At 66.9% G+C, this 111,551-nt stretch carries 101 protein-coding genes, 1 tRNA gene and 1 riboswitch (1 of these 103 running past the window's edge); of the genes, 61 read left to right on the top strand and 41 right to left on the bottom strand.

The features are described 5' to 3' along the window. The 4 genes from AC07Z7_RS02630 to flhC all read left to right on the top strand — a co-directional run. Nucleotides 1–95: the final stretch of a DMT family transporter gene (locus tag AC07Z7_RS02630; protein ID WP_094288429.1), read on the top strand. The gene continues 817 nt to the left of window position 1, outside the view; only the last 95 of its 912 coding nucleotides appear in the window; its start codon lies beyond the left edge, outside the window; the stop codon is at nt 93–95. Between the two features lie 74 nt (nt 96–169). Further along, complete coding sequence (locus AC07Z7_RS02625) at nt 170–1,069, top strand: sulfurtransferase (protein WP_494765226.1); 900 nt, start codon at nt 170–172, stop codon at nt 1,067–1,069. A gap of 306 nt (nt 1,070–1,375) precedes the next feature. Further along, nucleotides 1,376–1,702, top strand: coding sequence for a flagellar transcriptional regulator FlhD (gene flhD, locus AC07Z7_RS02620; protein ID WP_008902803.1), 327 nt, complete (start codon nt 1,376–1,378; stop codon nt 1,700–1,702). A gap of 35 nt (nt 1,703–1,737) precedes the next feature. Further along, nucleotides 1,738–2,289 (top strand): flagellar transcriptional regulator FlhC, encoded by a 552-nt coding sequence (flhC, locus tag AC07Z7_RS02615; RefSeq protein WP_094288425.1) that lies wholly within the window; start codon nt 1,738–1,740, stop codon nt 2,287–2,289. Between the two features lie 134 nt (nt 2,290–2,423). Here flhC and AC07Z7_RS02610 read toward each other — a convergent pair whose 3' ends face one another. Further along, the gene (locus tag AC07Z7_RS02610) at nt 2,424–2,990 is read right to left on the bottom strand and encodes a FlgO family outer membrane protein (protein WP_494765225.1); all 567 of its coding nucleotides are present in this window, start codon (nt 2,988–2,990) and stop codon (nt 2,424–2,426) included. After that, the gene (locus AC07Z7_RS02605; RefSeq protein ID WP_494765224.1) at nt 2,987–3,724 is read right to left on the bottom strand and encodes a hypothetical protein; all 738 of its coding nucleotides are present in this window, start codon (nt 3,722–3,724) and stop codon (nt 2,987–2,989) included. The genes AC07Z7_RS02610 and AC07Z7_RS02605 overlap by 4 nt, the downstream gene beginning before the upstream one ends. A gap of 209 nt (nt 3,725–3,933) precedes the next feature. Here AC07Z7_RS02605 and AC07Z7_RS02600 point away from each other — a divergent pair, with 209 nt between their 5' ends. Beyond that, entirely contained in the window at nt 3,934–5,217 is a 1,284-nt protein-coding gene (locus AC07Z7_RS02600; protein ID WP_494765223.1) for an AI-2E family transporter, read from the top strand. Here AC07Z7_RS02600 and AC07Z7_RS02595 read toward each other — a convergent pair. Further along, nucleotides 5,186–6,964, bottom strand: a complete 1,779-nt coding sequence (locus tag AC07Z7_RS02595) for an EAL domain-containing protein (RefSeq protein WP_494765222.1) — start codon at nt 6,962–6,964, stop codon at nt 5,186–5,188. The genes AC07Z7_RS02600 and AC07Z7_RS02595 overlap by 32 nt on opposite strands. Nucleotides 6,965–7,153: 189 nt before the next feature. Beyond that, nucleotides 7,154–9,943: a phosphoenolpyruvate carboxylase gene (ppc, locus tag AC07Z7_RS02590; RefSeq protein ID WP_494765221.1), complete on the bottom strand. Its 2,790-nt coding sequence runs from the start codon at nt 9,941–9,943 to the stop codon at nt 7,154–7,156. A 131-nt stretch (nt 9,944–10,074) separates the two neighbouring features. Between ppc and hemC the strand changes: the two genes are divergently transcribed. From hemC to AC07Z7_RS02555, 7 genes are all read left to right on the top strand, one after another. Then, nucleotides 10,075–11,013 (top strand): hydroxymethylbilane synthase, encoded by a 939-nt coding sequence (hemC, locus tag AC07Z7_RS02585; protein WP_494765220.1) that lies wholly within the window; start codon nt 10,075–10,077, stop codon nt 11,011–11,013. An 11-nt stretch (nt 11,014–11,024) separates the two neighbouring features. After that, nucleotides 11,025–11,831, top strand: coding sequence for a uroporphyrinogen-III synthase (locus tag AC07Z7_RS02580; protein ID WP_494765219.1), 807 nt, complete (start codon nt 11,025–11,027; stop codon nt 11,829–11,831). Next, a complete protein-coding gene (locus AC07Z7_RS02575; protein ID WP_494765218.1) occupies nt 11,828–12,964 on the top strand; it encodes a uroporphyrinogen-III C-methyltransferase in 1,137 nt (378 codons plus the stop codon). The genes AC07Z7_RS02580 and AC07Z7_RS02575 overlap by 4 nt, the downstream gene beginning before the upstream one ends. A gap of 12 nt (nt 12,965–12,976) precedes the next feature. Beyond that, nucleotides 12,977–14,254: a heme biosynthesis protein HemY gene (locus tag AC07Z7_RS02570; RefSeq protein WP_252660792.1), complete on the top strand. Its 1,278-nt coding sequence runs from the start codon at nt 12,977–12,979 to the stop codon at nt 14,252–14,254. A gap of 367 nt (nt 14,255–14,621) precedes the next feature. After that, complete coding sequence (locus AC07Z7_RS02565; protein WP_494765217.1) at nt 14,622–15,191, top strand: cytochrome b; 570 nt, start codon at nt 14,622–14,624, stop codon at nt 15,189–15,191. A gap of 59 nt (nt 15,192–15,250) precedes the next feature. Further along, entirely contained in the window at nt 15,251–15,826 is a 576-nt protein-coding gene (locus AC07Z7_RS02560) for a YceI family protein (protein WP_494765216.1), read from the top strand. Between the two features lie 86 nt (nt 15,827–15,912). Next, on the top strand, nt 15,913–16,491 hold the full coding sequence (locus AC07Z7_RS02555) for a YceI family protein (protein ID WP_094288404.1): 579 nt from the start codon (nt 15,913–15,915) through the stop codon (nt 16,489–16,491). Between the two features lie 23 nt (nt 16,492–16,514). On the opposite strand, the gene AC07Z7_RS02550 is transcribed toward AC07Z7_RS02555, so the two are convergent. Beyond that, nucleotides 16,515–16,640: a hypothetical protein gene (locus tag AC07Z7_RS02550; protein WP_494765215.1), complete on the bottom strand. Its 126-nt coding sequence runs from the start codon at nt 16,638–16,640 to the stop codon at nt 16,515–16,517. Further along, on the bottom strand, nt 16,618–18,219 hold the full coding sequence (locus AC07Z7_RS02545; RefSeq protein ID WP_494765214.1) for an ABC-F family ATP-binding cassette domain-containing protein: 1,602 nt from the start codon (nt 18,217–18,219) through the stop codon (nt 16,618–16,620). The genes AC07Z7_RS02550 and AC07Z7_RS02545 overlap by 23 nt, the downstream gene beginning before the upstream one ends. A gap of 375 nt (nt 18,220–18,594) precedes the next feature. On the opposite strand from AC07Z7_RS02545, the gene AC07Z7_RS02540 reads away from it, so the two are divergent. Next, nucleotides 18,595–19,218 (top strand): VOC family protein, encoded by a 624-nt coding sequence (locus AC07Z7_RS02540; protein ID WP_094288400.1) that lies wholly within the window; start codon nt 18,595–18,597, stop codon nt 19,216–19,218. A 175-nt stretch (nt 19,219–19,393) separates the two neighbouring features. Here the strand turns inward: AC07Z7_RS02540 and AC07Z7_RS02535 are convergent, their stop codons facing one another. Further along, nucleotides 19,394–21,256 carry a M48 family metallopeptidase gene (locus AC07Z7_RS02535; protein ID WP_494765213.1) on the bottom strand — a complete coding sequence of 621 codons (1,863 nt, stop codon included), beginning with the start codon at nt 21,254–21,256 and terminating at the stop codon, nt 19,394–19,396. A gap of 290 nt (nt 21,257–21,546) precedes the next feature. On the opposite strand from AC07Z7_RS02535, the gene AC07Z7_RS02530 reads away from it, so the two are divergent. Together AC07Z7_RS02530 and galU are read left to right on the top strand one after the other, a co-directional pair. Further along, on the top strand, nt 21,547–24,444 hold the full coding sequence (locus AC07Z7_RS02530) for a valine--tRNA ligase (RefSeq protein WP_494765212.1): 2,898 nt from the start codon (nt 21,547–21,549) through the stop codon (nt 24,442–24,444). 88 nt (nt 24,445–24,532) lie between these two features. Further along, nucleotides 24,533–25,420, top strand: a complete 888-nt coding sequence (gene galU, locus AC07Z7_RS02525) for a UTP--glucose-1-phosphate uridylyltransferase GalU (RefSeq protein ID WP_108616641.1) — start codon at nt 24,533–24,535, stop codon at nt 25,418–25,420. A gap of 119 nt (nt 25,421–25,539) precedes the next feature. On the opposite strand, the gene AC07Z7_RS02520 is transcribed toward galU, so the two are convergent. The 3 genes from AC07Z7_RS02520 to cysM all read right to left on the bottom strand — a co-directional run bounded on the left by AC07Z7_RS02520 (nt 25,540) and on the right by cysM (nt 27,355). Continuing rightward, the gene (locus AC07Z7_RS02520; RefSeq protein WP_226444765.1) at nt 25,540–25,767 is read right to left on the bottom strand and encodes a sulfurtransferase TusA family protein; all 228 of its coding nucleotides are present in this window, start codon (nt 25,765–25,767) and stop codon (nt 25,540–25,542) included. 14 nt (nt 25,768–25,781) lie between these two features. Continuing rightward, the gene (locus AC07Z7_RS02515; RefSeq protein ID WP_094288390.1) at nt 25,782–26,348 is read right to left on the bottom strand and encodes an NUDIX domain-containing protein; all 567 of its coding nucleotides are present in this window, start codon (nt 26,346–26,348) and stop codon (nt 25,782–25,784) included. Between the two features lie 104 nt (nt 26,349–26,452). Then, on the bottom strand, nt 26,453–27,355 hold the full coding sequence (cysM, locus tag AC07Z7_RS02510; protein ID WP_494765211.1) for a cysteine synthase CysM: 903 nt from the start codon (nt 27,353–27,355) through the stop codon (nt 26,453–26,455). A 40-nt stretch (nt 27,356–27,395) separates the two neighbouring features. On the opposite strand from cysM, the gene AC07Z7_RS02505 reads away from it, so the two are divergent. After that, a tRNA-Leu gene (locus tag AC07Z7_RS02505) sits at nt 27,396–27,480 on the top strand. Between the two features lie 55 nt (nt 27,481–27,535). On the opposite strand, the gene AC07Z7_RS02500 is transcribed toward AC07Z7_RS02505, so the two are convergent. Beyond that, entirely contained in the window at nt 27,536–27,715 is a 180-nt protein-coding gene (locus AC07Z7_RS02500) for a hypothetical protein (protein WP_094288260.1), read from the bottom strand. A gap of 97 nt (nt 27,716–27,812) precedes the next feature. Further along, entirely contained in the window at nt 27,813–28,694 is an 882-nt protein-coding gene (locus AC07Z7_RS02495) for a DUF6279 family lipoprotein (RefSeq protein WP_494765210.1), read from the bottom strand. Nucleotides 28,695–29,062: 368 nt separating this feature from the next. On the opposite strand from AC07Z7_RS02495, the gene AC07Z7_RS02490 reads away from it, so the two are divergent. Then, on the top strand, nt 29,063–30,631 hold the full coding sequence (locus AC07Z7_RS02490) for a tetratricopeptide repeat protein (protein WP_494765209.1): 1,569 nt from the start codon (nt 29,063–29,065) through the stop codon (nt 30,629–30,631). Nucleotides 30,632–30,698: 67 nt separating this feature from the next. On the opposite strand, the gene AC07Z7_RS02485 is transcribed toward AC07Z7_RS02490, so the two are convergent. Both AC07Z7_RS02485 and AC07Z7_RS02480 read right to left on the bottom strand, forming a co-directional pair. Continuing rightward, nucleotides 30,699–30,914, bottom strand: coding sequence for a hypothetical protein (locus AC07Z7_RS02485; protein WP_094288254.1), 216 nt, complete (start codon nt 30,912–30,914; stop codon nt 30,699–30,701). A gap of 87 nt (nt 30,915–31,001) precedes the next feature. Then, complete coding sequence (locus AC07Z7_RS02480) at nt 31,002–31,946, bottom strand: LysR family transcriptional regulator (protein ID WP_094288591.1); 945 nt, start codon at nt 31,944–31,946, stop codon at nt 31,002–31,004. Nucleotides 31,947–32,125: 179 nt separating this feature from the next. Between AC07Z7_RS02480 and AC07Z7_RS02475 the strand changes: the two genes are divergently transcribed. Both AC07Z7_RS02475 and AC07Z7_RS02470 read left to right on the top strand, forming a co-directional pair. Continuing rightward, on the top strand, nt 32,126–33,322 hold the full coding sequence (locus tag AC07Z7_RS02475) for an acyl-CoA dehydrogenase (RefSeq protein ID WP_015015345.1): 1,197 nt from the start codon (nt 32,126–32,128) through the stop codon (nt 33,320–33,322). Nucleotides 33,323–33,535: 213 nt separating this feature from the next. Then, on the top strand, nt 33,536–34,810 hold the full coding sequence (locus AC07Z7_RS02470; protein WP_494765208.1) for a CaiB/BaiF CoA transferase family protein: 1,275 nt from the start codon (nt 33,536–33,538) through the stop codon (nt 34,808–34,810). Nucleotides 34,811–34,879: 69 nt separating this feature from the next. On the opposite strand, the gene AC07Z7_RS02465 is transcribed toward AC07Z7_RS02470, so the two are convergent. Beyond that, on the bottom strand, nt 34,880–36,526 hold the full coding sequence (locus AC07Z7_RS02465) for an ankyrin repeat domain-containing protein (protein ID WP_494765207.1): 1,647 nt from the start codon (nt 36,524–36,526) through the stop codon (nt 34,880–34,882). A 302-nt stretch (nt 36,527–36,828) separates the two neighbouring features. On the opposite strand from AC07Z7_RS02465, the gene AC07Z7_RS02460 reads away from it, so the two are divergent. Continuing rightward, nucleotides 36,829–38,424: a methyl-accepting chemotaxis protein gene (locus AC07Z7_RS02460; protein ID WP_494765206.1), complete on the top strand. Its 1,596-nt coding sequence runs from the start codon at nt 36,829–36,831 to the stop codon at nt 38,422–38,424. A gap of 115 nt (nt 38,425–38,539) precedes the next feature. Here AC07Z7_RS02460 and AC07Z7_RS02455 read toward each other — a convergent pair whose 3' ends face one another. The 3 genes from AC07Z7_RS02455 to AC07Z7_RS02445 all read right to left on the bottom strand — a co-directional run bounded on the left by AC07Z7_RS02455 (nt 38,540) and on the right by AC07Z7_RS02445 (nt 41,219). Continuing rightward, on the bottom strand, nt 38,540–39,100 hold the full coding sequence (locus AC07Z7_RS02455) for a 6,7-dimethyl-8-ribityllumazine synthase (protein ID WP_494765205.1): 561 nt from the start codon (nt 39,098–39,100) through the stop codon (nt 38,540–38,542). A 149-nt stretch (nt 39,101–39,249) separates the two neighbouring features. Then, nucleotides 39,250–39,420: riboswitch (FMN riboswitch) on the bottom strand. Between the two features lie 223 nt (nt 39,421–39,643). After that, the gene (locus AC07Z7_RS02450; protein WP_494765204.1) at nt 39,644–40,129 is read right to left on the bottom strand and encodes a hypothetical protein; all 486 of its coding nucleotides are present in this window, start codon (nt 40,127–40,129) and stop codon (nt 39,644–39,646) included. A 115-nt stretch (nt 40,130–40,244) separates the two neighbouring features. After that, nucleotides 40,245–41,219: a LysR family transcriptional regulator gene (locus AC07Z7_RS02445; protein ID WP_252660821.1), complete on the bottom strand. Its 975-nt coding sequence runs from the start codon at nt 41,217–41,219 to the stop codon at nt 40,245–40,247. Nucleotides 41,220–41,375: 156 nt separating this feature from the next. Between AC07Z7_RS02445 and AC07Z7_RS02440 the strand changes: the two genes are divergently transcribed. The 6 genes from AC07Z7_RS02440 to AC07Z7_RS02415 all read left to right on the top strand — a co-directional run bounded on the left by AC07Z7_RS02440 (nt 41,376) and on the right by AC07Z7_RS02415 (nt 48,317). Beyond that, on the top strand, nt 41,376–42,395 hold the full coding sequence (locus tag AC07Z7_RS02440; RefSeq protein WP_494765203.1) for a TRAP transporter substrate-binding protein: 1,020 nt from the start codon (nt 41,376–41,378) through the stop codon (nt 42,393–42,395). A gap of 70 nt (nt 42,396–42,465) precedes the next feature. Continuing rightward, on the top strand, nt 42,466–44,247 hold the full coding sequence (locus tag AC07Z7_RS02435; protein ID WP_494765202.1) for an IlvD/Edd family dehydratase: 1,782 nt from the start codon (nt 42,466–42,468) through the stop codon (nt 44,245–44,247). 51 nt (nt 44,248–44,298) lie between these two features. Continuing rightward, nucleotides 44,299–45,528, top strand: coding sequence for a fumarylacetoacetate hydrolase family protein (locus AC07Z7_RS02430; RefSeq protein WP_494765201.1), 1,230 nt, complete (start codon nt 44,299–44,301; stop codon nt 45,526–45,528). 27 nt (nt 45,529–45,555) lie between these two features. Continuing rightward, complete coding sequence (locus AC07Z7_RS02425) at nt 45,556–46,128, top strand: TRAP transporter small permease (RefSeq protein ID WP_494765200.1); 573 nt, start codon at nt 45,556–45,558, stop codon at nt 46,126–46,128. 33 nt (nt 46,129–46,161) lie between these two features. Continuing rightward, nucleotides 46,162–47,442 (top strand): TRAP transporter large permease subunit, encoded by a 1,281-nt coding sequence (locus AC07Z7_RS02420; protein ID WP_494765199.1) that lies wholly within the window; start codon nt 46,162–46,164, stop codon nt 47,440–47,442. A 182-nt stretch (nt 47,443–47,624) separates the two neighbouring features. Next, nucleotides 47,625–48,317 carry a CPBP family intramembrane glutamic endopeptidase gene (locus tag AC07Z7_RS02415; protein ID WP_494765198.1) on the top strand — a complete coding sequence of 231 codons (693 nt, stop codon included), beginning with the start codon at nt 47,625–47,627 and terminating at the stop codon, nt 48,315–48,317. A gap of 55 nt (nt 48,318–48,372) precedes the next feature. Here the strand turns inward: AC07Z7_RS02415 and AC07Z7_RS02410 are convergent, their stop codons facing one another. Beyond that, nucleotides 48,373–49,014 carry an NAD(P)-dependent oxidoreductase gene (locus tag AC07Z7_RS02410; RefSeq protein WP_494765197.1) on the bottom strand — a complete coding sequence of 214 codons (642 nt, stop codon included), beginning with the start codon at nt 49,012–49,014 and terminating at the stop codon, nt 48,373–48,375. 110 nt (nt 49,015–49,124) lie between these two features. On the opposite strand from AC07Z7_RS02410, the gene AC07Z7_RS02405 reads away from it, so the two are divergent. From AC07Z7_RS02405 to AC07Z7_RS02375, 7 genes are all read left to right on the top strand, one after another. Beyond that, entirely contained in the window at nt 49,125–50,027 is a 903-nt protein-coding gene (locus AC07Z7_RS02405) for a LysR family transcriptional regulator (protein WP_252660829.1), read from the top strand. Nucleotides 50,028–50,177: 150 nt separating this feature from the next. Next, nucleotides 50,178–50,582, top strand: a complete 405-nt coding sequence (locus AC07Z7_RS02400) for a nuclear transport factor 2-like protein (protein WP_094288224.1) — start codon at nt 50,178–50,180, stop codon at nt 50,580–50,582. 28 nt (nt 50,583–50,610) lie between these two features. Continuing rightward, nucleotides 50,611–51,489, top strand: a complete 879-nt coding sequence (locus AC07Z7_RS02395) for a LysR family transcriptional regulator (RefSeq protein WP_494765196.1) — start codon at nt 50,611–50,613, stop codon at nt 51,487–51,489. Nucleotides 51,490–51,533: 44 nt separating this feature from the next. Beyond that, nucleotides 51,534–51,836, top strand: coding sequence for an antibiotic biosynthesis monooxygenase family protein (locus AC07Z7_RS02390; RefSeq protein ID WP_494765195.1), 303 nt, complete (start codon nt 51,534–51,536; stop codon nt 51,834–51,836). 131 nt (nt 51,837–51,967) lie between these two features. Next, the gene (locus AC07Z7_RS02385) at nt 51,968–52,927 is read left to right on the top strand and encodes a chemotaxis protein (RefSeq protein ID WP_063462613.1); all 960 of its coding nucleotides are present in this window, start codon (nt 51,968–51,970) and stop codon (nt 52,925–52,927) included. Between the two features lie 345 nt (nt 52,928–53,272). After that, complete coding sequence (locus tag AC07Z7_RS02380) at nt 53,273–53,815, top strand: hypothetical protein (RefSeq protein ID WP_494765194.1); 543 nt, start codon at nt 53,273–53,275, stop codon at nt 53,813–53,815. A gap of 56 nt (nt 53,816–53,871) precedes the next feature. Next, complete coding sequence (locus tag AC07Z7_RS02375) at nt 53,872–54,522, top strand: DUF4124 domain-containing protein (protein WP_494765193.1); 651 nt, start codon at nt 53,872–53,874, stop codon at nt 54,520–54,522. On the opposite strand, the gene AC07Z7_RS02370 is transcribed toward AC07Z7_RS02375, so the two are convergent. Then, nucleotides 54,510–55,493 carry an NAD-dependent epimerase/dehydratase family protein gene (locus tag AC07Z7_RS02370; protein WP_494765192.1) on the bottom strand — a complete coding sequence of 328 codons (984 nt, stop codon included), beginning with the start codon at nt 55,491–55,493 and terminating at the stop codon, nt 54,510–54,512. The genes AC07Z7_RS02375 and AC07Z7_RS02370 overlap by 13 nt on opposite strands. Before the next feature lie 49 nt (nt 55,494–55,542). On the opposite strand from AC07Z7_RS02370, the gene AC07Z7_RS02365 reads away from it, so the two are divergent. From AC07Z7_RS02365 to AC07Z7_RS02350, 4 genes are read left to right on the top strand one after another with little or no spacing between them, the layout of a single operon-like run. Continuing rightward, nucleotides 55,543–56,607, top strand: coding sequence for a CDP-6-deoxy-delta-3,4-glucoseen reductase (locus tag AC07Z7_RS02365; RefSeq protein ID WP_494765191.1), 1,065 nt, complete (start codon nt 55,543–55,545; stop codon nt 56,605–56,607). Between the two features lie 2 nt (nt 56,608–56,609). Then, nucleotides 56,610–58,829: an ATP-binding protein gene (locus tag AC07Z7_RS02360; protein ID WP_494765190.1), complete on the top strand. Its 2,220-nt coding sequence runs from the start codon at nt 56,610–56,612 to the stop codon at nt 58,827–58,829. Further along, a complete protein-coding gene (locus AC07Z7_RS02355; protein ID WP_494765189.1) occupies nt 58,826–59,512 on the top strand; it encodes a response regulator transcription factor in 687 nt (228 codons plus the stop codon). Before AC07Z7_RS02360 ends, AC07Z7_RS02355 begins: the two co-directional genes overlap by 4 nt. 32 nt (nt 59,513–59,544) lie before the next feature. Next, nucleotides 59,545–60,525, top strand: a complete 981-nt coding sequence (locus AC07Z7_RS02350; RefSeq protein WP_494765188.1) for a Bug family tripartite tricarboxylate transporter substrate binding protein — start codon at nt 59,545–59,547, stop codon at nt 60,523–60,525. 260 nt (nt 60,526–60,785) lie between these two features. Here AC07Z7_RS02350 and folK read toward each other — a convergent pair whose 3' ends face one another. The 4 genes from folK to hda are packed head-to-tail and all read right to left on the bottom strand — an operon-like array spanning nt 60,786 to nt 64,392. Then, nucleotides 60,786–61,298 (bottom strand): 2-amino-4-hydroxy-6-hydroxymethyldihydropteridine diphosphokinase, encoded by a 513-nt coding sequence (gene folK / locus AC07Z7_RS02345; protein ID WP_494765271.1) that lies wholly within the window; start codon nt 61,296–61,298, stop codon nt 60,786–60,788. A gap of 11 nt (nt 61,299–61,309) precedes the next feature. Further along, nucleotides 61,310–62,911 (bottom strand): polynucleotide adenylyltransferase PcnB, encoded by a 1,602-nt coding sequence (gene pcnB, locus AC07Z7_RS02340; protein ID WP_094288204.1) that lies wholly within the window; start codon nt 62,909–62,911, stop codon nt 61,310–61,312. Between the two features lie 36 nt (nt 62,912–62,947). Next, the gene (locus tag AC07Z7_RS02335; protein ID WP_494765187.1) at nt 62,948–63,658 is read right to left on the bottom strand and encodes a histidinol-phosphatase; all 711 of its coding nucleotides are present in this window, start codon (nt 63,656–63,658) and stop codon (nt 62,948–62,950) included. 35 nt (nt 63,659–63,693) lie between these two features. After that, nucleotides 63,694–64,392: a DnaA regulatory inactivator Hda gene (hda, locus tag AC07Z7_RS02330; RefSeq protein ID WP_063461677.1), complete on the bottom strand. Its 699-nt coding sequence runs from the start codon at nt 64,390–64,392 to the stop codon at nt 63,694–63,696. Nucleotides 64,393–64,663: 271 nt separating this feature from the next. Between hda and AC07Z7_RS02325 the strand changes: the two genes are divergently transcribed. From AC07Z7_RS02325 to AC07Z7_RS02295, 7 genes are all read left to right on the top strand, one after another. Beyond that, nucleotides 64,664–65,881, top strand: coding sequence for an MFS transporter (locus tag AC07Z7_RS02325; RefSeq protein WP_494765186.1), 1,218 nt, complete (start codon nt 64,664–64,666; stop codon nt 65,879–65,881). Nucleotides 65,882–65,961: 80 nt separating this feature from the next. Next, entirely contained in the window at nt 65,962–67,005 is a 1,044-nt protein-coding gene (gene purM, locus AC07Z7_RS02320; RefSeq protein WP_494765185.1) for a phosphoribosylformylglycinamidine cyclo-ligase, read from the top strand. 209 nt (nt 67,006–67,214) lie between these two features. Next, on the top strand, nt 67,215–68,258 hold the full coding sequence (locus tag AC07Z7_RS02315; RefSeq protein WP_252660873.1) for an AI-2E family transporter: 1,044 nt from the start codon (nt 67,215–67,217) through the stop codon (nt 68,256–68,258). A 189-nt stretch (nt 68,259–68,447) separates the two neighbouring features. After that, nucleotides 68,448–70,073 (top strand): methyl-accepting chemotaxis protein, encoded by a 1,626-nt coding sequence (locus AC07Z7_RS02310; RefSeq protein ID WP_494765184.1) that lies wholly within the window; start codon nt 68,448–68,450, stop codon nt 70,071–70,073. A 178-nt stretch (nt 70,074–70,251) separates the two neighbouring features. Further along, the gene (locus tag AC07Z7_RS02305; protein WP_494765183.1) at nt 70,252–70,812 is read left to right on the top strand and encodes an isochorismatase family protein; all 561 of its coding nucleotides are present in this window, start codon (nt 70,252–70,254) and stop codon (nt 70,810–70,812) included. A gap of 59 nt (nt 70,813–70,871) precedes the next feature. Next, nucleotides 70,872–71,486, top strand: a complete 615-nt coding sequence (locus AC07Z7_RS02300; protein WP_494765270.1) for a DJ-1/PfpI family protein — start codon at nt 70,872–70,874, stop codon at nt 71,484–71,486. A 48-nt stretch (nt 71,487–71,534) separates the two neighbouring features. Further along, a complete protein-coding gene (locus AC07Z7_RS02295) occupies nt 71,535–72,536 on the top strand; it encodes a GlxA family transcriptional regulator (protein ID WP_494765182.1) in 1,002 nt (333 codons plus the stop codon). Nucleotides 72,537–72,672: 136 nt separating this feature from the next. Here AC07Z7_RS02295 and ppk2 read toward each other — a convergent pair whose 3' ends face one another. Beyond that, nucleotides 72,673–73,587, bottom strand: coding sequence for a polyphosphate kinase 2 (gene ppk2 / locus AC07Z7_RS02290; RefSeq protein WP_094288191.1), 915 nt, complete (start codon nt 73,585–73,587; stop codon nt 72,673–72,675). Between the two features lie 129 nt (nt 73,588–73,716). Here ppk2 and AC07Z7_RS02285 point away from each other — a divergent pair, with 129 nt between their 5' ends. Both AC07Z7_RS02285 and AC07Z7_RS02280 read left to right on the top strand, forming a co-directional pair. Beyond that, entirely contained in the window at nt 73,717–74,799 is a 1,083-nt protein-coding gene (locus AC07Z7_RS02285) for a transporter (RefSeq protein WP_494765181.1), read from the top strand. A 63-nt stretch (nt 74,800–74,862) separates the two neighbouring features. Continuing rightward, nucleotides 74,863–75,738 (top strand): ParB N-terminal domain-containing protein, encoded by an 876-nt coding sequence (locus AC07Z7_RS02280; protein WP_494765180.1) that lies wholly within the window; start codon nt 74,863–74,865, stop codon nt 75,736–75,738. A gap of 12 nt (nt 75,739–75,750) precedes the next feature. Here AC07Z7_RS02280 and AC07Z7_RS02275 read toward each other — a convergent pair whose 3' ends face one another. Both AC07Z7_RS02275 and murJ read right to left on the bottom strand, forming a co-directional pair. Further along, nucleotides 75,751–76,602, bottom strand: a complete 852-nt coding sequence (locus AC07Z7_RS02275; protein ID WP_094288185.1) for a SirB1 family protein — start codon at nt 76,600–76,602, stop codon at nt 75,751–75,753. 96 nt (nt 76,603–76,698) lie between these two features. After that, on the bottom strand, nt 76,699–78,258 hold the full coding sequence (gene murJ / locus AC07Z7_RS02270) for a murein biosynthesis integral membrane protein MurJ (protein WP_094288183.1): 1,560 nt from the start codon (nt 78,256–78,258) through the stop codon (nt 76,699–76,701). Nucleotides 78,259–78,443: 185 nt separating this feature from the next. Between murJ and rpsT the strand changes: the two genes are divergently transcribed. Further along, nucleotides 78,444–78,746 carry a 30S ribosomal protein S20 gene (gene rpsT, locus AC07Z7_RS02265; protein WP_015015385.1) on the top strand — a complete coding sequence of 101 codons (303 nt, stop codon included), beginning with the start codon at nt 78,444–78,446 and terminating at the stop codon, nt 78,744–78,746. 197 nt (nt 78,747–78,943) lie between these two features. Further along, nucleotides 78,944–80,149 carry an AAA family ATPase gene (locus tag AC07Z7_RS02260; RefSeq protein ID WP_494765179.1) on the top strand — a complete coding sequence of 402 codons (1,206 nt, stop codon included), beginning with the start codon at nt 78,944–78,946 and terminating at the stop codon, nt 80,147–80,149. Between the two features lie 19 nt (nt 80,150–80,168). Here the strand turns inward: AC07Z7_RS02260 and AC07Z7_RS02255 are convergent, their stop codons facing one another. Next, nucleotides 80,169–80,492: a DUF3579 domain-containing protein gene (locus tag AC07Z7_RS02255; protein ID WP_094288179.1), complete on the bottom strand. Its 324-nt coding sequence runs from the start codon at nt 80,490–80,492 to the stop codon at nt 80,169–80,171. A 240-nt stretch (nt 80,493–80,732) separates the two neighbouring features. On the opposite strand from AC07Z7_RS02255, the gene AC07Z7_RS02250 reads away from it, so the two are divergent. From AC07Z7_RS02250 to AC07Z7_RS02240, 3 genes are read left to right on the top strand one after another with little or no spacing between them, the layout of a single operon-like run. Next, complete coding sequence (locus tag AC07Z7_RS02250; protein ID WP_494765178.1) at nt 80,733–81,929, top strand: aspartate aminotransferase family protein; 1,197 nt, start codon at nt 80,733–80,735, stop codon at nt 81,927–81,929. Between the two features lie 17 nt (nt 81,930–81,946). Further along, nucleotides 81,947–82,876: an ornithine carbamoyltransferase gene (gene argF / locus AC07Z7_RS02245; protein WP_252660861.1), complete on the top strand. Its 930-nt coding sequence runs from the start codon at nt 81,947–81,949 to the stop codon at nt 82,874–82,876. A gap of 7 nt (nt 82,877–82,883) precedes the next feature. Further along, nucleotides 82,884–83,564 (top strand): HD domain-containing protein, encoded by a 681-nt coding sequence (locus tag AC07Z7_RS02240; RefSeq protein ID WP_494765177.1) that lies wholly within the window; start codon nt 82,884–82,886, stop codon nt 83,562–83,564. Nucleotides 83,565–83,652: 88 nt separating this feature from the next. Here AC07Z7_RS02240 and AC07Z7_RS02235 read toward each other — a convergent pair whose 3' ends face one another. The 5 genes from AC07Z7_RS02235 to AC07Z7_RS02215 form a co-directional block, all read right to left on the bottom strand. Beyond that, nucleotides 83,653–83,895 carry a hypothetical protein gene (locus AC07Z7_RS02235; protein ID WP_494765176.1) on the bottom strand — a complete coding sequence of 81 codons (243 nt, stop codon included), beginning with the start codon at nt 83,893–83,895 and terminating at the stop codon, nt 83,653–83,655. 14 nt (nt 83,896–83,909) lie between these two features. Beyond that, nucleotides 83,910–85,835, bottom strand: coding sequence for a ferrous iron transporter B (gene feoB / locus AC07Z7_RS02230; RefSeq protein WP_494765175.1), 1,926 nt, complete (start codon nt 85,833–85,835; stop codon nt 83,910–83,912). After that, a complete protein-coding gene (locus AC07Z7_RS02225; protein WP_494765269.1) occupies nt 85,832–86,161 on the bottom strand; it encodes a FeoA family protein in 330 nt (109 codons plus the stop codon). Before AC07Z7_RS02225 ends, feoB begins: the two co-directional genes overlap by 4 nt. Before the next feature lie 310 nt (nt 86,162–86,471). Next, nucleotides 86,472–87,371: a hypothetical protein gene (locus AC07Z7_RS02220; protein WP_494765174.1), complete on the bottom strand. Its 900-nt coding sequence runs from the start codon at nt 87,369–87,371 to the stop codon at nt 86,472–86,474. 231 nt (nt 87,372–87,602) lie between these two features. Continuing rightward, nucleotides 87,603–89,552, bottom strand: a complete 1,950-nt coding sequence (locus tag AC07Z7_RS02215; RefSeq protein ID WP_494765173.1) for a S9 family peptidase — start codon at nt 89,550–89,552, stop codon at nt 87,603–87,605. A gap of 164 nt (nt 89,553–89,716) precedes the next feature. On the opposite strand from AC07Z7_RS02215, the gene AC07Z7_RS02210 reads away from it, so the two are divergent. The 6 genes from AC07Z7_RS02210 to kynA all read left to right on the top strand — a co-directional run bounded on the left by AC07Z7_RS02210 (nt 89,717) and on the right by kynA (nt 95,273). Further along, on the top strand, nt 89,717–90,382 hold the full coding sequence (locus tag AC07Z7_RS02210) for a response regulator transcription factor (protein ID WP_252661101.1): 666 nt from the start codon (nt 89,717–89,719) through the stop codon (nt 90,380–90,382). After that, the gene (locus AC07Z7_RS02205) at nt 90,379–91,803 is read left to right on the top strand and encodes a sensor histidine kinase (protein WP_252661099.1); all 1,425 of its coding nucleotides are present in this window, start codon (nt 90,379–90,381) and stop codon (nt 91,801–91,803) included. Before AC07Z7_RS02210 ends, AC07Z7_RS02205 begins: the two co-directional genes overlap by 4 nt. A 41-nt stretch (nt 91,804–91,844) precedes the next feature. Further along, the gene (locus AC07Z7_RS02200; protein WP_252661098.1) at nt 91,845–92,195 is read left to right on the top strand and encodes a YkgJ family cysteine cluster protein; all 351 of its coding nucleotides are present in this window, start codon (nt 91,845–91,847) and stop codon (nt 92,193–92,195) included. Nucleotides 92,196–92,318: 123 nt separating this feature from the next. Next, nucleotides 92,319–92,972: an arylformamidase gene (kynB, locus tag AC07Z7_RS02195; protein WP_252661096.1), complete on the top strand. Its 654-nt coding sequence runs from the start codon at nt 92,319–92,321 to the stop codon at nt 92,970–92,972. 88 nt (nt 92,973–93,060) lie between these two features. Then, nucleotides 93,061–94,371 carry a kynureninase gene (gene kynU / locus AC07Z7_RS02190; protein WP_252661094.1) on the top strand — a complete coding sequence of 437 codons (1,311 nt, stop codon included), beginning with the start codon at nt 93,061–93,063 and terminating at the stop codon, nt 94,369–94,371. Nucleotides 94,372–94,373: 2 nt separating this feature from the next. Then, on the top strand, nt 94,374–95,273 hold the full coding sequence (gene kynA, locus AC07Z7_RS02185) for a tryptophan 2,3-dioxygenase (protein ID WP_494765172.1): 900 nt from the start codon (nt 94,374–94,376) through the stop codon (nt 95,271–95,273). Nucleotides 95,274–95,413: 140 nt separating this feature from the next. Here kynA and AC07Z7_RS02180 read toward each other — a convergent pair whose 3' ends face one another. After that, on the bottom strand, nt 95,414–97,447 hold the full coding sequence (locus AC07Z7_RS02180) for a beta-propeller domain-containing protein (RefSeq protein WP_252661090.1): 2,034 nt from the start codon (nt 97,445–97,447) through the stop codon (nt 95,414–95,416). A 164-nt stretch (nt 97,448–97,611) separates the two neighbouring features. On the opposite strand from AC07Z7_RS02180, the gene AC07Z7_RS02175 reads away from it, so the two are divergent. Beyond that, nucleotides 97,612–98,439, top strand: a complete 828-nt coding sequence (locus AC07Z7_RS02175; protein ID WP_494765171.1) for a DUF6502 family protein — start codon at nt 97,612–97,614, stop codon at nt 98,437–98,439. Beyond that, nucleotides 98,423–98,959 (top strand): hypothetical protein, encoded by a 537-nt coding sequence (locus AC07Z7_RS02170; RefSeq protein WP_133066250.1) that lies wholly within the window; start codon nt 98,423–98,425, stop codon nt 98,957–98,959. Before AC07Z7_RS02175 ends, AC07Z7_RS02170 begins: the two co-directional genes overlap by 17 nt. Nucleotides 98,960–99,059: 100 nt before the next feature. Here AC07Z7_RS02170 and AC07Z7_RS02165 read toward each other — a convergent pair whose 3' ends face one another. After that, a complete protein-coding gene (locus AC07Z7_RS02165; protein ID WP_063462535.1) occupies nt 99,060–99,422 on the bottom strand; it encodes an MliC family protein in 363 nt (120 codons plus the stop codon). Nucleotides 99,423–100,126: 704 nt separating this feature from the next. Here AC07Z7_RS02165 and AC07Z7_RS02160 point away from each other — a divergent pair. Next, nucleotides 100,127–101,311 (top strand): MFS transporter, encoded by a 1,185-nt coding sequence (locus AC07Z7_RS02160; RefSeq protein ID WP_494765268.1) that lies wholly within the window; start codon nt 100,127–100,129, stop codon nt 101,309–101,311. Here AC07Z7_RS02160 and AC07Z7_RS02155 read toward each other — a convergent pair. After that, complete coding sequence (locus AC07Z7_RS02155) at nt 101,277–101,765, bottom strand: hypothetical protein (RefSeq protein WP_494765170.1); 489 nt, start codon at nt 101,763–101,765, stop codon at nt 101,277–101,279. The two genes, AC07Z7_RS02160 and AC07Z7_RS02155, sit on opposite strands and share 35 nt — an antisense overlap. 98 nt (nt 101,766–101,863) lie before the next feature. Here AC07Z7_RS02155 and AC07Z7_RS02150 point away from each other — a divergent pair, with 98 nt between their 5' ends. Beyond that, nucleotides 101,864–102,232, top strand: coding sequence for a MerR family transcriptional regulator (locus AC07Z7_RS02150; protein WP_094288143.1), 369 nt, complete (start codon nt 101,864–101,866; stop codon nt 102,230–102,232). A 93-nt stretch (nt 102,233–102,325) separates the two neighbouring features. Here the strand turns inward: AC07Z7_RS02150 and AC07Z7_RS02145 are convergent, their stop codons facing one another. From AC07Z7_RS02145 to AC07Z7_RS02125, 5 genes are all read right to left on the bottom strand, one after another. Continuing rightward, a complete protein-coding gene (locus AC07Z7_RS02145) occupies nt 102,326–103,957 on the bottom strand; it encodes a SpoVR family protein (RefSeq protein WP_494765169.1) in 1,632 nt (543 codons plus the stop codon). Continuing rightward, nucleotides 103,954–105,219, bottom strand: coding sequence for a YeaH/YhbH family protein (locus AC07Z7_RS02140; RefSeq protein ID WP_094288139.1), 1,266 nt, complete (start codon nt 105,217–105,219; stop codon nt 103,954–103,956). The genes AC07Z7_RS02145 and AC07Z7_RS02140 overlap by 4 nt, the downstream gene beginning before the upstream one ends. 61 nt (nt 105,220–105,280) lie before the next feature. Next, entirely contained in the window at nt 105,281–107,203 is a 1,923-nt protein-coding gene (locus AC07Z7_RS02135; protein WP_094288137.1) for a PrkA family serine protein kinase, read from the bottom strand. A 327-nt stretch (nt 107,204–107,530) separates the two neighbouring features. Further along, nucleotides 107,531–108,742, bottom strand: a complete 1,212-nt coding sequence (locus AC07Z7_RS02130) for an FAD-dependent monooxygenase (RefSeq protein WP_494765168.1) — start codon at nt 108,740–108,742, stop codon at nt 107,531–107,533. Between the two features lie 120 nt (nt 108,743–108,862). Then, complete coding sequence (locus tag AC07Z7_RS02125) at nt 108,863–111,376, bottom strand: EAL domain-containing protein (protein WP_440113433.1); 2,514 nt, start codon at nt 111,374–111,376, stop codon at nt 108,863–108,865. Between the last annotated feature and the right edge of the window lie 175 nt (nt 111,377–111,551).

The following is a 111,551-nucleotide window of genomic DNA, read 5'->3' as shown; positions in this document are numbered from 1 at the left end:
GCTGGATCGGCATGGCCCTCATCGTGGGCAGCGGCATTGTGGCCACCATCCTGCGGGCCCGCGCGGCACCCGGAGCCCCTGCCGAAGAACATTGATACAACGTGGCTGCACGAGGCTGCAAGCAGTTGGACACAATGGAGCCCGTTTTTCCTTCGCACTGGCACACACCATGACCTACACGACCCTCATCTCTGCCACCGAACTGCAGGCCCAGATCGACAGCGGCGCACCGCTGATGGTGTTTGACTGCAGCTTTGACCTGATGCAGGCCTCGGCTGGCGCCCAGCAGTACGGCGAGGCCCACATCCCGGGCGCGGTGTACGCCGATCTCAACAATCATCTGAGCGCCAAACATGGCCTGCCGGGTGCGGGCGGCACCGTCACCGCGCAGGAGGCCGACAAACCCGCATCCGGCGGTCGCCACCCGCTGCCCAGCCGCGAGCGCTTTGCGATGTGGCTGTCCAGCGTGGGCTTTGCCAACAACATGCAGGCCGTGGTGTACGACCGCCAGGGTGCCAACTACTGCGGGCGCCTGTGGTGGATGCTCAAGTGGGCGGGCCACGATGCCGTGGCCGTGCTTGATGGCGGACTGCAGGCCTGGCAAGCCGCTGGCGGCGCAGTCCACAGCGGCGAGGAGCCCTCGCACTTCCAGTCCCACTTCCAACTGGCTGAACCCCTGCGCCGACTAGCCACGGCCAGCGACGTGCTTGCACACCTGCAACAGCCCGGCCAGACCGTGATCGATGCCCGCGCTGGCGCCCGCTACCGGGGCGAAGTCGAGCCGCTGGACCCGGTGGCAGGCCATATTCCGGGCGCACTCAACCGCCCCTTTGCCGAGAACATCGGTGCCGATGGCCGGTTCAAGCCTGCTGCCGTGCTGCGCGCAGAGTTCGATGCCTTGCTGGCAGGCCGCAACCCCGCCACCGTGGTGCACCAGTGCGGCAGCGGCGTGAGCGCTGTGCCCAATCTGCTGGCGATGGAAGTGGCCGGCCTGGGCCCCACGGCACTGTTTGCCGGCAGCTGGAGCGAATGGTGCTCCGACCCCACACGCCCTGTCGAAAAGGGCTAAAGCGACCGCTCGGGTTGCAAAAGCGCAAAAAAGAGGGGTTTGCGGGTGCTATCAAAACCATGAGCAGAATCTGCCGGCCTGCGCCAACCTGTGCAGCAGGTGCGGCCCCATGAAAAGACAGTCGGCACCCGATCGGCATGTAAGGCAAATTCCTACAGGCGCCACTGCAAAACCAGACACGCAGCACAGCCAAACCCCGACTTAATTTCTGATTGGGGCGGTTTCACAATCCATTTCAACGGATCACGCAAAACCTGCAACCAGCAGGCAACGCAGGGTCCGGGAACTGGAACAAAGGAAGCCGCCATGACCAACGAACAACTCCTCGCCGAAATCCGCGAAGCCAACCTCACCTACCTGATGCTGGCCCAGACCCTGATTCGCCAGGACAAGGCAGAAGCCGTGTTCCGCTTGGGCATGAATGAAGAGTCTGCCGATATTCTCGCGTCGCTGTCTGCAGCGCAAGTGATGAAGCTGGCCTCCCGCAACACGCTGCTGTGCAGCTTCCGCGTGGACGACAACCTGGTGTGGAGCTTGCTGACCAACCACTCGGCCAAGAAGGTAGGCAACGAAGCCACCAACACGCTGCACGCCAACATTTTGATGGCCAGCCGTGTGTCGGAAGTGCTCTGAGCCCGAACCTTCTTCATCCAGCCTGAAAGCCCGCCATGTCCACCTCCGCCAAAGCCCCAGTCAAGAGCGTCTTGAACGAATCCAAGCAGATCGAACGCGCCGCCATGCTGATCCAGATGGGCGCCCGCATGCAGGTGCTCGAATCGGAGACCACGCTGTCTTATGAACGCCTGATCCGTCTCTACAAGGAGATCGCGGGCAAGTCGCCATCGAAGGGGCAGCTCCCGTTCTCGACCGACTGGTTCCTGACCTGGCAGGAAAATATCCACAGCTCGCTGTTCCTGAACATCTACGAATACCTGTCCAAGGGCGTGGACCTGGATTCGGTGGAGTTGCTGACCAAGGCCTACCGTCTCTACAACGAACAGGTCACCACCGCCGAGATCGAGCCTCTGCTGTCCTTCACCCGCGCCTGGCGCCTGGTCAAGTTTGTGGATGCGGGCATGCTGACCCGCACCAAGTGCGCACAATGCAGCGGCCAGTTTGTGACCGAGCTGTACGAGAACCGCCACTTCACCTGCGGCCTGTGCAACCCGCCAGCGCGCGCGGGCAAGAGCAAGACGGCGGGTGCGTTGATGTTGCATTGAATGGCAAGCACCTTTGGCTGACTAACGGCAAATAGGCGGATTGCGCGATGCGCAAGCAAAAGGCCCTCAAGCGGCCTTTTTGCTTGAAATCTACTTCCAGCCTTCACAGCACACCATGGTGTGCTGCGATGAGCCTACCGCCCAAACAGGAGTGCGCGCACGTTTTCGTCAATCGGCACGGCATAGTTGTGCGCCGCCACAACCAGGTTCCCGTCCGGCTTGACCAGCTTGATGCTGACGTACAGGACTGTGGCCGACACAGCATAGGTCCCCACCACCACCGCTTGCGCATCGTGCGCCCTGCTCACCTCGCGTAGTTCCCGCGACAGCAGCAACTCGCCTTGCTCGCGCTGCATCACAAGGTTTTCGCGCATCTTGAGTTCGGTGACAGGCAAACCTCTTTGCACAAGACGTCCGGCGATCTGCTCCGAAAAAATCCGGCCCATGCGAGAAGACTCCCCCAGCCGATCCACATTCACCAGCGTCGCGACCAGCACCGGGTGACGGGGGTCCAGCGACGCGTTCTGGAGCAGCATGTCTGCCGCGTGGTGATTCGCCGCGATGATGGACGTTCGGGGCATACCAGCCCCCCCCCCTCCCGAGCCGTTGTCACCGTAGTAGTAGCTGGCGCAACCCGACAGCGCAATTGCCGTCGCAGCTGCGGCAAACCCCAAGCCGCTTCGTGCCAAACGCCACATCATGGGCTCACCACCCGCCAGGTTTTGATCGAGGTAGGCACGGCTCCCTGCATGCGAGGTTCGGCAGGCAAAAACAGCAAAGCATCGTCATGCACCAGGGAGTACACATTCGATGTACCCCCCAAAAAACGCCCGCCGCTCTCCAGTGATGCAGTCACCAGCAGCTCGGACCGCGCCGGAACCCCCAAACGGGGATACACCACGGGTGTTTCGGGCTCTGCTGGGGCTTTGCGAATCTGCATTGCCGCCACGGCGGCCCCAAACGCGCTGCCAGAAGCCACCACCACATCGCCTTCTGCGCCAACTTTGCCGACCATTTTTTTGTCGCCTACGTCTTTCTCGTTGCCAGGTGGGTAGAAAGAGTTTGCACCATGGAAATGAACGCCATCGCGCGCCACACTCACCCCTGAGGCCAACGGTATCCAGTCCAACACACTCGATCCGGGTTGCATGTGTTGCACCACCTGCGTATCAACGACCAATTGCACCGCACCCGGCTCTGTGGTCACAGCAACTCCGCGATCTGCCAGCTTGTTCATCAACAGCCTGCGAAATGCCTGATTGAAGCGGGTGTCTGCTTTTGCCGAGACATAAATCGGATGCTCCCCCACAGGCCAATCGCGGACTTTTTCGGCAACGCGCACAGCAACATCGTCAGCAAGCACGTCCCAGTGGTGAACCGCCTGCAGTGTCTTCTGCCCCGATACCGCATGCCGCTCCGGCTGCGGCACATCCAACCCCGCACAGCCCGTGACTAGCAAAGCCAGCCCCCAAAGAGGCCACCAGGGCCTACGCCCCCAACGCGAAGGCATTGAGCGAAGATGATGAGATTGCATAGTCGCGATGCTATGCCCGTACGCTAGGCCCTATTGGTCAAAAAAAGCTGGATTTGCGCGACACTTCGCCGACCACACCCCACCCATTTCCGCCGCATCAGAACCTGCCCATGACAGCATCTCCCACCGAACCGCCTCATGCGCCCGCAGCGCCAACATCGCACAACCCTGACGCTCCCGGCTGTACACCGACGACTCCCGCCGCGGATCTGCCAGGCAACGATCCTCCTCTACCCGCCACATCGGGCACCCCGCTGCAGCACACGGCAGACACCCACACCCACCCACCTCCTCCCCTGACCCTCCACATGCCCGTGGACGTGCGCAATCTGTCGCTCGCCCTGCTGGCGCTGTTTGCGACGGTGGCGCTGCTGCACTGGGCCAGCGCGGTGTTCATTCCGATCATGCTCAGCCTGCTGCTGACCACCGCGCTGCGGCCGGCAGTGGACATCTTGTACCGCTGGCACATCCCGCGCTGGCTGGGGGCGGGCGCGCTGCTGATCGCCATGGTCTCGGGGCTGGCCAGCGCCGCCTGGTCGCTCAGCGACGGTGCCGCGCAGCTGGTGGACTCGTTGCCCGTGGCCGCGAAGAAGGTACGCGACAACCTCAAGGCCCGTGCCGGGGGCAGCAGCCCGCTGGACACCATGCAGAAGGCGGCCACGCAGCTTGAACAGGCGGCCAACGAGAGCAGCGCCACGGCCGCGCCACGCCGGGGGGTGCAACGGGTCATTGTCGAGCGGCCGCCCTTCAACATCCGCGACTACCTCTGGAGTGGCACCGTAGGGCTGATGTCGGCCCTGGGGCAGCTCATGGTGGTCGTCTTCCTGACCTTCTTCGCCCTGGCTTCGGGCAACCTGCTGCGCGACAAGCTGCTGCGCATCGCGGGCACCAGCCTGGAGAGGCGCAAGATCACCACCCATGTCCTCGATGACATCACCCGCCAGATCCAGCACTATCTGCTGCTGCAGGTGTTCACCAGCGTGCTGGTGGGCGTGGCTACCGGCCTGGCGTACTGGGCATTGGGCCTGCAAAACGCGGCGGTATGGGGCGTGGCAGCCGGGGTGCTCAACCTCGCGCCCTACATCGGCTCGGCCCTGGTCACAGGGGCATCGGCGCTGGTGGCTTTCCTGCAGTTCGGCACGCTCGACATGGCCCTGGCCGTTGGTGGTGCATCGCTGGTGATCCACACCATCGTCGGCAATCTGCTCACACCTTGGCTCACCAGCCGAGCCAGCAGCATGAGCCCCGTGGCCGTTTTCGTGAGCGTGCTGGCCTGGGGCTGGCTCTGGGGCCTGTGGGGGCTGCTATTGGGCATCCCGGTGATGATGGCCGTGAAAGCGGTGTGCGACCGCGTGGAAGACCTCAAGCCGGTGGGCGAACTGCTGGGGCAGTAGGCACGACGGGTGCCACCTTGCCTGCAACCCCCTGCGCGCACTGCTGCACAAACGCGGGCAGGTCGTCTGCCGCCAGGGCGCGGCTGTAATACCAGCCCTGCACGCGCAGGTCGATGGAGGCGGGCAGCACCTGCAGCTGTTCATCGGTCTCCACGCCCTCCACCACCATGCCCAGCCCCAGGCTCTGGCAAAAATGCAGCAGGCCCTCCAGCACGCGCGCGCCCTGCGGGGCCGTGCTGGTCACCACAAAACTGCGGTCGATCTTGATGGTGTCCACAGCAAAGGCGTGCAGATAACTCAGTGACGAGTACCCGGTGCCAAAGTCGTCGATGGACACCTTGGCGCCCACGGCATGCACCCGGGCAATGGCGTCGCGCATCTGCGCCACATCGGCCGCCAGGGCGTCTTCCGTGATCTCGATGCTGATGCACCCCGCCGCAGGCGCGATCAAGGCCACCAGGCGCTGGCAATGGGCGGGCGACATGAGGGTGGGCCCCGTGACGTTGATGGAAATCGGCAGCTCAAAGCCCGCATTGCGCCAGCGCCGGTACTGCCGCAGCGCCGCAGCCGCCACCCACAGGTCCACTTCCTTCATCAGTCCCGCCTCGGACAACCAGGCAAGAAACGCCCCTGGCGACTGGATCCGCCCCTGCGAATCGCGGGCGCGCAGCAACGCCTCGCACCCCACACACAGGCCCGTGCGCGGCGACACCTGCGGCTGGTACTCCAGGAAGAACTCATAGTCCCCCATGCGGCGCACCCGGGCCACCAGGTCCTCCCTGCGGGCCTGGCCCTGCTGTGCCACCACGATGGGGTCGTGGGCGTAGAGGCTCCCCTCCTCCTGCAGCCGCGTGAACGTGGTGTCCAGCCCGGGCAGGTGCACGGTGGTGGCATGGTGGCGCTCGAGCGCACGCACAGCCGGTGCATAGATACAGGCCCCGAGCAGCACCAGGGCCAGTTGCAAGGCCACAGCGGACCAGGCCCCCTGGGTGCTGACATAGGCATTGAACACCACCGGGGCGTTCAGGGGCATGGGCACGGTGGCCATGGGCACCCAGCCCGCTTGTACGGCCGCCAGCGCCAGGCAGGCGTTGACCGCAGGTACCAGGATGAAAGGAACAAGCAGGCGCGGGTTCAGGATCAACGGGATGCCGAACAGCAGCAGCTCGTTCACATTCAGCAAGGCCATGGGCAGGCTGGCCACCGCCAACAGGCGCAGCCCCGGGCTGCGCACCCGCCACAGCACGGCCACCACGAGCGACAAGGTGCCACCCGCGCCCCCGATAAAGGCAAACGCCCCCAGCAACCCTGCGTTCAGCGGGTACTGGGGCACCTGGTCGGTCAGCAGCTCGATGGCGTTCCAGCCCACCGCCTGCTCCAGCACCTGGAACAACGGCTGCAGCGCGTGGTATCCATGGATGCCAAAGAACCACAGCAGCGAGTTCATGCCGGTGAGCACGACGGCGTTGAAGTAGGGCCGGTCGGGATCGACCATGTCCATGGGCAGGCTCCACTGCGCCAGGCCCGACCACTGCTGCAACAGCGCCAGCATGTCGCCCACCGCAGGCGGCAGCCCCAGCACACCGGCCACCACCGACAGCACGAGGAACACGGCAGACACCATGAGGCAGGGCAACACCCACAGCAGCCCCTCGCGGATGGCCCGCATCGAATCGGCGCGCGCCACGGCTTCCAGCCGGTGCGACAGCAACACCCTCCAGGCCGCCAGATCCCTGCCCAAAGCCATGCCTCCCGGCCCGTTAGCGACGAGCCACCACCATGACAACGCACCGCAGGGCCGCGCCACCACAGTGGATACCCCGCGCCGGTAGCCGGGGCCTGCTGCCAAGCCCCGGCCAAGGGCACTACAGCGCCCCGGTGGCCATGCTAGCGCGCGCTGGCGCTGGTGGCAAAACGGATGAAAAAGCGCGGGCGATCAACCCGTATTGCGCAGCCCGGCCGCAATCCCGTTGATGGAGATGTGGATACCCGTCTGCACCCGCTCGTCGCCCTGCCCGGCGCGCCAGCGGCGCACCAGCTCCACCTGCAAGTGGTGCAGCGGGTCGATGTACGGGAAACGGTGCTTGATGGAGCGCGCCAGCGCCGTGTTGTGTGTCAGGCGCTGCTTGTCGCCGGTGATGCGGGTCAGCGCCTCGGCCGTGCGTTGCCACTCGGCCTCGATGGCGGTGAACACCTTCTTGCGCAGGCGCGCGTCCGTCACGAGTTCGCTGTAACGCGAGGCCAGGGCCAGGTCGCTCTTGGCCAGCACCATGTCCATGTTGGACAGCAGGGTGCGGAAGAAGGGCCACTGGCGGTACATCTTCTGCAGCAGGGCCAGCTGGGCCTTGGGGTCCTTGCCTTCGGTGTTGATGAAGGCCTCCACCGCCGAGCCAAAGCCGAACCAGCCCGGCAGTGTGAGGCGGCACTGGCCCCAGCTGAAGCCCCAGGGGATGGCGCGCAGGTCTTCGATCTTCTGGCTGGCCTTGCGGCTGGCGGGACGCGAGCCGATGTTGAGCTCGGCAATCTCGCGGATGGGCGTGGAGTTGAAGAAGTAGTCGGTAAAGCCCGGGGTCTCGTACACCAGCGCACGGTAGCTGCCCATGCTGGCCAGCGAGAGCTGCGCAGCAGCATCCAGAAACGCCTTGGTCGCAGGCTTGGTGGGCTGCAGCAGCGTGGCTTCGAGCGTGGCAGCCACCAGGGTTTCGAGGTTGCGGCGGCCGATTTCGGGGTTGGCGTATTTCGATGCAATCACCTCGCCCTGCTCCGTCAAGCGGATCTGCCCGCGCACGGTGCCGGGGGGCTGCGCCAGGATGGCCTGGTAGCTGGGGCCGCCGCCCCGGCCCACGGTGCCGCCGCGGCCGTGGAACATGCGCAGCTGAATGCCGTGGCTGGTGGCGAGTTCGTCGAAGAGTTCGACGAGGGCGATCTCGGCGCGGTACAGCTCCCAGTTGCTGGTAAAGATGCCGCCATCCTTGTTGCTGTCGCTGTAGCCGAGCATGATGTCCTGCTCGCCACCGCTGCGCTGCACCAGGGCCGCCACGCCGGGCAGGCTGTAGAACTCGCGCATGATGGGCGCGGCGTTGCGAAGGTCTTCGATGGTTTCGAACAGCGGCACCACGATGAGGTGGTTCTTGGATTCGGCATCGAGCGTGCCGCTCATCAGGCCCACTTCCTTTTGAAGCAGCAGCACTTCCAGCAAATCGCTCACCGTTTCGGTGTGGCTGATGATGTAGTGGCGGATGGCCTCATGGCCGAAGCGCTCGCGCATCACGCGGGCAGTTTCGAAAATGGCAAGCTCACCCTGCGTGTGGGCCGAGTACTCGGCGCCCACCACGCGCAACGGGCGCGCGTCGTTGAGCAACTTGATCAGCAGCGCACGCTTGGCGGCTTCCTGCAGGCCCGCATAGTTTGGCTCGATGCGCGCCTTGGCCAGCAGCTCGGCCACCACCTCCTCGTGTTTGTCGGAGCTTTGGCGCAGGTCCACCGTCGCCAGGTGGAAGCCAAACACCTGCACGGCGCGGATCAGCGGGTGCAGGCGCTCTGCGGCCAGGGCCTGGCCATGGTGCGACTGCAGCGATGCTTCGATCACCCGCAGGTCGGCCAGGAACTCTTCGGCGCTGGCGTAGGCGTTTTGTGGCGCCACGGCATGGCGCGCGGCCTCGCCACCGGTCAGATCCTTGAGGGACGCAGCCAGGCGCGCATAGATGCCCGTGAGTGCGCGGCGGTACGGCTCGTCCACGCGGTGTTCGTTGGTGTCGGGCGAGCGCTGGGCCAGGGCCTCCATCTCGGCCGACACCTGCACCAGGCGGGCGGACAGTGACAGCTCGCCGCCCAGGTAGTGCACCTCGGTCAGGTAGTGGCGCAGGGCCACCTCGGCCTGTCGGCTCAGCGCGTATTGCAGGGTCTGCGCGGTGACGTTGGGGTTGCCGTCACGGTCGCCGCCAATCCACTGGCCCATGCGCAAGAAGCTGTGCACGGGGTACTGGCCGAGTTCGCTTTCGAGGTCGGCGTAGATCTTGGGGATCTCGCGCAGGAAGGTCGCTTCGTAATACGACAGCGCGTTCTCGATCTCGTCGGCCACGGTGAGCTTGCTGTAACGCAGCAAGCGCGTTTGCCACAGCTGGGCCACGCGGGCGCGCAGCAGGGCTTCGTTGGCAGCCAGTTCGCGCGGGGTGAGCGCGTCCTTGGCACTGTTGTAGAGCTGCGCGCGCACCTGGATGTCATCGCGCGTGGCCAGCAACTGAGCGATGTCGCGCTCGGCGTCCAGAATGCTCTTGCGCTGCACTTCGGTGGGGTGGGCGGTGAGCACCGGCGCCACGTAACTGCCCGCCAGGGTTTGCGAAATCGTCTTCGGTGCGATGCCCGCCCAGCGCAGGCGCGAGAGGGCGACCTCGATGCTGCCCTCCTGCGTGTCGCCCGCGCGCTCGTGCACTGCGCGGCGGCGGATGTGGTGGCGGTCTTCAGCCAGGTTGGCCAGATGGCTGAAGTAGGTGAAGGCGCGGATCACGCTCACCGTCTGGTCGCCCGACAGGGACTTGAGCAGCTTCTTGAGCGCGCGGTCGGCCTCCTGATCGGCGTCGCGGCGAAAAGCGACGGAGAGCTTGCGCACCTGCTCCACCAGCTCATACGCGGCCACGCCCTCCTGTTCTCGGATCACGTCGCCCAGAATGCGCCCGAGCAGGCGGATGTCGTCGATCAGGGGCTGGTCCTTGTCGGATCGTTTCATGGTGCGTGAGTCTCCGGAGGTGGGTGGTGGCCGGGAGCCGCCTGCCCCCGTGTCCCCCGGGGTGCACCAGCCCCAGTGCGGGCGCATGCTAGCATCGCCCGCCCCTGAAAGATTACAAACAGGTTACGAACTTGAGCCTCCAGAACGCCCCTCTTTCCATCGTGATCGCCACGCGCGAGAGCCGCCTGGCGCTGTGGCAGGCCGAGCTTGTGCAGGCCCTGTTGCGCGCGCGCGGCCACCAGGTGGAGCTGCTCGGCATGACCACCAAGGGCGACCAGATCCTGGACCGCTCGCTGTCCAAGGTGGGCGGCAAAGGCCTGTTTGTGAAAGAGCTGGAGGTGGCGCTGGAAGAAGGGCGCGCGCACATTGCCGTGCATTCGCTCAAGGACGTGCCCATGGAACTGCCCGAGGGGTTTGCCCTGGCCTGCGTGATGGAGCGCGAAGACCCGCGCGATGCGTTTGTCTCCCCCCACTACCCCAACATCGATGCCCTGCCCCAGGGTGCAGTGGTCGGCACATCGAGCCTGCGCCGCCAGGTGCTGCTGCAGGCCCTGCGGCCCGACCTGAAGATTGAGCCGCTGCGCGGCAACCTCGACACCCGCCTGCGCAAGCTGGACGAAGGCCAGTACGACGCCATCGTGCTGGCAGCTGCGGGCCTGAAGCGCCTGGGCCTGGAATCGCGCATCCGCGCCACCTTCGCGCCCGCCGCCATGTTGCCCGCCGCAGGCCAGGGTGCCCTGGGCATTGAAGTGCGGAGCGACCGGCAAGACCTCATCGACGCACTGGCGCCGCTGGCCCACCAGCCCACCTGGCTCACCGTGGCCGCCGAACGCGCCGTGAGCCGCGCCATGGGCGGCAGCTGCTCGATGCCGCTGGCCGCGCACGGCACCTTCACGGGTGGCGTGCTGCAGCTCGACGCCGCCTGGGGCGACGTGGATGCGCAGGCCCCCCTGGTGCGCGCAGCGGCCAGCGCCCCCGTCACCACGCTGGCGCAGGCCGAAGCGCTGGGCGACGCTATTGCACAGCGCCTGCGTGCCGGTGGCGCGCGGGGCGCCGAACCCCTGAATTGATCGGCCCAGCCATGCCCCGGGTGATCGTCACGCGGCCCGCCCGCGAGGCTGCGCACTGGGTCGGGCTGCTGGCGGCACGCGGCATCCCGGCCGTGGCCCTGCCGCTGATTGACATCGGGCCATGCACCGACACGGCAGCGCAGCAGGCGCTGGCCCAGGCCCACGCCCGGCTGGCGCAGTACCGGGCGCTGATGTTTGTCAGTGGCAATGCGGTGGTTCATTTTTTTGAGCAAGAACCGGCCTCTGCGCGCGACCCTCTTGCCCCAAAAGCTATAAAAATGAGAGCATGGGCACCCGGCCCCGGCACGGCGCGTGCGCTGGAGCAGGCCGGGGTGCCACCGGGCCACATCGACGGCCCGGCGCCCGACGCCCCGCAGTTCGACTCGGAGGCGCTGTGGCAGCAGGTGGCCGCGCAAATCCGGCCTGGCGACCGGGTGCTCATCGTGCGTGGGCGCTCGGGGGGCGTGAACGACACCGCCCAGGGCAGCGGCCGCGACTGGCTGGCACGGCAGATCGAGGCCGCAGGCGGCCTGGTGGATTTTGTGGTGGCATACCAACGCGGCGCGCCCCGGCTGGCCCCCGCCGAGGTGGCGCTGGCGCAACAGGCGGCGCAGGACGGATCGGTCTGGCTGCTGAGCAGCTCCGAAGCCGTGGCCCACCTGTCAGAGGCGCTGCCCGGTCAGCACTGGGGCGCAGCGCGTGCGCTGGCCACCCACCCGCGCATTGCAGAAGCGGCGCGTGCAGCGGGCTTTGGCACCGTGGGGGAATGCCGTCCGGCGCTGGAAGACGTGGTGGCCTCGATAGAATCGGCCGCATGAGTTCCGCGCCGCCCAACGACCTGCCTCCAGCCCCCACCGCCGCCCCTGTGGCCGCACCCGTGGGCGCGCCTGCAGCAGGCCCTGCACCTGTGGCTCCGGCCGCCGTGGCGCCCACACCGGGCCGGGGTGGTGCCGTTACCCTGCTGCTGGGCGCCGTGGCCGCTGCCGCGCTGGTCAGCAGCGGCATGCTGTGGCAAAAGCTCAGCGCCATCCAGGAACAGCTCGCCCGGCAGACTGCCGACTCGGGCGCGCAGGCCATCGAGGCCCGCACCATGGCCCGCCAGGCCGAAGAACTGGTGCGCGAGACCGCCGCCCGCCTGTCGGTGGCCGAAGCCCGGGTGAGCGAAGTGGCGCTGCAGCGCAGCCAGCTCGAAGAATTGATGCAAAGCCTGTCGCGCTCGCGCGACGAAAACCTGGTGGTGGACATCGAATCCGCCATCCGCCTGGCCCAGCAACAGGCCCAGCTCACCGGCAGCCTGGAGCCGCTGGTGGCGGCCCTCAAAAGCGCCAACCAGCGCATTGAACGCGCCGCCCAGCCCCGCCTGGCGCCCGTGCAGCGCGCCATCGGCCGCGACCTGGACCGCCTGACCCGCGCCACCGTGACCGACACCGCTGGCCTGCTGGGCCGGCTGGACGATCTGGTGCGCCAGGTGGACGAGCTGCCCGTGCTCAACGCCGTGGCCCAGGCGGCATCCACCAAACGCCTGTCCACCGGCCCCAGCGCCCCTGGCAGCGCCCCCGCACCCACCGAAGGCCTGGCCTGGTGGCAGGCGGCCCTGCAACGCAGCTGGGAAGTGGTGCGCGACGAGGCCCGGGGCCTGGTGCGCGTGAGCCGCATCGACCAGCCCGAGGCCATCCTGCTGGCGCCCGAGCAGACCTTTTTTCTGCGTGAGAACCTCAAGCTCAAGCTGCTCAACGCGCGCCTGGCCGTGCTGGCACGCCAGTTCGACTCGGCCCGCGCCGACCTGGGCGCCGCCACGGTCGCGCTCAACAAATACTTTGACCCGGCCGTACGGCGCACCCAGATCGCGGCCAGCACGCTGCAGACGGCCCAGGCCAGCCTGAAGGCGGCCGAGCAGCCCCGCCTGGACGAAACCCTGTCTGCGCTGGCCACGGCCGCTGCAGGCCGGTAAAGGGCTGTACGCATGCGCGCTGCACTCTGGCTCCTGGCGTTGTTTGGCGTGGCCGTGGCCACGGCTTTGTTTGCGGGCAACAACCAGGGCACCATCACCCTGTACTGGCCACCGTACCGCATCGACCTGTCGCTCAACATGGTGTTGCTGCTGCTGGTGGGCGGGTTTGTCACCCTGTATGCGGCCCTGCGCGCACTGGCTGCGCTGCTCGAACTGCCCCACCAGGCCCGCCGCTGGCGCGTGCAGCAGAAGGAGCGTGCCATGCACGCGGCCTTGCTCGACGCGCTCACCCACATGCTGGGGGGCCGCTTCATCCGCTCGCGCAAGGCGGCCGTGGCAGCGCTGTCGCAGGAACACGCCCTGGAGGCCAGCGGCGAGGCCGTACCCCATGGCAAACAGCTGCGCGCCCTGGCCCACATGATTGCGGCCGAGGCATCGCATGCGCTGCAAGACCGCGCTACCCGCGAAAGCCACCTGCAGGATGCCCTGCAGGAGGCCCCGATGCGCGGCACGGTGAACGAACAGGAAATGCACGAAGGCGCCCAGATGCGCGCCGCCCGCTGGTCGCTGGACGACCGCGATGCCAGCGCCGCCCTGGAACGCCTGGCCGCCCTGCCCCAGGGCGCAGCCCGCCGCACGCTGGCCCTGCGCATCAGGCTGAAGGCCACGCGCCTGGACCGCCAGACCCAGGAGGCGCTGGACACCGCCCGCCTGCTGGGCAAACACCGCGCCTTCTCGCCCGCCGCAGCGCAGAGCATCGTGCGGGGCCTGGCCACCGAACTCATCAACAGCGCCCACGACACGGCCCAGCTGCAGCAGATCTGGCAGTCGCTGGAAACGGCCGAGCGCAACATGCCTGAGCTGGCCATCCATGCCGCGCAGCGCCTGGCCGCCCTGGGCGGCGAGGCCACCCAGGTGCGTGCCTGGCTGCTGCCGGTGTGGGAGCGCATGGTGGACCTGCCCGATGCCCTGGCCGACCACCACGCGCTGAAGCTGGTGCGTGCACTCGAAGCCGGGCTGGACGAACTCGACGGCCCCTGGCTGGCCCGCATCGAATCGGCCCACCAGGCCAACCCGCGCGACGCGCGCCTGCAGTACCTGGCGGGCATGGCCTGCCTCAAGCGCCAGCTGTGGGGCAAGGCACAGCAGCTGCTGACCCAGGCAGCGCAGCAACTGGCCGACCCCCACCTGCGCACCAGCGCCTGGCGCCGCCTGGCCGAACTGGCCGAGCAGCGCGGCGACGACAGCGCTGCTGCCAGCGCCTGGAAACAGGCCGCGCTGAACCGCTGAACCGCTGAACCGCTGGGCCAGAGCGGCTTGGCGATAGCTGCCCAGCCGATACATCGCCTGCCGCCCCCCACCACCCCCTGGTGGGCCCGGTGTACGCCACCGGCACCACTCCCCCGCCGCAGCCCCCCCGCCATACAGGGCTGGCTCCGGCACGCCTGACATCGCCCCACCGGCCGATGCACAGGCAAAAAAAGCGCAAAGCATTGGGGAACTTTGATTGCTAAGCCCCCCCCAATTCATTTTTTTTGAAATGAAGCGTCAATCTGCCTGAAGCCGAACCCGGCAGGCGCTTCCTACACTGCCTCCACGCCTGCATGCCCCAGGGCTGCCAGCGACCAGGCCCCGCCCTTCACTGCCCACGCTTTTGATGACCACTTCTGCCACCCCCACGGCCACCGCCCCGCGCCGCTACACACGCACCGCCATGCTGCTGCACTGGGTGCTGGGATTTGCACTGATCGGCCTGTTTGGCGTGGGCATCTACATGACGGGCCTGCCCTTCTCGCCGCAGCGGCTCAAGCTCTACAACTGGCACAAGTGGGCGGGGGTCACCATCCTCGTGCTGTCGGCGCTGCGCCTGCTGTGGCGCGCCACCCACCGCCCACCCGCGTTGCCCCCGGCCATGGCAGACGCCATGCCCGGCTGGCAAAAGCTGGCCCACCACGGCACCCATGGGCTGCTCTACACCCTGTTTTTCGCCGTGCCCCTGATCGGCTGGGCCTACAGCTCGGCAGCCGGGTTCCCCATCGTGTTCCTGGGCCTGTGGCAACTGCCCGACTTTGTGCCCGTGAGCAAGGAACTGGCCGAGGCCATCAAGCCCTGGCACCAGATCACCGCGTTTGCGATGGCGGGCCTGGTGGTGCTGCATGTGGCGGCAGCGCTCAAGCACCACTTCATCGATCGTGACGGCCTGCTTGCGCGCATGCGGCCCTGGTAGACGCCCCACCTCGGCCGGGCCACGCCTTCTCTTTGCTGTGTTTTGAACGGAGTTTCTGCATGAATCTGTCCTCTCCCCTGTCCCGCATCGTGCTCGGCGCCGCCCTGGTGGTGAGCACCCAGGCCGCCCTGGCCCAGCAGCAACTGGTGCCCGCCCAGAGCGAGGTGCAGTTCACCGCGCGCCAGATGGGCGTGCCCCTGGATGGCCACTTCAAGAAGTTCAGCGCCCAGGTGGCGTTTGACCCGGCCAAGCTGGCCACGAGCAAGATCGCCTTCACCGTAGACACCGGCAGCGCCACACTGGGCTCGCGCGAGACCGATGCCGAGCTGCCCAAGCCCACCTGGTTCAACGTGGCCAAGTTCCCGCAGGCGCAATTCGAATCCACGGCCATCAAGGCGCTGGGGGGTGGCAAGTTTGAAGTGGCAGGCAAGCTCACCATCAAGGGCAACGCGCAGAACGTGGTGGTGCCCGTGGCACTCACGCAAAGCGGCCCCACCACCACAGCCACAGGCACGCTGCCCATCAAGCGCCTGGCTTTCAAGATTGGCGAGAACGAGTGGGCCGACACATCGATGGTGGCCGACGACGTGACTGTGAAATTCAAGCTCGCGCTGACCGGCGTCGGCAAGCTTTGACCGGTTGCCGACGTTAGCCCCACCTCTTTCGCCCCCACTTTCCCCTGGTTCGTTTCGTAGTTCCTCTTTTTCTAGGAGTCTTTTCCATGCGCAAGTCCCTGTTCTCTTTGCTCGCCGTGGCCGCTGCCACTGCCATGACCGCTGGCACCGCCCAGGCCGCCAACTACGGCATCGACCCCACGCACACCTTTGTGACGTTCGAGATCAGCCACTTTGGCGCCACCACCAACCGCGCCCGCTTCGACAAGAAGCAAGGCACGGTGGAGTTCGACCGCGCCGCCAAGACCGGCAAGGTGGACATCTCCATCGACACGACCTCGGTGAACTCGGGCACGCCTGCGTTCGACAAGCACCTGCAAAGCGCCGACCTGTTCGACGCCGCCAAGCACCCCAGCATCAAGTTCGTGTCCGACAAGTTCAGCTTCAACGGCGACAAGGTCAGCGAAGTGAGCGGCCAGCTCACGCTGCTGGGCAAGACCGCGCCCGTCACCCTCAAGGCCACGCAGTTCAACTGCTACGACAGCCCCATGCTCAAGCGCGAAGTGTGCGGCGGCGACTTCGAGACCACCATCGACCGCACCCAGTGGGGCATGAACTACGGCGTGGAATGGGGCTTCCCCAAGAACGTGCGCCTGGTGGTGCAGATTGAAGCCGTGAAGCAGTAAGCCACCGTCGGCAGGCACGCGGGCTACTCGCCCCGGAAGGGCGGCTGCTGCGCGCCAAACCCACAGGCCACCCCTGCGTTCACGCAGCGGGTGGCTTTTTCATGCACGCGCACTTCGCCGGGAGCGTCAGGCAGCGTCCAGCGTGGCATCCAGGTTCCAGCCTTGCGGCTGCCAGGCCCACACCACATGAGGCCCAAGCGCACGCAGGAAGGTGACGTCGTGCGACACCACGACCAGCGCGCCCGTGAAGGCTTGCAAGGCGGACTGCAGCGCTTCGATGGTTTCCACATCCAGGTGGTTGGTGGGCTCGTCGAGCAGCAGCATTTGCGCGGGCTCGCCCGACCACAGGGCGCAGGCCAGGGCGGCCTTGATGCGCTCTCCGCCGCTGAGTACGCCCGCAGGCCGCTGCACTTTGTCCGCACCCAGGCCAAGCTGCGCCAGATGCGTGCGCAGCGCCGCTTCGGGCAGGGGCGTGCCGAGCGCCTGCAGGCGCGCCAGCACACCGTGCTGGGGTGGAAGCAGGTCGGCGTTGTGCTGGTCCAGCCAGGCGGCCCGCACACCCCGCAACACCCGCCCCGCAGTGGCCAACGCAGAGTTGGCAATGGTGCGCAGCAGGCTGCTTTTGCCGCAGCCGTTGGGCCCGGTGATGGCGATGCGGATGGGCCCATTCCAGACTCCATGGAGCGGAGGAAAGCCGGGCGGCGCATGCGGCACATGCACTTGCTCGAACGCCAGCACCTGCTTGCCCGCAGGTACGGCGCTTTGGGGCAGCACCAGCGCCGTATCGCCCCCCGCAGGAACACGCTGAGCGGCCTCACGCACCGCACCGTTCAGCCGCAGGCGCTCCCGCCGCTGGCGCTCATGCTCCCGGCCCGCATGGACCTGGGCATTGTTCTTCTTGCGGTCCAGCAGGACGGACGCCTGGTTGGCCGTGCGGCCGGCCTCGCGCCCCCGCGCGGCGCGGCTCTGCTGGGCATCGTGCTCGCGCTGCAGCGCCCGCAGGCCCCGCTCGCGCTCAGTGCGTGCGTGGTCCAGCGCGGCCTGGGCGGCAGCGGCCTCGGCCTGGCGCTGTGCCTGGTACAAGGTCCAGTCCCCGCCGTAACGCTGCAGCCCCGCTGCCGACAACGCAGCGATGTGGTGCGCCATGCCCAACAATTCACGGTCGTGGCTGGCCACCAGCACGGCGCCGGGCCACTGCGCCAGCGCTTCCATCAACCAGCGCCTGCCAGGGCGGTCCAGGTGGTTGGTCGGCTCATCCAGCACCAGCAGATCGGCGCCCGACAGAAATGCCCCTGCCAGCGCCACGCGCATGCGCTCGCCGCCGCTGAGCCGTTGCGCTGCATGACCCTGGGGCAGGTGGCCCAACCCCAGCGCAACCAGCGCCTGCTGCCAACGCAACGGCACATCCCACCGTCCGTCGGCAAGCACCAGGTCATCGGGCGTGCCCAATCCCGCCTCCAGCCGCACCAAGGCCTCCAGCACCGGCCCCAGGCCCGCGACGTCGGCCACCGTGGCCGAGGGCGCTGCATTCACTTCCTGCGCCACCGCGTGCAGGGCCGGGTGGCCCCGCACCGCCCCGCTTGCGGGGATCAGCGTGCGCTGCGCAAGTTGCAAGAAAACACTTTTGCCGCTGCCATTGGCGCCCACCAGACCGGTCATCCCCGGCCCCACAGCCATGTTCAGCGGCTGCGCCCACAGCGCGTCACCGCTGGGCAGGTTCCAGGTCACATCGTGGAACTGGAGAACAGACGGGCCCGCAACGGGCGCAGCGCCGCAGAGAGCAGGCCCTGAAGGCCGGGAAGAATGAAAAGGAAAGGCAGCCGCCGAAGCGGCAGCAGCGCTGCGGCTGCGATGGGCGTAGTCGCCCCAGGATGAAGATTTCGCCATGCAAAGCACTCCAGACAAGACATACAACCGCCTGACCTGGCACGGGGCCAGCAGGAAGGAAAGGCTTGGGGGGGCTTACAGGCGCATCGGACGAATACCTCAGGGCAAAGAAGGACGAGTGCGGAATTTACCGCAATCACGCCCTTATGAAAATTAACTTAACGTAAATCAATTACGAATAGTAGAATTACAGACATCAATTTGAGGAGACTCCGCATGAACGCTGCCCTGAAGAAGCCTGACCTGGCCACCCTGCCCCCGCCCGCGCCCATCCAGCAGCTGCACCACTACGCCTACAAGGCGCGTGATGCCGAGGAGACGCGCCAGTTCTACGAAGACATCCTGGGCCTGCCGCTGTACCACATCATCCAGAGCGACTACGTGCCCAGCACGGGCGAATACTGCCCGTACACGCACTTCTTCTTCCGCCTGAAGGACGGCTCGTTCATCGCCTTCTTCGACCTGGGCGACGACGTGAAGGCCGAGCCCTCGCCCAACACGCCGCTGTGGGTCAACCACATCGCCTTCCGTGTGGACACGGTGCAGGAGCTGGAGAACACCAAGCGGCGCCTGGAAGCCCACGGCATCGAGGTGCTGGGCGTGACCGACCACCACATCTTCCACAGCATCTACTTCTTCGACCCGAACGGCATCCGCCTGGAGCTGTCGGCCCAGCTGGCCAACGAAGAACAGATGGCCAAGGACAGCACCGTGGCCCACGCCCGCCTGGCCGAGTGGACGGCCCGCAAGGAGCAATGGCGCAAGGAACGCGCCGAAGGCAAGGTGGCCGCGCCGCTGAAGCCACAGCAGAACGACCGTCCAGAGTTCGTCAAGGGCTGACTGGCCCTGACCCCACCACGTTCCACCACCCTCGCGCAGGGTGGAACATGACGCCAGCCCCAGAAAAATGGGAAAAAATGGCCGCTACCGCGCGGCTATCAAGCGTCTTTAGCTATACATTTAATAGCGACTGCTGTTGGCGCTGCGGCGCTGCCGCTGAATGCGGCGGCTGTTGTTACTGCTGTTGCGGCTGTTGCTGCGCCCGCATGATCTGGTGCCGCTGCCAGTACGCTCCCACCACGGCATTGAACTGGTCTTTTTCCTTGGTGAGGCCGGACAGCTTGATCTTGCTGGTCTTGGCGCCCAGCCCCAGCGCGTTCTTCTCGGGATGCGTCACGACCAGCGCATTGCCAAGGCTGCTTTCCTTGAATTCCAGCGCCTTGATGGCGTCCCAGAACACCGTGGTCTCGTCGGCCGAGGTGCGTATGCCATCGATGCTGACCTCCACCGTGTTCTGCCCCTTGAGTGCAAACACCACGGGCGGAAAGTAGCGCAGCACCAGGGCGCGCTCTTCGTCGGTGGCGGGCTCGTAGCGGTAGGCCAGGCTGCGCTCATGGTCCTGCGCAAACTGCTGTTCGTAGTCGCTCCACAGGCGCTGCTCGATCGCGTCGGCCGTCAAAATCTCCTGCACCCAGGTGGCAGCGGGCGCGCGCACGGCGATGGCGCCGTAGTCGCGCTCCTTCAGCGCCATGCCCACATTGCGCAGGCGCTCGGGCATGGCGGGGTGCGTGTCAAACGGGTGGGGCACGTTGGCCGTCTTCATCGCCTCCAGAAAATCGTCAGACGCCGCGTAGGGCGCCAGCCCCTGGGCCACAAAGCGGGCGATGCCGAGCGTGGTGGTGTCGTACCGCTCGTTGCGGCCAAACAGTTCGGCCTCGATCTTGAAACGGTACTGCGCGTAGGCCGCGATCTTGACCAGCGACTGCGCAATGGCGACGGGCGAGATGAGCTTGGCGGCAATGCGGTCGGCCTTGAACTCGCGCTCCCGGCTGTCGCGCGCCAGGGCAAATTCGAAGATGGTGCGGAACAGATCCAGCACCGGTGACACCACGGCCGACAGCCCGCCGCTGCGGACCGCGTGCCGGTAATGGTCAAACTGCACCAGCTTCGGGCCCAGCCGCGCGCTGCTCTGGGTGTCGCCGCCGCGCAGGTGGGCCAGCTCGTGGCCAAACACCGCGTCGGCTTCGGTCTGGTCGAGGATGCGCAGCAGCGGCAGGCTGACAAACAGCGTGCGGCCCGCGAGCGTCTGCTGGCCCACAGTGAGCGGCGCCTCGGTCACAAAAAAGTTGGCGTCGATGCCCGCCACGATGTGCTGCGGCGGGTCGGTCTTGAGGCGGCGCGCCATGTGGCGGATGCGCTTCCACAGCAGGGGCGCATCGTCTTCAGACACCAGCTCGCCCACGGCATGGTTGTCAGACTGCACACGCTTGAAGATCCCCGCCACCGCCACAAACACGCCCGCCGCCACGGCCAGCCCCACGATGATGATGAACTTGGGCGAATACTTGTGAAAGAAGAACGCCGTGACCCAGAACGACAGCCACACGGCCATCGCCCCCTGCACCACCAGCGCGGCGGCACTGGCCCAGGTGGTCAGGCGCCAGCCCGCCACAAAGCTGCTGTACTGCAGCGTGCGGTCGGCAAATGCCAGCGCCCCCAGGCCCAGCACCACCACCAGCAGCACGCCGCTGGCCACCAGGGTCCAGAACGACACCTTGTGCGCCATGTGGAACTGCCACACGTCAGAAAACCGCTCGCACAGCGCCTCGCGGTACTCCTGGGCCTCGGCCGAGTGGTTGTCGCAAATGGTGGACGGCGGGTTGCTGCGGAAGTAGTCCTTGCGCGCCTGCTTCTCGGCCAGCGGCATGGCCTTTTCGGCGTCGATGCGCTGGACCACGTCGGCCACAAAATCGGCGTCCTGATCGCGCTGTGCGTAGACGCTGAACCCCAAGGTCAACGCCGGGATAAGAAAAAGTGCGAGCAGCGCGTAAACAAAGACCTTGGCAAGGCCCGCGCGAAGTGCGGAGGAAAGATGCATGGGTGGGACCGATTGGTTATATGTTTTTGACCCGGGCGAAGCATGGAGCCAAGCCTCCCTCTCCGAAGGCCCTCTTGCTCCACCGGGCGGGATTATCAAGATGCCCCGGCGGCCCGGTCGAGCGACAAGGTAACAATTGGCGAGAAATGCCCGACAGGCGGAACGCCGGAGGGACCTGGACGAGGAGAAAAGGCCGCCAGGCACCCGCCGACACTCCCGTAAAATGCCCGGTCCACCCTCTTGACCGTTGAGGCGCGCCCTGTGCCCGCCTCTTCCTTCTGCCAAACCCCATGAGCACGCCCCAAGCACAACCCGGCCTCGACAGCCTGTCCAAGTCCTTTGAACCTGCCGCACTGGAAGCCCACTGGGGCCCCGAATGGGAAAGGCGCGGATATGGCACCGCAGGCCACCGTGGCACGGGCGCGCCGCAAGCGGGCGAGCCCGCGTTCTCGATCCAGCTGCCGCCCCCCAACGTGACAGGCACGCTGCACATGGGCCATGCGTTCAACCAGACGATCATGGACAGCCTCACGCGCTACCACCGCATGCGCGGCTTCAACACCGTCTGGGTGCCAGGCACCGACCACGCCGGCATTGCCACGCAGATCGTGGTGGAGCGCCAGCTGCAAGAGCAAGGCATCAGCCGCTACGACATGGGCCCCACCCCGCCCGAGGCGCGCAAGAACTTCGTGAGCAAGGTGTGGGAGTGGAAGGAAAAGTCCGGCAACACCATCACCACCCAGATGCGCCGCATGGGCGACAGCGTGGACTGGAGCCGCGAATACTTCACCATGGACGACAAGCTCAGCGCCGTGGTGACCGACACCTTCGTGAAGCTGTACGAACAAGGCCTGATCTACCGCGGCAAGCGCCTGGTGAACTGGGACCCGAAGCTGCAGTCCGCCGTGTCGGACCTGGAAGTCGAGAGCGAAGAAAAAGACGGCTCGCTGTGGCACATCGCCTACCCGCTGGCCGATGGATCGGGCAGCCTGACGGTGGCCACCACCCGGCCTGAAACCATGCTGGGCGACGTGGCGCTGATGGTGCACCCGGAGGATGCACGCTACACCCACCTCATCGGCAAGATGGTCAACCTGCCGCTGTGCGACCGCCAGATCCCGGTGATCGCCGACGAGTACGTGGACAAGGAATTTGGTACCGGTGTGGTGAAGGTCACCCCCGCGCACGACCAGAACGACTACGCCGTGGGCCAGCGCCACAAGCTGCCGATGATCGTGGTGCTGACGCTGCAGGCCACCATCAACGAGAACGCCCCCGCCAAGTACCAAGGCATGGACCGCTTCGTGGCCCGCAAGGCCGTGGTGGCCGACCTGGAAGCCATCGGCGCACTGGTCGAGGTGAAGAAGCACAAGCTCATGGTGCCCATCTGCACCCGCACCGGCCAGGTGGTCGAGCCCATGCTGACCGACCAGTGGTTTGTGGCCATGAGCAAGGCGTCCGACCAGGACCCCACCGGCAAGAGCATTGCGCAAAAGGCCATCGACGCCGTGGCCAGCGGCGAGGTGACCTTTGTGCCCGAAAACTGGGTGAACACCTACAACCAGTGGATGAACAACATCCAGGACTGGTGCATCAGCCGCCAGCTGTGGTGGGGCCACCAGATTCCGGCCTGGTACGACGAAGACGGCAACGTGATCGTGGCCCGCAACGAGGCCGAGGCCCAAGCCAAGGCCCCAGGCAAGACGCTGCGCCGCGACGAAGACGTGCTCGACACCTGGTACTCCTCCGCCCTCGTGCCCTTCAGCACCATGGGCTGGCCGAACCAAGGCACCACCGAAACCGACGACTTCAACCTGTACCTGCCCAGCACCGTGCTGGTCACGGGCTACGACATCATCTTCTTCTGGGTCGCCCGGATGATCATGATGACCACGCACTTCACGGGCCGCGTGCCGTTCAAGCATGTGTACATCCACGGCCTGGTGCGCGACGCGCAGGGCAAGAAGATGTCCAAGTCCGAAGGCAACGTGCTCGACCCGGTGGACCTGATCGACGGCATTGCGCTGGAGCCGCTGCTGGACAAGCGCACCACCGGCCTGCGCAAGCCCGAGACCGCGCCCACCGTGCGCAAGAACACGCAAAAGGAATTCCCCGAGGGCATTCCGGCCTACGGTGCCGATGCGCTGCGCTTCACGTTTGCCGCGCTCGCATCGCTGGGCCGCAGCATCAACTTCGACAGCAAACGCTGCGAGGGCTACCGCAACTTCTGCAACAAGCTCTGGAACGCCAGCCGCTTTGTGCTGATGAACTGCGAAGGCCAGGACTGCGGCCTGAAAGAGCACACCAAGGAAGAATGCCAGCCCGGCGGCAGCGCCCACGGGTACATGCAGTTCAGCCAGGCCGACCGCTGGATCACCTCGCTGCTGCAAAAGACCGAGGCCGAGGTGGCCAAGGGCTTTGAAGAGTACCGCCTGGACAACGTAGCCAACACGATCTACGACTTTGTCTGGAACGAGTACTGCGACTGGTACCTGGAGATCGCCAAGGTGCAGATCCAGAACGGCACCGAGGCGCAGCAACGTGCCACCCGCCGCACGCTGATCCGCACGCTGGAAGCCATCCTGCGCCTGGCCCACCCCATCATCCCGTTCATCACCGAAGCCCTATGGCAGGTGGTGGCACCCGTGGCGGGCATCCCCGGCGAGTCGGTCAGCATCGCCCGCTATCCGCAGGCCCAGCTGGAAAAGATCGACGAAGCCGCGATTGCCCACATGGGCCGCGTGAAGGGGCTGGTGGACGCTTGCCGCGCACTGCGTGGCGAGATGAACGTGTCCCCCTCCACCCGCCTGCCCCTGTACACCGTGGGCGACACCGACTTCATGCGCGGCGTGGCTCCGGTGCTGCAGGCGCTGGCCAAGCTCAGCGAGGTCAAGGTGTTTGACGACGAGGCCGCCTGGGCCGCCGCCGCACAGGCCGCGCCCGTGGCCGTGGTGGGCGAGGCCCGCCTGGCGCTGTACATGGAGATCGACGTGGCCGCCGAGAAGGCCCGTCTGTCCAAGGAAATCGCCCGCATCGAGGGCGAAATCACCAAGGCCAACAACAAGCTCTCGAACGAAGCCTTTGTGGCCAAGGCGCCACCGGCCGTGATCGACCAGGAGAAGAAGCGCATCGCCGACTTTGGCGCCACGCTGACCCGCCTGCGCGACCAGCTGGGCCGCCTGGGCTGAAAAAGGACACGGGCCAGTCATCCCCTGGCCTGACACTTGCATAACCGCGACGACAACAACACACCACACCCCGCCATCAAGGAGACCCATGACTGTTGCCACCACCGTCCGCAAGGCCGTTTTCCCCGTTGCCGGCCTGGGCACGCGCTTTTTGCCCGCCACCAAGGCATCGCCCAAGGAGATGCTGCCCGTGGTGGACAAGCCGCTGATCCAGTACGCCGTGGAAGAAGCCTATGCCGCTGGCATCCGCCACATGATCTTCGTGACCGGCCGCAGCAAGCGCGCCATCGAAGACCATTTCGACACGGCGTATGAGCTGGAGGCCGAGCTGGAAGCCGCCAACAAGAAGGAACTGCTGGCCCTGGTGCGCTCCATCCAGCCCGACGACATGGACTGCGCCTTTGTGCGCCAGCCCCGCTCGTTGGGACTGGGCCACGCTGTGCTGTGCGCCGAGCCCCTGGTGGGCAAGGAACCCTTTGCCGTGCTGCTGGCCGATGACCTGATGGTCGGCCCCCCCGGCGGCCAGCCCGTGCTGGCCCAGATGGCCACCGCCTTCCGCCAGCAAGGCCGCTCGGTCATTGCCGTGCAGGAAGTGCCGGAAGACCAGGTGCACAAGTACGGCATCGTGGCGGGCGAGCCCGCAGGCGGCCCGCTGATCCGCATTGAACGCATTGTGGAAAAGCCCAAGGCCGATGTCGCCCCCTCGCGCATGGGCGTGGCAGGCCGCTACATCCTCACGCCCGGTGTGTTCGACGAGATCCGCAACCAGCCACGCGGCGTGGGCGGGGAGATCCAGCTCACCGACGGCATCGCCCGCCTGATGCAGCACGAAGCCGTGTACGCCTTCCAGTACCAGGGCAAGCGCTATGACTGCGGCAGCAAGGAAGGTTTTTTGGAAGCGACCGTGGAACTGGCCTTGCAGCACCCGCAGGTGGGCGCGCACTTCCGGGAGTATCTGAAAGGCCTGGCGCTGTAAGCCACAGCCCCAACCTACGCTGGGAGCGCCTCAAGCGCTTCTAAATCAATAGCTGCCAGCGCTTGCCCAGTGCGCGCTGGCAGCTATTTTTTTGGCCATTTTTTTGTTTATCTTATGGACTAGCGCCGACGCAGGACGTGGATGAACTCCTCACCCACCGTCTGCTGCTCCACCAGCTCGTTGCCCGTCTGCTTGGCAAACGCCTGGAAGTCGCGCAGCGAGCCGCTGTCGGTGGCCACCACCTTGAGCAGCTGGCCGCTGGCCATGTCAGACAGTGCCTTCTTGGCCTTGAGGATGGGCAGGGGGCAGTTCAGGCCCCGGGTGTCGATTTCTTTGTGGATGTCCATGGTGTGGTTCTCTTCTAGTCCTTGGGCGGCAGGTTCAGGCCTCGGCGGCGCTCCTCATTTTCCTCTGCCGTGAAGAACACGGGCTCGTGCCCCCGCGTGCGCAGCCAGTCGGCCAGCGCGTAGCCCGTGCCCGCAGGCCAGCATTTGAGTTCATGCAGGTCGTAAAACCGGTAGTCAACCAGCTCGGGCGACAGTTTGACTTGCCCCGTGGCCACCACGTGGTAGGCAATGATGATCTGGTTCATGCGCAGGAACTCATACGCGCCCACCAGCGTGGTGGCCTGCACATCAAGGTTGGTTTCTTCCTTCACCTCGCGCGCAATGCCCTCCTGGGGCGACTCGCCCGCCTCCATGAAGCCGGTGATCAGCGCAAACATCTTGACGGGCCAGGCCGCGTTGCGCGCCAGCAGCACCTTGCCGTCCACCTCCACAATCGCGGCCAGCACCGGCGTGGGGTTGTTCCAGTGGGTCCAGCCGCAGGCGGGGCAGCGCAGGCGCTCCTTGTCGCCACCGTCTTCGGCCAGGGTGATGGGCTGCAGCGCGGTGCCGCAGTGGGTGCAGTGGCGAACTTCGTAGTGCATGAATTACTATTATTTTGATAGCTACCAGCGCTTATTCATCGCGCGCAAGCGGCCATTTTTTTTTCATCTTCTCAGCCCCGGCGGCGTGTGGCCAGGGCCTTGCTTCACGCCGGGAACACGCCGGTGGACAGATACCGGTCGCCCCGGTCACACACCACAAACACGATGGTGGCGTTGCTCTCGCGCGCGGCAATCTGCCGCGCCACCCAGCACGCACCGGCGGCCGAGATGCCAGCAAAGATGCCCTCTTCGCGCGCCAGACGGCGGCACATGTCTTCGGCGTTGTCCTGGCTCACATACACCAGCTCGTCCACGGTGCTGGCGTCGTAAATCTTGGGCAGATACTCCTGCGGCCACTTGCGGATGCCCGGAATGCGCGAGCCTTCTTCAGGCTGCGCACCAATGATCTGGATGCCGGGGTTCTTCTCTTTGAGGAACCGCGACACGCCCGTGATCGTGCCCGTGGTGCCCATCGCGCTCACAAAGTGGGTGATGCGCCCACCGGTCTGCTCCCAGATCTCGGGGCCCGTGGTTTCGTAATGGATGCGCGGGTTGTCGGGGTTGGCAAACTGGTCCAGCACCTTGCCCTCGCCACGTTTTTGCATGGCCTCGGCCAGGTCGCGGGCGTGCTCCATGCCACCGCTCTTGGGCGTGAGCACCAGCTCCGCGCCAAAGGCCTTCATGGTCTGCGCACGCTCGATGGACAAATCCTCGGGCATCACCAGCACCATGCGATAGCCCTTGATGGCTGCGGCCATCGCCAGCGCAATGCCGGTGTTGCCCGACGTGGCCTCGATCAGCGTGTCGCCGGGCCGGATGTCGCCCCGCTCCTCGGCGCGGCGGATCATCGACAGCGCGGGCCTGTCCTTGACCGAACCCGCCGGGTTGTTGCCCTCCAGCTTGCCCAGCACCACATTGCCACGCGCCGCGTTGTCCTGCGCCCCAATGCGCTGCAGCGCCACCAGCGGCGTGTTGCCCACCGCGTCTTCAATCGTCGGATATTTCATGCGCCCTACTGTGCCATAATTTGGGGCTTCACGAATTCCAGCCCGGGTGGTGAAATTGGTAGACGCAGGGGACTCAAAATCCCCCGCCGCAAGGCGTGCCGGTTCGATTCCGGCCCCGGGCACCACGAACAAGTCCGCAAGAGCACTGCCTCTTGCGGACTTTTTTATTGGCCTGGGTGTCTACCCCCTGCGCCGCTGCGCAGCGCGCAACTCCTCCAGCGCCTCTTCCACAGCGCGCCGGTACTCCGGCGTCAGCCCTTCGCTCTTGAGTTCCCGCTCGTGAAACGACACGCGGCGCGGGTTTTTGATGAGGTCCTGGATCACGATGCCCTTGAGCTTCAGATAGACAGCCTGGTTCATGGGGGTCTCCTGCAGGTGCCAAGAGCCCCGATGATCCCTCCAATGGGCGGGCAATGCCATCGGTTTGTTGCCCGGTTGCCACCCTGGCTGCACCCAGTCAGGGCGCCACGCGCTGCGCCGCCAGGGCGATGAAGTCCTGCTCGTAGGCCCCGATGGAGGCCACAGCCTGCAGGCGCTGGGCGGGGGTCATGGCGCTGTGCACCAGTGCAAACCCGGCGCAGCCTTCGTCCACCAGCGTGGCGGCGTAGCGCTGGTAGGCGGCATCGGGGGATGTGTTGAGGCGGGCCAGGTAGCCGCGCAGCAGGGTGCGGGCCTGCTCGGTGTTGCCGCGCTCTGCGGCGATCTTGCGCAGCACCTGCACCAGGTCTTGCTGGCGGCGTTGGCGCTCGGCATAGGTGCGCTGCGGGTCAAAGGATGACTGGGCAATGTAGCTGCGCAGCGCGGCCTTCTGGGGCTCTTGCAGGGTGCCGTAGAAGTCTTGGGTGCGCGACAGCAGCAGCTGGTAGCGGTGCTCGCGCAGCTTGTCCGGGGGCAGGTCCAGCCACTCTTTTTTCCAGTCGGCATTGCTGTCGGCCTGCTTTTTCTGCAGGCTGCGGATCTGGGACTCGCTCAGGTCCGAGGCCAGCCACACCAGCGAGGGCTCGGCCCGGGCCAGCAGCTGGTCGATCTGGGTTCGCAGGTCGGTATAGGCGCGGCAGGCCTGCTCGGCGGACATGGGGGCGGGCAGCTGCTGGCGCAGCTTTTGCAGCAGCCCGGCGTGCTCGGGCAGCAGGATGTCGCGGTGCCAGCGGTGCAGATCGGCCAGCTCGTCGCGCACCCGCTCGGCCTGCGGCTGCGTCAGGTCCAGGTACCGGTTGAGCTGCCACGACAGCAGCTGTGGGGCTTGGTTGTAGGCCAGCTTCACGGTGCTGCAGCCCGCCATCAGCAGGCCGGCCAACACCAAGCCAACCACACCCAGGGTGGTGCGAAGAGGAAACATGCGCAGACCTCGCAAAGAAGGCCGCAGGATAGAGCGAGAACCCGGCGGCTGCCCTGCCCTCGCGAATACCCCGGCAGATGCCACTGAATTGGGCACTGTGCGCCGCCCCGCAACCGCACCCGCCAGGCCCTCGCCAAAACAGGGGGCGCAAAACATCTGCTTACCAATCCAGGCCCTCGGGCGGGCTGCGACGGGCCAACAGCCTCTATAAACAGCGCGCGCCACCTTGCCGCGCCCAGAGCACAAGACCAACTACCAGGGAACGCTGAATTCGCCCCCTTACACAACCCCTTCCCCCCCCGGGCCAGGGGCTGCGACCCAAGGGATGCACTCAGCGCCACGCCCATCCGAGAGGGAACTCCATCGCCATGACCACCACCGCCACACCCGCAACGGGCGAGCTTCACCAACTGCTGGCCACCCTCATGGCGGCCGACGACATCGACGACCACGACCTGGAGCTGGCGGACTCCATCGTCCAGAGCTTTCCAACGGCCTGCGAGGCCCTGCAGGCCCGCGCTCGCATCCACTTGCGGCTGGAAGATGCAGAGGCCGCGCGCAGCGACCTGCAGGCGGCCCAGGCACTGGACGCCGCACACTGGGGCAATGCCTGGGTGCGCTGCCTGCTTGCACACGCCGAAGGCGGGGCCGCGCTGCAGGAGGCACTGACCCTGGGGCGACAGGTGCTGGCTACCCACCCCACGCACCTGGACACGCTGATCACGCTGGGCAAGGTCCACAAGGCGCTAGACGCGCCCGAAGAAGCCGCCGCCTGCTACCGGCAGGCCTGCCAGGCCCACCCCGCAAGTTTTCGCGCGCACAACCTGCTGATGCAGGTGTTGTGCGAGCTGGGCCGCGAGGACGAGGCCATTGCCCTGATCCGCGCGGCGCAGGTGCCCATGCACAGCTACCACATGGCCATCGAATACAACCTGGGCACGCTGCTGATGAAAAAGAGCCCCAGGAAAGCCATCGAGTTTCTGGACATTGCGCGCCAGAAGATGGGGCGCATCAACAACGTGCAGCACAACCGGGCGGCCTGCCTGGAGAAGCTGGACCGCTACCAGGACGCCATCGACGAGTGGAGCGACCTGCTTGAGCGCGAACCCGACTGGGACTGGCCCCGCGCTGGCCGCGCCCGCTGCTACCGCGACCTGGAGCAGCTGGATGCCGCGCTGGCAGACCTGCAGCGCCTGAAACAGGCAGATCCCACATCCACGCAGCACCGGGTGCTGGAGGCCACGATCCATTTCGACCGCGCCGACTACCCCGCCGCACTCCAGCCCCTGCGGGCGATGGAGCAGGCGCAGGAGCTGCAGGGTGAGTTCCTGACCAACCTGCTGGGCGCCACGCTCAAGAACATGGGCGAGCTTGACGCCGCCCGCCCCTATTTCGAGCAAGCCATCGCCGACGACCCCGAAAGCTACCGCGCCCACAACAACCTGGCCTTCTGCCTGCTGCACAACGGACGCCCCAACAAGGGCGAGGCCACGCGCGCATTGGCCGTGGCAGAGGTCGCCATGGCACTGCAGCCCGCGCAGTGGGCGCCTCGCGAGCACCGTGCGCGTGCGCTGCTGGCGTTGGACCGCACCAAGGAGGCGCTGCAGGTGTTCGACGCCTGGTGCGCCTCCCACCCCGACGACGGCACCGTGGCCCTGAACTACGCCACCGCGCTGCTCGACGCCGGAGACCATGCGCAGGCCGCGCAGCGGTTTGAACAGTTGATTGCGCGGGGCATCAGCGTGCCCTATTGCCACTGGGGCCGGGGCAAGGCGCTGGGCCGGCTGGGCAAGAAGGAAGAAGCGCGGGCCCTGCTGCTCAAAGCCCAGCACCTGTACACGCTGGAGGGGCAAACCAGCAGCGCAGAGACCTGCGCCGAAACCCTGGCCGATCTGGAAAAACCAAAGTCCTGGCTGCGGCGGCTGATGGGCGGGTGATATCCGGCAGAGAACGGGCGCTGCCAAAGGCAGGGCCGGGCGGTTGAGGACCGCCCCCGCAAAAAACCTAGTTGTCCTGCCGCCGAATCAATTGGCGGCCGCTGGCCGTGATGGACAGCTCTCCCCCAGGTCCCTTGGTGACAAACCCCCACTCCAGCAGGCGCCCGGAAACATGGTCCTTGAGCGCGTGGGGCAGCGTGATGACTTCGCCCATCTCAAGTTGCTTGAGGGTTGCGATCTCGTCCACGGTGGGATCGAAATGCGGAGCGTGGTAGGTGGTCATGGTGGTCGCTCTCCAACGGGGTTGGTGAAAGAAAGACTGACTTCCGCGCAACCAGATTAGTTCAGCGCCAGGGGCAATGCAAGCGCGTCATCCCGCAACCGGGGCACCACCCGCTTCGGCCATGTGCTGCAACCAGCGCGCAAAGGTGGCCAGCACCGGCGGCTGGGCCTGCGCGGGGCTGATGAGGTAGTAGGCACGCTCGCCGCGCAGGGGACGGTTGCAGGCCACCACCAGCTCGCCGCTGGCGAGTTCGGCCTCGATCAGCAGGGGCGGTATCAGCGCCACACCCATGCCATGCGTGGCGGCCACGGCGAGCATGGAGAACAGCTCGTAGCGCGGGCCATCCAGCGCGTGCGGCGCATCCACCCCCATCGCATCAAACCACTGCCGCCAGCCATACGGGCGCGTGCTTTGCTGCAGCAGCGGCAGCTCGGCCAGCGCCTCGGCCGCCACGGGCTGGTGGGCGCGGCCCCGGCCCCGGGGCGCGGCCGATTCGAGCAGGCGCGGGGCACACACGGGCACCACATCTTCGTGCATCAGCAGTTGCGCCTGCACGCCGGGCCAGTTGCTCACCTGCTCGGGCGTGCCCGCATACAGCGCGGCATCAAACGTGGTGTCGGCAAACAGAAAAGGCCGTGTCTGCGTGTCGATGTGCACCACGATGTCGGGGTGCGCCTGTGCCAGCTGCGGCAGGCGCGGTATGAGCCAGCGCGTGGCAAAGGTGGGCACCGCCGCCAGCGTGATCGTGCCGCCCTCGCCCTGGTGGGCCATCACATCGAGCGTGTCGCGCTCTAGCCCCTGCAGCCAGCGCGCCACCTGGCGGCCGTAGTGCGCTCCGGCGGGCGTCAGCACCACGCCGTGGCGCGTGCGGCGAAACAGCGCCACGCCCAAAAACTCTTCCAGCGCCTGGATCTGGCGCGACACAGCGCTTTGCGTGAGCGACAGCTCCTGCGCGGCGCGGGTGTAGCTCTCGTGGCGGGCGGCGACTTCAAAACAGGCCAGGGCTTGGGTCGATGGAATGTTGCGTCGCATGATGAAGAGGAACTTGTGAAGAAGCCACCAGCCCTTGAAGCTAGCTGCGGCAAGTATTCCATACATTCCATAAACGCATGTCTGGATGAAAAGAACTCGCTTGCAGGCCACTGCCCCCAGGCCTACGATGCGCCCCAGATTCGTTTTTTCCTCACCCCCTTTCCGACCTGGAGACACACATGGCCCACGCCGCTTTTCAATGGGATGACCCTTTCCTCCTGAGCCAGCAACTGACCGACGACGAGCGCGCCATTCGCGACGCCGCCGCAGCGTATTGCCAGGACAAGCTGGCACCCCGCGTGCTGGACGCCTTCCGCCACGAAAAGATGGACGTGAGCATCTTCCGCGAGATGGGCGAAGTGGGCCTCTTGGGCCCCACCATCCCCGAGCAATACGGCGGCCCCGGCCTGAGCTATGTGGCCTACGGCCTGATCGCCCGCGAAGTAGAGCGTGTGGATTCAGGCTACCGCTCGATGGCCAGCGTGCAAAGCTCGCTGGTGATGGTGCCCATTTATGAATTCGGCAGCGAAGCCCAGCGCCAGAAGTACCTGCCCAAACTCGCCAGCGGCGAGTGGATCGGCTGCTTTGGCCTGACCGAGCCCGACCACGGCTCTGACCCCGGCAGCATGGCCACGCGCGCCTACAAGGTCGATGGTGGCTACAAGCTCAAAGGCAGCAAGATGTGGATCACCAACAGCCCTGTGGCCGACGTGTTCGTGGTCTGGGCCAAGGAAGTGTCCGAAGGCGGCGCGGTCGGCCCGATTCGCGGCTTCGTTCTGGAGAAGGGCATGAAGGGCCTGACAGCCCCCGCCATCCACGGCAAGGTGGGCCTGCGCGCCTCCATCACCGGCGAGATCGTGATGGACGACGTGTTCGTGCCAGAAGAAAACGCCTTCCCTGAAGTGCAAGGTCTGAAGGGCCCGTTCACCTGCCTGAACAGCGCGCGCTACGGCATCGCCTGGGGCGCCCTGGGTGCGGCCGAGTTCTGCTGGCACACCGCCCGCCAGTACACGCTGGACCGCAAGCAGTTCGGCCGCCCCCTGGCCGCCAACCAGCTCATCCAGAAGAAGCTGGCTGACATGCAGACCGAGATCGCCATCGGCCTGCAGGCCTGCCTGCAGTTTGGCCGCATGAAGGACGCGGGCACGGCCAGCGTGGAAGGCACCTCCATCATCAAGCGCAACAGCTGCGGCAAGGCGCTGGACATTGCCCGCCTGGCCCGCGACATGATGGGCGGCAACGGCATCAGCGACGAGTTTGGCGTGGCCCGCCACCTGGTGAACCTGGAAGTGGTGAACACCTACGAAGGCACGCACGATGTGCACGCGCTGATTTTGGGCCGTGCGCAGACGGGCATTGCTGCGTTTGCCAACTGAGGTATGGAACTCCCCTCTCCCCTCGCGGGAGAGGGGCAAGGGGAGAGGAGGCAGCGACGCATACGTTATGCCTCATCGCCCCTCTCCCCAACCCTCTCCCGCGAGGGGAGAGGGGGCGTTCAGGGCGCATCGCCGCAAATTCCCAGTACTTTAGGTCGCTAGCGCTTATTGGATAAGCGCTGGCAGCTATCAAATTCATAGTTCATCAAAACCATGACCACCTCCCCCTCCAACGCTGGCGCCCTCGCAGGCATCAAGGTGCTCGACCTCTCCCGCGTGCTGGCCGGGCCCTGGTGCACCCAGGTGCTGGCCGACTTGGGCGCGGATGTGGTCAAGGTGGAGCGCCCCGGCGTGGGCGACGACACGCGCCAGTGGGGTCCGCCCTTCTTGAAAGACGCCGAGGGCAACGACACCAACCAGGCCAGCTACTACACCGCCTGCAACCGCAACAAGCGTTCCGTCACCATCGACATGGCCTCGCCCGACGGGCAGGCGCTTATCAAGCAGATGGCGCAAGAGGCGGACATCGTGGTGGAGAACTTCAAGGTCGGTGGCCTCAAGCAGTACGGCCTGGACCATGAGAGCCTGCGCGCACTCAACCCGCGCCTCATCTACTGCTCCGTCACCGGCTTTGGACAAGACGGGCCTTACGCCGAGCGCGCAGGCTACGACCTGATGGTGCAGGCCATGACGGGCCTGATGAGCATCACCGGCCAGGCAGACAACCAGCCCGGCGGCGGCCCGATGCGCGTGGGCGTGGCCGTCATCGACCTGTTCACCGGCCTGTACGCCAGCAACGCCATCCTGGCCGCACTGCACGTGCGCGACAACGCGGTGAACGGCACGGGCCAGGGCCAGCACATCGACATGGCGCTGCTCGACGTGGGTATGGCCGTGCTGGCCAACCAGGCCTCGGGCTTCCTTGCCACCGGCAAGGCGCCCGGCCGCATGGGCAACAGCCACCCGAGCTTGGCGCCCTACCAGGACTTCCCAACCGCCGACGGCAACATGCTGCTGGCCATTGGCAACGACGGCCAGTTCCAGCGCTTTTGCACCGCCGCCGAGCAGCCCCAGTGGGCCAGCGACCGGCGTTTTGCGACCAACACCCTGCGCGTGCAAAACCGCACCGCGCTGATTCCCGCCATGGAGGCCGTGACCCGCACGCGCACCACAGCCGACTGGATCACGCTGCTGGAAGACAAGGCCGTGCCCTGCGGCCCCATCAACACCATTGCCCAGGCGTTTGACGACGCGCAGGTGCAGGCCCGGGGCCTGGCCGTGACGCTGCCGCGCTGGAAGGACGGCGAGGCCGCCACCGACAAGGTGCAGCAGATCACCGGCGTGGCCAGCCCGCTGCGCCTGTCGGCCACGCCGCCCGTGCTGCGCAATGCGCCGCCTGCGCTGGGGCAGCACACCGATGAAGTGCTTGCAGAGATGGGACTGGATGCGGCGCGCATTGCCGCGCTGCGGGCCCAGGGCGTGGTGTAGCGGCACGCTTTTCCATCCACGCCACAACGCCCCGCGCCGACAGGATGCGGGGCGTTGGTCCTTCTGGGGTTACTGCACGGGCTGCGCGGACTGCACCGGCAGTTCTGCCGCCGCCAGCAGGCAGTCCGTCACCTCGTCCGAAAAGTGCATCAGGCGGCCATCGAGCCAGACGGCATCCGACCCATTCGAGTCCGGCGCAGCGGGGGGCAGACCGTGGTCCAGCAACGCCTGTGCGCAGCCTGCCCAGTCGCCGCCTGGCTCCGGTGTGTTGATGGAACCCCAGGCGAGCGCACCGCAGGCGTTGTCCTCAAAACCGTGCTGCGCCTGCCAGCGCGCGCCATGCTCCAGCACAAAGCGGGTGAGCGCCGCATCGCCCCGGAAGATGGCATGGTGCAGCGCCGTGCCCGCCCAGTCGCCACCCGGCGTGTCGATAGGCCAGCCCAGACGCACCATGATCCGCACGGCATCGCCGCAGTCCGGCTGCGCGGCCAGCTCGGGCAGCAGGCGCTGATGGGCGGGCAACAAGCCCTGCACCAGGCCAGGCTGCGCGGCCAGCAGTGCGCGCGCCTGGGCTTCGTCGCCTTGCGCACAGGCCGCTACAAAACGCTCGTCGGCGGGAGGCGCTGCCACGCCCAGCACGCCACGCAAAAAAGCCGCCACATCCGGCAAGCCGTAGCGCAGCGCCTGCAGGTGCGCGGGCGTGCCTTCGGCCGTGCACACTTGTGGATCTGCCCCTGCGGCGACCAGCGCCTGCACATGCGCCAGCGACCGGCGGCGGCGCAGCGCCCACAGCAGCGGCGCGGCGCCGGGGGCGCTGCCGCCCAGGGGTTCGTTGGGGTCGGCGCCATGGGCCAGCAGCAGCTGCAGTGCAGGCAGGTCGTCCAGGTCCAGCACGCGGTGCAGCGCATTGGTGCCCGGCACGCGCGCACCGGCCTGCAGCAGCAGCCGCGTGCACTCCAGGCTGCCCAGCGCGTGGTACAGCGACTCGCCATCGTTGGGGCTGGCGCCCGCATCCAGCAGCAGCCGGGTGATGCCCGCGTGGTGCTGGGCACCGGCCGCGCCGTACAGGGCCGACAGCGGGTGCGCGGCATCGGGCGCCTGCAGCGATGCGGGCGGCCAGCGGTTGCCCACGCGCTGGTTCGCATCGGCGCCTGCCTCCAGCAACAGGGCCACGCAGGCCTGCAGCCGGTCGGCAAACGCGGGCAGCCGCGCCAGGCTGGAATGGGTGACGGCGAGCAGCGGCGGCAGCTGCAGCGGCCCGCCGGGCTGGTGCACCCAGGCGGTTTCGCGCGCCACCTGATCGCGCAGCCGGGCCACATCGCCCACGGCACAGGCCAGCCAGATGTCCTGCTCCGCCTGCGGCACGGCGCCCTCGGCCCAGAGCTGCTCGGCCAGCGCGGGCCGCGCCGTGTGGTTGCCACCGGCGATGTCGCCTGCGTAGACCAGCCGCAGCCACAGCAGCACGGCGCGTGCGGGGTCGTCTGCCAGCGCACGGCGCGCCAGCACAAAGGCCTGGAACTGTGGCCACGAGGCAAAGCCATGCTCACGCGCCAGGCACCACTGCGCATGGTGCAGGCGCAGGTCGGTGCCTGCGGGCAAGGCCAGCGGCGCCAGGCGCGCCAGTGCGGCGGCATCGCCTGCGCGGGCCTCGGCCAGCAGGGTTTTGGCTTGTTTCTTGAGATGGCCCAGGTCGGGCCGGGGGGGAAGACGTTTCACGAGTACCTCCGTGCATCGGACGCCGACGGCCTGCAGTTCCGGCAGCACAAAGGGGGAAAACAACAACTCAAGGAGTCAGTAGGCAAGTGGGTTGCACCCTGTCCGCAGGCCCGGGCGCGGCTTGCGTCCGCGCAGGGCGGGATCTTACCCGCGCCGCCCAGCAAAATGCTTGTACAAAAAATTACAAACGCTCCACAATGCGGTGAAGCCCCCCATTTCGCGGCCCCAGCGGCGTTTTTGGTGCCTATCTGCAGTCTTCTTCACTCCCCCACGCTGGTTGCCACAAAACCAAGGAGTCCGCCATGAAGCTCAGCCTCAAGCTCCCCCTCGCCTTCACAGTGGCCTTGCTGCTGCTGTTTTCGGCGGCGTTGTTTGGCATCAGCCGCCTGAACCAGGCCCTGGACACCTACCAGACCACGGTGGCGCAAAGCTTTGAAAACGAGCGGCGGGCCTCGTCCATGCTCAACAGCTTCAAGGTGCAGGTGCAGGAATGGAAAAACGTGCTGCTGCGCGGCAAGGACCCGGCCCAGCTCACGCGCTACTGGACCGCGTTTGAAAAGCAGGAAAAGGCCATCAAGGACGAGGCGCAAAAGCTCATGGCCGCCCTGCCCCCTGGCGACGGGCGCGAGCGCGTGAGCCAGTTTGCGCAGGCGCACGAGCGCATGGGCGCGGCCTACCGCAAGGGGCTGGAGGCCTTCAAGGCCGCCGACCACGACCCGCAGGCGGGCGACAAGGCCGTGGCGGGCATGGACCGCGAGCCCTCGCAACTGCTGGACCAGGCGGGCGACCTGATTGCCAAGGCCAGTAGCGAGGTGGCCGAACGCGCCGCCGCCACCGCGCAGCGCGCCACCACCATCAGCCTGGGCGTGATGCTGGTGGTATGCGCCCTGGGCATTGCGGGGGCCGTGGCCTTCAGCCGCACGGTGGTGAACCCGCTGGACAACGCGGTGCGCGTATCGCAGGCCGTGGCCAGCGGCGACCTCACCGTGGCCGCACATGTGCAGGGCAAGGACGAGATTGCGATGCTGCTCAACGCACTGCATGCCATGCAGCAAAGCCTGTCGCGCGTGGTGAGCAACGTGCGCAACAACGCCGACAGCGTGGCCGCCGCCAGCACCGAGATCGCGCAGGGCAACAACGACCTGAGTGCGCGCACCGAGCAGCAGGCCAGCGCGCTGGAAGAGACCTCGGCATCGATGGAAGAGCTCAGTTCCACCGTGCAGGCCAATGCCGAAAACGCGCGCCAGGCCAACCAGCTGGCGGTGAGCGCCAGCACCGTCGCCGTGCAGGGTGGCGACGTGGTGGCCGAGGTGGTGACCACCATGAAGGGCATCAACGACAGCAGCAAGAAGATCGCCGACATCATCAGCGTGATCGACGGCATTGCCTTCCAGACCAACATCCTGGCGCTGAATGCCGCCGTCGAGGCGGCCCGGGCTGGTGAACAAGGCCGGGGCTTTGCCGTGGTGGCCAGCGAAGTGCGCAACCTCGCGCAGCGCAGCGCCGAAGCCGCCAAGGAGATCAAGGGTCTGATCCACGCCAGCGTGGAGCGCGTGGAGCTGGGCACCACGCTGGTGGACAAGGCGGGTGCCACCATGACCGAGGTGGTGGCCTCCATCCGCCGCGTGACCGACATCGTGGGCGAGATCAGCGCGGCCAGCAGCGAACAGAGCGCGGGCGTGGCCCAGGTGGGTGAAGCGGTGATGCAGATGGACCAGGCCACGCAGCAGAACGCGGCGCTGGTCGAACAAAGTGCCGCCGCCGCCGACAGCCTGAAGGTGCAGGCGCAGCAGCTGGTGCAGGCGGTGGCGGTGTTCCGGCTGGCAGAGACAGATGCCCCGGCCCTGGCACACCCCACGGCGCCCATGGGCCGCCAGCCCCGGCTGGCCGCGACCTGAGCGGTCTTTTACGGATAAAAAAGGCCGCTACCGCGCGCCCATAAAGCCTTTATAGCTACATATTTAATAGCAATACAGTATTGACGGGCGTGGCAGAGAGTGGCGCCAGGTCCGCTCAGGCTGCTACGGCCTCGGCCACCGCAGGCGTGGCCTGCTGGGGGGTGGCCAGCGTGGGCGATGCCAGCTTGCGCAGGTAGGCCATGGTCTGCAGGCAGGCCTGGGCCACCTCGGTGCCTTTTTTCACGAAATGCTCGCGGAAGAAGCGCACATGGTCTTCGTGGTCATGGAAGTCGCGCGGCGTGAGCACGGCCGACATCACGGGCACCTCGGTGTCGAGCTGCACGCGCATCAGGCCGTCGATGACGGCGGTGGTCACAAACTCGTGGCGGTAGATGCCGCCGTTGACCACCAGCGCGCAGGCCACGATGGCGTCGTAGCGCCCGCTGCGCGCGAGCTTGCGGGCCAACAGCGGAATCTCGAACGCGCCGGGCACGTCGAACAGCGCCACCTGCGCGGGCGGCAGTCCGTGGCGGTCGAACTCGGCCAGGGCCGCGTCGCGCGCCTGGTGCACGATGTCCTGGTGCCAGCTGGCACTGATGATGGCCACGCGGGCGCCACGATGGGCGGCTGCAGGGGCCAGGGGAGAGACGGAAGAAGTAGCAGAAGACTGATTCATGGGTTCCTCAAAACAGGTCGTACCAGAATCAGGGCGCGCGCGAACACTGCGCCCCCACAAGGCGGCGCAGGCCGTCGCCCATGCCAGCACGCCAACAGGCACGCGGGCAAACGCTGTGGCCCAGCCACCCATGGCGGGTGCTGTGGGTTTCGCGATCTCTTTCATCCGGACTGTGACCGTCGGCTCTGGTTTCGCACCAGATCTGCTGACCCTGCAGGCCTGTTCCGAAGAACGGCACCGCAGGCGCTCGCGGGCTCTTGCCGACCTTTCAGCCAACAAATACCGCCGGTGGGGAATTCCACCCCGCCCTGAGAACGCTGTCGGCCCCGAAGGTCATTCGAGGCCGACGGTTGGGATTTTAGGAGGTCGTCGAAGCCAGCATGGTCACCAAGGCGATTGGCCTGGACATCCGCTGCGCATGTGGTTTGGGCGTTGTTTGACGATCCACGCACCGCCAACGTCCGTTCGGGCTGAGCCTGTCGAAGCCTTGCGCAGCGCTTCGACAGGCCCAGCGTGAACGGTGATTGATGGTTTGCGGCGCACTCAGCGCACGCGCTGAAACCCGCCTTCGGCCCAGGCCGCTGCGCTGGCGGGTGTGAGCTTGAAGGTGGGCGGCGCGGACGCACGGGCAACCTCTTCACCCAGCTCGTCCTGCGCGCTCAGCGTGGCCGTGGCGCCTTCCTCATCGGGCACGATGGCCAGCGCCACGCGCAGGCGATGGCCGTCTGCGGTGGTGATGTGCACGCTCTTGTTCAGCTGCGCGTGCAGTTGCTGCTCATGGCGCCGCACCACTTCGCTCGCAGTCTTGACCAGGGTGTGGAAGGCCGACACATCGAGCGGCTTGGGGTTCTTCTTGTCGCGGCCCATGGTCCAGGGGCCCACCAGCGCGGGTTCGGCCTCGCCCTTCAGTGTCATGGCCACGGCCCAGCCGTCGTCGTCTTCGTTCTTGATGACCTGCGCCGTCCAGCGCCCATCGCTCCAGCAGCGGGGTTCCTGGATGGTGTCGGGCGTGTCGGGTGCGTCGGTCATGGAGAAAAAGGCCTGGGTTGCGGGAAAGGGCGCAGAGCATAACGGCAGGGCCTGGCCGCCCCAATTTCCAATAACCATTGGTTATCGAAAGGGGCCATGCATAGCGCGGGCCTTGCTACTCCCCCACAACGTCCGGCGCCACACCCGCCGTCTCGCGCAGCACGTCGATGAAAGCCTGCGCCGAAGGGGTGGGCGGCTCGCCCAGCCGAGTGATGAGGCCATAGCTGGGCATGCGGTCGGGCAGCTCGACGGGGATGCGCGAGAGCAGGCCCCGGTCCACGTATTTCTGGATCAGCGCGGCAGGCTGCAGCGACATCATGTGGGTGGTGTTCATCAGCTCCAGCGCAAACAGGAAGGACGGCGTCTCCACCACCCCCGCCGTGAGCGCCAGGCCGGCGCCGCCGAAGAGGTCGTCCGACACCTTGCGCACGGCCGTGGAGGCGGGGTACAGAATCCACGGCCAGTGGGCCAGCTCGGTGAGCGACAGGTCGGTGGCGCCGCGCAGCGGGTGGTGCTGCCCACCCACCACATGGAGCGGCTCGGCGGACAGGTGCTCGTAGTGGAACTGGCTGCGCTGGTCCTCGGTGGTGAAGCGGCCGATCATCAGGTCGATCTTGCGCTCGGCCAGCCAGGCGATGAGCTGGTCGCTGCTCTGCTCCAGGATCTTGATGACCAAGAGGGGCCGCAGCCGCTGGATCTCGACCACCGACGCCACCAGCACGTGCGCGGCCGAGCCGGTGATGGCCCCCACCGTCAGGTGCCCGTGGCCGCCCTGCTTGAGGGCGTTGAACTCGTCCACAAACTTGCGCTGCCCATCGAGCGCTGCGCTGGCGTAGCGCAGCGTAAAAAGCCCCAGCTCGTTGGGCCGCATGCCGCGCGAGAGGCGGTCGAACAGGCGCGCCTCCAGGATCTCCTCGATGTCCATCAGGATCTTGGTGGCCGCAGGCTGCGTGACATGCATCTGCTCGGCCGTCAGCCGCAGGTTGCGCGTGCGGCCCAGGATGTCCAGAAACTGCAAATGCCGAAAGCGCAGCCGCGCACAGGCCTGCGCCAAAGACAAGGGTTTACCCGGAAATTCGTCTGGACTCATAAGCGTTTGAAATGGATTGTCGCAAAACATTCAGTGGACCCGCAGGGGCGCGAAACCTAACCTTCGCCTTGCGTTCATGACGGCTGGCCCACAAAAAGCCGCAGGCGCCGAAGACCTCACCAATGGGGTCAGCCATTCCAACGGAGACAAGACACCATGCAATTCCATTCCCTCGCTAAATCCGTGGCGCTTGCCGCTGCGCTGCTGGCCGCCCTCGCCGCCCCCGTCGCCGCGCAAGTCAAGGAACACACCTTCAAGGTCGGCATCGGCCTGAGCGACGACCACCCGCAGGCCCAGGCCGTGCGCCACTTTGCCGAGCGACTGCAGGCCAAGAGCGGCGGCAAGATGAACGCCAAGCTGTTTGCCAGCGGCGCCCTGGGCAACGACGTGAGCATGACCTCGGCCCTGCGCGGAGGCACGTTGGAGATGACGATTCCGGACTCGTCCACGCTGATGTCGCTGATCAAGCCCTTTGGCGTGCTGAACCTGCCTCTCACTTTCAACACCGAGGCCGAAGCCGACGCCTTGCTCGACGGCCCCTTCGGCCAGAAGCTGCTGGCCATGCTGCCGGACAAGGGCCTGATCGGCCTGGGCTTCTGGGAAAACGGCTTCCGCCATGTGACCAACTCGCGCCGACCCATCAACACGGCCGACGATCTGGCGGGCCTGAAGCTGCGCGTGATCCAGAGCCCCCTGTTCCTCGACACCTTCAACGCGCTGGGCACCAACGCCACGCCCATGCCGTTCACCGAGCTGTACACCGCCATGGAACAAAAGGCCGTGGACGGCCAGGAAAACCCGCCCGCCACCATCCTGGCCAGCAAGTTCTATGAGGTGCAAAAGCATCTGGTGCTGTCGCGCCACATGTACAGCGCCTGGGTGCTGCTCATTTCCAAGAAGACCTGGGACGGACTCTCGGCCGACGAAAGGAAGATCGTGCAGGAGGCCGCGCGCGAAGCCACGCTGTTCGAGCGCAAGACCATCCGCGCCTTCAGCGAAACCGCTCTGGGCGAGCTAAAGAAGGCCGGCATGCAGATCACCGAGCTGCCCGCCGCCGAGCAGGCCAAGCTGCGCACCAAGCTGCAACCCGTGCTGGCCAAGTACGGCAAGGAGTTTGGTGAAGAGACCACCAGCGAGCTGATGGGCGAGCTGGCCAAGGCGCGGGGCGGCAAGTAAGCCACTGGTTTGTTCCCCGAGGCGCAGCGTCCGGCTGCGCCCAGCCCCTCTTTTGCGATGCCCCGACCCCATGACCCAAACACCCCGCCGCCCCTTCCGCTCCCGCGAATGGTTTGCCGCGCCCGAGCGCTCGGACATGACCGCGCTGTACCTGGAGCGGTTCATGAACTACGGGCTCACGCCCCAAGAACTGCGCTCGGGCCGGCCCATCATCGGCATTGCGCAAACGGGCAGCGACCTGTCGCCCTGCAACCGCATCCACCTGGACCTGGCGCGCCGCGTGCGCGACGGCATCCGCGATGCGGGCGGCATCCCAATGGAGTTCCCCGTCCACCCCATCTTTGAAAACTGCCGCCGCCCCACCGCCGCGCTGGACCGCAATCTGGCCTATCTGGGCCTGGTGGAGATCCTGTACGGCTACCCCATCGACGCGGTGGTGCTGACCACAGGCTGCGACAAGACCACACCGGCGGGCATCATGGCCGCATCCACGGTGGACATCCCGGCCATCGTGCTCTCGGGCGGGCCGATGCTGGACGGCTGGCACGAAGGGCAGCTGGTGGGCTCAGGCACCGTGATCTGGCGCAGCCGCCGCCAGCTCGCGGCGGGCGAGATCGATGAGGAGGAATTTCTACAACGCGCCTGCAACAGCGCGCCCTCCGCCGGGCACTGCAACACCATGGGCACGGCCTCCACCATGAACGCGGTGGCCGAGGCGCTGGGCCTGTCGCTGCCGGGCTGCGCGGCTATTCCTGCGCCCTACCGCGAACGCGGCCAGATGGCGTACGAGACCGGGCGGCGCATCGTGGAGATGGCCTACGAAGACCTGCGCCCCTCACGCATCCTGACGCGCGAGAGCTTCCTGAACGCGCTTTCGGTGGTGAGCGTGGCCGGCGGCAGCAGCAACGCGCAGGTGCACATCATGGCCATGGCGCGGCACGCGGGCGTGCAGCTCGATGCACAGGACTGGACCGACCACGCCTACGACCTGCCCCTGCTGCTGAACATGCAGCCTGCGGGCCAGTTTTTGGGCGAGCGTTTCTTCCGCGCCGGTGGCGTGCCCGCACTGATGTGGGAGCTGCAGCAGGCGGGCAAGCTGCACGGCGACTGCGCCAGCGTGACCGGCAAGACAGTGGGCGAAAACCTGCAGGGCCGCGAGACCCATGACCGCGAGGTGATCCGCCCCTTCAGCAACCCGCTCATGCACAAGGCGGGGTTCATGGTGCTCAGCGGCAATCTGTTCGACTTCGGGATCATGAAGACCTCGGTGATCTCCGAAGCCTTCCGCCAGCGCTACCTGAGCCGCCCGGGGCAGGAGGGCATCTTCGAAGCCCGTGCCGTGGTGTTCGAGGGCGCGGACGACTACCACGCGCGCATCAACGACCCGGCGCTCGACATCGACGAAGGCTGCATCCTGGTCATGCGCGGTGCGGGGCCCATCGGCTGGCCGGGCTCGGCCGAGGTGGTGAACATGCAGCCGCCCGACGCGCTGATCCGGCGCGGCGTCAACACCCTGCCCACGCTGGGCGACGGGCGCCAGTCGGGCACGGCAGACAGCCCTTCCATCCTCAATGCATCGCCCGAGAGCGCCGTGGGCGGCGGGCTGAGTTGGCTGCAAAGTGGCGACACGGTCCGCATCGACCTGAACACCGGCCGCTGCGATGCGCTGGTCGCCCCCGAGGAAATCGCGCGCCGCAAGCGTGACCTGCCCGCCCCGACCGTGCCCGCGAGCCAGTCGCCATGGGAGGCGCTGTACCGCGAAAAGACTGGGCAACTGGCCGATGGCGCCACGCTGGACTTTGCGCTGGCATTTCAGCGCATTTCCGAAAAGACGCCGCGCCACAACCACTGACAACCAACGGGCGGGCCACCGGCGCTCACCCGTTTTTTCGAAGGACTCACCATGAACGATATGACGGCAGCGGCAGTTGCCGAACGGGCCCGTGCGCCCCAGGCCGCATTGCAAGTGCTTCCCGGCGACGGCCTGCAGGGCACGCTGGTGGGCAGGGTATGGGTACCCAGTGGTGCCTTTCCTGGCCCTGCGGTGGTGGCACTGCGGCCTGAAGGCGTGTTCGACCTGAGCGCGCACTACCCCACCGTGAGCACGCTGCTCGACACCCTGGCACCAGCAGAGGCTGCGCGCACCGCCACCGGCCAGTACCTGTGCAGCGTGGACGACCTGCTGGCCAACAGCCTGCCCGGCACACGCGACACCAGGCGCCCCTGGCTGCTAGCCCCTTGCGACCTGCAGGTGGTCAAAGCTGCGGGCGTGACGTTTGCCGCCAGCCTGATCGAGCGCGTGATCGAAGAACAGGCACGTGGCGACGCCAGCCGCGCGCAGGGCCTGCGCAGCCAGGTCATCGGCCTCATCGGCGAGAACCTGGCGGACATCCGCCCGGGCTCGCCCGAGGCCATGCGCCTGAAGGCGCTACTGCAAGACAAGGGCCTGTGGTCGCAATACCTGGAGGTGGGCATCGGCCCCGACGCCGAGGTGTTCACCAAGGCACCCGTGCTGGCCTCGATGGGCTGCGGCGACGACATCGGCATCCGCTCCGACTCGGCCTGGAACAACCCCGAGCCCGAGGTCGTGCTGGCCGTGAACAGCCGGGGCCAGATCGTGGGCGCCACGCTGGGCAACGACGTGAACCTTCGCGACATCGAAGGCCGCAGCGCCCTGCTGCTGGGCAAGGCCAAGGATAACAACGCCTCGTGCGCACTGGGCCCGTTCATCCGCCTGTTCGACGCGAGCTTCGGGCTGGAACAGGTGCGCAATGAAACGGTGCACCTGCGCGTGGCAGGCCAAGACGGTTTCGAGCTGCGCGGTATCAACACCATGGCCAGTATCAGCCGCGACCCTACCGACCTGGTGGCGCAGACGCTGGCCGCGCACCAGTACCCGGACGGGTTCATGCTGTTCATGGGCACGCTGTTCGCGCCCATCGAAGACCGCGACCAGCCCGGCGGCGGCTTCACCCACCACCTGGGCGACCTGGTGTCCATCCAGAGTGCCTGGCTGGGCGGCCTGCACAACCGCGTGGCACACAGCGAGGCCGCGCCGCCCTGGCGCTTTGGCCTGCGTGCCTTCATGGCCAACCTGGCGCAGCGCGGGCTGCTGCAGGGCTCAACGCTCTGACGCCCCAAAGAAAAACAGGAGACAAAGATGCTAAATGCCTTCATCGACCGCTGCTGCCGCGCCATCAACCTGCTCATTGCCCTGGCGCTGGCCGTGATGGTGGTGATGGTGTTCGGCAACGTGGTGCTGCGCTATGCGTTCAACTCCGGCATCGCCATCAGCGAGGAGGTCTCGCGTTGGCTGTTTGTGTGGATTACCTTCCTCGGCGCCATCGTGGCGGTGCGCGAGCGGGGCCACCTGGGCACTGACTTTTTGCTGGCGCGCCTGCCGCCGCTGGGCCAGCGCATTTGCTTGGCCCTGAGTTATGCGCTGATGATCTGGTGCACCTGGCTGCTGTTCAGCGGCGCGCTGGCGCAGGCGCGCATCAACTGGGATGTGGATGCACCGGTCACGGGCGCATCCGTGGCCATCTTCTATGCGTCGGGCGTGGTGTTTGCCGTGGCGTCCGGGCTGCTGTTGGCGCTGGACCTGTGGCGCATCGTGTCGGGCCAGATGCCGGACGGCGAGCTGGTTCGCATCGCCGAATCCGAGGAGCTGGCGGCCGTGGGCAGCCAAGTGCCCCACGAGGCTTCGGCGCCCATCATCGCATCGCGCAAGTGAACCCTGCACCGCAATGACCTGGAGAGCCCACCCATGACGGTATTCATCTTCCTCGGCTCCCTGCTGGCCGCCATGGCCATCGGGGTGCCGATTGCCTATGCACTGCTCGTGTCCGGCGTCGCCCTCATGTGGCACCTGGACCTGTTCGACGCGCAGATCCTGGCGCAGAACGTGATCAACGGGGCCGACAGCTTTCCGCTGCTGGCCGTGCCCTTCTTCATGCTTGCGGGCGAAATCATGAACGTGGGTGGGCTGTCGCAGCGCATCGTGCGGCTGGCCCTGGTGCTGGTGGGCCACCGGCGCGGCGGGCTGGGGTTTGTGGCCATCCTGGCGGCCTGCCTTTTGGCGGCGCTTTCCGGCTCGGCCGTGGCGGACACCGCTGCATTGGCGGCCCTGCTGCTGCCCATGATGGTGAAAGCCGGGCACGACAAGGCGCGCGCTGGCGGGCTGATTGCCTCGGCGGGCATCATCGCGCCGGTCATTCCGCCCTCCATCGGCTTCGTGGTGTTTGGCGTGGCGGCCAACGTGTCGATCAGCAAGCTCTTTCTGGCGGGCATCGTTCCGGGTCTGCTGATGGGCCTGGCCATTGCCGTCACCTGGTACTGGGTGTCTCAGCGCGAAAACGTCACGCCGCCGCCCAAGGCGTCCAGGGCCGAGAAGCTGCAGGCGCTCAAGGAATCGACCTGGGCGCTGTTCCTGCCGGTCATCGTGATCGTGGGCCTGAAGATGGGCGTCTTCACGCCCACCGAGGCTGCGGCGGTAGCTGCGGTGTATGCCCTGCTGGTGGCCACGCTGGTCTACCGCGAGCTGCACTGGCGCCAGCTCACCGACGTATTCATCAGCGCCGCCAAGACCACGGCCGTGATCATGTTCCTGGTGGCCGCCGCGATGGTCAGCGCCTGGCTCATCACCGTGGCCGATATCCCGCGCCAGCTGGTGGCCCTGCTCAAGCCGCTGATGGAGCACCCCACGCTGCTGCTCATCGCCATCATGGTGCTGGTGATGGCCGTGGGCACCGCCATGGACATGACGCCCACCATCCTCATCCTCACGCCCGTGCTGATGCCGGTGGTGAAGGCCGCAGGCATCGACCCGGTCTACTTCGGCGTGCTGTTCATCATGAACAACGCCATCGGGCTGATCACCCCACCCGTGGGCACGGTGCTGAACGTGGTGGCAGGGGTGGGCAAGATGCGCATGGACGAGGTCACGCGCGGAGTGATCCCCTTCATGGCAGCGCAGTTCGCCATGATGTTCCTGATGGTGCTGTTTCCGTCGATCGTGCTGGTGCCGATGCGGTGGTTTATCGGGTGAGAGATCCCGCCTAACGCACCTGCAGATGGAGCTGGACGGCATGTTGGGGACTATTTCACGCCCAGGCGTTCGGCGATGCGGCTCGGCCATCCGGCTGCGGAGAAGATGATCCTCCCGCATCGGTCAAAGCTTTCCGAGACAGGTGAACGGGATGACCCACCACCAGGACCCCGGAGAGGCGCTTGATCTCGACATTGAAACGGCCGTTTATTCTCAACGCCAGGCAACAGGTGCTCGTGGGCTGGTCCCTGATCCCGGTGCTGCTTGTCTGGCAACTCAATGGCTTTTACCTGCCGACCCTGGGAAGCCGGGGAGTACCGACCTTCTGGGCGGTTGACGGGCTTCAATGGATAGTGCTTCCGGCTCTCTTGCTGGGGCTGCTCGCCCACAAAGCCGCATTGCGCCCATCACACTACGGACTCGTACCGCTCGGAAAAAACCTGTGGCCGCTTACAGGTCAGGGGCTGATGGTGTTCGTCACCGCAGGGCTGGCCTTTCTGGTGGCGAGAAACCTGTCGTGGCGGGTGCTCGGCCCGTCGCCTGGCAGCTTCCAGTTGGTGCAACTTTTCCCTCAGGGCCTGGCGGGTGCGGCATTGCAAATCTATGCGGCAGTCAGCGCAGGGCTGGTGGAGAGCATCTTTTTCATTGGGCTGCCATGGCTGCTGTACGCCAGTGCCCGCCAACATCCTTCAGAAATGCGCTTCACACTCTGCGTATCAACCATTTTCGCGCTGGCGCACTGGGAGCACGGCAGGCACGGCGTGATCGCGGCCTTCTTTGCGCATGGGGTGATGTGCCGCTGGTTCCTGCACTGGAGAACCCTGTGGCCCATAGTGCTGGGTCACACACTGATCGACCTGGCGGCTTTTTCCTGAAGTAACAAAAAAAGGCTGCGCCCACTGGGCGCAGACCCTGTCAATCCGGAAAGGCTCAGTTCGCCACCGTGAACCGCTTTTGCACGTGGCGCGGCGCTTCCAGCTCGTCCACGATGGCCACGGCCAGGTCGGCCACGCTGATGCTGCCGGGCTGTTCGCCGTTCATCAGCGGGGCTTCGTCGCCCAGGCGGTACTGGCCGGTGCGCTCGCCGGGCTGCAACAGGATGGGGGGCGAGAGGAAGGTCCAGTCCAGCGTGTTTTCGGTGCGGATCCAGTTCAGCGCCTCGCGGGCGGCCAGGGCGCCCTGCTTCCATTCAGCGGGGAACTGGGGCGTGTCCACCAGTTGCACGCCGGGTGCCACAAACAGGCTGCCCGCGCCGCCCACCATCAGAAAGCGGCGCACGCCGGCCTGCTTGGTGCCGTCGATGGTGGCGCGGGTGCCCTTGAGGAACTGGTCGTGGATATCGGGCACCGTCCAGCCGGGGTTGTAGGCGCTCACCACCGCGTCGTGGCCTGCGGCGGCCTTGGCGACCTGGGCAGCATCCTGCGCGTCGGCAGCCACCACCGTGAGGCCCTCGCGGGGGGTGAGCTTGCCGGGGTTGCGGGCCAGCACAGTCACGCGGTGGCCGCGTTGCAGCAGTTCATTCAGCACGGCCGAGCCGACAAAGCCGGTGGCACCGATCAGGGCGATGTTCATGGGGTTTCCTGGGGTCAAAGTTGCGATGGGGTGAGATTACGGGCTTGTCAAAGTGCGCGGTAGAGGGCTAAAAATGCCTTCTCCTTGAAGCTGTACTTCACAATTACCCCATGGAAGACCTCAAACGCATGGCCGTGTTTGCCGCCGTGGTGCAACACGGATCGATGAGCGGCGCCGCACGCGCGCTGGGCATGAGCACTTCGGCCGTGAGCCAGCAGGTGCGCAAGCTCGAAAGCGATGGCGGCGTGACGCTGCTGCACCGCTCCACCCGCAAGCTGGCGCTGACCGAGGCGGGCCAGCGCTATCACGCGCGCTGCGCCGCCATGTGGGCCGCCGCCGAGCAGGCGCGGGCCGAGCTGGCGGCCTCGCGCGACGAACCCAGCGGCGAGCTGCGCCTGTCGGCCACGGTGGGTTTTGCGCGCCACATTGCGCCCGCGCTGGGCGAATTGCTGGCAGCCCACCCGGCGCTGCGCCTGCGGCTGCTGGTGGACGATTCCCCCATCGACCTCATCAATGCGCGCATCGACCTGGCGGTGCGCTTTGGGCGGCTTTCGGACTCGACCTGGGCGGCGCGCAGGCTGTGTGGCATGCAGTGGTACCTGGCTGCGTCGCCGCAGTGGCTGGCGCAGCATGGCGTGCCGCGCGACCCCGATGCGCTGCTCACCCACAGCTGGCTGGGCTTTGCACGTGAAGGGGGCGGGCTGCTGCTGGACCTGCGCAGCCCGGCGGGCGAGCCGCGCGCGCTGCGGGTGGAGCCCCGCATTGCCAGCAACAACCAGCTGTCCATCCAGCAGATGTGCGAGGCCGGGCTGGGCCTGGCGCTGGTGGGCAGCATGGACGCGCACGAGGCACTGCAGGCCGGGCGGCTGGTGCGGCTGTTGCCCGAGTGGTCGTTTGGCACGCTGGACATCTGGGCCGTGACGCCGCAGCGCGATGCGCAGCCCGCCAAGGTGCGCCAGTCGATTGCGGCACTGCATGCCTATCTGCGGCAGGTGCCCGGGATCTCTGACTGAGTGCCAGTCTTGGCCGCCTTCCCATTGGTTTTTTATCGCCCAGACCCACAAATTCCATCGTTGTGTGGGCGCCGGGCTCTGCCTACAGTGGCGGCTCCCTGGCCAGGGTTTGTTTGATGAATTGACCCCACCACCCACCGGAGACCTGACATGACGACCAACCCGCCGCTCACCTTCCCCATCGACCGCGTGCTGACCGCCTTTGAACAGCAGGACGTGCCCACGCTGCTGGCCACCATTGCCGATGATGTGGACTTCCGCATCGACCACTACCGCGACGATGCCGACACCAGCTGGCAAATCGCCCGCAACAAGGCCGAGGCGATGGCCGTGGTGCAGCGCCTCGGGGTGGAGGTGTTCCCGCGCGGCACGAAGATCCTGCACACCCACAGCCAGCCGCTTGGCAACGACTGGGTGCTCACGCACTTTCACCAGCGCTTCTTTTATGCGGTACAACAGCGCGAAGTGGAATCCGTGACCTGGATCACCAGCCATTCGCGCGATGGCCAGGTGGACTACTTCCGGGAAACGGTCACCACCATCACCCCGGTCTGACCCCAGAACCAAGAAAGGCCCTGCCGCCATGCTGTTCGATTTGCGCGCCCTGGGCTACTTTGTGGCTGCCTATGAAGAGCGCTCGGTCACGGCTGCCTCGCGCCGCTGTTTTGTGGCGCAGCCGTCCATCAGCATGGCTATCAAGGGGCTGGAGGATGCGCTCGAAACCACACTGTTCGAGCGCAGCCGCCAGGGCCTGGCGCCCACGCCCGCCGCGCACCGGCTGTATCCGCGCGCCTGCAGCCTGCTGGCCCAGTCCAGCGCCATGGTGCGCGACTTTCGCGATGCACCGCGCGAAACGCTGGGCATCTTCCTGCAGGACGACCTGATGGTGCAGCCCGCCGCCCCCCTGTTCACACAGATTGCGCAGGAGTGGCCCCACACGATGGTGCGGCTCACCGCCAGCGCGCAAGAAGCCCGGCTGCGCATGGTGGCCGAGCACTGCAAGCCGCCTGGCGACACCTTTGTGCCGCTATGGCACGAGCCCTACGTGATGCTGGTGCCCGAGCAGCACCCGCTGCGCTTCAAGAAGCGCTTTGGCCTGGCAGACATTGAGAACCTGCCCCTCATCGAGTGGCCGTATTGTCCGCTGCACCAATCCTTCATCCGCCTGCTGGCCGAGCGAGGCATTGCGCTGCAGGTGCAGGCCAGCGCCGCGCGCGAGGAACTGCTGCTGCACATGGTGGACGCGGGCATGGGCCTGGCCGTGGTGCCGCAGTCGCATGCAGCCCAGGCGCGCCGCGCGCTCACCCGCCCGCTGGACGGGCCCCTGGCCTTTTCGCGCCACATCGGCCTGGCCTGCGACGCGTCGGACGCGCCCCTGCTCGGGCTGCTGCACCGCCTGGCGGACGGAATGAAGGCCGCCGCAGCCCAGCCCGAGCCCACGCAGCGCAGCAATGTGGTCTGATTCCCTGCCCCCTCCACCCCTGTTGCAACCCCTCTGGCCACCCCATGATTCTGGAAAGTGCCCACCTCACCGTCCGCCCCGGCCAGAACAGTGCGTTTGAACAGGCTTTTGCCCAGGCGCAGCGCATCATTGCCTCCATGCCCGGCTACATCTCCCATGAGCTGGGTCATTGCCTGGAGCGGCCGCAGGACTATGTATTGCTGGTGCGCTGGGCCACCCTGGCCGACCACGAGGTGGGGTTTCGAAAATCTCCCCAGTACCAAGAGTGGAAGCAGCTGCTGCACCATTTCTATGACCCCTTCCCCACGGTTGTGCACTTCGAGCCCGTGGCGCTGGCCGGTGTGTGACAGCGCCACCACGCCCGCATGCTGCGGCGCACTATTCGGGTATTGCCTGAAGATTTAGCGCACTGCACACGCCGTTTGGGTCCTAGAATTTGTAAAAGCGCGTATCTTCATTTCTGCGCGAAGGACCCATCATGAAAGCCATCCAGCAGGACATCGACGAGCGGACCAACCTCACCAGCACCAACAAGTTTGAGCTGCTGCTGTTCCGCCTGGGCACCGACACCGCCTTGAACAAGTCCGAGCTGTTCGGCATCAACGTCTTCAAGATCCGCGAGATCGTGGCCATGCCCAGCATCACCCCCATTGCGGGCACCACGCCCCATTCGCTCGGGGTGGTCAACCTGCGCGGCCAGGTGATCCCGGTGCTGGACCTGCCCTCCATCGTGGGCTGCAAGCCCCAGACGGGCCTGAACATCATGCTGGTGACCGAATACGCACGGACCACCCAGGCGTTTGCGGTCGAATCGGTGGAAGACATCGTGCGGCTGGACTGGAAACAGGTGCTGTCGGCCGAAACCAGCGGCGCCAAAGGCAAGCTGGTCACCAGCATCGCCCGGCTGGACGGCAACACCGACGAGTCCCGCCTGGCCCAGGTGCTGGACGTGGAAGCCATCCTGCAGATGGTGTCGCCGTCGGACGGCCATGAGGTGACCGAAGAGAAGGTGGGCGCCAAGCTCAAGCTCAAGCCCGGCACCATCGTCCTGGCGGCAGACGACTCCTTCGTGGCCCGCTCGCTGATCGAGCAGGAACTCAAGGTGCTCAACGCCCCCTACGAGATGGTCAAGTCGGGCAAGGAGGCCTGGGACCGGCTCAACGCCATCGCCAAAAGCGCCGAGGCCGAAGGCAAAACGGTGCTCGACCGTGTGGCCATGGTGCTGACCGACCTGGAAATGCCGGAGATGGACGGCTTCACCCTGACCCGCAACATCAAGCAGGACGCGCGCTTCCATGGCCTGCCGGTGGTCATTCACTCGTCGCTGTCGGGCTCGGCCAATGAAGACCATGTGCGCAGCGTGGGCGCCGACGGCTATGTGGCCAAGTTTGTGGCCGAAGACCTGGCCGACACGATCCGCCGCGTGCTGCCCAAGTAAGCCCGGCCGCCGCCCTGCTGCCCGCCACCACGCCCGCGCACGGCGTGAAGGGCAGTAGGCAGACGCATGTTTCGATGTTTTTTGGCCGTTTGCGCGCGTCCAGCATGCCTTTTAAGCTATCAATTTTGATACCCACACAAGGCAGCGAAGCGTTGGACCCGGTGCGGGCCGAGGTACCGCCCGGCAGGCGCCCCGGAGCGGTCAACCAAATGGCGGCGCCAAACGCTAAAGGGCTTGGCACAGCCCACGCCAGCCTTTGAAATTTGTAACATCCCACCGGGGTGTTTTTCAGGGGCTTTACGGACCCGGGTGGAACGCGCACCCCGGGGCCGGAGTCTGAATACCATGACCTACACACTCGCCCGCATCCTTTCTGCCTCGGCCCTGGGGTTTCTTGTGACCGGGTGCGCCACCGTGCCGGGCGATCCGTACTACGAGCCCCCGCGCTACCAGGTGTACGAACAGCCGGGGTACATCTACAGCGCCCCACCGCCGGTGTACCAGGCCCCGCCCGTGTACCGCGCGCCCGGGGTGATCTACTCGCCCCCGCCACCGCCCCCCGTCTACTACGGCGGGCGTGACCGGCATGACAACCGCTGGGACAGGGACCGCGACCGCAACGACTGGCGCGAACGGGAGCGTGACCGCGACCGTGCCGAACGGGACCGTGCGGCCCGCGAGCGGGACCAACGCGAACAGCAGGCCCGCGACGCTGACCGCCGCGCCCGCGAACGCGACCAGGCCCGCCGCGAGCAGGCCGAACGCGACCGCCGCGCCGCAGAAGACCGGCGCAACCGCAACCCCGGGCAGCTGGCCCCCGGTAGCTACACGCCCCATCCGCAGGACTGGCGCTCGCGCCAGTTCTCGAACAGCCAGGAACAGCCCTGAGCCGCGACGCCTGGCTCTTGCAGTCGAACGAACCCCACTTTTTGAGCGGTGCCCCCATGACCCGAGCCCAGCATCTCCTCGCATGCCTGTGTGTGGCCTGGATCGGCACCGCCGCCCAGGCCCAGGTGGTGCGCTGCACCGACCCCGCCACCGGCAAGGTGACCTACACCGATGGCAAATGTGCAGGCGGCGCCACGGCGCGTGAGGTGGAGGCGCGCAAGACGCCGGAGGAAATCCAGCGCGAACGTGAGCAGGCCGTCGAAGCGCTGGCGCTCAAGCAAAAACGCCAGGAGGCCGAGAACAAGGCCGCAGAAACCGAAGCCCTGCGAAATGCCCAGCGCGACAGCGCCCGGCCCGCCACCCCGGACTACGCGCGGTCGCCCGAATGTGCACGCTCACGCCGCAACCTCGATGTGGTGCTGAGCAGCAGCGGGGGCAGCTACGAGCAAAGCCAGCGCGTAGAGGCCGCCCAGCGGCAGATGGACCTGGACTGCCTGGGCCCTGCAGGCTACGCAGAGGTGGAAAAGGCCCGTGCATCGCGCCCCACCACGGTCAACACCACCCCGGCGCCGGTGGTGGTGGTCGTACCACCCCGCCACCCAGTGCGCCCCACCCCCCAGCCCGCTCCGGCCCCGGAGCCGAAAAAATTCACGCACTGCAACGTGTTTCGCTGCTACGACAGCCAGGGCAACGCCTACCCGCGCTGAGTGCCTGCCGATACATCCTCCACGCGCAAACCCCGCAGCCCCTGCGCCACGCTGGGGTAGCGCAGCCGCACCCCCAGCTCCTGCAACATGCGCCGGTTGTCCAGTCGGCGCGACTCGCCCATGAAGCTCAGCAGCATCAAGGACAACTGCTCCTGCGCCGTGCTGCGCGGCACCCTGGGCGGGCGCGGCAGGCCATACAGGTCGGCCGCCAGATCGAAGTAATCACCCATCTTCATGTGGGTCGCATCGCTCACGTTGTAGGCGCGTTGCGGCCGCCCCTTCCACAACGCGGCCACGCTGGCGCGCGCCAGATCGTCGGCGTGGATGTGGTTGGTGAACACATCGTCCTCGGGCACCAGCACCGGCGTTCCGCGCCGCAGACGGGCCTCGGGCGTGCCACCCTCGCGGTCGGCGGCATAAATGCCCGGAATGCGCAGCACGCTGGCGCGCACCCCGGCACGGCCCAGGTGGCGCACAGCACGTTCGGCATTCACCCGGCGCTGCGCACGGGGCGTGGCGGGGGCCAGGGGCCGCGTCTCGGGCACCAAAGCGCCCTGGCAATCGCCATACACCCCACTGGTGGACGCATACGCCAGCGACACCGGCAGGCTGCGCAGCCGCAGCACCCGGGCCAGTGCCACGGTGCGCGGGTCGGCCCACCAGGCAGCGCCGCCTGCGCCTTCACCGGGCGGCGGCGCCAGGTGCAGCACCCGCGTGGCCACGCCCGACAGGCGGCGCAGCGTGGCGGCATCGTCCAGGTTGCCGAGCAATGGCCGCGCGCCCAGACGGCGCAGCCCCGCCACGCGGGACGGGCTCGAGGTGAGCGCCAGCACCTGCAGGCGCCCCGCACCCGGGCCAGTGTTCAGGTCACGCACCACACGTTGACCCACGTCACCACAGCCCACGATGAGCAGGCGTTCACGGCGAAAGCGCGCTGGCAGAGCGCCTAGGGGGTTTTGGTTTGAAGGCAAAATCGGGGCCGTTTGCTTGGATAGAACACGTCCCGAGGATACCCACAACATGACCAGCGCCGAGGCTGCCACCACCGCAGCGTTCCAGATCACCGTGCAGCCCAGCGGCCGCGCTTTCAGTGCCACTACAGGCCAGACCATCCTGGGCGCCGCCATCCAGAACGGCGTGGGCCTGCCCTATGGCTGCAAGGACGGCGCCTGCGGCTCGTGCAAGTGCAAGAAGATCAGCGGCACGGTGCGCCACGGCGAGCACCAGCCCAAGGCGCTCAGCACCGACGAAGAAGCCGCAGGCTTGGTGCTGACCTGCTGCGCCGAGCCGTTGTCGGACGTGGTGCTCGAATCGCGCCAGGTCACCGACGAGAGCGCCTACCCCATCAAGAAGATGCCGGTGCGCGTGTCCACGCTGGAGAAAAAGTCGCCGGACGTGATGCAGGTGCGCCTGCAGCTGCCCGCCGCCGACACCTTCCGCTACCACGCGGGCCAGTACATCGAGTTCATCCTGCGCGATGGCGCCCGCCGCGCGTATTCGATGGCCAACGCCCCCCACACTCAGACCGAGGCGCCCGGGGTGGAACTGCACATCCGCCACATGCCTGGAGGCAAGTTCACCGACCATGTGTTCGGCGCGATGAAGGAAAAGGAAATCCTGCGTGTGGAAGGCCCGTTCGGCAGTTTCTTCCTGCGCGAGGACTCGGACAAGCCCATCGTGCTGCTGGCCTCGGGCACGGGCTTTGCGCCCATCAAGGCGCTGATCGAGCACCTGCAGTTCAAGGGCATCACCCGCCCCACCGCGCTGTATTGGGGTGGCCGCCGCCCCGAAGACCTTTACATGAATGACTGGGTGCTGGCCCGCGCGGCCGAGCTGCCCTGGCTGCGCTACATCCCCGTCATCTCCAACGCCCTGCCCGAAGACGGCTGGAGCGGCCGCACGGGCTTTGTGCACCAGGCCGTGCTGGATGATTTTGCTGACCTCTCCGGCCACCAGGTCTATGCCTGCGGCGCGCCCATCGTGGTCGATTCGGCCCGTGCGGCCTACAGCGCGCAGCGCGGCCTGCCACCCGAAGAGTTCTTCGCCGACTCCTTCACCTCCGAAGCCGATAAACACGGCGGCTGACCGTGGACCCGCGCGCGGCGCCCGCCGACTCTGCCGAGGCCGGTGCCCCGCGCCCTTCACACCGCTTGCCCCGGCTGCGCCGGGGCGCGGGGTTCATCGCAGCGCTGCTGTGTGTGGCCGCTCTGCTGGTGGTGGCGGCTGGCGAATGGGCGGCCCAAAACGAGCGGGATGCCCAGTGGGACAACCTGCGCCGCTCGGGCGAGGTGCAGGCCCTGGCGCTGCGGGGCGTGGCCACGCGCTACAACTACCTGCCCTTCACCACCGCCCAGCACCCGCTGGTGCGCCAGTTGCTGCACCACCCCGCATCCCAGGAGGTACGTGACGCCGCCAACGCCTACCTGCAGGCCGTGAACGAGCACGCGGGCTCCGACATGCTGTATGTGATGGACCCACAGGGCCTCACCCTTGCATCAAGCAACTGGGACACGCCCAACAGCTTTGTGCACCAGAACTACCGCAACCGCCCGTACTTTCACGATGCACTGGGCGGCGACACCGGGCGCTTTTACGGCGTGGGCAAGACCACGGGCGAGCCCGGCCTGTTTGTGTCGGCCCCCGTGCACGACAACGGCCGGGTGATTGGTGTGGTGGCCGTGAAAGTGCGCATGGAGCCCATCGCCAACCCCTGGGAGCAGCTGCGCGACCCGGTGTTCGTGACGGACGCACGCGGCATCGTGTTCCTCGGCTCCGAGCCCAGCTGGCTCTACCGCACAAGCCGCCCCGTACCCGCCGCCGACGTGCAGCAGCTGCAGCACAACGAACAATATGGCACCGGCTGGACGCCCCGCCCCGTGCCCTGGATGCTGCGCCAGCAAGGCAACCAGCCTGGCGCCGAACTGCACCTGGAGGGCAACGGCAAGCGGTACCTGGCGTTCGAGGAAGCGCTGCCCGATCTGGGCTGGACACTCACCGTGACGGCCGACAGCCGGGTGGTGACCGTGGCGCGCCAGCAGGCCTGGGCGCTGGCCACGCTGGCTTCGGGCCTGCTGGTGCTGGGCGCGCTGTATTGGCAGCTGCGCGAACGCCGCCTGGCCGAGAACCACCAGGCCCGCATCGGGCTGGAGCAGCGCGTGCAGGAGCGCACCCACGCGCTGCAGCAAGCCCAGGCCTTCCGCCAGTCGATGGAAGACTCGCTGCTGGTGGGCATGCGCGCGCGCGACCTGGAAGGCCGCATCGTCTACGTAAATGCCGCCATGTGCGACATGGTGGGCTACCGCGCCGACGAACTCATCGGCCAATTGCCGCCCTATCCCTACTGGCACCCCGACGAGCTGGACCGGCACTGGAACGACAGCGACACCGTGCTGGCCGGCAAGGCATCGCCCCAGGGCCGCGAAAACCGCCTGCGCCACCGCGATGGCTCGGACGTCTACACCATGTTCTACACCACCCGCCTCATCGACGGCCATGGCCAGCACATCGGCTGGATGAGTTCGGTGGTGAACATCACGGCCCAGAAACGCGCCGAAGAGCAGCAACAGCAGCGCGAGGCCCAGCTGCAGCGCGTGCAGCGTGTGATCACCGTGGGCGAGATGGCTTCGACCCTGGCGCACGAACTGAACCAGCCACTTGCCGCCCTGGTCAACTACGCGGCCGCCGCCAAATCCCTGGCTGCACAGGGCAAGCCCGAACTGCTGAACGAGACCCTGGCCGCGCTCTCGGCCCAGGCACTGCGCGCGGCCGATATCGTGGGCCGCATCCGCCACTGGGTGCGCCAGCACCCGGCGGCCCGCGAGCCCTGCGACCTGAACGCCGCCGTGGACCAGTCGCTCGCCCTGCTGCTGCGTGCCGAGGCCCGTCGGCACAGCGTGGCCGTGCGCCTGGACCTGGCCCGCGAGCCCGTGCGGGTGAGCGCCGACCGCGTGCTGCTGGAGCAGGTGGTGCTGAACCTGGGGCTGAACGCGTTGCAGGCGATGCAGTCCCAGGCAGCTCCCGCCCACGGCACCGAGCTGCTGCTGCGCACGGCGGCCGAGGACGGCCATGCCTCCCTGCAGGTGCTGGACCGGGGCCCCGGCCTCGCGCCCGAGATTGCCGAGCGCCTGTTCGAGCCGTTTTTCACCACCCGCGAAGGCGGCCTGGGCCTGGGCCTGAACATCTGCCGCTCCATCGTCGAGAGCATGGGCGGCGAGCTGCTGGCCCGCAACCGCGAAGGGGGTGGCGCGATCTTCGAGATAAGGCTTCCCCTGCACCAGACCTCCACATCCGCTGCGACCTTGCCATGAACGACCACCCCACGGCCCAGCCCTCCGCCCCGCTTCATCATCAGGTCTACATCGTGGACGACGACGCAGGCGTACGCCACTCGCTGGCGGCCCTGCTGCTGGCCCGTGGTCACCAGACCCAGGTGTTTGCGAGCGGGGCAGAGTTTCTGGCCCAGGCCGACCTCGCCCAGCCCGGCTGCGTGCTGCTGGACCTGCGTATGGACGGCATGAGCGGCCTGCAGGTGTTCGAGGCCATGCGCCAGCGCGGCACGGTGCTCAAGACCGTGTTCCTGTCCGCCCACGGCGAGCTGGCCTCGGCCGTGGCCGCCGTCAAGCAGGGCGCGGTGGACTGGCTGGAAAAGCCCTGCGACGAAGCCACCTTGCTGGCCGCCGTGCAGCGCGCGGCCCACCTGTCGCACGAGGTGGCTGCCGAGGCGCAGCGCCGCGCCTGGTTGCTGGAGCGCTGGAACGCGCTGAGCCCGCGCCAGCAGGAGGTGGCACGCCTGGTGGCCACGGGCATCAGCAGCAAGGAGGTCGCCCGCGCCCTGGCGCAGCGCGACCCCGACCGCCCCATCGACCCCCGCACCGTGGACACGCACCGCTCCGCCATCTTTTTAAAGCTGGACATCCGCTCGTCGCACGAGCTGGGCAAGCTGGTGGAAGAACTGGGGCTTGCCGAAGACCCTCCGTCCAGGTTTTCGTAAGCCTTCTTACGAATTTTTTGCACAATGCACCCATGAACCGCAGAAACATCCTCCTCGCCAGTGCCGTTGCCGCCGCAACGGTTTTTTCTCCCTCCATCGCCTCGGCGCAAGACACGGGCCAGCCCATCCGCCTGATCGTGCCGTATGCCCCCGGCGGCCCCATCGACGTGACGGCGCGTGCACTGGCTGAGCGCGTGCGCGATTCGCTGGGCACGGTGATCATCGACAACAAGGGCGGCGCGGGCGGCAACATCGGCGCCGACGCCATTGCCAAGGCTGCACCCGACGGCCTGACCATTGGCATCGCCGCCACCGCCACCCATGCGGTCAACCCCTGGCTGTATGCGCGCATGCCGTATGACGCAGGCAAGGACTTCGCGGGCATCACGCAGATGGTGCGCGTGCCCAACGTGCTGGTCATGAACGCCGCCAAGGCCGAGCAGCTCAAGATCAACTCGGTGGCCGACCTGATCGCCTACGCCAAGGCCAACCCCGCCAAGCTCAACTATGGCAGCGGCGGCAACGGCAGCGCGGGCCACCTGGCGGGCGAAATGTTCAAGCAGCGCGCGGGCATCTTCGCGCTGCACATCCCCTACCGGGGTGCCAACCCGGCCCAGCTCGCGCTGCTGGCGGGCGAGGTGGACTTCAACATCGACAACCTGGCCGCTGCCGCGCCCAACATCCGCGCGGGCAAGCTCAAGGCGCTGGCCGTGACCTCGCTGGATGCCTCGGCGTCGCTGCCCGGCGTGCCCCCGCTGTCGGCTACGTTCAAGGGCTTCTCCATCGACACCTGGTGGGGCCTGGTCGCCCCTGCGGCCACGCCCAAGCCCATCATCGACAAGCTGAACAAGGCGTTTGTCGCAGCGCTGAACGCACCCGAGACCAAGACCCGCTTCGGCGCCCTGCTGGCCGAACCCGTGGCCACCACGCCGCAGCAGTTCGACAGCTTCATGGCCAGCGAGCGTGCCAAGTACCAGCAGGTGGTGAAGGCGTCCGGCGCGAAGGTGGATTGACCCCCTGAGCTGCAACCCGCTCGGGGCCGCCGCCAGAGGCGGCAGCTCTTCGACGCCGTCCAAGCCTGCGCAGGCAGGCTGGGAGTTGCGGCCTCTCAGCCCCAGGGGGGACGCCACCCTTGGCCCGGCAGAGCAGGTTCCACGGTAGCGCTGGCGTGGGGCCGCACCCGCGTCATACGGTGCGGGGGAGTCAAGTGCACGGTTTTTTTAGGCCATTTTGGCCTCTTGCGCCCGCCCATCAAGCGCCAGCAGCTCCTAAATCAGGAGCAATCACCACCCACAGCACCCTCTGCCCAGTCCGCACCGGCCAGCCGGTAGATGCTCTGCGCGGCAACGGCCTGCAAGGCGGCAGCGCTCACCCGTTCGGGCACCAGGTCGGCCAGGGGGCGCAGCACAAAGGCGCGCTCGGCCATGCGGGGGTGGGGCACGGTGAGGGTGGGGGTGTCGATCACCCGGTCGCCAAACCACAGGATGTCCAGGTCCAGCGTGCGCGGCGCATTGCGGTAGGGGCGCTCGCGCCCGGCGGATTGTTCGATGGCCTGCAGCGCCTGCAGCAGGGCCTCTGGCGCGAGGGTGGTGGCCACTTCGGCCACGGCGTTCAGATAGTCTGGGCCGCCAGCATCCACCGGGGCGCTGCCGTACAGCGGCGACACCCGCTGCACGCGGGTGCCAGGGGATTGGCCCAGGGCGCCCAAGGCCTTGCGCAGGGCGGCTTCACGCTCGCCCAGGTTGGCGCCCAGGCCCACATAGACCAGGGAGGGCGGTACGCCCATATCCTGCCAACTCACTCGCCTGCTGTGGCAGGCGCTGCGCCTTCGCCACCACCGCCCGCCCCGCCACCGGGCTTGCGGCGACGGCGGCGGCGCTTTTTGGGGGCGCTGCCTTCGGTGGCGAACTCCATGCCCTCTTCCGGGTAATCCGCGCCCTCCGCCGGAGCCGCAGCGCGCGGGGCTGCCGCCGGTGCATTGCGCGGCACGCGCTTGACCACTGGCTGCTGCGCTTTCTGGCGCGCCTTCTGCTCTTCGCGCGCCTGGTCCATCAGGTCGTCACGGCGCTCGTCGTCGGCCGCCTGGAAGTCCTGCCACCACTCGGCCAGCGCTTCCTCGACCTCGCCCACATCGGCGCGCAGGCGCATGAAGTCGAACCCGGCACGGAAGCGCGGTTGCATGACCATGCCGAACGGCGTGTTGCCCACGCGCTTTTCAAAGCGCGGCTGCATGACCCAGATCTCGCGCATGTCGGCGGCCAGCTTGCCCCGGCCCGATACGTCGCCAATGCGCTTGTCGAACACTTCGTCGATGGCCTCCTGCAGCGCGGGCAGCGGGTGCTGGCGCTGGTTCAGGCGCTCTTGCCAGCCATTGCGCACGTCTTCCCACAGCACGCAGGCCAGCAGGAAGCTGGGGGCCACGGGCTTGCCTTCGTTCACGCGGCGGTCGGTGTCCACCAGGGCGGCTTTCACAAACGGGGTGTCGGCACGCTCCACGGCCACGTCGAGCAGCGGGTAGATGCCCTTGGCCATGCCCAGCTTCTTGAGCTGCTCGATGGTGGCAATCGCGTGGCCGGTCTGCAGCAGCTTGAGCATTTCGTCAAACATGCGGCTCTGGGGCACCTCGGCCAGCAGGGCCTGCGACTGCACCAGGGGTGCGGCCGACTTGGCGTCGATGGTGAAGCCCAGCGGGCTGAGCTTGGCCGCAAAACGCACGGCGCGGATGATGCGCACCGGGTCTTCGCGGTAGCGCGTGGCGGGGTCGCCAATCATGCGCAGCGTCTTCTTCTTCGCGTCCTGGATGCCCTTGTGGTAGTCCACCACGATCTGGCTGACCGGGTCGTAGTACATGGCGTTCACGGTGAAGTCGCGGCGCGTGGCGTCTTCGTCCTGCGGGCCCCAGACGTTGTCGCGCAGCACGCGGCCGCTGGCGTCCACGGCGTGCTGCATGCCCGCCAGTTGTGCCTTGGAGGTCTTTTCGTTGCCGCTGACCTGGCCTGCGGCGCTGTTGTCAAGGTAGGCGCGGAAGGTGGAGACCTCGATCACCTCATGTTCGCGGCCCCGGCCGTGCACCACGTGCACGATGCGAAAGCGCTTGCCGATGATGAAGGCGCGGCGGAACAGGCCCTTGACCTGCTCGGGCGTGGCGTTGGTGGCCACGTCAAAGTCCTTGGGGCGCAGGCCCAGCAGCAGGTCGCGCACCGCGCCACCCACGATGTAAGCCTCAAAACCTGCCTGCTTGAGGGTGGCCACCACCTCGGCGGCGCGGCGGTCCACCAGCTCGGGGTTGATGCCGTGCACCGAGGCGGGCACCTCTTCGCGCTTGCCGAAATGGGGCTTGCCGCCCGAGGTGCCGGGCGTCGATTTGCCCAGCAGTTTGTCGATGAACTTCTTGATCATGGGTAGAGAAATATCAGGGGGCTGCGAGCGCAGGGGTCAAGCGGCCGTCTGGCTGGCAGGCTCGGCAAACAGGTCCAGTATGCGCCAGCCGCGCTGCTGGGCCAGGGCGCGCAGGCGCGGGTCGGGGTTGGTGGCCACCGGGCGGTTCACCTTTTCGAGCAGGGGCACGTCGTTCATGGAGTCGCTGTAGAACGTGCTGTCCACATCGGCCCAGGTGAGCTGGCGCGCGGCCAGCCATTGCTCCATGCGCGTGACCTTGCCCTCGCGCATGGTGGGCACGCCTTCGATCTCGCCGGTGTACCAGCCACTCGCGTCACGCACCAGCTGCACGGCCAGCAGCTGCGGCACGCCCAGCGCCCGGGCGATGGGGCCGGTCACGAACTCGTTGGTGGCAGTGACGATCAGCACCTCGTCGCCCGCCGCCTGGTGCTGGCGGATGAGGTCGAGTGCCTGGGGCTGTATGGCGGGGGTGATGACCTCGCGCATGAACTGCTGGTGCGCAGCCGCTGCCGCCTCGGGCCCGCGCAGGCGCACGGCCTCGGTGGCAAAACGCACGTAGTCGTGCACGTTGAGCGTGCCGGCCTGGTAGTGGGCGTAGAACTCGTCGTTGCGGCGCGCGAATTCCACGGGGTCGTTCCAGCCGATGCGGATGGTGAACTCGCCCCACTCGTAGTCGGAGTCGAGTGGCAGCAGCGTGTGGTCCAGGTCGAACAGCGCAAGCCGCAGGCGGCGTGGTTCAGAGGTCATTGAGATTTACAAAGAGACAAAAGAAAAACACCGCTTCACTCCGACTCCAGCATGGTTTTCAGCAGCGGGATCGTGATGGCGCGCTGGGTGCGCAAGGCAAACGCATCGAGCTGGTCCAGCAGCTGCATCAGGCTGCCCAGGTCGCGCGAGAAGCGGTTGAGCATGTAGTCCATCACCTCGTCGCCCAGGAACACGCCGCGCGCGTCAGCCTCCTGGCGCAGCACCGAGCGGCGCTCGGCCTCGCCCAGCAGCTGCAGCTGGAACACATGGCCCCAGCCCAGGCGGCTGCGCAGGTCGTCGCGCAGCGGCAGGTCGGCGGGGGGCAGGTCGCCCGCAGCCAGCACCCAGCGCTGGCTGCCGCTGGCGGGGCTGATGGCGTTGACGAACCAGTTGAAGGCCGTGGCCTGCTGGGCGGTGTCGTACAGATGCACATCGTCCATGACGATGGCAGCCCAGTCTTCGTTGAAATCCGGCGGTTCGGCCACAGAGGGGTCCAGCCAGCCCACACTGGCACCCTGCTCGCGCAGGGCCTGGCGCACGGCCTTGAGCAAGTGGGTTTTGCCGCTGCCGGGCTCGCCCCACAGGTAGGTGGGCACGGGCGAGCGGGTGGCCTGGCTGCTGCCGTCGCCAGCGGCCAAACGCAGGTGCTGCAACGCTGCCTCGTTGGGGCCTGCAAAAAAACGGGCAAGGGTAGGCCCCGTGGCCAGGCCGATGTCCAGCGCCAGTTGCTTCATCATCATGCACGGCCCCCCGGCGGCAAGGGCAGGCCCGTGGCGGTCGGTGCGGGAGCGGCAGGCGAGGAGAGTTTCAGCAGCAGCATCACAGGAGAATGGGAAGAAGGCGCCCGGCCATGGGTGGCTGCGGCGGGGTGCAGCGGCAAAGTGGCTCACGGCGCGGGGCGCGACCGGCTCCCTGGGCAGGGGGCTGGGCGACAATGGACCCGATTTTAGTCTGGCGCAGCCCCCCTGCCGCCGCTGCCGCACCCCGCTGTCAAGAACCCGCACCATGGCACCACCCGCCTCGCCCTCCAAACGCCTGCCCGCTGGCATCTGGGCCCTGGGGTTTGTCAGCCTGCTCATGGACATTTCCTCCGAGATGATCCATAGCCTGCTCCCTGTCTTCATGGTCACGGCCCTGGGCGTGAGCATGCTCACGGTGGGCCTGATCGAAGGCGCGGCCGAGGGCACGGCCATGGTTCTCAAGGTGTTTTCGGGGGCGCTGAGCGACTGGTGGGGCAAGCGCAAGCCGCTGGCCGTTCTGGGCTATGGGCTGGGCGCCCTGTCCAAGCCGCTGTTTGCCCTGGCGTCCACGGCGGGCTGGGTGATCACGGCCCGGTTGCTCGACCGGGTGGGCAAGGGCATCCGGGCGGCGCCACGCGATGCGCTGGTGGCCGACCTGGCACCGCCCGACCAGCGGGGGGCTGCCTTCGGCCTGCGGCAATCGCTGGACACCGTGGGCGCCTTCCTGGGCCCCCTGCTGGCCATGGGGCTGATGTTGCTGTGGGCCAACGATTTCCGCGCGGTGTTCTGGGTGGCCGTGATCCCGGCCGCACTGTGCATCGTGGTGCTGGTGTGCGGCGTGAAAGAGCCCGAGCGCCCCAGCGGCCAGCCGCGCACCAACCCCATCCGCAGCGAAAACCTGCGCCGCCTGGGGAAAAACTACTGGTGGGTGGTGACCCTGGGCGCAGTCTTCACGCTGGCGCGGTTCAGCGAGGCGTTTCTGGTGCTGCGCCTGCAGCAAGGGGGGCTGCCACTGGCCCTCACGCCACTGGCCCTGGTGCTCATGAGCCTGGTGTTCTCCCTGGGCGCCTACCCCCTGGGCAAGCTCTCCGACCGGATGAGCCACACCACCCTGCTGGCCTGGGGCCTGGTGGTACTGATCGCGGCCGACGCGCTGCTGGCCTGGCGCGGCCACGGCATTGCGGCCTGGCTGGGCATTGCGCTGTGGGGCCTGCACATGGCCATGACCCAGGGGCTGCTGGCCACCATGGTGGCGGTCAGCGCGCCCGCCGACCTGCGCGGCACGGCCTTTGGCATGTTCAACCTGGCCAGCGGCGTGGCGCTGCTGGTCGCCAGCGCCCTGGCTGGCCTGCTGTGGGACCAGTGGGGCGCCAGCGCCACTTTCCTGGCTGGAGGCGTGTTCAGCACCTTGGCGCTGGTGGGTGTGCTGTGGCACGCGCGCACCGAAGCCACACCGCCAAAGCCCCCGCTCACACAGGGCTGAGCGGGGCGGTCGGCCCAGCCCCCTTAAAATCCCCGGATTCCAGCCCGCTCGGCGGGCCTACCAGCACCAAAGCACCTCCCATGAGTTCCTCTGCCTCCTCCACCCCCATCTCCTACAAAGACGCCGGCGTTGACATCGACGCGGGCGACGCGCTGGTCGAGCGCATCAAGCCGCTGGCCAAGAAGACCATGCGCGAAGGCGTGCTGGCAGGCATCGGCGGCTTTGGCGCGCTGTTCGAGGTGCCCAAGCGCTACAAGGAGCCGGTGCTGGTCTCGGGCACCGACGGCGTGGGCACCAAGCTCAAGCTGGCGTTCGAATGGAATATGCACGACACCGTGGGCATCGACCTGGTGGCCATGAGCGTCAACGACGTGCTGGTGCAGGGCGCCGAGCCCCTGTTCTTCCTCGACTACTTTGCCTGCGGCAAGCTCGACGTGGACACCGCCGCTGCCGTGGTTGGCGGCATCGCCAAGGGCTGCGAACTCTCTGGTTGTGCACTCATCGGCGGCGAAACCGCTGAAATGCCCGGCATGTACCCTGCCGGTGAATACGACCTGGCCGGTTTTGCCGTGGGTGCAGTCGAAAAGTCCAAGATCCTGACCGGCCGGGATGTGAAGCCTGGCGACGTGGTACTGGGCCTGGCCTCGGCCGGTGTGCATTCCAACGGTTTCAGCCTGGTGCGCAAGTGCATCGACCGTGCAGGCGACAGCGCCCCCGCCACACTGGACGGCAAGCCCTTCAAGCAGGCCATCATGGAACCCACCCGCCTGTACGTGAAGAACGTGCTGGCTGCGCTGGCCCAGCACCCCATCAAGGCGCTGGCCCACATCACCGGCGGGGGCCTGCTCGAAAACATCCCCCGCGTGCTGCCCGAAGGCACTGCCGCACACCTTAAAAAGGGCAGCTGGCCCCAGACCGAGCTGTTCGCCTGGCTGCAGAAGACCGCCGGCATCGACGACATCGAGATGAACCGCACCTTCAACAACGGCATCGGCATGGTGGTGGTGGTGGATGCGGCCCACGCTGAGGCCACGGCTGCCACGCTGCGTGCGGCGGGTGAGCAGGTCTACACCATTGGTGCGATTGCCGCACGCGGCGATGGCGCCGCCGTGGTGGTCGCCTGAAGGCCCTCGCCCCCATCCCGCCACAGCCAGCCGCGCGCTGGCTTGTGCGCGCCGCTTGCGCTTTGGATTGTGTTCGCCCCACCAGACCGTTCCTGAGGTGACTGCGCATGGCATCGCGTCCCACCCTCCCTGCCTTGCCGCCTGCGGCAACTCCCACACCGCCCGTTCCCGTGGACGGTGTACCCCCTGCTACGGACTTTGACGCGGCCATGCCCGCACGCCCCGCCACCCGCGGCGTCGTGATCGCCAGTTACCTGCTGATGGCCGGTGTGCTGCTGCTGGTGATGTGGCGCGGCCTGCTGCCCGGCCTGCTGTGCGTGTGCCTGGGCTTTCTGCTCACCCGGGCGCTCACACGGTGGTTTGGCGCCCTGGCCGCGCGCGCATTGCGCCAGCCATCGGCAACACCCCGCACCCTGCACCTGGCCCAAATCGCCGCCGCCGCGCTGGTGATGCTGCTGCCCCTGGTGCTGCTGGGCGTGGGGCTGACGCATTCGCGCGGCTACTTGGTGGCCGCGCCGCACCAGTACCAGGAACTGCTCAACTACATGGCCCGCACGGTGCTGGAGTTGCGGCTGAAACTGCCGCCCGATATGGCCAGCCACCTGCCCGATGGAGCCGTCGAGTTGCAGCGCGTGATTGCCAACTACCTGGGCGCCAAGGCGGGCGCGCTGGCCATGGCCGGGCGCGCCTGGCTGGCCGGGGTGCTGTTTGCCTATGTGGGGCTGCTGATCGGCTCCCTGGCCGCCGTGCGCCCCCTGGGCAGCGCCCTGGGCCCGCTGGCCGACCAGTTGCGGCTGCGCATCACCCTGTTCGGCGAGGCTTTCCGCCAGATCGTGGCAGCACAGTTCTGGATCGCGGCGTTCAACACCCTGCTCACGGCCCTGTTCCTGCTGTTTGTGCTGCCGCTGTGGGGCATGGAGCTGCCCTACACCCCCGTGCTCATCACCTTCACCTTTGTCGCCGGGCTGGTGCCCATCGTGGGCAACCTGGTGTGCAACGTGGTGCTCACCATCGTGGGGCTGTCGGTGTCGCCGCTGGCGGCTGCGGCCTGCCTGGGCTTTCTGATCCTGATCCACAAGGCCGAATACGTGATCAACGCCAAGGTGGTGGGCCGCCGCACGCAGATGGGTGTGTGGGAGTTGCTCTCCGTGATGTTCGTGGCCGAGGCCGTGTTCGGCCCTGCCGGGCTGGTGGCCGCGCCGCTGTTCTACGCTTACCTCAAGAAGGAACTGGTGGCGACACGGCTGGTGTAGCACCCCGCCACGCTCCGCAGGTCTGCACGGGCCGACCATCCCCTGCTGCCGCAGCCCCCCGGTTGCCGCCCATGCGGGTAATTGCCCTGCCACCGACGAAAACGCAGCAGTACCCTGCCAGCAGGATGACCATGCCGCAGAGGAACCGCCGCTGCAGCACGCGCCCTCCATTCCGTATCAGGAGGCTCCATGACCACCGCACGCAAGCTGGCCCTGTTGGTGCTGAGCGCTGTTCTCGGCATCATCGTGTTGACCACTTGGTTCCTGGTGTCCGAACGCCAGCTGATCCTGGAAGAGCGCCAGACCGGCGTACGCCAGGTGGTGGAGTCGGCGCATGGCATTGCCGCCCATTTCCATGACCTCAGCACCAAGGGCGGCATGCCCGAGGACGAGGCGCGCAAGCGCGCGGCGGCGGCCATCCAGGCTGTGCGCTACAGCGGCAACGAATATGTGTGGATCAACGACATGCATCCGCGCATGGTGATGCACCCCATCCGCCCCGAACTCAATGGGCAGGACCTCACCGCCAACAAGGACCCGAACGGCAAGCAGCTGTTTGTGGAGTTTGTGCGCACCGTGCAGGCCAGCGGCGCGGGGTATGTGCCCTACCTCTGGCCCAAGGCGGGCAGCGACACGCCGGTCGAAAAAACCTCGTACGTGAAGGGTTTCGCCCCCTGGGGCTGGGTCATCGGCTCGGGGGTGTACATCGACACCGTGGACACCGCCATCTGGCGGCGCGCCACCCGCTTTGGCCTGCTGGCGCTGCTGCTGGGCGCGGCCCTGCTGGTCATCGGCACCCTGATCGCACGCAACCTGATCCGGCAGCTGGGTGGCGAGCCCGACTACGCGCGCAGCATTGCCCGCAGCATCTCCGAAGGCAACCTGTCGGTGGCCGTGGCCACACGCGCGGGCGACCACTCCAGCCTGATGCGGGACATGCAGGCCATGCAGGACAACCTGCACCGCATCGTGCAGAAGGTGCGCAACGGCACCGAACACATCGCCAGCGCTTCGCAGCAGATTGCAGCGGGCAACCACGACCTGTCGGCACGCACCGAATCCCAGGCGAGCGCGCTGGAGCAGACCGCTGCCTCGATGGAGGAGATGACCTCCAACGTGAAGCAGAACGCCGACAACGCCCGCCAGGCCAGTGCCCTGGCGCAGTCGGCCTCCGAGGTGGCGCGCAAGGGCGGCGCGGTGGTCGAGCAGGTGGTGCAGACCATGGGCTCCATCGATGCGTCCTCGCGCAAGGTGTCCGACATCACCGGGGTGATCGAAGGCATTGCGTTCCAAACCAACATCCTCGCGCTGAACGCGGCTGTGGAGGCCGCGCGCGCAGGCGAACAGGGCCGGGGCTTTGCCGTGGTGGCCAGCGAGGTGCGCAGCCTGGCCCAGCGCTCATCCGCCGCCGCCAAGGAGATCAAGGCGCTGATCGGCAACTCCGCCGAGCAGGTGAAGGCGGGCGCAGAACTGGCCCAACAGGCGGGCAGCACCATGCAGGAGGTGGTGACCAGCGTGCAGCGCGTGTCGGCCGTGATCGAGGAGATCAGCCAGGCCAGCCGCGAGCAGACCGACGGCATCGAGCAGATCAACGAAGCCGTTGCCCAGATGGACCAGGGCACCCAGCAAAACGCTGCCCTGGTGGAGCAGGCCACCGCCGCAGCCGCCGCGCTGCAGCAGCAGGCGCACGAGCTGAACCAGGTGGTGGCCGCCTTCCGGCTGCACGAGGGGGGACAAGAGGGTGGGCACGGGGCCGGGCACGACAGCGCCCCGGCGGCCCTGCCGATGGCAAAGGCGCCGCGCCAGCTGCGCTGACGGGACTGCGAAACGAAAGGACCGCGGAAGGACGGGGCGCCTCGGTGAACTGCGGTCAGAAAAGGACCAGCCAGAGTATGGCCTAAATTGATCGAAGTCTGTCCCACAAGCATCGGACAACAAGGGCCTTCGGCGCGAGGATAGGGGCTTCCAAACACCCCTCTCCAGAGATTTCCGCATGAAAACCTGTCTGATTGTGATTGATGTCCAGGAATCCTTCCGCCACCGCCCGTTCTTCACGGAGCAGGACCTGCCCGCCTACCTGCAGGCCCAGAACGCCCTGATCGCGGGCAGTGTCGCCCAGGGCATCCCGGTGGTGCGGGTGTTCCACAGCGAGGGCCCTGAGGTGGCCGAGAACCCGTTCTCGCAGGCATCCGGCCAGGTGCGCGCCCTGGAGGGCCTGGCCAGTTTCGACGCGGCCGCCACCTTCACCAAGTCGCGCCACAGCGCGCTGGTGGGCACGGGCCTGGACGTGTGGCTCACACGCCATGGCATCCAGCGCCTCATCATCAGCGGCATCCGCACCGAACAGTGCTGCGAGACCACCACGCGCCACGCGTCCGACCTGGGCTGGGCCGTGGACTACGTGACCGATGCCACCCTGACCTGGGACATGGTGCAGCCGGATGGCCAGGTGCTGGCGGCGGCCGACATCAAGACCCGCACCGCCACCGTGCTGCAGGGCCGCTTTGCCACGCTGTGCACCGTGCAGCAGGCGCTGGACCGGGCGGCCGCATGAGCGCCGCGCCGGGCCACCCCAAGCCAGCTCGCACCGCAGGCGAAGCCGGAGGTACGCCAGTGAGCAAGCAGCCCTTGCAGGTCGCCATCCTGGTGTTCGACGACGTGGAGGCCCTGGACCTGGGCGGGCCCTACGAGGTCTTCACCACCGCCAGCCGCATGCACCAGCGCCAGCACCCCGGCGCCCCCGCGCCGTTTGCCGTGCAGTGCGTGGCCCGCAGCCTGTCCCCGGTGCGCGCCCGGGCGGGCCTGCGCGTGCTGCCCGATGCAGACTTTGCGAGCGCCACCGCGCCCGATGTGCTCATCGTGCCCGGCGGCGTGGTCGATGCCGCTGCCGCCTGCCCCGCCACCCGCGCCTGGGTGGCCCAGGCAGCGGGCCGCGCGCAGATCACGGCATCGGTCTGCACGGGCGCTTTCATCCTGGCAGCCGCCGGGGTCCTGACCGAAGGCCCTGCCACCACACACTGGGAGGACATTGCCGACCTGCGCGCGCAGTTCCCGGCGCTGGAGGTACAGGAGAATGTGCGCTGGGTGGACCGGGGTGCACTGGTCACGTCGGCCGGCATCAGCGCGGGCATCGACATGAGCCTGCACCTGGTCACCCGGCTGGCAGGCGCAGCACTCTCGCAGCGCACCGCCCGCCAGATGGACACCCCGTGGAACACGGCGCCATGAAACGCCTTTGAACAGGCTCTGAGACCGCCCCGTTTGCAAGAACCTTCGATGCAGGATACACCACCTTCTTCCCCCATCCACGTGTACTTCGCCCTGCTGCCGGGCAGCCTGGTGCTCGACTGGGCCGGCCCGGCCGAGGCGCTGCGCATCGCCAACCAGGCGCTGGTGGGCCGGGGCCAGCCCGAGCGGTTTGTGCAGCATTTCGTGAGCCCTACGCCGCAGTCCGTGACCTCGGTGGGCGCGGTGCTGACGGGGCTGGAGCCCCTGCCCGCCACCCTGCCCACGCACGCCTGGGTGGTGCTGGTGGGGCTGGCGGGCAAACACATCGACGTAGCGGGCGACGAGGCGCGTGCGCTGCTGCACTGGCTGCGCGGGCTGCGGCCGGTGGCGGGGCAGCTGGAGCTGGTCACCGTGTGCGCCGGTTCGGTGCTGGCCGCCCACGCCGGCCTGCTCACGGGCCGCCGCGCCACCACGCACCACCTGCACCTGGATGAATTGGCCGCCGTGGACCCACGCTGCGATGTGGTCGCCAACCGCGTGTTTGTGGCCGACGGCGCCGTCTACAGCAGCGCGGGCGTGACCACGGGCATCGACCTGCTGCTGCACCGCATCTCGGACACCTGCGGCCCTGCACTGGCGGCCCAGGTGGCACAGGCCATGGTGGTGGCCCTGCGCCGGGGGCCGAACGATCCGGAGTTCTCGCCCTTCCTGCACCACCGCAACCACCTGCACCCCGCCCTGCACCGCGTGCAGGACGCCGTGGGGCAACAACCGCAGGCCGACTGGAGCGTGCCGCAGATGGCGGAGGTGGCCCACACCTCGCCACGCCACCTCACCCGGCTGTTTCTGGAGCATGCGGGCATCGCCCCGCTGCAGTACCTGCGCCGCATCCGCCTGGCGACGGCCGAGGCCGCACTGCGCTCGGGCCAGAACGTGACACAGGCCGCGCTGATGGCGGGCTTCAGCTCCGACACCCAGCTGCGCCGCGCCTGGCACCAGTTCGGGCGCGGGGGCACGCCGTCGCAAGGCGACACCGGCCGACCGCACTGACCTGGCACGGCCTTCCTCAGAGCCCGTGCACGGCTTTCCAGGTTTTCGAGCAGGATTTTTGAAGCTTTTTTAGGCTTCTGCGCTCAATGGATATGCCTTTGTAGCTATATTTTTTATAGCAAATGATCCATGGCGATCAATAGACTTCCGGCACATACATGGACGCTGGCACGGGCTGGCGCAGGTACTCGGGGTTGCGCACGCGGTCAGGCAGCACCACGGCGGGGTGTGGCACCTCCTGGTAGGGCATTTGGGCCAGCAGGTGGGCAATGCAGTTCAGGCGCGCCTTTTTCTTGTCCACCGCCTGCACCACCCACCAGGGCGCCTCAGGGATGTGGGTGCGCTCCAGCATGGTCTCCTTGGCCTTGGTGTAGGCCTCCCAGCGCACGCGGCTTTCCAGGTCCATGGGGCTGAGCTTCCACTGCTTGAGGGGGTCGTGGATGCGGCCGAGGAAGCGCAGATGCTGCTCTTCGTCAGTGATGGAGAACCAGTATTTGACGAGCCGGATGCCCGAGCGCACCAGCATCTTTTCAAACTCGGGCACGGTGCGGAAGAACTCCTCGTACTCGTCGTCGCTGCAAAAACCCATCACCCGCTCGACGCCCGCGCGGTTGTACCAGCTGCGGTCAAACAGCACGATCTCGCCCGCCGCAGGCAGGTGTGCCACATAGCGCTGGAAGTACCACTGCGTGCGCTCGCGGTCGTTGGGCGCGGGCAAGGCCGCCACGCGGGCCACACGCGGGTTCAGGCGCTGGGTGATGCGCTTGATCACGCCGCCCTTGCCCGCTGCGTCGCGCCCTTCAAACAGGATCACCACCTTCTCGCGGCTGTGCTGCACCCAGTCCTGCAACTTGACAAGTTCGCCCTGCAGGCGGAACAGCTCCTTGAAATACTGCTGGCGTGCGAGCTTGTCGGCGGCGGTGGGGGCGCCAATGTCGTCCACCTCGCGGTCTTCGATCTCCAGCTCCAGCTCCTCGTCGTAGCTGTCGATCAGGTCATTGGCGATGCGCTGCATCAGCTCCTGGGAGTCAAGGGCGTTGTTGTAGAACATGGGGAGCCATCCGGCAGGGCAAAAAGATGCGCCATGGTGGCGCGCTGCGGTGACAGTGCCGTGAAAATTTCGTGACAGCGGCGCGATTTGTCATAGCGTTGTCATGCCCGCAGGCCACGATGCAAGCCCGTGCCGCCTGTTGATCTCCCTCCCCATCCCGCCACCACCCTGCCCGCCAGCGCCAGCCTGAACTACGGGGGTGACGCCGCCGGGCTGATCTGCGGCTACCTGCTGGGCGCCGACGCTGCACCGCGAGAGATCGACTCGGCCCAGGCGGCGCAGTGGCTGGCGGGCCTGCAGGTCGGAGGCGCTGCGCTGGAGGGGAAAGACCAGGGCCAGTTCCTGTGGCTGCACTTCAACCTGAGCCACGCCCAGGCCATGCGCTGGATGGAGCGGCACGCCGACCTGCCCGAGGCGTTTTTTGATGCGCTCAAGGACCGCTCCGTCTCCACCCGCATTGAGCGGGACGACGACACGCTGATTGCCGTGCTCAACGACGCGCACTTTGACTTTGCGTTCGAGCCCTCGGACATCGCCACCCTGTGGACCAGCGTGGCACCGCACCTGATGGTGACGGGACGCACCCGCCCGCTGCGCTCGGTGGACGCATTGCGCACGGCGGTGCGCAGCGGCAACGCGCCCTGCTCCAGCGTGGCCCTGCTGGCCGAACTGATGCGCACGCAGGCCTCGGGCCTGGTGGACATCGTGCGCGGCGTGACCCAGCGCATCGACGACGTGGAAGACGCGCTGCTGGCGGGCCGCCTGGACCACAAACGCGCGCGGCTGGGCGTGCTGCGGCGCCTGCTGGTGCGGCTGCAGCGGCTGCTGGCGCCCGAGCCCGCAGCGCTGTTCCGCCTGCTGCAGCACCCGCCCGCGTGGATGGGCGCCGACGACGCGCAGGAGCTGCGCGACTCCACCGAAGAGTTCTCGGTGGTGCTGCGCGACATGCAGGGACTGCAAGAGCGCATCAAGCTGCTGCAGGAAGAGATCGCCGCCAGCGTGCAAGAGGCCAACAGCCGCAGCCTGTTCGTACTGACGGTGGTCACCGTGCTGGCCCTGCCCATCAACATCCTGGCGGGCCTATTTGGGATGAACGTGGGGGGCGTGCCGCTGTCGGACGACCCCCAGGGCTTCTGGATCATCGTGGCTGTGGTGGTGGCGTTCACGGCGGTGGCGGGCTGGCTGGCGCTGCGGGACACACGCGATCGGTAGGCCCGGTGGCAGGCCCACTACAATGCCGCCCCTTGCCCAGATCCCCCGGACCCGTCTGCCACCATGAACATCGTCGTCAACGAAGAACTCAAAGCCTACATCGAACCCCTGACCCCCGACGAACACGATGCGCTGGAGCGCAGCATCCTGACCGAGGGCTGCCGCGACGCGCTGGTGCTGTGGGGCGATGTACTGGTGGACGGCCACAACCGCTACGGCATCTGCCAGAAACATGGTCTGCCGTTCCAGACCGTGCAGAACCCGCGCTTCAAGTCGATGGAAGACGTGCACCTGTGGATGATCGACCAGCACCTGGGTCGCCGCAGCGTGTCGGACTTCCAGCGCGGCGTGCTGGCACTGCGCAAGCGCGAGATCATTGCGGACCGCAAGGCGCGGGCCAGCACCGCCGCCGAGCCCGCAGAAGCAACGGCCGCCGCCATGACCGAATTGCCAGCGGCCGCCCCCGAGGCCGTTGCCGCCCTGCCCGCGCCCGATCCCCTGAGCAGCCGCGAGGCCATTGCCAAGGCAGCGCGCCTGAGCAGCAGCCAGGTGGTGATGATCGAGAAGATCCAGAAGCAGGCCGCGCCCGAGCTGGTGGCCGCCGTGAAGTCCGGCACTATCTCCATCAACGCCGCTGCGGCTGTTGCCACCCTGCCTGCCGAGGAGCAGGTGGCAGCCGTCGTGGCGGGCAAGGACGAACTCAAACAGGCCGCCAAACGCGTGCGCGAATTGAGCAAGCGCAAGCCGCGCGACGAAGCGCCGTCGGAAGAAAAACCGGCAGCGGAAGCCGCAGCAGGTGCCGAGGGTGCGAAGGGCGGCGCCGACGAACTGCGCACCCTGCGCAGCCGCGTAGCCGAACTCACCGCAGAGAATGCCGAGCTGCGCAGGCAGGTGGCGCAATTGCAGGCGGCGCTGCCGGAGGGCAGCGCGCCGTTCTGAAGATTTTGAAGATCAACCGCTGGCGTTGCGCAGCGCGCTCAGCCGGTCGGCGATCAGGTCGATGTCGAGCCCGTCTTCCGCGTGGGTCAGGTAGGCCTCCAGGTCGGTCACCGCGTCGGCCGTGTTGCCCCTCTCGGCATGGGCCAGCCCCCGGTCGCGCCGCTCGCCCCAGGCCTCGGGCAGCAGCACGATGAGCCGGTCCAGCACGGCAATCAGGCGCTGCCAGTCCTGCTGGGTGCGGTGCACTTCCTTCAGGTTGCGCAGCATGCGCGCAATGATGTCGCGCGGCGTGGCGGCCTGCAGGTACAGGCCCAGCGGCACGTCGTAGTCGTCCACCAGTCCATTGCGACGCTTGTAGGGCTCCAGCCGCTCGGCCAGTTCCTCGCGGCTCAATGACTGGCCCGAGATCGGGTCCATCACCACCTGCCCCTTGGGCAGCAGCACCTTGACCATGAAGTGCCCGGGGAACGCGATGCCCCGCGCATGCAGCCCCAGGCCCTGGGCCAGCTCCATCCAGAGCACGGCCAGGCTGATGGGAATGCCCCGGCGCGTGCGCAGCACCGCGTTGAGGTAGCTGTTTTCGGGGTCGTAGTAGTTGTTGATGTTGCCGCCAAAGCCCAGGTCGGCAAAAAAGAATTGGTTGAGCGTGCGCAGACGCTGCAGCGCAGGGGCATCGGCCGGCAGGCGGCGCTGGATGCGCGCAAGCAGCTGGTCCATGTCGCCCAGCAGTTGCTGCACGTCGAATTCTGGGTATTCGTCCTGGGCCAGGCTGGCGGCGGCCTCCAGCAGCGGAAAGTGCTCATCGCTGTGCACCAGCGATGCAAAGTACTCCAGCGAGGTGGGTACGGAATAGCTCAGGGACATGGTGAATTTTTAAGCGTCACGCCGGTCAGCGTCAATCGACAGAAAACCCGTCTTGACAGGGCATTTGTGGCCTTCGGAGGGACATGCCATGGTGTTTCAGCGTCGCAGCATCTGGCGCAGCTTGAGGCCCGCCGCCCACAGCGCACCAAAGTACAGCACGGCAGCCGCCACCATCAGCGCGGCCAGCAGGCCGATGCGCTGCCAGGATTTGCCGCGCATCTCCACCCAGTCGAAATACTGCGCCCCCCATACCAGCAGCACGGCCAGCAAGGCGCTTGCGGCAATCACCTGCAGGGCAAACCTGCCCCAGCCCGGCAGGGGCTTGTAGCTGCCGCGCCGCAGCAGGCCCACCAGCAGCCAGGTGGCGTTGATGAGCGCTCCGATGCCGATGGTCAGCGTCAAGGCCGCATGCTGCAGGTAGGGCACGAGCACAAGGTTCATCAGCTGCGTGAGCACCAGCACCGCCACGGCAATCAGCATGGGCGTGCGCATGTCGTGCTTGGCATAAAAACCCGGCGCCAGCACCTTGATGGCCACGATGCCCACCAAGCCCGCACCATAGCCCGTGAGCGCCAGCGTGGTCTTGCGCACGTCTTCGTCGCCGAACGCGCCGTAGTGGTACAGCACCGCCACCAGCGGCTCGGAGAACACCAGCAAGGCCACCATGCAAGGCACCGACAGCAGCACGACCAGGCGCAGCCCCCAGTCGAGCATGGCCGAGTAGCGTTCATCGTCCTGCTTGGCGCGGGCGCTGGCCAGCTGCGGCATCAGCACCACGCCCAGCGCCACGCCCAGCAAGGCGGTGGGCAGCTCCATCAGGCGGTCGGCATAGGTGATCCAGCTCACGCTGCCCGTGGCCAGGTGCGAGGCAATCTGCGTGTTGATGAGCAGCGAGATCTGCGCCACGCTCACGCCCAGCAACGCGGGCAGCATCAGGCGCGCCACCTTGCGGGTGGTGGGGTCGGCCCAGGCGGTGCGGATGGCCGCCCAGCGCACACCGATGCGCGGCAGCAGCCCCAGGCGCAGCAGCGCGGGCACCTGGATGCCCAGTTGCAGCAGGCCGCCTAGCATCACCCCGGCCGCCTGGGCATAGATGGGCTCGATGCCGTGGCGCGCAAACAAGGGCGCGCCCAGCGTGATGGACAGAATGAGCGCGATGTTGAGCAGCACCGGCGACGCGGCGGGCACCGCAAACTTCTTCCAGGTGTTGAGAATGCCCCCGGCCAGCGCGACCAGCGACATGAAGCCGATGTAGGGGAACATCCAGCGCGTCATGGTGACGGCGGCATCAAACCCCTGGGGCTGCAGCCCGCTGGCCATGGCCCACACCATCCAGGGCGCGCCCAGCACCCCGGCGATGCACAGCAGCACCAGCGTCCAGGCCAGCAGCGTGCCCACATGGTCAATCAGTGCCCGGGCACCGTCGTCGCCCTCCTGAGCGCGGGTGGCGGCCAGCACCGGCACAAAAGCCTGGCTGAAAGCCCCTTCGCCCAGCACGCGGCGGAACAGGTTGGGAATGCGGAACGCCACGTTGAAGGCGTCCGTCATGGCGCTGACCCCGAAGACGGAGGCCATGAGCAACTCGCGCACCAGCCCGGTGATGCGGGAGGCGAGGGTCAGCAGGGAGACGGTGGAAGCGGCTTTGAATAACGACACCGCAAGAAGTGTAGCCCTGGATGATCCCCCAGCCGGATGGCGCGCCCGGTGGCCCGGCCAAGCCCGGCCCCATGGCACCCTGGCGCCGCCGCACCGGCTTCCGGCAAGGTAGTGGTAAAAATCCCTCTCTGGGCTATAATCGCGGGCTTTGCTGGCAACATCCACAGACCCAAGGAATATTCATCATGGCATCCGCTAAACCAAAAAAGAAGAACCCCCGCCTCGCTTCGGGCCGTAAGCGCGTCCGTCAGGACGTCAAGATCAACGCCGCGAACACCTCGCTGCGCTCCAAGTACCGTACCGCTGTCAAGAACGTCGAGAAGGCTGTTCTGGCTGGCGACAAGACCAAGGCGACCGAACTGTTCGCCAAGATGCAAGCCGTGGTGGACACCGTGGCCGACAAGGGCATCTTCCACAAGAACAAGGCTGCTCGCGACAAGAGCCGTCTGTCTGCCAAGGTGAAAGCCCTGGCACCCGCAGCCGCTTAAAAAACTCACCGCCTGCTCCGGCAGGCCAACAGCCCGGACGGCCCCGCCGTTCGCCGTTTGTAACGGGTGCGCTGCCAGCAAAAAGACGAACAAACCGCCTTCGGGCGGTTTTTTCGTTTCCGGGCCTCGCACAGCACGCTTTACCTTAAATTATTGAATCAGCATAATTATTGGAATTCCATAAAATCCAATAAACCATGACCTTCCGCCGCACCGCTCTTGCTGAGCAGATGGCCCATCAGCTGCTCAGGCCCTCGTTCCTGGACACCTCGCTGCGCTCCGGCCTGTTCCTGTCGGGCCAGCGGCGCGTGGGCAAGACCACCTTCCTGGCCACCGACCTGATCCCCGCCCTGGAGGCCCTGGGCGCCATCGTGGTCTATGTGGACCTGTGGAGCCAGCCGCAGGCCAACCCGGCCGATCTGGTGCACGAGGCCATCCGCAAGACGCTCAAGGAGCTGCAGCTGCCTGGCTCAGGCCTCCTCAAACGGCTCAAGGAAGTCACCAACCTCGAAGCGGGCGCAGCGGGTTTCAAGTTCGGCTTCAAGCTCGCCGATGTGGGCAAGGACGACGGCGTGAGCCTGGCCCAGGCGTTCCAGGAGCTGATCGACCAGGCCCAGACCGATGTGGTGCTGATCGTGGACGAGGTGCAGCATGCGCTGGGCAGCGCCGATGGCGACCACCTGCTGCATGCGCTGAAGGCGGCGCGCGACGCCATCAACACCCGCCCGGGCACGCCGGGGCACTTCCTCTTCATCGGCACCGGCTCGCACCGTGCGCGCGTGCAGGAACTCACGCTCAAGGGCAACCAGGCCTTCAACGGCGCGGTGACCAACGAATTTCCGGTGCTGGGGCGGGATTTCATCGACTACGTGCTGGCGCAGGTCGGCCCCCAGCTGGGCGCCATGCTGCCTTCTGCGGAAGTCACCGAGGCCGCCTTTCGCAGCATGGGCAGCCGGCCCGAGGAGCTGATGAAGGCGCTCAACGTGCTGCGCAGCCTGCCGCCGGACGCCCTACCCGACGAACACCTGCCCACCATCGCGCAGTCTTTGGGCGCTGCAGCGGCCGATGTGGAACTGCAAAAGGTGGAGGCCATGGGCCCGCTGGCCGAGGCCGTGTTCTCGCGCATCTGCAGCATCGGCGGCGACGTGAAGGGCGTGTTCACCGGCGAGGCGCTCAAGGCCTATGCGGCGCAGATCGGCCGCGAGGTGACGGCCCAGGAGGTGCAGGGCATCATCGGCGCGATGACCTCGGCCAACCTGCTCATGCGCGTGAAACACGGGCACTACGGCGTGACGGACCCGTTTGTGGAAAAAGCCTGGATGAACCGGCTGCAGGCCGACCAGCTGCTGCGCGCGAGCCCCGCTGGCGATGCACCCCGGCTGGGTGCAGGCAAAGGAAACTGAGGGGGGGAAACTGAGCGCCTCAGCCCTTGGCGGCGGGCGGGTCGGGCAGCAGGCAGGCCTCGGCCACCTGCAGGTTGTTGTCGCGGGCGAAGTTGATCACGAAATCCCAGGCCATGGGCTCGTGCCCCTGCAGGTCGCGATGCACCACCACACATTTCACGCCATTGAGCGTGGTGGGAATACACCAGGGCGAGTAGCTCAGGTGGCTGCCGGGCCGGGCTCCACCGGGGCGGAAGCTGCTCATCACCCCGGCCAGCCGCTCGGCCCAGTCGCTGGGCCGAAAGGTTTTCCCGTCATGGGTGATGCCCTGGATGAAGACTTCTTTGGAGGAGGGGGAAACCATCGGGGATTGGAGTGGTAGTGAGCGCGCCAGACACAGGATCACTGCATGCTGCACCGCAGCGCGTATTCTAACTCTTATATAAGAGCTGCCCCTCTAATCCATCGCCAGCACCGGGAATCTGGCGCAAATCCCTGGTAACAGCCTTCATTGCAGTAATGCGCAATCGTCAACAGACGATCACAGTGCGCGCCCTAGAATCGTGCTTCGTTTTTTGCCACCGTACCGTCTGGAGATTCCCGCATGACCGCTTTCATCGAAGCCGCTTCGCCCCACGTGATGAACACCTACGGCCGCGTGCCGATCGCGCTGGAGCGTGGCCAGGGCTGCCGTGTGTGGGATGTGAACGGCAAGGAATACCTGGACGGCCTGGGCGGCATCGCCGTGAATACGCTGGGCCACAACCACCCCAAGTTCGTGCCCGCGCTGCAGGACCAGATCGCCAAGCTGATCCACACCTCCAACTACTACCACGTGCCCGGCCAGGAGCAACTGGCCGCCAAGCTGGTGGAGCTGTCGGGCATGCAGAACGTGTTCTTCTGCAACTCGGGCCTGGAGGCCAACGAGGCGGCCCTGAAGATCGCCCGCAAGTTCGGCGTGGACAAAGGCATCGCCAAACCCGAGATCGTGGTCTATGAAAAGGCCTTCCATGGCCGCTCCATCGCCACCATGTCGGCCACCGGCAACCCCAAGATCCACAGCGGCTTTGGCCCGCTGGTCGAGGGCTTTGTGCGCGTGCCGATGAACGACATCGAAGCCATCAAGCAGGCCACAGAAGGCAACCCCAACGTGGTCGCCGTGTTCTTCGAAACCATCCAGGGCGAAGGCGGCATCAACGCCATGCGCATCGAATACCTGCAGCAGCTGCGCAAGCTGTGCGACGAGCGCGGCTGGCTCATGATGATCGACGAAGTGCAGTGCGGCATGGGCCGCACCGGCAAGTGGTTTGCCCACCAGTGGGCGGGCATCGTGCCCGACGTGATGCCCCTGGCCAAGGGCCTGGGCTCGGGCGTGCCGATTGGCGCGGTGGTGGCGGGCCCCAAGGCCGCCAGCGTGCTGCAGCCCGGCAACCATGGCACCACCTTTGGCGGCAACCCGCTGGCCATGCGCGCCGGGGTCGAAACCATCCGCATCATGGAAGAAGACGGTCTGCTGCACAATGCGGCCAAGGTGGGTGACCACCTGCGGGCCGCCCTGACGCGCGAGCTGGGCAACCTGCCGGGCGTGAAGGAGATCCGGGGCCAGGGCCTGATGCTGGGCATCGAACTGAACAAGCCCTGCGGCGCCCTGATTGGCCGCGCAGCCGAAGCGGGCCTCTTGCTGTCGGTCACGGCCGACAGCGTGATCCGCCTGGTGCCTCCGCTGATCCTGACCACGGCCGAGGCCGACGAAATCGTCGCCAAGCTGACCCCGCTGGTCAAAGCCATCCTGGCTGAATGAAGCAAAGCAAGATTGTCATGACGACGCTGAAACATTACCTGCAGTTCACCGACCTCACCGCCGACGAATACACCTACCTGTTCGAGCGCGCCGCGCTCATCAAGAAGAAGTTCAAGGCCTACGAAAAGCACCACCCGCTGGTGGACCGCACGCTGGCCATGATCTTCGAGAAGGCCAGCACCCGCACGCGCGTGAGCTTTGAGGCAGGCATGTACCAGCTGGGCGGCAGCGTGGTGCACCTGACCACGGGTGACAGCCAGCTGGGCCGCGCCGAGCCGATTGAAGACAGCGCCAAGGTCATCAGCCGCATGACCGACCTGGTGATGATCCGTACCTACGAGCAAAGCAAGATCGAGCGTTTTGCCGCCAACTCGCGCGTGCCGGTGATCAACGGCCTGACCAACGAGTACCACCCCTGCCAGATCCTGGCGGACATCTTCACCTACATCGAGCACCGGGGTTCCATCGCTGGCAAGACGGTGGCCTGGGTGGGCGACGGCAACAACATGGCCAACACCTGGGTGCAGGCCGCATCGCTGCTGGGCTTCAAGGTGCATGTGAGCACGCCCCGTGGCTATGAAATTGATGAAAAATTGGCCGCTGGCGCCCACGGGATCAGCGCCGACAGCTATCAATTCTTTAGCAACCCCATGGAAGCCTGCCGAGGCGCCGACCTGGTCACCACCGACGTGTGGACCAGCATGGGCTACGAGGCCGAGAACGAAGCGCGCAAAAAAGCGTTTGCCGACTGGTGCGTGGACACCGAGATGATGGCCGCCGCCCAACCCGACGCCCTCTTCATGCACTGCCTGCCCGCGCACCGGGGCGAAGAGGTCGAGGCCGACGTGATCGACGGGCCGCAGTCCGTGGTGTGGGATGAGGCAGAGAACCGCATGCACGTACAAAAAGCACTGATGGAATATCTGCTTCTGGGCAAGCTGGCCTGACAGCCCCATGCCCTGGCGCCGCCAGCCCGCGCACAGCGCCGAACTGCTAGCCCACTGGAACGCACTGGGCCAGGCGCTGGGCCGGGACACCCCCGCCTGGCGCGCCGAGGGCCGGCGCCTGCTGCGCAGCTGGGCCCGCTGGCCTCGGGCCTACCACGACACCACGCACCTGCGGGCCTGCCTGCGGCACATGCAGGCGGTGCTGGATCAGCAACCCGGCGCACTCCACAACCCCCATGCCGTCGCCTTGGCCCTGTGGTACCACGACGCCATCTACTGGCCGTGGAGCGGGCACAACGAGGCGCGCAGCGCCGAGTGGGCGCGCCAGTTTCTCCTGAGCCAGGGGCTACCCACGGAATTGGCCGAGGCCGTGCACCAGCATGTGATGGACACCCGCCATACCCCGGGCCCGCTCACGGGCGATGCGCTGTGGGTGGTGGACATCGACCTGGCCATCCTCGGCCAGAGCGACGCGGTGTACCGCCAGTTCGAGCGCAATGTGCGGCGCGAATACTTCTTTGTGCGCTGGCCGCGCTATGTGGCGGGGCGCAGCGCCGTGCTGCAGGGCTTTCTGGACCGCCCGCAGATCTACGGCACGGGCTACTTTGCACAGCGCTACGAGGCGCAGGCACGCACCAATCTGCAGCAGGCGCTGCACGCGCTGGGCGAAGGCAGGCTGTACCAATAGCAGGCCGAAAAGGCGCAGAATTATTAAAGAAAAAAGGCCTTACCGCGCATCCATTAAGCGCAAATAGCTATCAAATATATAGCAAATCCTAAGCCACGGGCTTGCGCGGTGCAGGCATGGACACCGGCTTTTCAGCACCCGCCTCGGGCGGCACCCCGCAGCTGCCGCAACGGCTGCACCCTCCTTCATCGCCCCCGCCACAACCGGGCGCCTGGGCCAGCCCCGGGTGCACCCGGCCCAGCCCCCGGCGCCAGCGCGCGGGCAGATAACGCCACAGCACATGGAGCGCGGCAGCGGCGACGATCAAACCAACAATGAGTTGCTGGGCCATAAGCACCTTTCCCTTCAGCCGCCGCCCAGCGCCAGCGCCACGCGGTAGGTCACAAAACTGGCGGCGTACGCCATGGCAAACAGGTACCCCACCATGAGCAGCGGGTAGCGCCAGCCATTGGTCTCGCGCCGCACGGCGGCGATGGTGGAGATGCACTGGGGCGCAAACACATACCAAGCCATCAGCGACAGCGCGGTAGCCAGCGACCACGAGCCCGCCACCAGCGCGCCCAGCTGGTTGGCCACCTCGTCGCCCGTGGCAGACAGTGCGTACACCGTGCCCAGCGCGCTCACCGCCACCTCGCGCGCCGCCATGCCGGGCACCAGGGCGATGGCGATCTGCCAGTTGAAGCCAATCGGCGCGACGATCACCTCCAGCCACCGACCCAGCTGGCCCGCATAGCTGTAGGTGATGGCCGCCTGCGTGGCGCCTTCCGGCGCGCCGGGGTAGGTGGACAAAAACCACAGCAGCACGGTGACGGCCAGGATGATGCCGCCCACCCGCTTGATGAAAATCACCGCCCGCTCGTACAAGCCAAACGCCAGGCCCCGCACGCTGGGCCAGCGGTACGCGGGCAGCTCCATCATCAGCGGCGTGGGCCGCGTGTCGCTGCGGGCCAGCTTGGCCACCGCCGCCACCGCCATGGCGCTGGCTATGCCCGCTACATACAGCGCAAACAGCACCACGCCCTGCAGGTTGAACACCCCCGCCACCGTGCGCTCGGGGATGAAGGCCGCAATCAGCAGCGCATACACCGGCAGGCGCGCCGAGCAGGTCATGAGCGGGGCGATCATGATGGTCACCAGCCGGTCGCGCCAGTGGGTGATGGAGCGCGTGGCCATCACCCCCGGCACGGCACAGGCAAAGCTCGACAGCAGCGGGATGAACGAGCGGCCCGACAGGCCCACCGTGCCCATCACGCGGTCCAGCAAAAACGCCGCACGCGGCAGGTAACCCGAATCCTCCAGCGCCAGAATGAACAGGAACAGAAACAGAATCTGCGGCAGAAACACCAGCACCCCGCCCGCACCTGCCAGCACCCCATCCGTCAGCAGGCTGCGCAAGGGGCCATCGGCCATGTGGGTGTTGATAAGCGCCGCCAGCCAGGCCATCCCGTCCTCGATCCACGACTTGGGTAGCTCGGCCCAGCTGAACACCGCCTGGAACATCAGGAACAGCGTGGCCGCCAGGATCAGCAGGCCCCAGACCGGGTGCAGCACCACCGCGTCGATGCGGTCATCGGCACGCAGGCTGACCATGGGCACGCGCACCGCCAGCTCCAGAATGCGCCGCACCTCCTGGTGCGTGCGGATGACGTCGTTCTGCGCCTCCAGCTCGCTCGCATCCAGCCGCGCCGCCGCATCGGGTGCCATCACCGGGCGCTCCAGCTGCTGCAGCTTCGCGCCGTCCAGCCACTGCACCAGCTCCTGGGCGCCATCCCTGCGCACGCCCACGGTGGCCAGCACCGGCATGCCCAGTTCGCGCGCCAGCGCCTCGCGGTCGATCTCCATGCCCTGGCGCCGGGCCACGTCCATCATGTTGAGCACCAGCACCATGGGCAGGCCCAGGGCGCGGGCCTCCAGAACCAGGCGCAGGTTCAGGCGCAAGTGGGTGGCATCAGTCACGCACACCAGCACATCGGGCACCGGCTCACCCACCCGCCGCCCGCGCACGATGTCGCGCGTGATGGCCTCGTCCAGGCTGTGCGCGTGCAGGCTGTAGGCACCGGGCAGGTCGAGCACCCGCACGCTGCGGCCCGCAGCAGTCTGCAGCAGGCCCTCCTTGCGCTCCACCGTCACGCCCGCGTAGTTGGCCACCTTCTGGCGCGCGCCGGTGAGCAGGTTGAACAGCGCGGTCTTGCCGCAGTTGGGGTTGCCCAGCAACGCAATGCGCAAGGGGGCACCAGACGGGGGCATGGACGCTGCCGTGGGTACATTCATGCCGCCACCTCCTGCGCTTGTCCGGGGGCATCCAGCCGCTGCACCTGCACCATGGACGCCTCTGGCCTGCGCAGCGCAAACGTGACCTGCCCCACGCGCACCGCGATGGGGTCGCCCCCCACCCCGCCACGTGCCACCACGCGCACGGTTTCACCAGGCAGAAAACCGATTTCCAGCAAGCGCAACAAAACGCTGTGCTCCTGCGCATCGCGGGCGGGCAGCAGCCCGGTCACCAGCGCCTGGGCTTGCAGGGGCAGCGTGTCCAGGCCGGTGGATGCAGAGCGCCCGGCGCGCTGATGCAGCAGCGCAGCCGCGCCATGGTCCATGGCTTTCATGGGGGAATGCCTTGTTGTGAATGATATTGATTCTCAATTTTATCAATATCGCCGCCCTGCTGCTGAGGGCGAGGCTGCTAAGTCTGATCCAGAGCAAACCCAGTTCAGGGGCTGTGCACGGCCCAAGTCAGTTGTATGGGGCAGAATTTGTTTTGGCCTATGCAACACCTGCCCTCATGTCGAGGACGAACGTCGCACGGGGTTCCGTCGGGCAGGTATCCCACAGCCCTAAACCAAATAAAAGCGGGCAGTCGATCAAATTGCGATCTTCGCGTTTTCACATGCATGGCCTGTGTGTGCCTCAGCGCGCCCCCCTCGACTTCTTCACTTGCGTTGCGGTGTGACTGAAATGCTTCTTGGCAGTGAACAGAATGAAATTGAGCGAGGGATGCTCAATCAGAGGCTGCAGGTCCCCATCTAGCACATCTGTATTCGAGAAATCGAACCAGTCCAGCCGCTCCAGATTGCGCAGGAACCCAAGCGACGGCAAGGGCGCCGATGCGGTGAGGACCAATTTCTTCAGCATCCCGAGGTGCTTAAGCTGATCAGCCAGACCTTCGATATGGCGAGCGCCCTCCAGGGTCAACTCCACCAATCCCCCACACCGGCCCAGGTACGCCGTATCTTGCAAACCCCGAGGTTGTACAAGGGAGAGCGCGGAAAGGTGCGGGCAGGCGGCCAAGCCATCCAATGAGCGGACCTTCGAGCGGAACAGGTTGAGCTCGCGAAGTTGCGGGGCCATGCGCAGGAAGCCCAGATCTCCCGTCGTGGGAGCCGCTCCGGTCAAGCTCAAACGGGTCAGGCACGGGTAGGTCTGCGCGAAACGGATGCTGGGGGCCCAGGCCTGGCCCAAGGACTCGAGCGCCACGAATCGTTCGCAGTCCACCAGCGGGTTAAGGTCGTCATTGCAGTAATAGGCTCTCAAGTCGCCCGCATGCTGCTGCAGCGGCGCGAGATCCACTTTCCGATTCAGCATGAGGTGCAACTTGCCCACGCCTTCAAACGCCTCGAGGCACGACACCTCGGCCAGATTCGGGTTCTGCGCCTCGGAAAGCCCAAGTTGGGTATACCGGCCGGACTTCCAGAGTGCCGCGCAAGCGCGGGCTTCGGTTGCATCTACGTAGAGGGTGCGCTCCAGCAACTGACCTCCGATGACGGTGTCTACTTCTTGCGAGCGACCTGGCAGGCATTCATCATTCATCGCTGTGCTCCCTGGCTTTTGGTCTTGTTGTTTCGACCTTCGCCACCGCAGCTGCCGATCTAGGGGCCATCGTCATTAGGCAATCGCTCGTGCTGCCAAGGCAACCGCTTTTGTGGCCGAGAGCAGAAGTCTAGCCCCAGAGTTCAGATGGGGCCCCTATCGGAGCCCCGCGCTGCTACGTGAGTTGCAACTTCATTTCCACGGCGCATTTCGAGCCATCCCGGTTTCAATTCAAAACGCCCACGCCCCCAGCTGGTAATAGTCAAACCCGCTGGTGCGCCCGCCCAGGCACCGGGCGAGGAAGTCCTCTGTCTTGCGGTACATCGTGAGGTTGTTGGGCCAGCGCTGGTTGCCGTGGCCGTCGCCCTGGAAGGTGACGTAGTCCACCTCTTTGCCCGCCTTGCGCAGGGCGGCCACCATCCATTCGGACTGCTCCAGCTTCACGCGCACATCGTTCACGCCATGCATGATGAGGATGGGCTTTTGCGCATGCTCGGCGCGGTACAGGGGTGATTTGGCATCCATGCGCGCACGGTCGGCGGGCACGGCGGGGTCGCCCACGTAGCGGTGCCACCAGGGCAGGCCCAGCTCCCAGTAGGGCGGTGCGGCCTCCAGCAGGCGGGCGATGTCGGTCACGCCCACGATGCCCACCGAGCAGGCAAACACCTCGGGGGTAAAGGTCGCACCCACCAGGGCAGAGTAGCCGCCGTAGCTGGCGCCGTAGATCGCCACACGCCCGGGGTCGGCCACGCCGCGCTCTACGGCCCAGCGCACGCCGTCCACCAGGTCGTCGTGCATGCGGCCTGCAAACTCGCCCCGTGCTTTTTCCATGTGTGCGCGGCCATAGCCGCTGGAGCCCCGGTAGTTGACCTGCAGCACGGCATAGCCCCGGTTGGCCAGAAACTGCCGCATGATGCCCTCACCCCAGCGGTCACGCGCCCAGGGCCCGCCGTGAACCAGCAGCACCAGCGGGAGCGCCTGCGGCCGCTGCACGCCCACCGGCAGCGTGAGGTAGCCATGGATGGGCAGGCCGTCCCGCGCGGTGTAGGTGATGGGCTCGGAGGGAACCAGGGCATGGGCGATCACGCTCAACCGGCTTTCACCCAGAAACTGCGGCTCGTGCCCGTCGCGCAACAAGTAGGTGCGTGCACCCCGCTCCGTGCCCACGGCCACGGTGAGCACGCTGTCGGACTGGTCGGCGCTCATCACCCGCACATCCGCAGGCTGGTCTCCCGCCAGGGCCGCCAGCCGGGCGGCCAGCGCCGCATCGAACACTTGGCGGGCCGGATACCCGGGCATCGAATAAGCCACCAGCGGCTCGCGTGTGCGGCGGCTCAGGGTCACGTTGTCCAGGTCCACATCGGGGGATGCGTAAAACAGCTCTTCGGCGCCCGTGACCAGGTCCAGCCGCACCAGCGCCAGTTTGTCGCGCCCCCGGTTGGACAAGGCCCAGGCCTTGCGCCCTTCGTCGTGCAGGCCAAAGATGTTGAGCGTGTCCCAGCGGCTGCGCTGTGTCACGACCTTCCAGGAGCCAGGCTCCGCGCCCGGACGCTCCAGCAGCACCTGGTCGCCCTTGATTTGCGCACGGGCGCGCAGCTGCCCCGTGGGGTCCACCCCCCACCAGTTGACGTTGCCGGGGTTGGTGGCGAGCAGCACGGGCGCCCCGCCTGCCGGGTTCACGCGGTACAGGTCAAAGACTTTCTTGTCGCGCTGGTTGGAGGTGACGATGAAGTCCGAGCTGCCCTCCACCCCATCCACCAGGTGCGCCACCGACTTCTGCGCGGGCATCAGCTCGCGCAACCCGGTGTCGGGCCCATTCACCAGGCCCACGTGAATGCGCGTGTTTTCGTCGCCGGTCGGGTCGGCCGTGATGGCCAGCCAGCGGCTGTCGGCACTGAACCGAACGGTGCGCGCACGGATGCGAAACGCCTTGGCATCGCTGCCGTCGATGGAGCGCACCCAGATCGCAGGCACCACCCCATCCACACCGAACCAGGCAATGCGCTGCCCGTCGGGCGACACCTGGTAGCCCCCGGTGGCCTGCCGGCTCGTCACAAAGTCGCGCACGGGGATCAGCTCGGGCAGTTGTGCGCCCGCCAGCGACGGGTGGGTGGGCCCGGAGGCGCAGCCCGCCAGGGCCAGCACTGCGGCGAGCGCTGCACCGCCCCACCATCGCCGCATCGCCTTCGCATTGTTTGTTGTCATATACGCCATACACCCTCTCCCTGTGTTCCTGTGTTGAGTCGCCGGATGCGGCCATTGTGCAAAGCCTTGCCTTAAGGCCAGCCAAAGGCCCCTGCCGCCGCGCCACGCAAGGGCCACCGCTCCCGCCACAATCCCACCCCATGCACATCCTGCTCATCGAAGACGACCTGGACCTGGGCCGCGCTCTGCAGTCCGCGCTGAAGGTGGAGGGCCTGAGCAGCGAGTGGCTGCGCCGCGCGGTGGACGCGCCCGCCACAGTGGATGCGACCACGGTGGACTGCGTGCTGCTCGACCTGACCTTGCCCGACGGCAGTGGCTTTGACCTGCTGGCGCGCTGGCGCAACCAGGCAGGCCAGGGCGGGCAGGTGCCCATCATCGTGATCACGGCGCGCTCGGCGGTGGAGGACCGGTTGGCTGGCCTGGACGGCGGCGCCGATGACTTCGTGATCAAGCCCTTTGCCACGGCCGAGCTGCTCTCGCGCATCCGCGCCGTGCTGCGCCGCAGCGCGCGCCAGGCCAGCGAACGCTGGGTGCTGGGCGAGCTGGTGATTGAGCCGCGCCGCCATGCGGTGCAGCGCGGTGGCGCGGCGCTGGACCTGTCGCCGCGCGAGTTCCAGCTGCTGCTGGAGCTGGCGCGCGAGCCGGGCGTGGTGGTGTCCAAAAGCGTGCTGGCGCAGCGGCTGGACCCGCTGGGCGAGCCCATGGACTTTGCCGCCATCGAGGTGCATGTGTCCAACCTGCGTCGCAAGATCGGTGCGGAGCTGATCCGCACGGTGCGGGGCGTGGGCTATCTGCTGCAAGCATGACCACGACGATGAAGCACGCGTTGCGCAGCACATGGGCCTGGCTGGCCGAGCCCACGCTGATGCGCCGGAGCGTGGCATCGGTGCTGGTGGCGTTTGTGGTGGTGTGGGCGGTGCTACTGGGCTACAACTTCGTCAACTACAAACACACCATCACCCGCGACCCGGGCCTGATGAAGTACGGCGATGCGGTGCTGGATTCGCTGGCCCAGGTTACCGATCCTGCGCACGCCGCCACGGCGGTGGCGGCCACCGACCACTGGACCAACATCCGCCGCCGCCAGGTGGGCCTGCTGCCCGGGGTGCAGATGCACGAGCTGCTGGATGCGGCATCGGGCCAGCGCGTGTTTGCATCGCCGGGGCTGCAGAACATGGCCTTGCCACCCGCCACACCGCGCGCTGAGCCTTTCATTGAAGAAGCCGCCCTGCAGGGCCGGTCGTTCCGCATCTACACCGGCCGCAATGCGCGCTGGGTGCTGCGGGTGTTCGAGACCAAGCGCACGGACTCCAACTTCCTGCAGTACAACGGCCGCGCCTTGCTGCCGTACCTGCTGCTGGCGTCACCCTTTGTGCTGCTGGCGGTGTGGCTGTCGGTACGCCATGGCCTGCGGCCGCTGCAGCAACTGGCCAGCCGCATCGCGCAGCGCGGGCAGGACGACCTGCAATCGGTGGGCTTCAACGCCCGCCACCGCGAACTCAAGCCGCTAGAGCAGTCACTCGATCACCTCTTCACCCAGCTGCGGCAAAAGGTGGACCGCGAGCGCGCCTTTGTGCAAGACGCCGCGCACGAGATCCGCACGCCGCTGGCCGTGATCACCGCCCAGGCCCATGTGATGGCCCGCTCGCCCAGCGAAGAGGAGCGCACGCAGGCCCAGGCCCATCTGGAGCAGGCCATCGCCCGCACCTCGCACCTGGCGCAGCAACTGCTGGACCTGGCTGCGCTGGACGACGCGCAGCGCCCCGCACCGCGCGACATGGACGTGGCGCAGTGGCTGCGCGGCGCGCTGGCGCAGGCTGCGCCGCAGGCCATCGCGCGGCAGATCGAGCTGTCGCTGGACGCACCCGACACCTTGCCCGCCCGGCTCGACCAGCCTGCGTTCGAATCCATCGCCCACAACCTCATCGACAACGCGCTGCGCTACACACCCCACGGCGGCAACGTGGCGGTGGCGCTGCGGCGTGATAGTGCGGCGCTGCTGCTGTCGGTGCAGGACGACGGCCCGGGCATCCCGGTCAGCGAACAGCAGCGGGTGTTCGAGCGCTTTTACCGGGGCACGGGCCACGCCGCCAACGGCTCGGGCCTGGGCTTGGCCATCGTACGGCAGGCGGTGCTGCGCATGGGCGGGCAGGTGCAGATCGGCGCGGGCCTGAACGGCCGGGGCGTGGGTTTTTTCGTTAGCATTCCCCTCCCCCACAGCGCCTGACGGCCCCGCCGCAGGCCCTGCGCCCATCCCGCCCGTCCCGCATGTCCGAAGCCACCACCACCGCCGATTCCGCCCACCCGTGCCTGAGCTGCGGCGCCTGCTGCGCCAGCTTTCGCGTGGACTTTGCCGTGTACGAGATGCAGGCGATGGGCGGCACGGTGCCCGACAGCCTGGCGCTGGATGTGAACGGCAGCACCTGCCGAATGCGAGGCACGGAGCAGGTGCCCATCCGCTGCGCCGCGCTGACCGGCCAGGTGGGCCAGCAGGTGGCCTGCAGCATCTACGAACTGCGCCCCGCGCCCTGCCGGGAGTTCTCGGCAGGCGACTATGCCTGCCACAAGGCGCGTGCGCGGCACGGGCTGGCGCCGCTGGCGGAAGGCACCAGCTTGTGAGGTGACACCCTCCAGCAGCCGGGCTACTGCCGCATCAAAGTAGTTTAGGCTTCAACAAAAAATCGACCAGGTGTTGGAAATAACCGACACCACGGGTTTTTCGGGACATGCAAACTTTGTCCCATGTCAACGCCCTCCTCCCCCACCGCCCGCCGGCTCTGGGACATCTCACCGCCCGTGTTTGCGGGCAGCCCCGTGTTCCCCGGCGACACGGCCTACAGCCAGCAGTGGTGCGCCACCATCGGCCCCGGCTGCCCGGTCAACGTGAGCGCGATCACCATGTCGCCCCATGTGGGCGCCCACGCCGACGCACCGCTGCACTACGACGCACAGGGCGCCACCATCGGCGATGTGTCGCTCGACGCCTTCCTGGGCCCCTGCCGCGTGATCCATGCCATCGGCTGCGGCCCGCTGATCACCTGGGAACACATCGCTCACGCAGTGAACGGCACTCTGCCCCAGCGCGTGCTGGTGCGCACCTATGAGCACATGCCCGTGGACCGCTGGGATGCCCAACTGGCCGCCTATGCGCCCGGCACCATCGAGCGCCTGGCCGACCTGGGTGTGCTGCTGGTGGGCATCGACACCGCCAGCATCGACCCGGCCGACAGCAAGACGCTCGACAGCCACCAGGTCATCCGCCGCCGGGGCCTGCGCGTGCTCGAAAACCTGGTGCTCGACGCCGTGCCCGAGGGTGACTACGAACTCATCGCCCTGCCACTCAAGCTGACCACGGCCGACGCATCGCCGGTGCGCGCCGTGCTGCGGGCGCTGTAGCACAAAAATTTCGATCTTTTTTGGCCTCTACCGCGCTTCCATCATGCGCCAGCAGCTATCAAAACAGAAGCAAACCACTCTGAACACCATGACCACCACCTTGCAAGACTGCAGCGCGCTCGACGCGCAAGACCCCCTCGCGCCGCTGCGCAGCCACTTCGCTCTGCCCCCAGGCGTGATCTACCTCGACGGCAACTCGCTGGGCGTGGCCCCCAAGGCCGCGGCAGCGCGCGTGGCCGATGTGGTCACACGCGAGTGGGGCACCGACCTCATCAAATCGTGGAACACCGCGAGCTGGTTCGACCTGCCCCAGCGCCTGGGCAACCAGCTCGCACCGTTGATCGGCGCGGGCCAGGACGAAGTGGTGTGCACCGACAGCACCTCCATCAACCTCTACAAGGTGCTGAGCGCGGCGCTCAACATCGCCCGCGAAGACAACCCCGCCCGCAAACGCATCGTGAGCGAGCGCAGCAACTTCCCCACCGACCTCTACATTGCCGAAGGCCTGTGCAAGGAGCGCGGGCTGGAGCTGGTGCTGGTGGAGCCTGAAGAGATCAACGCTGCACTGACCAGCGACGTGGCCGTGCTGATGCTCACGCACGTGAACTACCGCACCGGCGCCATGCACGACATGGCCGCCATCACCGCCGCTGCGCACGCCCAGGGCATTCTGTGCGTGTGGGACCTGGCACACAGCGCGGGCGCGGTGCCGGTCGATCTGAACGGCGCAGGCGCAGATTTCTCCATCGGCTGCGGCTACAAATATTTGAACGGCGGCCCCGGCGCACCCGCCTTTGTGTGGGTGCACCCACGCCATGCCGACCGCTTCTGGCAGCCCCTGTCGGGTTGGTGGGGCCACGCCGCACCCTTTGCTTTCACGCCCGACTACCAGCCCGCGCCGGGCATCACGCGCTACCTGTGCGGCACGCAGCCCATCATCAGTCTGTCGGCCTTGCAATGCGGTCTGGATGTGTTCACCGCCGCACAAAGCCTGGGCGGCATGGCCGCGCTGCGCGCCAAGTCGCTGGCGCTCACCGACCTGTTCATCCAGCTGGTGGAAGAGCGCTGCACAGGCCACGGCCTGGGCCTGGCCACGCCGCGTGACCATGCCCAGCGCGGCTCGCAGGTGTGCCTGACGCGCGACGAAGGCGCGGGCGTGAACGGCCAGGGCAGCGGCGCCTACGCCATCGTGCAGGCGCTGATTGCGCGCGGTGTGATCGGCGACTTCCGCAAGGGCGACGGCGGCACGGGTCGCCACAAGGACATCCTGCGCTTTGGCTTTACGCCGCTGTACCTGGGCTTTGAAGACGTGTGGAACGCCGTGGAGCACCTGCGCCAGGTGCTGGAGAGTGGCGAGTGGCGAAAGCCTGAGTTCAACCAGACCCATGCAGTGACCTGATCATGTGCCCCTTCTCCCACTCCAACACACCGGCCAACGCCAACCCAGGCGACAACGCAGCATCTGCCCTGCCCGAATCCATCGTGCATGAAGAGCGCGCACAGCTCGACTTCAGCCAGAGCATGAGCTACGGCGACTACCTGCAGCTCGACGCCATCCTCACCGCACAAAAGCCGCTGTCGCCCGCGCACGACGAGATGCTGTTCATCGTGCAGCACCAGACCAGCGAACTGTGGATGAAGCTCATGCTGCACGAGCTGCGCGCAGCCATCGGCCACATTGCGCGCGACGAGCTGCCGCCCGCCTTCAAGATGCTGGCGCGCGTGAGCAAGATCATGGAGCAGCTGGTGCACGCCTGGGACGTGCTGGCCACCATGACGCCGCCCGAGTACAGCGCCATGCGCCCGTACCTGGGCCAGTCCAGCGGCTTCCAGAGTTACCAGTACCGCTGCATCGAGTTTTCGATGGGCAACAAAAACCGGGCCATGCTCAAGCCCCACGAGCACCGCGCCGACCTGCTGGCCCAGGTGCAGGCCGCGTATGAAGCCCCGTCGCTGTATGACGAGGCCCTGCGCCTGATGGCCCGGCGCGGCCTGGCCGTGCCCGCCAGCCACACCGAACGCGACTGGACACAGCCTTATGTGGAAAACGATGCAGTGGAGCAGGCCTGGCTCACCGTGTACCGCAACCCCGAGAAGCACTGGGACCTGTACCAGCTGGGCGAGGAGCTGACCGACCTGGAAGACGCCTTCCGCCTCTGGCGCTTCCGCCACGTGACCACGGTGGAGCGCGTGATCGGCTTCAAGCGCGGCACGGGCGGCACGGGCGGGGTGAGCTACCTGCGCAAGATGCTCGACGTGGTGCTGTTCCCCGAAATCTGGAAGCTGCGCACGGACCTGTAAGCACGGCGGCACACCGAAAAAAACAGGCCTGCTCACCACCCCGGTGAACAGGCCTTGTAACTGCTGCCTGCGCCCTACAGGAAAGCGCTGGCAGCTATGGTTTTTATAGTTCTCTCCCTGATCTGCACTCGGCGTGCGCTTCAGTCTCCGGCCTTGGCAAACACCTGCCCGCCCGAGAGCTGGTAGGCCAGGTTGTCCACCTGCAGGCTGCGCTCGTTGGCAATGTCAAAGCGGCTGTACAGCCCGGGCGTGTCGCCGTTCAGGATGGGCGTGGACACCACCATGGAGCGCTGGGCGAGCGCGCCGGTGGTTGTGTTCACCTCCAGCCGCAGGGCGCCCTGGTAACCCCGCACGGGCGGGGGCGTGCCCACCCCGGTGGGCGCCTGGTAGACGCGGGCCGGGAACGCCAGGCGCACCTTGCCTTCCACCGCCTGCAGGTTGAGCACGGGGCGGGTGCCGTCGAGTGTGGTGATGCTGCCCCGGCCGCCCACCGCCTGCGTGGCCAGGCGCTTGCCCTGCGCGGCATTGCGCACGTCAAACACCGCCAGCTGGATGCCGTCGGCCACGCCGCCCAGGGCACTGTCCCTGCCCACACCCAGCAGCAGGCCGTTTGGCAGCGGCACCAGGTGGTCGGCATGGCCGCCCGCCGCCAGCTCGCCCGCCACCGTGGGGTTGGCGGGGTTGGCCAGGTCCAGCACCCACACGGGTTCGGTGGTGGCAAAGGGGGTGGCATAGGCCCGGGTGCCTGCGAAAAACACGTTGTCGATCTGCTGATCGCCCCGCGCCGTGCGCAGCCGGATGGGCAGCTTGGCCTGCGGGCTCAGGTGGTTGTCGCGGCCGCTGTCGCGCAGCACGGTCAGCAGCGCGGGGGAGGCCTGCTGGGCCTGGATGGTCACCGGCGGCATGCCGCTTTGGCCCGTCTTGCCGGTGAAGGTCAGCACGCGCAAGTCGTTCTGGTACTCGTTCAGGCGCGACGGCATGCGGCGCAGGTCCCAGCCCAGGTGGCCGTCCACGCTGCCCGAGGCGTCGTAGTCCACCTGCGCACCACGGAAGCTGAACTTGTGGATGTCGGTGCGGCTGTCGGCCGGGAACACGGCATTGATCACATCGCCGCCATAGCGGTACTGGCGCGAGCTGGCCACATACACGCTGCGCGCGCCCAGGTGCACCGCTTCGCTGCCACCCGCGAAACAGCGGCTGGTGCGCGCCAGGCTGGACGAGGTGAGGTCAATGGCCGTGATGGAGGTGAGCTGCAGCGACAGCGAGGCATTGCCCGTCTGCACCAGGCAGTCGGCCTCGTTCACCAGCGGCTGGGGCTGGCCGCCGTCCACGCGCAGGGTGGGGATCAGTGCGGCAGTGTTCAGGTCCTTGAGCGCCGTCTGCACCGCCGATGCCGAGGCGCCCGCAGGCACGGTGAAGCGGGTGAGGTCGGGCGACCAGGTGGTGACCAGGTACAGCGTGTTGCCAATCAGGCGGCTGCCCACCAGCAGCCCGTCGATGCGCATCTGCTTGAGCTGCGCGGGCGCCATGTCCTTGCTGATCGCGAACAGGTCGAGCGACAGCATGCGGCTGTATTCGGGCAACACGGTGATGCTGGCGTCGGCCGCAGCCACCACGGGCTGGCGGTCGGCGTACGGGTCTTGCTGCGACAGCACGGCGGCGCGTGTGCCACCGCCCGCCACATAAAAGCCCTGGGGGATGAACTTGGCATCCAGCGTGGCGCGGCCCACGCTGGCCAGGCTGCCATCGGCGGCGCGCGCCTGGGCAGTCAGACGCGGCGGCTCGCGACCGGTGTCGGTGGCATAGGCGCGGTGCAGGCCGAACAACATGGTGCCCTCGGCCTGGATGAGGCCGTCTTCCTCCACCACCGCACCTGCCAGAGGTGCGCCGGTGTGGGTGACCACGCTGCCTGCGCTGCTCAGGCCCCCCACGGTGGGCACGGTGATGGCCGTGCCGGGGTAACCCAGCGCCACCCGCTGCGCGATCTTGGCCTTGAAGTAGGCCACCAGATCGCCCGACCGCGCCACCTGCAGCCGCGCCTCGTTGGGCGTCTGCGGGTTGCCGCCCTCCCCCCCGCCGCAGCCCGCCACGAATGCGGCCGTGGCCACGGCCAGCCATGCGGGCGAGACATAGGACATGCCCGCCACTTTCTTTATCAACCTTCGGTTCGTCATGTGATTTTTCTCCCTGTGGATACCTGTGATCTGCATGGCGGGGTGGAAGCTTGCCCATCCCACCTCACAGATAAGTGGGATAATATCCCACACAATTTCCACGAGTCAACCAGATGACAATCACGGCCTGACCCTGACACCCACCGCGCGCCGGTTCTGTTTTCATGCCCTCCCGCTCCGCCATCGTTCTGGCCTCTGCCCTGCACGTGCTGCGCCCGTTGGCGCGCCTGCTGCTGCGCAATGGCGTGGCCTACCCCGCGTTTGCAGCGGCGATGAAGAAGGTGTTTCTGGACGCCGCACACGACGAGTTGCAGCGCACGGGCAAGAAGGCCACCGACAGCGCGGTGAGCCTGATGTCGGGCGTGCACCGGCGCGACGTGCGCAACCTGGGCCGCCTGGCCGAACCTGCTGCCGAAGAAGAAGCGGGCGAAACCCCGCTGAACATGGCCAGCCAGGTGGCCGCGCGCTGGCTGAGCCAGACCGACTGCCTGGACGACGAGGGTCAGCCCCGCCCCCTGCCCCGCAGCGGCGAGCCCCCGCACTTTGACGGACTGGTCGCCAGCATCAGCAGCGATGTGCGGCCCCGCGCGGTGCTTGACGAGCTGGTGCGCCTGGGCATGGCCGAGGAAGGCGAGGACGGCCAGATCCGCCTGCTGGCCGCTGGTTTTGTGCCGCGCCAGGGTTTTGCCGAGATGGCGCAGCTGATGCAGGAGAACCTGCACGACCACCTGGCCGCCGCCAGCCTCAACCTGGAGGGCGAGCACAACTACCTGGAGCAGGCCGTGTTTGTGGACCAGCTGAGCGCAGAGTCCGCCCACCGCCTGCACGTGGTGGCCGCCAGGGCCTGGCGCCAGGCTTTCAAGACCGTGATGACCGAGGCGCAGGCCCGCTACGACCACGACCAGAAAAACACCCCGCCCGGCGAGCGCAACCGGCGCGCCCGCTTTGGCAGCTACTTCTATGCCGCAGACAAAGATGAACGTCCTTCCTGAACTCTGGGCCCACATGGCCCGGCTTATGGCTCAGCGCACAGCCCGGCTGCTGGCCACGGCCGCCACCTTGCTGGTGCTGGCCGCCTGCGGGCCTGGCACCGGGGGCACGGGCACCGGGCCCATCAATGGTGTGCTTGGCTTCTCGGGCAGCGGCTTCGCCGTTGGCGCCCCTTGCGCGCAGCATTGCGGCAGCACCGAGTTGCGGCTGGAGAACGAGCGGGTGGAGCTGACCGTCACCTGCCGCCACTTTGTGTTCACCGGCCCGTGGGAGATCGATGCCACCGGCCTGGCCGTGCTGAACGGCACCCTGGAAACCACGGAGCTGGCCGACGGCCAGGTGCAGACCCGCACCGTGGCCGCCGAGATGCGCCTGCAGTTCAGCGACACCCGCGCCGACAGCAGCCGCGAGGTGGCCGTCACCGTGCGGGATGCACAGGGCAACCACCTGATTGCGCCCTTGACCCTGGAGCAGCGCCCCGCTGCCACGGCCCCCGAGGCCTGCGCACCGGGCACGCCCTGAAACGGCCTGAAACGGAAAAGGGCCTGCGCAGCCACACTGCGCAGGCCCCTGGAACCCGACCCACCGGCCAGCGGCCGGGAGGTGAAAAGAGAAAACCCTGTTACTTGATCTCGGCCACCATCATGGAACGGTTGCTGCGGCACCAGATCGGTGCCAGGTGGCCAATCTGGATGGTCAGCTCGTTGCCCTTGCCCAGCACCGTGGTGGGGCCGTTGCTGTAGGCGTAGCCGGTTTCTGCCACCTGCCGGGGCAGCTCCACCGTCCAGCCACTGCGGCGCATCACGCTGCGGCCCTGGTCAGGGTAGAACTGCATTTCGACCTTCTCGCCGTTGCCACAGGCGTACTGCATGCTGTTGCCGTCTGCCGGAGCGCTGAACGCCTGCATGGCCGGGGGCTGGCTTGCGCAGCCCGACAACAAGAGGGTGGCCAACGCACCCGAACCCAGCAAAACCATCGTCTTCATCGGTCACTCCTGACATCGCAGCGCACCCTGGGTGCGCCCGACAACTTCCATCCAACGGCCTGTGGCCACCGGCCACCGGGGCCTGTTCAAAAGCCCCTGCCAGCCACCTAAGCACAAACCTTGCCATTCATCTGGCACCACCCACTGCCTGCGCCATCCTGCTTGCGAGAGACCGAAACCAGCGATTCCAGAGCCGTGAACAACACCCGGCGCAGCACATAACCCCAAGGGTGCCCCAGGCCCTGCAGCCCCGTCATTGGGGTGATCCCCACATCGAGAGCTGCCTCTAAAGTCTGTTCGCGCCCTGTGGCGCCCTCATGACGGGCGCCCGGGCCCCGGGGGCAGGTTGAATTGATCGCACCAGAAGACCCAATACCGCACGAAACATTTGATTACAGTGATGGGCGACTTAAAACCACCAGCATCCGACCGTCTTGGTGGGGCATAGGCATCGGGGACTGGGACATACCCTAGGAAACCCCTCCAAGCCCCCCACGTGCCCGCACAGCCGCACCCCGCACGTCCCTGGGTGACAGCCCGCTTCTCCAGGTGCAGGTAACCTCGCAGGGCCCTGCGGCCAGTGCCCCTGTGCCGGCAGCCGCTGACTTCTGCCCTGGAGACCCGCACCTGTGCCCACCCCCCTGCCTGCCCCTCCGCCCGCTTCGCAACCCGCCCCGCTTCTTTCATCCCGCGCCGCCTGGGCCATGCTGCTGGCGCTGGTGTCGGGCTTTGCGCTGAGCCAGGCGTTTCGCACCATCACGGCGATCATGGCCACCGGGTTGCGGGCGGAGTTCGGGCTGTCGGCCGAGGCGCTGGGGGTGTTTGCCGGGGCTTTCGCGTTTGCGTTCGGCACCATGCAGCTGTTCATGGGCGTCGGCATCGACCTGTATGGCGTGCGGCGCACGCTGCTGGTGGCCTTCCCGCTCACCATTGCGGGTGCCCTGCTGTCGGCACTCGCGCCCGGCTATGGCGGGGTGCTGCTGGGGCAGGTGCTAATTGGGGTGGGCTGCGCGCCCGCCTTTCTGGTGTGCACCGTGTTCATTGCGCGCTACTTTCCGGCCAGCCGGTTTGCGATGGTGTCGGGCATCGCCATGGGCGTGGGCGGGCTGGGCATGCTGTTCACCGGCACGCCGCTGGCCTGGCTGGTGCAGCAGTCGTCCTGGCGCCTGGGGTTTGGCGTGCTGGCCGGGCTGGCCGCCCTGGCCTGGCTGCTGATCTTCTGGAAGGTGCACGAGCCCGTGCAGCATGCACACAGCACGCTGCCGCGCGAATCGGTCGGTGCCGCAGTGCGCGGCTTTGGTGCGCTGTTCCTGCTGCCGCACACGGCCGGCATCATGCTGCTGGGGCTGATGACCTATGCCTCCTTCCTCACGCTGCGCGGGCTGTGGCTGGGGCCGCTGCTCATCGAGCGGCATGGCTACAGCCTGGTGGCCAGCGGCAACGTGGCCATGCTCTCGTCGCTGGTGTCGCTGTTCACCCCGGCCTACTTCGGGCGCATTGACCCCGGGCCTGGCCGGCGCAGGCACTGGCTGGTGGGCTTCACGCTGCTGCTGGCCGGGCTGTTTGTGGCCATCGGCCTGCTGCACGCCGAATGGCTGGACGTGGCGGGCTCGATTGCTGTGGGCCTGCTGTCGGGCTACATGGTGCTGCAGTACGCCGACGTGCGTTCGTCCTACCCGGCCGCGATGACCGGGCGGGCCATGGCAGTGTTCACCATGGCCCTGTTTCTGGGCGTGGCGCTGATGCAGTGGGTGACGGGCCTGGCCGCCTCGCTGGCCGCGGCGCGGGGCCTGGACCCGTATGTGGCAGTGATGCTGACCATTGCGGGCATGCTGGCGGCAGGCGCGATCGCCTTCAGGTGCCTGCCCGCACCGGCCCCTGCGCACTGAGCCGCTCACTGACCCGCGTGTTGCCCGGCGGGCACAGGGCCATGCCTGCACCTTGCACGCGCCACCACTGCAGCACGCCAAACACCAGCTCGAACGCGGTGAAGCCCAGCACGATGGCATTGGCCCCGTGCGCCACGGCGTAGATCTGCCAGGCAGCAAACAAAAAGCGCGCCACGCCATCCAGCCGCCCCAGCAGCAGCGTGGGCGCCACGATGCGCGCCACCGACCACACCACCACCACCGAGCCCAGCAGGTTGGCCAGCAGCATGTGGGTGGTGTCGAGCGGGTGCAGCGTGCCGGGCAAGCCAAGTGCCTGGGCCAGCAGGTTCAGCTGCGCGTAGAGCCAGGCAAAGGTCCAGGGCAGGACAAACGGCCAGGTGACGAGCAGGTCGTACCAACCGCTGGCGCGCACGATGCGCAGGTAACGGGCAGAAGGCAAGGCGGGGATGTGCATGGAAAAAAGACCCTCAGGGAATGGATGAAGCCCCGAGCTTCCACCTTGAAGTACGCTTCAGGGTCAAGCACTTTGTGACGTTGTGGAGGGAGCAGGCGATGCTGATTGGAGAACTGGCCACGGCCTCGGGCCTGAGCCGCGAGGCGCTGCGGTTTTATGAACAGCAGGGCCTGATCCGTGCGCGGCGCCTGGCCAATGGCTACCGCGACTACCCGCCCGAGGTGGTGACGCTGGTGCAGTACATCCGCACGGCGCAGCAGCTGGGCTTTACGCTGGCCGAGATTGGCGACCGGCTGCCCATGATCTGGGACGCCCCCGAACCCGGTCCGCTGCTGAACCAGGTGCTGGCCAGCAAGCTCGGCGAGATCGACACGCGCATTGCGGCGCTGCAGGCCCTGCGCCAGACGCTGGCCGAGCGCGTGGCCACCGACTGCCCGCTGCACACCCGGGGCCTTCACACCGCCTGATCAGATCAAAAATTTGAATAAAAACAGGGCTTACCGCGCGCCCACATTGCCTTATTAGCTATTAAATATATAGCAAACAAGGCCTATGTGGCCTCACGCCGCAGGCGCAGGCACCACGTGCAGCAGCACCGGGTGGTTGCCATAGGCGTCCACCCCTTCGATCTGCACGCCAAAGCCCCACAGGCGGGCCACATGCCTGAGTACCTCCTGGGTGTCGTCGGCCAGCGGGCGGCTTTGGTACTGGGTGTGGCGCAGGGTCAGGCTGCGGTCGCCGCGCAGGTTCACGTTCCAGACCTGGATGTTGGGTTCGCGCGTGCCCAGGTCGTACTGCTGCGACAGCATCTGGCGCAGGTTGCGGTAGCCGTTCTCGTCGTGGATCTCGCTGACCACCAGGTCGCCCTGGCTGGCGTCATCGTGCAGCGCAAACAGGCGCATTTCGCGCATCAGGTGCGGGCTCAGGTACTGGCCGATGAAGCTCTCGTCCTTGAAATTGCGCATGGCATGGTCCAGCGCAGGCAGCCAGGGCGTGCCCGCGATGTCGGGGAACCAGCGCCGGTCTTCGGCCGTGGGGTTCTGGCAGATGCGCTGGATGTCGCGGTACATGGCAAAGCCCAGCGCATAGGGGTTGATGCCGCTGTAGGCCCGGTGGCCCACAGGCGGCTGAAAGACCACGTTGGTGTGCGAGCCCAGCCATTCGATCATCACGCCGTCGCTCAGGTAGCCCTCGTCATACAGGGTGTTGAGCAGCGTGTAGTGCCAGAAGGTGGCCCAGCCCTCGTTCATGACCTGGGTCTGGCGCTGGGGGTAGAAGTACTGCGCGATTTTGCGCACGATGCGCACGATCTCACGCTGCCAGGGCTCCAGCAGGGGCGCATTCTTCTCGATGAAATACAGGATGTTCTCCTGCGGCTCCTGCGGAAAGCGGTTGTGTTCGGGCACGGCGTCGTCCTTGCCGGGCCGCGTGGGCAGGGTGCGCCACAGCTCGTTGATCTGCTGCTGGGCATAGGCCTCGCGCTGCGCGCGCTCCAGCCGCTCGCGCGCCAGGTTTTTCTTGGACGGGCGGCGGTAGCGGTCCACCCCGAAGTTGGCCAGCGCGTGGCAGGAGTCAAGGATGCGCTCGACCTCGTCAAAACCATAGCGTTCCTCGCACTGCGCCACATAGTCCTTGGCATACACCAGGTAGTCGATGATGCTGGACGCGTCCGTCCACATGCGAAACAGGTAGTTGCCCTTGAAGAAGCTGTTGTGCCCGTAGGCCGCATGGGCAATCACCAGCGCCTGCATGGCAGTGGTGTTCTCCTCCATCAGGTAGCTGATGCAGGGGTTGGAGTTGATGACGATCTCATACGCCAGCCCCATGTGCCCGCGCCGGTAGCGCCGCTCGGTGGCCAGAAACTCCTTGCCGTAGCTCCAGTGGCGGTAGTTCACCGGCATGCCCACGCTGGAGTAGGCGTCCATCATCTGTTCGGCGGTGATGATTTCGAGCTGGTTGGGATAGGTGTCGAGGCCAAAACGCGCGGCTGTGGCCGCGATGGCCGCGTGGTAGCGCTCGATGAGGTCGAACGTCCAGTCGCTCGGGTCAGGCAGCGGCTCGGCAGGCCGCGCCCCGGGGGGCAGAGGCTGCTCGGGCACGGCATGGTGGCGGCGCTCGCCCACGGCGGCCGCCTTCCAGGGGTTGTCGTGGATGCGGCGCTCCAGCACCGGGTACTGGGCCATGTTGCTCATAGCGGCACCCCTTCCTTCTTGAAGAGGTCTCGGAACACAGGGTAGATCTCGCTGGGCTGCGACACCTTGCGCATGGCGAAGTGCGAGAACTCCGGCAACAGCTGGCTGTATTCCTCCCACAGGTTCTGCTCCTCCTCCGCCACCTGCACGTAGGCAAAGTAGCGCACCAGCGGCAGGATGCGGTCCACCAGCAGGTTGCGGCAGTTGCCGCTGTCGTTGGTGAAGTTGTCGCCATCGCTGGCCTGGGCCACGTAGATGTTCCAGTCGCCGCTGGGGTAGCGCGCGCGGATGATCTGGTCGAGCAGCACCAGCGCGCTGCTCACCACCGTGCCGCCGCTTTCGGTGGAGTGGAAGAACTGCTCCTCGCTCACCTCGGCGGCCTGGGTGTGGTGGCGGATGAAGACGATGTCGATCTTCTCGTAGTGCCGCGTGAGGAACAGGTACAGCAGGATGAAGAAGCGCTTGGCCAGGTCCTTGCGCGCCTCGTCCATGGAGCCCGAGACATCCATCAGGCAGAACATCACCGCCTGGCTGTTGGGCACCGGCACCTGGATGCGGGCGCGAAAGCGCAGGTCGATGGGGTCGAGGTAAGGGATGCGGCCGATGCGCACCTGCAGCGCATCAATGCGGCGCTGCAGCGCGGCCACGGCCTCGCTGGTGCCATCGTCCTGCGCCAGCAGGGCGTCCAGCTCGGCCTGCAGCACCAGCAGCTCGCGGTGCGCAGACTTGCCCAGCGCAATGCGGCGCCCCAAAGCGCCACGCATGGTGCGCAGGACGGCCAGGTTGTTGGGGATTCCGTCCTGGCTGTAGCCCGCGCGGCGCGACTTCCACAGCGGGTTCTCGCCGATGTGGGTGCGCAGCAGGTGCGGCAGCGCCAGGTCTTCAAAAAAGAGCTGCATGAACTCTTCCTTGGTCAGGGTGAAGGTGAAGTCGTCCTCGCCCTCGCCGCCATCGCTGGCCTGCGAGCCACGGCCACTGCCGCCCTTGGGCCGCTCGATGCGGTCGCCGCGCACATGCTCGGCATTGCCGGGGTGCACCATGTCGCGGATGCCGCCCTGGCCGTGGTGAAACACGGGCTCGCCGATGTCCTTCTTGGGGATGGTGATGTTCTCGGCCTGCTCGATCTCGCGGATGCCGCGCTGCGACACGGCGCGGCGCACGCTGTCCGCAATCTGCTCCTTGAAGCGGCGGACAAAACGCTCGCGGTTGCCGACGGACTTGTTCTTGCCTGCGAGCCTGCGGTCGATGATTTGCAATGCCATCCACTTGCCCCCTTCATGGACCGGCGCCCCAGAACGGCACGCTGGCCAACCCATCGATCAACTAGCTGCTCTTGCGCACGCGCAGGTACCACTCGCACAGCAGGCGCACCTGCTTGGGCGTATAGCCCTTGTTCACCATGCGGGTGACGAAGTCCTCGTGTTTGCGCGCCTCCTCGGCGCTGGCCTTGGCGTTGAAGCTGATCACCGGCAGCAGCTCCTCGGTGTTCGAGAACATCTTCTTCTCGATCACCAGGCGCAGTTTTTCGTAGCTCGTCCAGCTCGGGTTCTTGCCCTGGTTGTTGGCCCGGGCCCGCAGCACGAAGTTGACGATCTCGTTGCGGAAGTCCTTGGGGTTGGCAATGCCTGCGGGCTTCTCGATCTTCTCCAGCTCGGCATTGAGCGCGCCCCGGTCGAACACCTCGCCGGTGTCGGTGTCGCGGTACTCGTTGTCCTGGATCCAGTAGTCGGCGTAGGTCACGTAGCGGTCGAAGATGTTCTGGCCGTACTCGCTGTAGCTTTCCAGGTAGGCGGTCTGGATCTCCTTGCCGATGAACTCGGCATAACGCGGCGACAGAAACTCCTTGATGTAGCCGGTGTACTTGGTCTCCAGTTCGGCGGGGAACTGCTCGCGCTCGATCTGCTGCTCCAGCACATACATCAGGTGCACCGGGTTGGCAGCCACCTCGGCGCTGTCGAAGTTGAACACCTTCGAGAGGATCTTGAACGCAAAGCGGGTGGAGATGCCCGTCATGCCCTCGTCCACGCCCGCATAGTCGCGGTACTCCTGGTAGCTCTTGGCGCGGGGGTCGGTGTCCTTCAGGCTCTCGCCGTCGTAGACCTGCATCTTGCTGAGGATGCTGGAGTTCTCGGGCTCCTTCAGCCGCGTGAGGACAGCGAACTGCGCCATCATCTTGAGCGTGCCCGGCGCACACACGGCGTTGCCCAGCGACGACTCGCGGATGAGTTTTTCGTAGATGCGGGTTTCTTCGCTCACCCGCAGGCAATACGGCACCTTGACGATGTAGATGCGGTCGAGAAACGCCTCGTTGTTCTTGTTGTTGCGAAACGCCTTCCACTCGCTCTCATTGCTGTGGGCCAGCACCACGCCATCGAACGGTATGGCGCCAAAGCCTTCCGTGCCCTTGTAGTTGCCCTCCTGCGTGGCCGTGAGCAGCGGGTGCAGCACCTTGATGGGCGCCTTGAACATTTCCACAAATTCGAGCAGCCCCTGGTTGGCCAGGCACAGGCCGCCGCTGTAGCTATAGGCATCTGTGTCGTCCTGGGCATAGGTTTCGAGCTTGCGGATGTCCACCTTGCCCACCAGGCTGGAAATGTCCTGGTTGTTCTCGTCGCCCGGCTCGGTCTTGGCGATGCCCACCTGCTTCATGATGCTGGGGTAGCGCTTGACCACCCGGAACTGGCGGATGTCGCCGCCAAACTCTTCGAGCCGCTTCACGGCCCAGGGCGACAGCACACGCTGCAGGTAGCGCCGGGGGATGCCGAACTGCTCTTCCAGCACGGGCCCGTCCTCCATCGCATCGAACAGGCCCAGTGGTGATTCGTTGACCGGCGACCCCTTGAGCGCATAGAACGGCACCTTCTGCATGAGGTATTTGAGCCGCTCGGCGATCGAACTTTTGCCGCCGCCCACGGGGCCGAGCAGGTAGAGGATCTGCTTGCGCTCTTCAAGCCCCTGCGCCGCATGGCGGAAGAAGCTCACCACCTGCTCGATGGAGTCTTCCATGCCGTAAAACTCGGCAAAGGCGGGGTAGCGTTTGATGACCTTGTTGGCAAACAGGCGCGACAGGCGCGGGTCGTTGCGCGTGTCCACCATTTCGGGCTCGCCAATGGCGGCCAGCATGCGCTGGGCGGCCGTGGCAAACGCCATCGGATCGCGCTTGCACTCGGCGAGGTACTCGTCGATCGACATTTCCTCTTCACGGCTACGGGCGTAGCGCGCGGCGAAATTGCTGATGGCATCCATACGACCTCCTGTGGCGGCACCCCCGGCGGGCTCGGGAAGTGCCACGGTGTTGCAGTGGGAATCGCTACCGGCTTGGCTCTTTGTAGCACCACGGCCTGCGCTTGAACAGCAAATTCGTGGTCACATCCGTTGCCTTTTTGGCGCTTTGCACACACTGCGGTAGAGCACGGCATACTGCGCAAAGTTCAGCCTGCGCGTGGCCTGCACGGGTTGCCCCGGATAGGGAATGTCCTGACAACCTGCGGGGGCTGCCTACACGCTCAGAAGCGCCCTGAACCCGATGCTTGCAACAGGGCCCACGCGGCAGTCCTGCCCGTCACCAAGCACTCACAGCGCACTGGCGCCCGCACCATCGCCGCGGTACAGCCAGGGCACATCCAGCAAGCGCTCACCCAGCAGGCGCAGCGCCCCGTCCCGCCCCCACCGCACCAACCCTGTGGCATGAAAAATGCGCCCATTGCGGATGGAACGCGCCTGCACGCGGGCGTTGCGCTGCCAGCGGTTGAGGGCATAACGCGTGAGGCGCAGCGGCACCTCCAGGTCGTGCATGGCCAGCGCCCGCTGCAGCTCGGCGGCATCCTCGATCGCCATGCCCGCGCCCTGGGCCAGGTAGGGGCGCATGGGGTGGGCGGCATCGCCCAGCAGGCCCACCAGGCCGCGCGCCATCTCGTCGACGGCGCGCACGGGCGGGCGGTCGCACAGCGGCCACAGACGCCAGCCTGCCGGGGCGTGATCACTCACACCGCGCACCAGGTCCTGCAATGTGGTGCAGGTGCCTTGTAGCGCGTGGTCCAGGCCCGCAGCGTTGGCGGCATGGTCCCAGTTCTCCAGGTCCTGCGGCGCGGGGCCCTGCACGATAACGACGATGTTCTGCAACTCGCCCCGGCGCACGGGGTACTGCACTGCATGCAGGCGTGGGCCCAGCCAGGCGGTGACCTGGGTGGTGCGCAGCGCCTCGGGCAGCGCCTGCTGCGGCACCAGGGCGCGGTAGGCCAGATGGCCCGTCACACGCGGTGGCATGGTGCCCAGCAATTGGGTGCGGGTGCGGCTCCACAGGCCATCGGCGCCAATCAGCGCATCGCCCTCCACCTCCTTGCCCCGGCTGGTGCGCACGGTGACGACTTCGCCGCTGTCAGCAAAACGGTCGATGGCATGGTCCAGATGCAGCTGTGCGTCAGTGCCCTGGGTGACCCCCTGCAGCAGCAGGCCATGCAGGTCGGCGCGGTGGATGGTGGCGTAGGCCGCGCCGTAGCGCTCCACCGCTGCGGGGCCCAGCGGCAGCACCGCCAGCTCGCGGCCGCTCACGGCATTGCGCACCTGCAGGCGGCCGGGAAAGACCGCCACCGCTTGCAGCGCCTGTTGCAAGCCCCAGGCCTGCAAGCGACGTACCACATTGGGCCCGATCTGCACGCCCGCACCCACTTCGCTGAAGGCGGCAGCGCGCTCGTACAGCCGCACATCCCAGCCCGCGCGCGAGGCGCCCAACGCAGCGGCCAAGCCGCCGATGCCGCCACCGGCGACCAACACCTGCTTTTTCATCGCCGGGCCGCCCCAAGATGAAAAGCACCCCCTCTGGGGGGCAGCGACCACACGAAGTGGGGAGCGTAGGGGTCAAATGTCATGGATTCATTGTCGCGCCCAAAAGGGCGGTGGCTTTTGTCATAGCGCAGGCCGCAACGCCCGTTCCAGCACCTCGGGCGGCATGGGGCGGCCAAACAGGTAGCCCTGGAAGGCCTTGCAGCCGTAGCGCTGCAAGAATTCGAGCTGGCCCGTGGTCTCCACGCCCTCGGCCACCACGCCCAGGTCCAGGCTGTCGGCCAGGGCCAGGATGGTGCGCACGATGGCTGCGTCGTTAGGGTCGGTCTGCAGATCGCGCACAAAGCTCTGGTCGATCTTGAGCTGGTCCAGCGGCAGGCGCTTGAGGTAGCTCAAGCTCGAATAACCGGTGCCAAAGTCGTCGAGCGAAAAGCCGACGCCGTAGCGGCGCAGGTGTTCCATGCGCGCAATGATGTCCTCGACATCGGCCAACAGCAGGCTCTCGGTAAGTTCAAGCTTGAGACGCTCGGGGTTGGCCCCCGTGGCGTCCAGCGCCCCCAGCACCTGCTCCACAAAGTCAGGCTGGCGGAACTGCCGCACGCTCACGTTGACGGACAGGAAAAACTGCCGCGTGAGCGAGCTGCGCGACCAGGCCACCAGCTGGGCACAGGCAGCCTCCATCACCCACTGGCCCAGCGGCAGGATAAGCCCGGTCTGTTCGGCCAGCGGGATGAATTCGGCGGGCGATACCATGCCCCGGCGCGGATGGCGCCAGCGCACCAGGGCCTCGGCCCCCTGCAGGCGGCCTTTGCCGTCCACCACCGGCTGGTAGTACAACACCAGTTCCTTCTCCTGCAGCCCCCGGCGCAGGTCAGCCTCCAGCGCCGAGCGGTTGCTCACCGCCGCCTGCATGTCGGGGTCAAAAAAGCGCTGCGTGTTGCGCCCCGCTGCCTTGGCCTGGTACATGGCCAGGTCGGCGTGCTTGAGCAGTTCGTCCACGCTGAGCGGCTGCTGGCCAAACAGCGCAATGCCAATGCTGGGCGAGCTGTGGTGGCTGGCATCGCCCAGCACATAGGGCTTGCCGAGGGTGGTGGCAATGTGGCTGGCCACCAGCGCGGCCTCGGCGCTGGCATGGTCCGCATCGGGGCTGAGGCCTTCCACCAGCACCACGAACTCGTCCCCGCCAAAACGGGCGACGGTGTCGGACTCGCGCACGCAGGCCTTCAGGCGCTGGGCCACCTGCAGCAGCAACTGGTCGCCGGTGTCATGCCCCAGGGTGTCGTTGAGGTCCTTGAAGTTGTCCAGGTCGATGAACAGCAGCGCGCCCTGGGTGTCTGAACGCGCCACGGCCAGCGTGGCGTGCTGCAGGCGGTCCACCAGCAGGCGGCGGTTCGGCAGGCCGGTGAGGGAGTCGTAAAACGCCAGGCGCTCGATCTGGCTCTCGACCTGCTTGCGTTCGGTGATGTCGCGGCCCACGCCCCGGTAGCCGCGCAGCGCGCCATTCGCATCGAACACCGGCACACCGCTGACCGAAATCCAGTGCATGGTGCCATCCAGGCGCTTGCGCTGCAGCTCCAGGTCGCGAAACGGCTGGTGCGCGGCGAGCACGGCGCGGTGCGCGGCCCAGTCGGCCTCGGTCATGTTGAGGGCACCAATCTCCCAGCGGGTGCGCCCCATCACGCTCGACAGCGGGATGCCGTTCACGCTCAGATCCCCCGCCAACTGCACAAAGCGGCCTTCGGCGTCGTGCTCCCAGTACCAGTCAGAGGACAGGTCGCTCAGTGACCGGAAGCGCGCCTCACTCTCGCGCAGCTCGTTTTCGACGCGCACGTAGTCACTCACATCGGCAAAGGTGCGCACCAGGCTGCCGTCGGCCAGCGTGGTGGTGCGCACCTCGAAGGTACGGCCATCGCGCGTGGTGCGCCAATAAAGCGCCGGGGCAGCGGCCACCGCACCCTGGGCCACGTAGTCGTGCCCGCGCCGGTCCACCAGGCTGTAGCCCGCGCCAAAGTCGCCGCGCTCGGCTTGCACACGCGTCAGGTCGGCCAGCGTGGGACGGGTGGCCATCAGCGATTCGGGCAGATTCAGCAGCTCCAGCACGCGCTGGTTGTAGACGGTGATGCGGCCATCGGGCCCCGTCTTGAAGATGCCCTGGCTCATGCTGGCCAGCGTGGCCTGCAGGGCCGTACGCTGCTCTTGCAGCATGGTCAGCGCCTCTTGCCAGATACGGGCGTCCACCATGCGCACGGGCTGGCCCTGGCCCTTGGTGCCCTGCGTCAGGGCGACCAGGCGGTTGAGCAGCTCGCTCAGGTGCGACACGTCGTCGGGCTCGCGCAGCACATAGTCACCCAGCCCGCAGCGGAAGGCCCGCGCGGCCAGCGCCTCCTGCGTGGCGTCGATGCACATCAGCACCGGGCGGCCGGCACACAGCTCCAGCAGGCCAGGCAGCTCCTGCTCCGAAGGCCGCAGGCACATCACCACGGCATCCCAGGCCTGCGAGGCCAGAGGCGCCATGGCCGTCTCAGGGGTGGGGCTGTTCACCACGCGCCATTCAGGGTAACGCTCGGCAATCAACCGCCGCGCAGCCGCTGCATGCTGCGTGTCAATGTCCACCCACAGGATGCCGACGTTGTTCATGGCTTGTGCCCTTCCGGCACAGCCACCAGGGGTTGCGACATCAGGCCCAGTTGCTGTTCACGCAAAAAGATGTCCATGGGGGTGGGCCGCCCAAACAAATACCCCTGGAACCCCTCACACCCGTGCAGCCTCAGAAAGCTCAGCTGCCCCGTCGTCTCCACCCCCTCCGCCACCA

Source organism: Acidovorax sp. GW101-11A03 (assembly GCF_059424825.1).
Note: the sequence above shows the minus strand (reverse complement) of the source record. Positions and strands in the feature narration are given on the sequence as shown.

What these genes read in the sequence shown, in the direction of transcription:
- AC07Z7_RS02150 (WP_094288143.1), top strand. Translation starts at nt 101,864, where the DNA reads ATGCTGATTGGAGAACTGGCCACGGCCTCGGGCCTGAGCCGCGAGGCG.
- AC07Z7_RS02440 (WP_494765203.1), top strand. Translation starts at nt 41,376, where the DNA reads ATGCAATTCCATTCCCTCGCTAAATCCGTGGCGCTTGCCGCTGCGCTG.
- AC07Z7_RS02490 (WP_494765209.1), top strand. Translation starts at nt 29,063, where the DNA reads ATGACCACCACCGCCACACCCGCAACGGGCGAGCTTCACCAACTGCTG.
- AC07Z7_RS02295 (WP_494765182.1), top strand. Translation starts at nt 71,535, where the DNA reads ATGCAGGATACACCACCTTCTTCCCCCATCCACGTGTACTTCGCCCTG.
- AC07Z7_RS02170 (WP_133066250.1), top strand. Translation starts at nt 98,423, where the DNA reads ATGAACGTCCTTCCTGAACTCTGGGCCCACATGGCCCGGCTTATGGCT.
- AC07Z7_RS02235 (WP_494765176.1), bottom strand. Translation starts at nt 83,895, where the DNA reads ATGGCCCAGCAACTCATTGTTGGTTTGATCGTCGCCGCTGCCGCGCTC.
- AC07Z7_RS02435 (WP_494765202.1), top strand. Translation starts at nt 42,466, where the DNA reads ATGACCCAAACACCCCGCCGCCCCTTCCGCTCCCGCGAATGGTTTGCC.
- AC07Z7_RS02410 (WP_494765197.1), bottom strand. Translation starts at nt 49,014, where the DNA reads ATGAACATCGCCCTGATCGGTGCCACCGGCTTTGTCGGCTCGGCCGTG.
- AC07Z7_RS02380 (WP_494765194.1), top strand. Translation starts at nt 53,273, where the DNA reads ATGACCTACACACTCGCCCGCATCCTTTCTGCCTCGGCCCTGGGGTTT.
- AC07Z7_RS02180 (WP_252661090.1), bottom strand. Translation starts at nt 97,447, where the DNA reads ATGACGAACCGAAGGTTGATAAAGAAAGTGGCGGGCATGTCCTATGTC.
- feoB (WP_494765175.1), bottom strand. Translation starts at nt 85,835, where the DNA reads ATGAATGTACCCACGGCAGCGTCCATGCCCCCGTCTGGTGCCCCCTTG.
- rpsT (WP_015015385.1), top strand. Translation starts at nt 78,444, where the DNA reads ATGGCATCCGCTAAACCAAAAAAGAAGAACCCCCGCCTCGCTTCGGGC.
- ppk2 (WP_094288191.1), bottom strand. Translation starts at nt 73,587, where the DNA reads ATGTTCTACAACAACGCCCTTGACTCCCAGGAGCTGATGCAGCGCATC.
- kynB (WP_252661096.1), top strand. Translation starts at nt 92,319, where the DNA reads ATGTCAACGCCCTCCTCCCCCACCGCCCGCCGGCTCTGGGACATCTCA.
- AC07Z7_RS02430 (WP_494765201.1), top strand. Translation starts at nt 44,299, where the DNA reads ATGAACGATATGACGGCAGCGGCAGTTGCCGAACGGGCCCGTGCGCCC.
- AC07Z7_RS02515 (WP_094288390.1), bottom strand. Translation starts at nt 26,348, where the DNA reads ATGCACTACGAAGTTCGCCACTGCACCCACTGCGGCACCGCGCTGCAG.
- AC07Z7_RS02560 (WP_494765216.1), top strand. Translation starts at nt 15,251, where the DNA reads ATGAATCTGTCCTCTCCCCTGTCCCGCATCGTGCTCGGCGCCGCCCTG.
- AC07Z7_RS02390 (WP_494765195.1), top strand. Translation starts at nt 51,534, where the DNA reads ATGATTCTGGAAAGTGCCCACCTCACCGTCCGCCCCGGCCAGAACAGT.
- AC07Z7_RS02535 (WP_494765213.1), bottom strand. Translation starts at nt 21,256, where the DNA reads ATGCATCTTTCCTCCGCACTTCGCGCGGGCCTTGCCAAGGTCTTTGTT.
- purM (WP_494765185.1), top strand. Translation starts at nt 65,962, where the DNA reads ATGAGTTCCTCTGCCTCCTCCACCCCCATCTCCTACAAAGACGCCGGC.
- AC07Z7_RS02215 (WP_494765173.1), bottom strand. Translation starts at nt 89,552, where the DNA reads ATGCGGCGATGGTGGGGCGGTGCAGCGCTCGCCGCAGTGCTGGCCCTG.
- AC07Z7_RS02450 (WP_494765204.1), bottom strand. Translation starts at nt 40,129, where the DNA reads ATGACCGACGCACCCGACACGCCCGACACCATCCAGGAACCCCGCTGC.
- AC07Z7_RS02135 (WP_094288137.1), bottom strand. Translation starts at nt 107,203, where the DNA reads ATGGATGCCATCAGCAATTTCGCCGCGCGCTACGCCCGTAGCCGTGAA.
- AC07Z7_RS02160 (WP_494765268.1), top strand. Translation starts at nt 100,127, where the DNA reads ATGCTGCTGGCGCTGGTGTCGGGCTTTGCGCTGAGCCAGGCGTTTCGC.
- AC07Z7_RS02210 (WP_252661101.1), top strand. Translation starts at nt 89,717, where the DNA reads ATGCACATCCTGCTCATCGAAGACGACCTGGACCTGGGCCGCGCTCTG.
- hda (WP_063461677.1), bottom strand. Translation starts at nt 64,392, where the DNA reads ATGAAGCAACTGGCGCTGGACATCGGCCTGGCCACGGGGCCTACCCTT.
- AC07Z7_RS02175 (WP_494765171.1), top strand. Translation starts at nt 97,612, where the DNA reads ATGCCCTCCCGCTCCGCCATCGTTCTGGCCTCTGCCCTGCACGTGCTG.
- AC07Z7_RS02475 (WP_015015345.1), top strand. Translation starts at nt 32,126, where the DNA reads ATGGCCCACGCCGCTTTTCAATGGGATGACCCTTTCCTCCTGAGCCAG.
- AC07Z7_RS02550 (WP_494765215.1), bottom strand. Translation starts at nt 16,640, where the DNA reads ATGCCACGCTGGACGCTGCCTGACGCTCCCGGCGAAGTGCGCGTGCAT.
- AC07Z7_RS02255 (WP_094288179.1), bottom strand. Translation starts at nt 80,492, where the DNA reads ATGGTTTCCCCCTCCTCCAAAGAAGTCTTCATCCAGGGCATCACCCAT.
- AC07Z7_RS02595 (WP_494765222.1), bottom strand. Translation starts at nt 6,964, where the DNA reads ATGGCTTTGGGCAGGGATCTGGCGGCCTGGAGGGTGTTGCTGTCGCAC.
- AC07Z7_RS02155 (WP_494765170.1), bottom strand. Translation starts at nt 101,765, where the DNA reads ATGCACATCCCCGCCTTGCCTTCTGCCCGTTACCTGCGCATCGTGCGC.
- AC07Z7_RS02540 (WP_094288400.1), top strand. Translation starts at nt 18,595, where the DNA reads ATGAACGCTGCCCTGAAGAAGCCTGACCTGGCCACCCTGCCCCCGCCC.
- AC07Z7_RS02520 (WP_226444765.1), bottom strand. Translation starts at nt 25,767, where the DNA reads ATGGACATCCACAAAGAAATCGACACCCGGGGCCTGAACTGCCCCCTG.
- argF (WP_252660861.1), top strand. Translation starts at nt 81,947, where the DNA reads ATGACGACGCTGAAACATTACCTGCAGTTCACCGACCTCACCGCCGAC.
- galU (WP_108616641.1), top strand. Translation starts at nt 24,533, where the DNA reads ATGACTGTTGCCACCACCGTCCGCAAGGCCGTTTTCCCCGTTGCCGGC.
- cysM (WP_494765211.1), bottom strand. Translation starts at nt 27,355, where the DNA reads ATGAAATATCCGACGATTGAAGACGCGGTGGGCAACACGCCGCTGGTG.
- AC07Z7_RS02420 (WP_494765199.1), top strand. Translation starts at nt 46,162, where the DNA reads ATGACGGTATTCATCTTCCTCGGCTCCCTGCTGGCCGCCATGGCCATC.
- AC07Z7_RS02305 (WP_494765183.1), top strand. Translation starts at nt 70,252, where the DNA reads ATGAAAACCTGTCTGATTGTGATTGATGTCCAGGAATCCTTCCGCCAC.
- AC07Z7_RS02625 (WP_494765226.1), top strand. Translation starts at nt 170, where the DNA reads ATGACCTACACGACCCTCATCTCTGCCACCGAACTGCAGGCCCAGATC.
- AC07Z7_RS02240 (WP_494765177.1), top strand. Translation starts at nt 82,884, where the DNA reads ATGCCCTGGCGCCGCCAGCCCGCGCACAGCGCCGAACTGCTAGCCCAC.
- AC07Z7_RS02455 (WP_494765205.1), bottom strand. Translation starts at nt 39,100, where the DNA reads ATGAATCAGTCTTCTGCTACTTCTTCCGTCTCTCCCCTGGCCCCTGCA.
- flhC (WP_094288425.1), top strand. Translation starts at nt 1,738, where the DNA reads ATGTCCACCTCCGCCAAAGCCCCAGTCAAGAGCGTCTTGAACGAATCC.
- AC07Z7_RS02445 (WP_252660821.1), bottom strand. Translation starts at nt 41,219, where the DNA reads ATGAGTCCAGACGAATTTCCGGGTAAACCCTTGTCTTTGGCGCAGGCC.
- AC07Z7_RS02460 (WP_494765206.1), top strand. Translation starts at nt 36,829, where the DNA reads ATGAAGCTCAGCCTCAAGCTCCCCCTCGCCTTCACAGTGGCCTTGCTG.
- AC07Z7_RS02495 (WP_494765210.1), bottom strand. Translation starts at nt 28,694, where the DNA reads ATGTTTCCTCTTCGCACCACCCTGGGTGTGGTTGGCTTGGTGTTGGCC.
- AC07Z7_RS02500 (WP_094288260.1), bottom strand. Translation starts at nt 27,715, where the DNA reads ATGAACCAGGCTGTCTATCTGAAGCTCAAGGGCATCGTGATCCAGGAC.
- AC07Z7_RS02325 (WP_494765186.1), top strand. Translation starts at nt 64,664, where the DNA reads ATGGCACCACCCGCCTCGCCCTCCAAACGCCTGCCCGCTGGCATCTGG.
- AC07Z7_RS02565 (WP_494765217.1), top strand. Translation starts at nt 14,622, where the DNA reads ATGACCACTTCTGCCACCCCCACGGCCACCGCCCCGCGCCGCTACACA.
- AC07Z7_RS02575 (WP_494765218.1), top strand. Translation starts at nt 11,828, where the DNA reads ATGAGTTCCGCGCCGCCCAACGACCTGCCTCCAGCCCCCACCGCCGCC.
- AC07Z7_RS02375 (WP_494765193.1), top strand. Translation starts at nt 53,872, where the DNA reads ATGACCCGAGCCCAGCATCTCCTCGCATGCCTGTGTGTGGCCTGGATC.
- AC07Z7_RS02165 (WP_063462535.1), bottom strand. Translation starts at nt 99,422, where the DNA reads ATGAAGACGATGGTTTTGCTGGGTTCGGGTGCGTTGGCCACCCTCTTG.
- AC07Z7_RS02385 (WP_063462613.1), top strand. Translation starts at nt 51,968, where the DNA reads ATGAAAGCCATCCAGCAGGACATCGACGAGCGGACCAACCTCACCAGC.
- AC07Z7_RS02130 (WP_494765168.1), bottom strand. Translation starts at nt 108,742, where the DNA reads ATGAAAAAGCAGGTGTTGGTCGCCGGTGGCGGCATCGGCGGCTTGGCC.
- AC07Z7_RS02365 (WP_494765191.1), top strand. Translation starts at nt 55,543, where the DNA reads ATGACCAGCGCCGAGGCTGCCACCACCGCAGCGTTCCAGATCACCGTG.
- AC07Z7_RS02260 (WP_494765179.1), top strand. Translation starts at nt 78,944, where the DNA reads ATGACCTTCCGCCGCACCGCTCTTGCTGAGCAGATGGCCCATCAGCTG.
- AC07Z7_RS02530 (WP_494765212.1), top strand. Translation starts at nt 21,547, where the DNA reads ATGAGCACGCCCCAAGCACAACCCGGCCTCGACAGCCTGTCCAAGTCC.
- AC07Z7_RS02405 (WP_252660829.1), top strand. Translation starts at nt 49,125, where the DNA reads ATGGAAGACCTCAAACGCATGGCCGTGTTTGCCGCCGTGGTGCAACAC.
- AC07Z7_RS02280 (WP_494765180.1), top strand. Translation starts at nt 74,863, where the DNA reads ATGAACATCGTCGTCAACGAAGAACTCAAAGCCTACATCGAACCCCTG.
- AC07Z7_RS02335 (WP_494765187.1), bottom strand. Translation starts at nt 63,658, where the DNA reads ATGACCTCTGAACCACGCCGCCTGCGGCTTGCGCTGTTCGACCTGGAC.
- kynU (WP_252661094.1), top strand. Translation starts at nt 93,061, where the DNA reads ATGACCACCACCTTGCAAGACTGCAGCGCGCTCGACGCGCAAGACCCC.
- AC07Z7_RS02275 (WP_094288185.1), bottom strand. Translation starts at nt 76,602, where the DNA reads ATGTCCCTGAGCTATTCCGTACCCACCTCGCTGGAGTACTTTGCATCG.
- ppc (WP_494765221.1), bottom strand. Translation starts at nt 9,943, where the DNA reads ATGAAACGATCCGACAAGGACCAGCCCCTGATCGACGACATCCGCCTG.
- pcnB (WP_094288204.1), bottom strand. Translation starts at nt 62,911, where the DNA reads ATGATCAAGAAGTTCATCGACAAACTGCTGGGCAAATCGACGCCCGGC.
- AC07Z7_RS02600 (WP_494765223.1), top strand. Translation starts at nt 3,934, where the DNA reads ATGACAGCATCTCCCACCGAACCGCCTCATGCGCCCGCAGCGCCAACA.
- AC07Z7_RS02200 (WP_252661098.1), top strand. Translation starts at nt 91,845, where the DNA reads ATGTCCGAAGCCACCACCACCGCCGATTCCGCCCACCCGTGCCTGAGC.
- AC07Z7_RS02425 (WP_494765200.1), top strand. Translation starts at nt 45,556, where the DNA reads ATGCTAAATGCCTTCATCGACCGCTGCTGCCGCGCCATCAACCTGCTC.
- AC07Z7_RS02315 (WP_252660873.1), top strand. Translation starts at nt 67,215, where the DNA reads ATGCCCGCACGCCCCGCCACCCGCGGCGTCGTGATCGCCAGTTACCTG.
- AC07Z7_RS02400 (WP_094288224.1), top strand. Translation starts at nt 50,178, where the DNA reads ATGACGACCAACCCGCCGCTCACCTTCCCCATCGACCGCGTGCTGACC.
- AC07Z7_RS02610 (WP_494765225.1), bottom strand. Translation starts at nt 2,990, where the DNA reads ATGATGTGGCGTTTGGCACGAAGCGGCTTGGGGTTTGCCGCAGCTGCG.
- AC07Z7_RS02140 (WP_094288139.1), bottom strand. Translation starts at nt 105,219, where the DNA reads ATGGCATTGCAAATCATCGACCGCAGGCTCGCAGGCAAGAACAAGTCC.
- AC07Z7_RS02220 (WP_494765174.1), bottom strand. Translation starts at nt 87,371, where the DNA reads ATGAATGATGAATGCCTGCCAGGTCGCTCGCAAGAAGTAGACACCGTC.
- AC07Z7_RS02310 (WP_494765184.1), top strand. Translation starts at nt 68,448, where the DNA reads ATGACCACCGCACGCAAGCTGGCCCTGTTGGTGCTGAGCGCTGTTCTC.
- AC07Z7_RS02570 (WP_252660792.1), top strand. Translation starts at nt 12,977, where the DNA reads ATGCGCGCTGCACTCTGGCTCCTGGCGTTGTTTGGCGTGGCCGTGGCC.
- AC07Z7_RS02580 (WP_494765219.1), top strand. Translation starts at nt 11,025, where the DNA reads ATGCCCCGGGTGATCGTCACGCGGCCCGCCCGCGAGGCTGCGCACTGG.
- kynA (WP_494765172.1), top strand. Translation starts at nt 94,374, where the DNA reads ATGTGCCCCTTCTCCCACTCCAACACACCGGCCAACGCCAACCCAGGC.
- AC07Z7_RS02555 (WP_094288404.1), top strand. Translation starts at nt 15,913, where the DNA reads ATGCGCAAGTCCCTGTTCTCTTTGCTCGCCGTGGCCGCTGCCACTGCC.
- AC07Z7_RS02125 (WP_440113433.1), bottom strand. Translation starts at nt 111,376, where the DNA reads ATGAACAACGTCGGCATCCTGTGGGTGGACATTGACACGCAGCATGCA.
- AC07Z7_RS02225 (WP_494765269.1), bottom strand. Translation starts at nt 86,161, where the DNA reads ATGGACCATGGCGCGGCTGCGCTGCTGCATCAGCGCGCCGGGCGCTCT.
- folK (WP_494765271.1), bottom strand. Translation starts at nt 61,298, where the DNA reads ATGGGCGTACCGCCCTCCCTGGTCTATGTGGGCCTGGGCGCCAACCTG.
- AC07Z7_RS02480 (WP_094288591.1), bottom strand. Translation starts at nt 31,946, where the DNA reads ATGCGACGCAACATTCCATCGACCCAAGCCCTGGCCTGTTTTGAAGTC.
- AC07Z7_RS02145 (WP_494765169.1), bottom strand. Translation starts at nt 103,957, where the DNA reads ATGAGCAACATGGCCCAGTACCCGGTGCTGGAGCGCCGCATCCACGAC.
- flhD (WP_008902803.1), top strand. Translation starts at nt 1,376, where the DNA reads ATGACCAACGAACAACTCCTCGCCGAAATCCGCGAAGCCAACCTCACC.
- AC07Z7_RS02470 (WP_494765208.1), top strand. Translation starts at nt 33,536, where the DNA reads ATGACCACCTCCCCCTCCAACGCTGGCGCCCTCGCAGGCATCAAGGTG.
- AC07Z7_RS02355 (WP_494765189.1), top strand. Translation starts at nt 58,826, where the DNA reads ATGAACGACCACCCCACGGCCCAGCCCTCCGCCCCGCTTCATCATCAG.
- AC07Z7_RS02485 (WP_094288254.1), bottom strand. Translation starts at nt 30,914, where the DNA reads ATGACCACCTACCACGCTCCGCATTTCGATCCCACCGTGGACGAGATC.
- AC07Z7_RS02205 (WP_252661099.1), top strand. Translation starts at nt 90,379, where the DNA reads ATGACCACGACGATGAAGCACGCGTTGCGCAGCACATGGGCCTGGCTG.
- AC07Z7_RS02395 (WP_494765196.1), top strand. Translation starts at nt 50,611, where the DNA reads ATGCTGTTCGATTTGCGCGCCCTGGGCTACTTTGTGGCTGCCTATGAA.
- AC07Z7_RS02350 (WP_494765188.1), top strand. Translation starts at nt 59,545, where the DNA reads ATGAACCGCAGAAACATCCTCCTCGCCAGTGCCGTTGCCGCCGCAACG.
- AC07Z7_RS02250 (WP_494765178.1), top strand. Translation starts at nt 80,733, where the DNA reads ATGACCGCTTTCATCGAAGCCGCTTCGCCCCACGTGATGAACACCTAC.